Origin of the sequence: Mesorhizobium sp. B2-3-4, from assembly GCF_006442315.1 — a bacterium.
GTDB lineage: Bacteria > Pseudomonadota > Alphaproteobacteria > Rhizobiales > Rhizobiaceae > Mesorhizobium.
In genome coordinates this window covers 1-112685 of the sequence record NZ_VFVY01000009.1, presented here as the reverse complement: position 1 = coordinate 112685, position 112685 = coordinate 1, and the positions used below count along the sequence as shown (strand labels likewise).

108 protein-coding genes and 1 tRNA gene are annotated in these 112685 nt (G+C 62.9%); 62 read left to right on the top strand and 47 right to left on the bottom strand.

Going from position 1 to position 112685, the window contains the following annotated elements:
* Nucleotides 1-42 precede the first annotated feature (42 nt).
* The 8 genes from ccmI (at nucleotide 43) to FJ967_RS15650 (ending at nucleotide 11379) form a co-directional block, all read left to right on the top strand.
* Nucleotides 43-1182, top strand: coding sequence for a c-type cytochrome biogenesis protein CcmI (ccmI, locus tag FJ967_RS15685; protein WP_140732728.1), 1140 nt, complete (start codon nucleotides 43-45; stop codon nucleotides 1180-1182).
* An 8-nt stretch (nucleotides 1183-1190) separates the two neighbouring features.
* Complete coding sequence (gene ccmE / locus FJ967_RS15680) at nucleotides 1191-1634, top strand: cytochrome c maturation protein CcmE (protein WP_140732727.1); 444 nt, start codon at nucleotides 1191-1193, stop codon at nucleotides 1632-1634.
* A 5-nt stretch (nucleotides 1635-1639) separates the two neighbouring features.
* Nucleotides 1640-3625 (top strand): heme lyase CcmF/NrfE family subunit, encoded by a 1986-nt coding sequence (locus FJ967_RS15675; protein ID WP_140732726.1) that lies wholly within the window; start codon nucleotides 1640-1642, stop codon nucleotides 3623-3625.
* Complete coding sequence (locus tag FJ967_RS15670; RefSeq protein WP_140732725.1) at nucleotides 3622-4086, top strand: cytochrome c-type biogenesis protein; 465 nt, start codon at nucleotides 3622-3624, stop codon at nucleotides 4084-4086. The genes FJ967_RS15675 and FJ967_RS15670 overlap by 4 nt, the downstream gene beginning before the upstream one ends.
* A gap of 187 nt (nucleotides 4087-4273) precedes the next feature.
* The gene (locus FJ967_RS15665) at nucleotides 4274-5824 is read left to right on the top strand and encodes a Do family serine endopeptidase (protein ID WP_140732724.1); all 1551 of its coding nucleotides are present in this window, start codon (nucleotides 4274-4276) and stop codon (nucleotides 5822-5824) included.
* A 355-nt stretch (nucleotides 5825-6179) separates the two neighbouring features.
* Nucleotides 6180-6854 (top strand): response regulator transcription factor, encoded by a 675-nt coding sequence (locus FJ967_RS15660; RefSeq protein WP_181175895.1) that lies wholly within the window; start codon nucleotides 6180-6182, stop codon nucleotides 6852-6854.
* A gap of 92 nt (nucleotides 6855-6946) precedes the next feature.
* Nucleotides 6947-8419, top strand: a complete 1473-nt coding sequence (locus FJ967_RS15655) for an ATP-binding protein (protein WP_140732722.1) — start codon at nucleotides 6947-6949, stop codon at nucleotides 8417-8419.
* The gene (locus FJ967_RS15650; RefSeq protein WP_140732721.1) at nucleotides 8419-11379 is read left to right on the top strand and encodes a bifunctional [glutamine synthetase] adenylyltransferase/[glutamine synthetase]-adenylyl-L-tyrosine phosphorylase; all 2961 of its coding nucleotides are present in this window, start codon (nucleotides 8419-8421) and stop codon (nucleotides 11377-11379) included. Before FJ967_RS15655 ends, FJ967_RS15650 begins: the two co-directional genes overlap by 1 nt.
* Before the next feature lie 63 nt (nucleotides 11380-11442).
* On the opposite strand, the gene FJ967_RS15645 is transcribed toward FJ967_RS15650, so the two are convergent.
* Together FJ967_RS15645 and pepN are read right to left on the bottom strand one after the other, a co-directional pair.
* Nucleotides 11443-13764, bottom strand: a complete 2322-nt coding sequence (locus FJ967_RS15645) for an ATP-binding protein (RefSeq protein ID WP_140732720.1) — start codon at nucleotides 13762-13764, stop codon at nucleotides 11443-11445.
* Between the two features lie 200 nt (nucleotides 13765-13964).
* Nucleotides 13965-16610 carry an aminopeptidase N gene (gene pepN, locus FJ967_RS15640; RefSeq protein ID WP_140732719.1) on the bottom strand — a complete coding sequence of 882 codons (2646 nt, stop codon included), beginning with the start codon at nucleotides 16608-16610 and terminating at the stop codon, nucleotides 13965-13967.
* A 201-nt stretch (nucleotides 16611-16811) separates the two neighbouring features.
* Between pepN and FJ967_RS15635 the strand changes: the two genes are divergently transcribed.
* Nucleotides 16812-17771: a DMT family transporter gene (locus FJ967_RS15635; RefSeq protein WP_140732718.1), complete on the top strand. Its 960-nt coding sequence runs from the start codon at nucleotides 16812-16814 to the stop codon at nucleotides 17769-17771.
* Between the two features lie 6 nt (nucleotides 17772-17777).
* Here the strand turns inward: FJ967_RS15635 and FJ967_RS15630 are convergent, their stop codons facing one another.
* The 3 genes from FJ967_RS15630 to FJ967_RS15620 all read right to left on the bottom strand — a co-directional run bounded on the left by FJ967_RS15630 (nucleotide 17778) and on the right by FJ967_RS15620 (nucleotide 20254).
* A complete protein-coding gene (locus tag FJ967_RS15630) occupies nucleotides 17778-18590 on the bottom strand; it encodes a helix-turn-helix transcriptional regulator (protein WP_140732717.1) in 813 nt (270 codons plus the stop codon).
* Nucleotides 18591-18644: 54 nt separating this feature from the next.
* On the bottom strand, nucleotides 18645-19520 hold the full coding sequence (locus FJ967_RS15625; protein ID WP_140732716.1) for a uracil-DNA glycosylase: 876 nt from the start codon (nucleotides 19518-19520) through the stop codon (nucleotides 18645-18647).
* An 89-nt stretch (nucleotides 19521-19609) separates the two neighbouring features.
* Nucleotides 19610-20254 carry a hypothetical protein gene (locus FJ967_RS15620; RefSeq protein ID WP_140732715.1) on the bottom strand — a complete coding sequence of 215 codons (645 nt, stop codon included), beginning with the start codon at nucleotides 20252-20254 and terminating at the stop codon, nucleotides 19610-19612.
* 219 nt (nucleotides 20255-20473) lie between these two features.
* Here FJ967_RS15620 and FJ967_RS15615 point away from each other — a divergent pair, with 219 nt between their 5' ends.
* Together FJ967_RS15615 and FJ967_RS15610 are read left to right on the top strand one after the other, a co-directional pair.
* Nucleotides 20474-22153: an electron transfer flavoprotein-ubiquinone oxidoreductase gene (locus FJ967_RS15615; RefSeq protein WP_140732714.1), complete on the top strand. Its 1680-nt coding sequence runs from the start codon at nucleotides 20474-20476 to the stop codon at nucleotides 22151-22153.
* Between the two features lie 216 nt (nucleotides 22154-22369).
* Nucleotides 22370-22969, top strand: coding sequence for a DUF922 domain-containing protein (locus tag FJ967_RS15610; RefSeq protein WP_140732713.1), 600 nt, complete (start codon nucleotides 22370-22372; stop codon nucleotides 22967-22969).
* A gap of 24 nt (nucleotides 22970-22993) precedes the next feature.
* Here FJ967_RS15610 and FJ967_RS15605 read toward each other — a convergent pair whose 3' ends face one another.
* The 5 genes from FJ967_RS15605 to FJ967_RS15590 form a co-directional block, all read right to left on the bottom strand.
* Nucleotides 22994-24004 carry an endonuclease/exonuclease/phosphatase family protein gene (locus FJ967_RS15605; protein ID WP_140732858.1) on the bottom strand — a complete coding sequence of 337 codons (1011 nt, stop codon included), beginning with the start codon at nucleotides 24002-24004 and terminating at the stop codon, nucleotides 22994-22996.
* 126 nt (nucleotides 24005-24130) lie between these two features.
* Nucleotides 24131-25591, bottom strand: coding sequence for an AMP nucleosidase (locus FJ967_RS15600; protein WP_246675278.1), 1461 nt, complete (start codon nucleotides 25589-25591; stop codon nucleotides 24131-24133).
* A gap of 117 nt (nucleotides 25592-25708) precedes the next feature.
* Nucleotides 25709-25903, bottom strand: a complete 195-nt coding sequence (locus tag FJ967_RS15595; protein ID WP_140732711.1) for a hypothetical protein — start codon at nucleotides 25901-25903, stop codon at nucleotides 25709-25711.
* Nucleotides 25904-25944: 41 nt separating this feature from the next.
* Complete coding sequence (locus FJ967_RS33405) at nucleotides 25945-26100, bottom strand: hypothetical protein (RefSeq protein WP_181175893.1); 156 nt, start codon at nucleotides 26098-26100, stop codon at nucleotides 25945-25947.
* Between the two features lie 222 nt (nucleotides 26101-26322).
* The gene (locus FJ967_RS15590; protein ID WP_140732710.1) at nucleotides 26323-26664 is read right to left on the bottom strand and encodes a DUF2147 domain-containing protein; all 342 of its coding nucleotides are present in this window, start codon (nucleotides 26662-26664) and stop codon (nucleotides 26323-26325) included.
* A gap of 437 nt (nucleotides 26665-27101) precedes the next feature.
* Here FJ967_RS15590 and FJ967_RS15585 point away from each other — a divergent pair, with 437 nt between their 5' ends.
* Both FJ967_RS15585 and FJ967_RS15580 read left to right on the top strand, forming a co-directional pair.
* A complete protein-coding gene (locus tag FJ967_RS15585; protein WP_010915070.1) occupies nucleotides 27102-27368 on the top strand; it encodes a sel1 repeat family protein in 267 nt (88 codons plus the stop codon).
* A 433-nt stretch (nucleotides 27369-27801) separates the two neighbouring features.
* Entirely contained in the window at nucleotides 27802-28923 is a 1122-nt protein-coding gene (locus FJ967_RS15580) for a branched-chain amino acid ABC transporter substrate-binding protein (protein WP_140732709.1), read from the top strand.
* A gap of 200 nt (nucleotides 28924-29123) precedes the next feature.
* Here FJ967_RS15580 and FJ967_RS15575 read toward each other — a convergent pair whose 3' ends face one another.
* Both FJ967_RS15575 and FJ967_RS15570 read right to left on the bottom strand, forming a co-directional pair.
* A complete protein-coding gene (locus FJ967_RS15575; RefSeq protein ID WP_140732708.1) occupies nucleotides 29124-31106 on the bottom strand; it encodes an acetyl/propionyl/methylcrotonyl-CoA carboxylase subunit alpha in 1983 nt (660 codons plus the stop codon).
* A 49-nt stretch (nucleotides 31107-31155) separates the two neighbouring features.
* Nucleotides 31156-31476, bottom strand: coding sequence for a hypothetical protein (locus FJ967_RS15570; protein WP_140732857.1), 321 nt, complete (start codon nucleotides 31474-31476; stop codon nucleotides 31156-31158).
* Between FJ967_RS15570 and FJ967_RS34090 the strand changes: the two genes are divergently transcribed.
* Nucleotides 31475-31777, top strand: coding sequence for a hypothetical protein (locus FJ967_RS34090; protein ID WP_348643101.1), 303 nt, complete (start codon nucleotides 31475-31477; stop codon nucleotides 31775-31777). The genes FJ967_RS15570 and FJ967_RS34090 overlap by 2 nt on opposite strands.
* 284 nt (nucleotides 31778-32061) lie before the next feature.
* Here FJ967_RS34090 and FJ967_RS15560 read toward each other — a convergent pair whose 3' ends face one another.
* From FJ967_RS15560 to FJ967_RS15540, 5 genes are all read right to left on the bottom strand, one after another.
* Nucleotides 32062-32589: an O-acetyl-ADP-ribose deacetylase gene (locus tag FJ967_RS15560; protein WP_140732706.1), complete on the bottom strand. Its 528-nt coding sequence runs from the start codon at nucleotides 32587-32589 to the stop codon at nucleotides 32062-32064.
* 2 nt (nucleotides 32590-32591) lie between these two features.
* On the bottom strand, nucleotides 32592-34199 hold the full coding sequence (locus FJ967_RS15555) for a carboxyl transferase domain-containing protein (RefSeq protein ID WP_140732705.1): 1608 nt from the start codon (nucleotides 34197-34199) through the stop codon (nucleotides 32592-32594).
* Between the two features lies 1 nt (nucleotide 34200).
* The gene (locus FJ967_RS15550) at nucleotides 34201-35364 is read right to left on the bottom strand and encodes an isovaleryl-CoA dehydrogenase (protein ID WP_140732704.1); all 1164 of its coding nucleotides are present in this window, start codon (nucleotides 35362-35364) and stop codon (nucleotides 34201-34203) included.
* A gap of 88 nt (nucleotides 35365-35452) precedes the next feature.
* Nucleotides 35453-36100, bottom strand: coding sequence for a TetR/AcrR family transcriptional regulator (locus FJ967_RS15545; protein ID WP_140732703.1), 648 nt, complete (start codon nucleotides 36098-36100; stop codon nucleotides 35453-35455).
* Nucleotides 36101-36180: 80 nt separating this feature from the next.
* The gene (locus tag FJ967_RS15540; RefSeq protein ID WP_140732702.1) at nucleotides 36181-36465 is read right to left on the bottom strand and encodes an acylphosphatase; all 285 of its coding nucleotides are present in this window, start codon (nucleotides 36463-36465) and stop codon (nucleotides 36181-36183) included.
* A 249-nt stretch (nucleotides 36466-36714) separates the two neighbouring features.
* On the opposite strand from FJ967_RS15540, the gene FJ967_RS15535 reads away from it, so the two are divergent.
* On the top strand, nucleotides 36715-37167 hold the full coding sequence (locus tag FJ967_RS15535; protein WP_246675277.1) for a MarR family transcriptional regulator: 453 nt from the start codon (nucleotides 36715-36717) through the stop codon (nucleotides 37165-37167).
* On the opposite strand, the gene FJ967_RS15530 is transcribed toward FJ967_RS15535, so the two are convergent.
* Entirely contained in the window at nucleotides 37164-38276 is a 1113-nt protein-coding gene (locus FJ967_RS15530; protein ID WP_140732700.1) for a pyridoxal phosphate-dependent aminotransferase, read from the bottom strand. The genes FJ967_RS15535 and FJ967_RS15530 overlap by 4 nt on opposite strands.
* 119 nt (nucleotides 38277-38395) lie before the next feature.
* Between FJ967_RS15530 and FJ967_RS15525 the strand changes: the two genes are divergently transcribed.
* Both FJ967_RS15525 and FJ967_RS15520 read left to right on the top strand, forming a co-directional pair.
* Nucleotides 38396-40075: a sulfotransferase gene (locus FJ967_RS15525; protein WP_140732699.1), complete on the top strand. Its 1680-nt coding sequence runs from the start codon at nucleotides 38396-38398 to the stop codon at nucleotides 40073-40075.
* Between the two features lie 177 nt (nucleotides 40076-40252).
* Complete coding sequence (locus FJ967_RS15520; protein ID WP_140732698.1) at nucleotides 40253-41932, top strand: sulfotransferase; 1680 nt, start codon at nucleotides 40253-40255, stop codon at nucleotides 41930-41932.
* A gap of 438 nt (nucleotides 41933-42370) precedes the next feature.
* On the opposite strand, the gene FJ967_RS15515 is transcribed toward FJ967_RS15520, so the two are convergent.
* The 3 genes from FJ967_RS15515 to FJ967_RS15505 form a co-directional block, all read right to left on the bottom strand.
* Nucleotides 42371-43555: a porin gene (locus FJ967_RS15515; RefSeq protein ID WP_140732697.1), complete on the bottom strand. Its 1185-nt coding sequence runs from the start codon at nucleotides 43553-43555 to the stop codon at nucleotides 42371-42373.
* Nucleotides 43556-43628: 73 nt separating this feature from the next.
* Entirely contained in the window at nucleotides 43629-43904 is a 276-nt protein-coding gene (locus FJ967_RS15510) for a GIY-YIG nuclease family protein (protein WP_140732696.1), read from the bottom strand.
* A gap of 92 nt (nucleotides 43905-43996) precedes the next feature.
* Nucleotides 43997-44087, bottom strand: a tRNA-Ser gene (locus FJ967_RS15505).
* 452 nt (nucleotides 44088-44539) lie between these two features.
* On the opposite strand from FJ967_RS15505, the gene FJ967_RS15500 reads away from it, so the two are divergent.
* Both FJ967_RS15500 and FJ967_RS15495 read left to right on the top strand, forming a co-directional pair.
* On the top strand, nucleotides 44540-45709 hold the full coding sequence (locus tag FJ967_RS15500; protein ID WP_140732695.1) for a porin: 1170 nt from the start codon (nucleotides 44540-44542) through the stop codon (nucleotides 45707-45709).
* Between the two features lie 241 nt (nucleotides 45710-45950).
* Entirely contained in the window at nucleotides 45951-47027 is a 1077-nt protein-coding gene (locus tag FJ967_RS15495; RefSeq protein WP_140732694.1) for a site-specific integrase, read from the top strand.
* 34 nt (nucleotides 47028-47061) lie between these two features.
* On the opposite strand, the gene FJ967_RS15490 is transcribed toward FJ967_RS15495, so the two are convergent.
* Both FJ967_RS15490 and FJ967_RS15485 read right to left on the bottom strand, forming a co-directional pair.
* The gene (locus FJ967_RS15490; RefSeq protein ID WP_140732693.1) at nucleotides 47062-47985 is read right to left on the bottom strand and encodes an alpha/beta hydrolase; all 924 of its coding nucleotides are present in this window, start codon (nucleotides 47983-47985) and stop codon (nucleotides 47062-47064) included.
* A gap of 107 nt (nucleotides 47986-48092) precedes the next feature.
* Nucleotides 48093-50123 carry a lytic transglycosylase domain-containing protein gene (locus FJ967_RS15485; protein ID WP_140732692.1) on the bottom strand — a complete coding sequence of 677 codons (2031 nt, stop codon included), beginning with the start codon at nucleotides 50121-50123 and terminating at the stop codon, nucleotides 48093-48095.
* A gap of 291 nt (nucleotides 50124-50414) precedes the next feature.
* On the opposite strand from FJ967_RS15485, the gene dapA reads away from it, so the two are divergent.
* The 3 genes from dapA to FJ967_RS15470 all read left to right on the top strand — a co-directional run bounded on the left by dapA (nucleotide 50415) and on the right by FJ967_RS15470 (nucleotide 52587).
* Entirely contained in the window at nucleotides 50415-51296 is an 882-nt protein-coding gene (gene dapA / locus FJ967_RS15480) for a 4-hydroxy-tetrahydrodipicolinate synthase (RefSeq protein ID WP_140732691.1), read from the top strand.
* Between the two features lie 25 nt (nucleotides 51297-51321).
* Nucleotides 51322-51801, top strand: a complete 480-nt coding sequence (smpB, locus tag FJ967_RS15475; RefSeq protein ID WP_140732690.1) for an SsrA-binding protein SmpB — start codon at nucleotides 51322-51324, stop codon at nucleotides 51799-51801.
* A gap of 75 nt (nucleotides 51802-51876) precedes the next feature.
* A complete protein-coding gene (locus FJ967_RS15470; protein WP_140732689.1) occupies nucleotides 51877-52587 on the top strand; it encodes a GH25 family lysozyme in 711 nt (236 codons plus the stop codon).
* A gap of 14 nt (nucleotides 52588-52601) precedes the next feature.
* On the opposite strand, the gene FJ967_RS15465 is transcribed toward FJ967_RS15470, so the two are convergent.
* The gene (locus FJ967_RS15465; RefSeq protein WP_140732688.1) at nucleotides 52602-53525 is read right to left on the bottom strand and encodes a DMT family transporter; all 924 of its coding nucleotides are present in this window, start codon (nucleotides 53523-53525) and stop codon (nucleotides 52602-52604) included.
* A gap of 161 nt (nucleotides 53526-53686) precedes the next feature.
* On the opposite strand from FJ967_RS15465, the gene FJ967_RS15460 reads away from it, so the two are divergent.
* Nucleotides 53687-54160, top strand: coding sequence for an Lrp/AsnC ligand binding domain-containing protein (locus FJ967_RS15460; protein WP_140732687.1), 474 nt, complete (start codon nucleotides 53687-53689; stop codon nucleotides 54158-54160).
* 30 nt (nucleotides 54161-54190) lie between these two features.
* Here the strand turns inward: FJ967_RS15460 and FJ967_RS15455 are convergent, their stop codons facing one another.
* Together FJ967_RS15455 and FJ967_RS15450 are read right to left on the bottom strand one after the other, a co-directional pair.
* The gene (locus FJ967_RS15455; RefSeq protein ID WP_140732686.1) at nucleotides 54191-54844 is read right to left on the bottom strand and encodes a uracil-DNA glycosylase; all 654 of its coding nucleotides are present in this window, start codon (nucleotides 54842-54844) and stop codon (nucleotides 54191-54193) included.
* Nucleotides 54845-54854: 10 nt separating this feature from the next.
* A complete protein-coding gene (locus FJ967_RS15450) occupies nucleotides 54855-55436 on the bottom strand; it encodes an NYN domain-containing protein (protein WP_023762095.1) in 582 nt (193 codons plus the stop codon).
* Between the two features lie 320 nt (nucleotides 55437-55756).
* Here FJ967_RS15450 and rpoZ point away from each other — a divergent pair, with 320 nt between their 5' ends.
* The 4 genes from rpoZ to FJ967_RS15430 all read left to right on the top strand — a co-directional run bounded on the left by rpoZ (nucleotide 55757) and on the right by FJ967_RS15430 (nucleotide 59508).
* Entirely contained in the window at nucleotides 55757-56158 is a 402-nt protein-coding gene (gene rpoZ / locus FJ967_RS15445; protein WP_140732685.1) for a DNA-directed RNA polymerase subunit omega, read from the top strand.
* Nucleotides 56159-56285: 127 nt separating this feature from the next.
* Complete coding sequence (locus tag FJ967_RS15440) at nucleotides 56286-58514, top strand: bifunctional (p)ppGpp synthetase/guanosine-3',5'-bis(diphosphate) 3'-pyrophosphohydrolase (RefSeq protein ID WP_140732684.1); 2229 nt, start codon at nucleotides 56286-56288, stop codon at nucleotides 58512-58514.
* Nucleotides 58515-58538: 24 nt separating this feature from the next.
* Nucleotides 58539-59117 carry an orotate phosphoribosyltransferase gene (gene pyrE / locus FJ967_RS15435; RefSeq protein WP_140732683.1) on the top strand — a complete coding sequence of 193 codons (579 nt, stop codon included), beginning with the start codon at nucleotides 58539-58541 and terminating at the stop codon, nucleotides 59115-59117.
* 10 nt (nucleotides 59118-59127) lie between these two features.
* The gene (locus FJ967_RS15430; protein WP_140732682.1) at nucleotides 59128-59508 is read left to right on the top strand and encodes a VOC family protein; all 381 of its coding nucleotides are present in this window, start codon (nucleotides 59128-59130) and stop codon (nucleotides 59506-59508) included.
* A gap of 8 nt (nucleotides 59509-59516) precedes the next feature.
* On the opposite strand, the gene FJ967_RS15425 is transcribed toward FJ967_RS15430, so the two are convergent.
* Nucleotides 59517-60032 carry a GNAT family N-acetyltransferase gene (locus FJ967_RS15425; protein ID WP_140732681.1) on the bottom strand — a complete coding sequence of 172 codons (516 nt, stop codon included), beginning with the start codon at nucleotides 60030-60032 and terminating at the stop codon, nucleotides 59517-59519.
* A 219-nt stretch (nucleotides 60033-60251) separates the two neighbouring features.
* Here FJ967_RS15425 and FJ967_RS15420 point away from each other — a divergent pair, with 219 nt between their 5' ends.
* The 15 genes from FJ967_RS15420 (at nucleotide 60252) to FJ967_RS15350 (ending at nucleotide 75100) form a co-directional block, all read left to right on the top strand.
* Complete coding sequence (locus FJ967_RS15420; protein WP_140732680.1) at nucleotides 60252-60851, top strand: DUF2062 domain-containing protein; 600 nt, start codon at nucleotides 60252-60254, stop codon at nucleotides 60849-60851.
* Nucleotides 60848-61261: a holo-ACP synthase gene (gene acpS, locus FJ967_RS15415; protein WP_140732679.1), complete on the top strand. Its 414-nt coding sequence runs from the start codon at nucleotides 60848-60850 to the stop codon at nucleotides 61259-61261. Before FJ967_RS15420 ends, acpS begins: the two co-directional genes overlap by 4 nt.
* Before the next feature lie 78 nt (nucleotides 61262-61339).
* Nucleotides 61340-62089 carry a signal peptidase I gene (gene lepB / locus FJ967_RS15410; protein ID WP_140732678.1) on the top strand — a complete coding sequence of 250 codons (750 nt, stop codon included), beginning with the start codon at nucleotides 61340-61342 and terminating at the stop codon, nucleotides 62087-62089.
* 4 nt (nucleotides 62090-62093) lie between these two features.
* The gene (gene rnc / locus FJ967_RS15405) at nucleotides 62094-62807 is read left to right on the top strand and encodes a ribonuclease III (RefSeq protein ID WP_140732677.1); all 714 of its coding nucleotides are present in this window, start codon (nucleotides 62094-62096) and stop codon (nucleotides 62805-62807) included.
* Nucleotides 62792-63724, top strand: coding sequence for a GTPase Era (gene era, locus FJ967_RS15400; RefSeq protein WP_140732676.1), 933 nt, complete (start codon nucleotides 62792-62794; stop codon nucleotides 63722-63724). Before rnc ends, era begins: the two co-directional genes overlap by 16 nt.
* 57 nt (nucleotides 63725-63781) lie before the next feature.
* A complete protein-coding gene (locus FJ967_RS15395; protein WP_140732675.1) occupies nucleotides 63782-64669 on the top strand; it encodes an aminoglycoside phosphotransferase family protein in 888 nt (295 codons plus the stop codon).
* Between the two features lie 516 nt (nucleotides 64670-65185).
* A complete protein-coding gene (locus FJ967_RS15390) occupies nucleotides 65186-66292 on the top strand; it encodes a porin (protein ID WP_140732674.1) in 1107 nt (368 codons plus the stop codon).
* Nucleotides 66293-66426: 134 nt separating this feature from the next.
* Nucleotides 66427-67188, top strand: a complete 762-nt coding sequence (gene recO / locus FJ967_RS15385) for a DNA repair protein RecO (RefSeq protein WP_140732673.1) — start codon at nucleotides 66427-66429, stop codon at nucleotides 67186-67188.
* A complete protein-coding gene (locus FJ967_RS15380; RefSeq protein ID WP_140732672.1) occupies nucleotides 67185-67703 on the top strand; it encodes a PaaI family thioesterase in 519 nt (172 codons plus the stop codon). The genes recO and FJ967_RS15380 overlap by 4 nt, the downstream gene beginning before the upstream one ends.
* A gap of 82 nt (nucleotides 67704-67785) precedes the next feature.
* Nucleotides 67786-70566 carry a DUF2339 domain-containing protein gene (locus FJ967_RS15375; RefSeq protein WP_140732671.1) on the top strand — a complete coding sequence of 927 codons (2781 nt, stop codon included), beginning with the start codon at nucleotides 67786-67788 and terminating at the stop codon, nucleotides 70564-70566.
* Nucleotides 70567-70729: 163 nt separating this feature from the next.
* A complete protein-coding gene (locus FJ967_RS15370; protein ID WP_140732670.1) occupies nucleotides 70730-71248 on the top strand; it encodes an RNA polymerase sigma factor in 519 nt (172 codons plus the stop codon).
* Nucleotides 71245-72036 (top strand): anti-sigma factor, encoded by a 792-nt coding sequence (locus FJ967_RS15365; protein ID WP_140732669.1) that lies wholly within the window; start codon nucleotides 71245-71247, stop codon nucleotides 72034-72036. The genes FJ967_RS15370 and FJ967_RS15365 overlap by 4 nt, the downstream gene beginning before the upstream one ends.
* A gap of 207 nt (nucleotides 72037-72243) precedes the next feature.
* On the top strand, nucleotides 72244-73341 hold the full coding sequence (locus FJ967_RS15360; protein WP_140732668.1) for a GNAT family N-acetyltransferase/peptidase C39 family protein: 1098 nt from the start codon (nucleotides 72244-72246) through the stop codon (nucleotides 73339-73341).
* Between the two features lie 5 nt (nucleotides 73342-73346).
* The gene (locus tag FJ967_RS15355) at nucleotides 73347-74810 is read left to right on the top strand and encodes a RimK family protein (protein WP_140732667.1); all 1464 of its coding nucleotides are present in this window, start codon (nucleotides 73347-73349) and stop codon (nucleotides 74808-74810) included.
* Nucleotides 74811-74827: 17 nt separating this feature from the next.
* Nucleotides 74828-75100, top strand: coding sequence for a DUF3303 family protein (locus FJ967_RS15350; protein WP_140732666.1), 273 nt, complete (start codon nucleotides 74828-74830; stop codon nucleotides 75098-75100).
* A gap of 16 nt (nucleotides 75101-75116) precedes the next feature.
* Here FJ967_RS15350 and FJ967_RS15345 read toward each other — a convergent pair whose 3' ends face one another.
* Nucleotides 75117-76034 carry a LysR substrate-binding domain-containing protein gene (locus FJ967_RS15345; protein ID WP_140732665.1) on the bottom strand — a complete coding sequence of 306 codons (918 nt, stop codon included), beginning with the start codon at nucleotides 76032-76034 and terminating at the stop codon, nucleotides 75117-75119.
* 111 nt (nucleotides 76035-76145) lie between these two features.
* On the opposite strand from FJ967_RS15345, the gene FJ967_RS15340 reads away from it, so the two are divergent.
* Nucleotides 76146-77036 (top strand): fatty acid desaturase family protein, encoded by an 891-nt coding sequence (locus FJ967_RS15340; RefSeq protein ID WP_140732664.1) that lies wholly within the window; start codon nucleotides 76146-76148, stop codon nucleotides 77034-77036.
* A 14-nt stretch (nucleotides 77037-77050) separates the two neighbouring features.
* Here FJ967_RS15340 and FJ967_RS15335 read toward each other — a convergent pair whose 3' ends face one another.
* The 3 genes from FJ967_RS15335 to FJ967_RS15325 form a co-directional block, all read right to left on the bottom strand.
* On the bottom strand, nucleotides 77051-79192 hold the full coding sequence (locus tag FJ967_RS15335; RefSeq protein WP_140732663.1) for an EAL domain-containing protein: 2142 nt from the start codon (nucleotides 79190-79192) through the stop codon (nucleotides 77051-77053).
* A 64-nt stretch (nucleotides 79193-79256) separates the two neighbouring features.
* Nucleotides 79257-79892: an HD family hydrolase gene (locus tag FJ967_RS15330; protein WP_140732662.1), complete on the bottom strand. Its 636-nt coding sequence runs from the start codon at nucleotides 79890-79892 to the stop codon at nucleotides 79257-79259.
* Complete coding sequence (locus FJ967_RS15325; RefSeq protein ID WP_140732856.1) at nucleotides 79892-80752, bottom strand: folate-binding protein YgfZ; 861 nt, start codon at nucleotides 80750-80752, stop codon at nucleotides 79892-79894. The genes FJ967_RS15330 and FJ967_RS15325 overlap by 1 nt, the downstream gene beginning before the upstream one ends.
* A gap of 81 nt (nucleotides 80753-80833) precedes the next feature.
* On the opposite strand from FJ967_RS15325, the gene FJ967_RS15320 reads away from it, so the two are divergent.
* Entirely contained in the window at nucleotides 80834-82165 is a 1332-nt protein-coding gene (locus tag FJ967_RS15320; RefSeq protein WP_140732661.1) for a dihydroorotase, read from the top strand.
* A 105-nt stretch (nucleotides 82166-82270) separates the two neighbouring features.
* Here FJ967_RS15320 and FJ967_RS15315 read toward each other — a convergent pair whose 3' ends face one another.
* From FJ967_RS15315 to FJ967_RS15300, 4 genes are all read right to left on the bottom strand, one after another.
* Nucleotides 82271-83059: a hypothetical protein gene (locus FJ967_RS15315; protein ID WP_181175889.1), complete on the bottom strand. Its 789-nt coding sequence runs from the start codon at nucleotides 83057-83059 to the stop codon at nucleotides 82271-82273.
* Nucleotides 83060-83127: 68 nt separating this feature from the next.
* The gene (locus FJ967_RS15310) at nucleotides 83128-83385 is read right to left on the bottom strand and encodes a hypothetical protein (RefSeq protein ID WP_015318556.1); all 258 of its coding nucleotides are present in this window, start codon (nucleotides 83383-83385) and stop codon (nucleotides 83128-83130) included.
* A gap of 350 nt (nucleotides 83386-83735) precedes the next feature.
* Nucleotides 83736-84113 (bottom strand): TIGR02301 family protein, encoded by a 378-nt coding sequence (locus FJ967_RS15305; RefSeq protein ID WP_140732660.1) that lies wholly within the window; start codon nucleotides 84111-84113, stop codon nucleotides 83736-83738.
* Nucleotides 84114-84210: 97 nt separating this feature from the next.
* The gene (locus FJ967_RS15300; protein ID WP_140732659.1) at nucleotides 84211-84633 is read right to left on the bottom strand and encodes an NUDIX hydrolase; all 423 of its coding nucleotides are present in this window, start codon (nucleotides 84631-84633) and stop codon (nucleotides 84211-84213) included.
* A 126-nt stretch (nucleotides 84634-84759) separates the two neighbouring features.
* Here FJ967_RS15300 and FJ967_RS15295 point away from each other — a divergent pair, with 126 nt between their 5' ends.
* The gene (locus tag FJ967_RS15295; RefSeq protein WP_140732658.1) at nucleotides 84760-85521 is read left to right on the top strand and encodes an SOS response-associated peptidase; all 762 of its coding nucleotides are present in this window, start codon (nucleotides 84760-84762) and stop codon (nucleotides 85519-85521) included.
* Between the two features lie 78 nt (nucleotides 85522-85599).
* Here FJ967_RS15295 and FJ967_RS15290 read toward each other — a convergent pair whose 3' ends face one another.
* Nucleotides 85600-85755: a hypothetical protein gene (locus tag FJ967_RS15290; protein WP_137932076.1), complete on the bottom strand. Its 156-nt coding sequence runs from the start codon at nucleotides 85753-85755 to the stop codon at nucleotides 85600-85602.
* Nucleotides 85756-86171: 416 nt separating this feature from the next.
* Between FJ967_RS15290 and cysS the strand changes: the two genes are divergently transcribed.
* From cysS to rarD, 8 genes are all read left to right on the top strand, one after another.
* Complete coding sequence (gene cysS / locus FJ967_RS15285; protein WP_140732657.1) at nucleotides 86172-87605, top strand: cysteine--tRNA ligase; 1434 nt, start codon at nucleotides 86172-86174, stop codon at nucleotides 87603-87605.
* A gap of 256 nt (nucleotides 87606-87861) precedes the next feature.
* Entirely contained in the window at nucleotides 87862-88221 is a 360-nt protein-coding gene (locus tag FJ967_RS15275; RefSeq protein WP_140732853.1) for an endonuclease domain-containing protein, read from the top strand.
* A complete protein-coding gene (locus FJ967_RS15270) occupies nucleotides 88218-88604 on the top strand; it encodes a VOC family protein (RefSeq protein ID WP_140732656.1) in 387 nt (128 codons plus the stop codon). Before FJ967_RS15275 ends, FJ967_RS15270 begins: the two co-directional genes overlap by 4 nt.
* Before the next feature lie 21 nt (nucleotides 88605-88625).
* Nucleotides 88626-89117 (top strand): GFA family protein, encoded by a 492-nt coding sequence (locus FJ967_RS15265; protein ID WP_140732655.1) that lies wholly within the window; start codon nucleotides 88626-88628, stop codon nucleotides 89115-89117.
* Complete coding sequence (locus tag FJ967_RS15260) at nucleotides 89114-89590, top strand: GFA family protein (protein ID WP_140732654.1); 477 nt, start codon at nucleotides 89114-89116, stop codon at nucleotides 89588-89590. Before FJ967_RS15265 ends, FJ967_RS15260 begins: the two co-directional genes overlap by 4 nt.
* A complete protein-coding gene (gene pip, locus FJ967_RS15255; RefSeq protein WP_140732653.1) occupies nucleotides 89587-90537 on the top strand; it encodes a prolyl aminopeptidase in 951 nt (316 codons plus the stop codon). The genes FJ967_RS15260 and pip overlap by 4 nt, the downstream gene beginning before the upstream one ends.
* A 42-nt stretch (nucleotides 90538-90579) precedes the next feature.
* Complete coding sequence (cimA, locus tag FJ967_RS15250; RefSeq protein WP_140732652.1) at nucleotides 90580-92196, top strand: citramalate synthase; 1617 nt, start codon at nucleotides 90580-90582, stop codon at nucleotides 92194-92196.
* A gap of 83 nt (nucleotides 92197-92279) precedes the next feature.
* Nucleotides 92280-93206, top strand: a complete 927-nt coding sequence (rarD, locus tag FJ967_RS15245) for an EamA family transporter RarD (protein ID WP_140732651.1) — start codon at nucleotides 92280-92282, stop codon at nucleotides 93204-93206.
* Here rarD and FJ967_RS15240 read toward each other — a convergent pair.
* From FJ967_RS15240 to FJ967_RS15230, 3 genes are all read right to left on the bottom strand, one after another.
* Nucleotides 93184-94182, bottom strand: coding sequence for a transporter (locus tag FJ967_RS15240; protein ID WP_140732650.1), 999 nt, complete (start codon nucleotides 94180-94182; stop codon nucleotides 93184-93186). The two genes, rarD and FJ967_RS15240, sit on opposite strands and share 23 nt — an antisense overlap.
* A gap of 121 nt (nucleotides 94183-94303) precedes the next feature.
* Nucleotides 94304-95086 (bottom strand): glucose 1-dehydrogenase, encoded by a 783-nt coding sequence (locus FJ967_RS15235; RefSeq protein ID WP_140732649.1) that lies wholly within the window; start codon nucleotides 95084-95086, stop codon nucleotides 94304-94306.
* Nucleotides 95087-95245: 159 nt separating this feature from the next.
* Entirely contained in the window at nucleotides 95246-95536 is a 291-nt protein-coding gene (locus FJ967_RS15230) for a muconolactone Delta-isomerase family protein (RefSeq protein ID WP_140732648.1), read from the bottom strand.
* A gap of 117 nt (nucleotides 95537-95653) precedes the next feature.
* On the opposite strand from FJ967_RS15230, the gene FJ967_RS15225 reads away from it, so the two are divergent.
* Entirely contained in the window at nucleotides 95654-96562 is a 909-nt protein-coding gene (locus tag FJ967_RS15225; RefSeq protein ID WP_140732647.1) for a LysR substrate-binding domain-containing protein, read from the top strand.
* Between the two features lie 96 nt (nucleotides 96563-96658).
* Here FJ967_RS15225 and FJ967_RS15220 read toward each other — a convergent pair whose 3' ends face one another.
* Entirely contained in the window at nucleotides 96659-97270 is a 612-nt protein-coding gene (locus FJ967_RS15220; protein ID WP_140732646.1) for a TIGR00730 family Rossman fold protein, read from the bottom strand.
* 126 nt (nucleotides 97271-97396) lie between these two features.
* Here FJ967_RS15220 and FJ967_RS15215 point away from each other — a divergent pair, with 126 nt between their 5' ends.
* A complete protein-coding gene (locus FJ967_RS15215) occupies nucleotides 97397-99073 on the top strand; it encodes a LysM peptidoglycan-binding domain-containing protein (protein WP_140732645.1) in 1677 nt (558 codons plus the stop codon).
* A 93-nt stretch (nucleotides 99074-99166) separates the two neighbouring features.
* Here the strand turns inward: FJ967_RS15215 and FJ967_RS15210 are convergent, their stop codons facing one another.
* Complete coding sequence (locus FJ967_RS15210) at nucleotides 99167-99379, bottom strand: hypothetical protein (RefSeq protein WP_140732644.1); 213 nt, start codon at nucleotides 99377-99379, stop codon at nucleotides 99167-99169.
* 143 nt (nucleotides 99380-99522) lie between these two features.
* Between FJ967_RS15210 and FJ967_RS15205 the strand changes: the two genes are divergently transcribed.
* The 4 genes from FJ967_RS15205 (at nucleotide 99523) to FJ967_RS15190 (ending at nucleotide 103784) form a co-directional block, all read left to right on the top strand.
* The gene (locus FJ967_RS15205; RefSeq protein ID WP_140732643.1) at nucleotides 99523-101010 is read left to right on the top strand and encodes a winged helix-turn-helix domain-containing protein; all 1488 of its coding nucleotides are present in this window, start codon (nucleotides 99523-99525) and stop codon (nucleotides 101008-101010) included.
* 88 nt (nucleotides 101011-101098) lie between these two features.
* Complete coding sequence (locus FJ967_RS15200; RefSeq protein ID WP_140732642.1) at nucleotides 101099-101437, top strand: metalloregulator ArsR/SmtB family transcription factor; 339 nt, start codon at nucleotides 101099-101101, stop codon at nucleotides 101435-101437.
* Nucleotides 101438-101462: 25 nt separating this feature from the next.
* A complete protein-coding gene (locus tag FJ967_RS15195; RefSeq protein ID WP_140732641.1) occupies nucleotides 101463-103346 on the top strand; it encodes an ABC transporter ATP-binding protein/permease in 1884 nt (627 codons plus the stop codon).
* Between the two features lie 84 nt (nucleotides 103347-103430).
* Nucleotides 103431-103784, top strand: coding sequence for an antibiotic biosynthesis monooxygenase (locus tag FJ967_RS15190; RefSeq protein ID WP_181175887.1), 354 nt, complete (start codon nucleotides 103431-103433; stop codon nucleotides 103782-103784).
* Here the strand turns inward: FJ967_RS15190 and FJ967_RS15185 are convergent.
* Both FJ967_RS15185 and FJ967_RS15180 read right to left on the bottom strand, forming a co-directional pair.
* Entirely contained in the window at nucleotides 103781-104647 is an 867-nt protein-coding gene (locus tag FJ967_RS15185) for an SMP-30/gluconolactonase/LRE family protein (RefSeq protein ID WP_140732640.1), read from the bottom strand. The two genes, FJ967_RS15190 and FJ967_RS15185, sit on opposite strands and share 4 nt — an antisense overlap.
* Nucleotides 104648-104736: 89 nt before the next feature.
* Nucleotides 104737-105462 (bottom strand): lysozyme inhibitor LprI family protein, encoded by a 726-nt coding sequence (locus FJ967_RS15180; protein WP_140732639.1) that lies wholly within the window; start codon nucleotides 105460-105462, stop codon nucleotides 104737-104739.
* A 201-nt stretch (nucleotides 105463-105663) separates the two neighbouring features.
* Between FJ967_RS15180 and FJ967_RS15175 the strand changes: the two genes are divergently transcribed.
* On the top strand, nucleotides 105664-106362 hold the full coding sequence (locus FJ967_RS15175) for a phosphatidylserine decarboxylase (protein ID WP_140732638.1): 699 nt from the start codon (nucleotides 105664-105666) through the stop codon (nucleotides 106360-106362).
* 3 nt (nucleotides 106363-106365) lie between these two features.
* Nucleotides 106366-107184, top strand: a complete 819-nt coding sequence (gene pssA, locus FJ967_RS15170) for a CDP-diacylglycerol--serine O-phosphatidyltransferase (RefSeq protein ID WP_140732637.1) — start codon at nucleotides 106366-106368, stop codon at nucleotides 107182-107184.
* A gap of 3 nt (nucleotides 107185-107187) precedes the next feature.
* Here pssA and FJ967_RS15165 read toward each other — a convergent pair whose 3' ends face one another.
* The 4 genes from FJ967_RS15165 to FJ967_RS15150 all read right to left on the bottom strand — a co-directional run bounded on the left by FJ967_RS15165 (nucleotide 107188) and on the right by FJ967_RS15150 (nucleotide 111607).
* Complete coding sequence (locus FJ967_RS15165) at nucleotides 107188-107835, bottom strand: TetR/AcrR family transcriptional regulator (RefSeq protein ID WP_181175885.1); 648 nt, start codon at nucleotides 107833-107835, stop codon at nucleotides 107188-107190.
* 64 nt (nucleotides 107836-107899) lie between these two features.
* On the bottom strand, nucleotides 107900-108700 hold the full coding sequence (locus FJ967_RS15160) for an NAD(P)H-binding protein (RefSeq protein ID WP_140732635.1): 801 nt from the start codon (nucleotides 108698-108700) through the stop codon (nucleotides 107900-107902).
* A gap of 172 nt (nucleotides 108701-108872) precedes the next feature.
* A complete protein-coding gene (locus FJ967_RS15155) occupies nucleotides 108873-111095 on the bottom strand; it encodes an AMP-binding protein (protein ID WP_140732634.1) in 2223 nt (740 codons plus the stop codon).
* 104 nt (nucleotides 111096-111199) lie between these two features.
* Complete coding sequence (locus FJ967_RS15150) at nucleotides 111200-111607, bottom strand: 4-oxalocrotonate tautomerase family protein (RefSeq protein ID WP_140732633.1); 408 nt, start codon at nucleotides 111605-111607, stop codon at nucleotides 111200-111202.
* Between the two features lie 112 nt (nucleotides 111608-111719).
* On the opposite strand from FJ967_RS15150, the gene FJ967_RS15145 reads away from it, so the two are divergent.
* Complete coding sequence (locus FJ967_RS15145; RefSeq protein WP_140732632.1) at nucleotides 111720-112583, top strand: LysR substrate-binding domain-containing protein; 864 nt, start codon at nucleotides 111720-111722, stop codon at nucleotides 112581-112583.
* Nucleotides 112584-112685: the final 102 nt, after the last annotated feature.

The following is a 112685-nucleotide window of genomic DNA, read 5'->3' as shown; positions in this document are numbered from 1 at the left end:
GGTGTGTTGGCAGGGCAGGGCTCTGCCTTTATTGGAAGAGCCATGCTGTTCTGGGTCATAGCCGCAATCCTCACGCTGGGCGCCAGCCTGGCGGTGCTTTTGCCGTTGGCCGGGGCCGCCAAGGGCGCGTCGCCGAGCGGCGAGCACGACCTGGAAGTCTATCGCGATCAACTGGCCGAACTCGACCGTGATGCCGCGCGCGGTTTGATCCGGCCCGCTGAAGCGGCCGAGGCGCGCGCCGAGATCGCCCGCCGCATCCTTCGCCTGAGCAACAGGGATATGGCGGGCAAGTCGTCCGGCAAGTCGGCATCGGTCACGGCGAGACTCGTGGCGACCGTGGCCGTGCTGGCGGTCCCGCTGGTCAGTTGGGGGCTCTACAGCCAGATAGGCTCGCCTGACCTGCCATCGCAGCCGCTCGGCGAGCGGCTTGCCAAGAACCCGGCCGACAGTTCGGTCGATGAACTGGTGGCGCGCGCCGAAGCCCATCTTGCTGCCAATCCTTCCGATGGGCGCGGCTGGGACGTGCTGGCGCCGGTCTATCTGCGCATGCAGCGCTTTGCCGACGCCGTCGCGGCCTATCGCAATGCCATTCGCCTGGACGGCGACAGTGCCGTCCGCCAGGCAGGCCTCGGCGAGGCGATCGCGGGTGCCGCGGGCGGAATTGTTTCGGCCGATGCGCAGGACGCCTTCGAGGCGGCTTTGAAGCTTGATCCGGCCAACGCCAAAGCCAGCTTCTATCTGGCCATGGCCCTGGCGCAGGAAGGCCGCGGCAAGGAAGCGGAGGCGGCCTGGCAGGCGATGCTTGGCACACTGCCGCCGGATTCACCCTGGCGCGGCGCCGTCGAACAGGCATTGAACAAATCCGGCGGTGCTGAAGTCGCTTCCGACGCTGCCGCGAAGGGGCCGGATGCCGCCGATGTCGACGCGGCCTCTTCCATGTCGCAGCAGGACAGGGAAGCCATGATCAACACCATGGTCGCCGGCCTCGACGACAAACTTCGTCAAAATCCGCGCGACGCGGAAGGATGGATGCGGCTTGTTCGTTCTTATGTGGTGCTGGGCAAGGCCGACCAGGCGCGCGATGCGCTGGGGCGCGCCATCGCCGTCTTTGGCGCCGGCAGCGACGAAGCCAAGAAATTCACCGCCTTCGCCGCCTCGCTCGGCCTGACGGCGACGGAGTAATCCCTGATATGACGCGCAAGCAAAAACGATTGTCGGTGATTGTGGGCGGTCTGGCTTTCCTCGCCGCCGCCACCGGCCTGACCTTCTACGCGCTCGGTCAGAAAGCGTCCTATTTCTACATGCCGGCCGATCTCGCCACCGCCAGTGTGCCGCCCGGCCAGCGCATCAGGCTCGGCGGTTTGGTCGAGAAAGGCACCATCCAGCGCGGCCAGGGCGCAACGGTTGCCTTTTCGGTCACCGACACCCACAAATCGGTCAAGGTTACCTATACCGGCATCCTGCCCGACCTTTTCCGCGAGGAACAGGGCGTCATCACCGAGGGCACTTTCGGCCCCGATGGCGTCTTTGTCGCCGACAGCGTGCTGGCCAAGCACGACGAACGCTATATGCCCAAGGAAGTGGCCGACGGTCTGAAGGCCAAGGGTGTGTGGCAAGAAAGCAAGAGCGAGTAGGGCGCATGGTCGAGACCGGACATTTCGCCCTGGTTCTGGCGTTCGCGCTTTCGCTGGTGCAGACCATCGTGCCGCTGTTTGGGGCGCGGCTGGACAACCAGCGCCTGATGGCGGTCGGCGGCCCCGTCGCGGTGACCGGCTTTGCCTTGACCGCGCTGTCCTTTGCAGCACTGGCGAGCGCCTATGCGAGCTCCGATTTTTCGCTGGCCAACGTCTGGGAGAATTCGCACTCGCTGCAGCCGATGATCTACAAGATCACCGGAACCTGGGGCAACCATGAAGGCTCGATGCTGCTCTGGGTGCTGATCCTGACTTTTTTCGGTGCGCTTGTTGCCGTTTTCGGCTCCAACCTGCCGGCGACGCTGCGTTCCAACGTGCTGGCCGTGCAGGGTGCCATTGGTGCTGCCTTCTTCCTGTTCATCCTGGTGACATCCAATCCCTTCATCCGGCTCAATCCGGCGCCGATCGAAGGCCGTGACCTCAACCCGATCCTGCAGGATCTCGGCCTCGCCATCCATCCGCCGCTGCTCTATCTCGGCTATGTCGGCTTCTCGATCTGCTTTTCCTTTTCGGTCGCCGCGCTCATCGAGGGGCGCATCGATGCCTCCTGGGCGCGCTGGGTGCGGCCATGGACGCTCGTCGCCTGGATGTTCCTGACCGGCGGCATCGCGATGGGATCGTACTGGGCCTATTACGAGCTCGGCTGGGGCGGTTTCTGGTTCTGGGATCCGGTCGAAAACGCTTCCTTCATGCCGTGGCTGGCGGGCACCGCGCTCTTGCATTCGGCCATTGTCATGGAAAAGCGGTCGGCCCTGAAGATCTGGACGCTGCTGCTCGCCATCTTGACCTTCTCGCTGTCGCTGCTCGGCACCTTCTTGGTGCGGTCGGGCGTGCTGACCTCGGTCCACGCCTTCGCCACCGATCCAACGCGCGGCGTCTTCATCCTGTGCATCCTGACGCTGTTCATCGGCGGCTCGCTGGCGCTGTTTGCGCTGCGCGCCTCGAGGCTGACCGCAGGCGGCCTGTTCCATCCGGTTTCGCGCGAAGGTGCGCTTGTCCTCAACAATCTGTTCCTGACCACGGCCACCGCCACGGTGCTGGTCGGCACGCTCTATCCGCTGGCGGTCGAGGCTTTTTCGAACGACAAGATTTCGGTCGGTGCGCCGTTCTTCAACCTCACCTTCGCCCCGCTGATGGTGCCGCTGCTGGTCATGGTTCCCTTTGGACCGCTGCTGGCCTGGAAGCGCGGCGATGTCCTTGGTGCCGCGCAGCGTCTGATGGTGGCGTTCGCGGCCGCGCTTCTGGCGGTTATGGTCACCGCCCTGTTCATTGACGGCGCTTCGGTGCTGGCCGCGCTTGGCGTCGGCCTTGCCGTCTGGCTGATCCTTGGCGCGCTGACCGACCTCGCCGTCAAGGCGGGGCTCGGCAATGTCGCGGCGCCGGTCATGGCCAGGCGCCTGCTCGGCCTGCCGCGTTCGATGTTCGGAACCGCGTTCGCCCATCTCGGCCTCGGCCTGACGGTGCTCGGCATTGTCGGCACGCTCTGCTTCGGCACGGAGAAGATCCTGTCCATGCATGCCGGTGAAACCGTCGAAATCTCCGGCCGCACGGTGCGTTTCGTCGGTCTCTATCCTGCCCAGGGACCGAACTACAGCGAGGATCGCGGCCGTTTCGAGCTGATCGGGGTCAGCGGCAGCGCGGTCGGCGAGATCAGTTCGGCCAAGCGTTTCTATCCGGTGCGGCAGATGACGACGACGGAGTCCGGCATCAAGACCATCGGCCTTTCCCAGCTCTACATTTCGCTCGGCGACGAGAACAAGGATGGCTCGGTCGTGGTGCGCCTGTGGTGGAAGCCGCTGGTGACGCTGATCTGGGGCGGCGGCCTGGTCATGATGGCCGGTGCGGCCATCTCACTGATGGACCGGCGGCTGCGGGTCGGCGCGCCATCGCGCCGCCGCAGGCAGGCCGTGGCAGTCGCGAGCCAGCCATGAGGGCGAGGCTGTCCGCCGCGGTGCTCGCCTTGATGCTGATGTTCGGTACAGCCGGCACAGTCTTAGCCGTAAAGCCCGACGAGATGCTGGCAGATCCGGCCCTGGAGGCACGGGCACGGGCGTTGTCCGAGGGGCTGCGCTGCATGGTCTGCCAGAACCAGTCGATCGACGAATCCGACGCCGATCTTGCCCGCGACCTGCGTATCCTGGTGCGCCAACGCCTTGTTGCCGGCGACAGCGACCAGCAGGTGATGGACTATGTGGTTTCGCGTTATGGCGAGTTCGTGCTGCTGAAGCCGCGCTTCGATCTTCGCAACGCCTTGCTGTGGGGCACTCCGGTTCTTCTGCTTCTGGCCGGTGGCGTGTTCATCGCCCTGAATGCCCGCTCGCGCCGGCATCCGGCCACGGCTGCGCTTTCGGCCGAAGAGCAGGCGGCTCTGGACAAGATGCTGGACAACTGATCCGGCCATTCCTCCGCTGGCCGGTCCCCTCGCACCGGCCAGGGAATTCATGCGACCTCGCAGATGCAGCAAACATTACCAAAGTTTCATGCGTCGGAAATGGCGGTGTAATGTGGGCCGCTCTAATTCTCTTTCCCTGAGGATGCCGATTAAGGCGCGTCCCATTCGATAGAGGATACGAAACCCCATGAATATTGCCCCCAATTCATATTCCCGCACCCGCAACCGTCTTCTGGCTGCCGTGGCGTCCGTTGCCGTCGCCGGCGCTATCGGTTTTGGCGCACTGACCACTGGAACCAGCCCCGTTCTGGCCGATGCCGTGCGTGTCGAGGCTCCGCAGGTTCCGAGCTTCGCCGATGTCGTGGAGCGCGTTTCGCCCGCGGTCGTCAGCGTCAAGGTCAAGGCCAAGCTGCAACCCACCGCCGATGACGGTTCCGACGATCAGGACGGTCTCGACAATCTCCCCAACAATCCGCAGCTGCGCCGCTTCTTCAAGGAATTCCGCGGCTTTGGCGATCAGGACGGCCAGAACGATCAGGGTCATCGCCGCTTCGGCCATCGTGACCGCAACAACGACCAGCCGCGCCCGGTGGCGCAGGGCTCCGGCTTCTTCATTTCCGAGGACGGCTATCTCGTCACCAACAACCACGTTGTCGAGGAAGGCACCGCCTTCACCGTGGTGACCAATGACGGCAAGGAACTCGACGCCAAGCTGGTCGGCACCGATCCGCGCACCGACCTTGCCGTGCTCAAGGTCGATGGCGGCGGCAAGTTCACCTATGTCGACTTCGCCGATGACTCCAAGGTCCGCGTCGGCGACTGGGTCGTGGCCGTCGGCAACCCGTTCGGCCTCGGCGGCACGGTCACCGCCGGCATCGTCTCGGCACGCGGCCGCGATATCGGCGCCGGCCCCTACGACGACTTCCTGCAGATCGACGCCTCGGTCAATCGCGGCAATTCGGGCGGTCCGACCTTCAACCTCAACGGCCAGGTGGTCGGCATCAACACCGCCATCTTCTCGCCCTCCGGCGGCAGCGTCGGCATTGCTTTCGACATTCCGGCCTCGACCGCCAAGCAGGTGGTCGGGGATCTGATGAAGAGTGGTGCGGTGCAGCGCGGCTGGCTCGGCGTCGAAATCCAGCCGGTTACTTCCGACATCGCCGAATCGCTCGGCCTGAAGTCCAACAACGGCGCCTTGGTTTCGAGCGCGCAGGACGATGGTCCCGGCAAGAAGGCCGGCATATCGGCCGGCGACGTCATCACCCAGGTCGACGGCAAGGACGTGGCCTCGCCGAAGGAACTCGCCCGCCTGATCGGCGCTTATTCGCCCGGCAAGTCGGTTGATGTGACCGTGTGGCGCGACGGCAAGAGCCAGACCATCAAGGTTGATCTCGGCAAGCTGCCGGCCAGCGACAAGCAGGCGTCGGGCGACCAGCAGCAGCAACCCGCCGCGCCGGCAAAGCCCGACACGCTGGCCGATCTCGGCCTCACCGTCACCAAGTCCGAGAACGGCAAGGGCCTGGTGGTGACCGACGTTGACCCCGACAGCGCCGCCGCCGATCGCGGCATCCAGGCGGGCGATGTCATCACCTCGGTCAACTCGACCGAGGTCAACGGCACCGAAGACGTTACCAAGGCCATGGCCGATGCGGTCAAATCCGGGCGCAAGGCCGTGCTGATGCAGATCACCCGTGACGACAACAACCGCTTCGTCGCGGTGCCGGTCGCCAAGGGCTGAGACGACTTTTCCAGTGCGGCGTTTCAAACACCCCCGAGTCGCCGCATGGGAAAGCAAGAAGGAGAGCCGTTAGTCAGTCATCGCGCTCTCCTTCAGCGGCAGCGGGCTTCCCATCGCCCGCTGCCGCGCACCGCATATGGCAGCCCGCGATACGCCTCGAGCCCGACGCCAGTCGGTGTGATGACTGCAGCGTAACGACATGGCCGGGAGCAGGCATGTCGGGCGTAACGACGCCACGGAACGAAGATCTTATCGCGCACGCTCTCGATCATCTTGATCGCGACGCGCTTTGGCAAAGGCTAAAATGCAGATGCCGGCTACTCAACCTTCCAGCGAAATCGCGTATAACGGCCCCATGAAGATTCTCGTCATAGAAGACGATCGTGAGGCTGCGGATTATCTGCAGAAAGCCTTCGCCGAAGCCGGTCATACCGCGCATGTCGCGGGTGACGGCGAGACCGGCTTCGCGCTCGCCGATGCCGGTGACTATGACGTCATGGTGATCGACCGGATGATGCCGCGTCGCGACGGCCTGTCGGTCATTGCCGCGCTTCGTTCCAGGGGCAACACGACGCCGGTGCTCATCCTCTCGGCGCTGGGCGAGGTCGACGATCGGGTCACCGGGCTGCGCGCCGGCGGCGACGACTATCTGACCAAACCCTATGCCTTCTCCGAACTTCTGGCCCGCGTCGAAGTGCTGAACCGCCGCGCCAGCGCCAAGGAGGCCGAAACCGTCTACCGGGTTGGCGACCTTGAGCTCGACAGGCTGTCGCATTCCGTGCGCCGGGCGTCGCGCGAGATCACGTTGCAGCCGCGCGAGTTCCGCCTGCTCGAATATCTCATGCGCCATGCCGGCCAGGTGGTGACGCGCACCATGCTGCTCGAAAACGTCTGGGATTATCATTTCGATCCGCAGACCAACGTCATCGATGTCCACGTCTCGCGACTGCGCGGCAAGATCGAAAAGGGCTTCGACAAGCCGATCCTGCATACGGTTCGCGGCGCCGGCTACATGCTGAAGGGTGGCTAGAGCATGATTCCGAAAAGTGGGAACCGGTTTTCTCGGACAAACGGTTTCCGTTTGTCCAGAGATCATGCTCCAACAAAGAGCTAGGCGACAGCATGGCTCTTTCCGTGCCCGCCATCATGAAGACGACGGCAGCGCGGCTTTCGGCGCTTTATTTCCTGCTTTTCGCGCTGTGCGCCGTGTTGCTGGTTTTCTACATGACGTCGCTGTCAGCGAGCATGCTGACCGGGCAGACGCAGGACACAATCAATGATGAGATAATAGGCCTGGCCCGCGCTTACAAAAAGGGCGGCCTGCCATTGTTGGTGCGCGTGGTCGAAAACCGCTCCCGTCAGCCCGGCGCCAACCTCTATCTGATCGCCGACGCCAATGGCCAGATCCTGACTGGCAATGTGCAGGCCCTGGAACCCGGTGTGATCGATACCGAGGGCTGGACGACCGAGCCGTTCTCCTACAAGCGCTTCGGCGAAGGCGAGCTTGATCGTTTGCGCAGCGGGGGGGCTGACCCGACGCCATCCCCCTCGAACGATGCGGCGGAAACCGAGGGCGAGAAAGGTCACAACGCCATTGCACTGGTGCTGCGGCTGCCCAATCAGATGATCCTGCTGGTCGGCCGCGATCTCGGCGAACCGGAGCGCTTTCGCGCCGTCATCCGCCGCGCCTTGATGTTGGCGCTCGGCATGATGGGGCTCGGCGGACTGCTGATCTGGTTCTTTGTCGGCCGCGCCGCGCTGAAGCGCATCGACAGTGTGTCGCAGGCGAGCCGGCGCATCATGGGCGGCGATCTCTCCGGCCGGCTGCCGGTGACAGGCGCGGGTGACGAGTTCGACCGGCTTTCGGAAAACCTCAATGCCATGCTGGCCAGGATCGCCACGCTCAACGAAGGCCTGAAGCAGGTTTCGGACAACATCGCGCATGATTTGAAGACGCCGCTGACCCGGCTGCGCAACCGGGCCGAAGCGACGCTTTCCGGCAAGCAGAAGACCTCGGACTACCGGCAGGCGCTGGAAGGCACCATCGCTGAATCGGATCAGCTGATAAAGACCTTCAATGCGATCCTGATGATCTCCCGGCTGGAGGCCGGGTATTCTTCCGAGCACACCAACCGCGTCGATCTGGCGGAGGCCGTGCGCGACGTCGTCGAACTCTACGAGCCGGTGGCCGAGGAAGCCGGTGTTTCGCTGGACGTCGAGGTGAGCGGTGCTTTTGTCGTCGACGGCAACCGCGAGCTGATCGGCCAGGCGCTGTCCAACATCGTCGACAATGCAATCAAGTATTCGACCGATTCCACGTCCAAGCCGGCGGTCCGCGTGGTGCTCGAGCGCACGCATGGCGAGATCAGGCTGTCCGTGGAGGACAACGGCCAGGGCATTCCCGACGATGCCGATCGCGCCCGGGCGACGGAACGCTTCGTGCGGCTGGAGAAGAGCCGCTCGCAACCTGGTTCCGGCCTTGGCCTCAGTCTCGCCAAGGCGGTCATGACATTCCACTACGGCCGGCTTGACCTGTTGCCCGGCAATCCGGGACTATCCGTGGTCATGAGTTTCCCCACGCGCGAGGACCATTGATGGCGGCCGTTGCCAAGCGGAGCAAGACAGACTGGCTGCTGAGCCTGGAGACCCCTCTAGCCCCGCTCGACGAGCGGCAGGCGCGGCAGGAACTGGCCGAAGTCGCGGATGCGGCGCGCGAGGAAGGATTGACACAGCTGGCCAAATTCCTGGCCGGCAAGGGGGCGGCGCAGGATTTCCTGGCCGCTGTCTTCGACCTCTCGCCGTTCCTGCGCGACACCGCGCGCCGCCGGCCGCAAATCCTGGACGGGCTGTTCGACCAGCCGGTCGAGGCCCGCCTGAAGACGATCATCGCCGCGATCGACCAGGCGCCGTTGGCGCAAACCGTCTCGGAATCCACCTTGATGATGGAACTGCGCCGCCACAAGGCCGAGGCGCATTTCCTGATCGCGCTCGCCGATCTAGCGGGCGAGGCCGTAACGGCGCTGACCGTAAGGCGGTTGAGCGACCTTGCCGACGCCTGCACCCGCGCCGCGGTCGATTTTCTGCTGCGTGACGCGCACGGCCAGGGCAAGCTCAAGCTGCCCGATCTCGACAGCCCGTCGTTTCAATCGGGCTGGATCCTGCTCGGCATGGGCAAGCTCGGCGCGCACGAGCTGAATTTCTCCTCCGATATCGATCTCGTCGTGTTCTTCGATCCGGAAGCGCCCGCCGTGGTCGATCCTGTCGACGCCACCGATCTGTTCTCGCGCCTGACGCGCCGGCTGGTGCGCATCCTGCAGGATCGCACCGAGCACGGCTACGTCTTCCGCACCGATCTGCGGTTGCGTCCCGATCCCGGCTCGACGCCGCTGGCGATTCCGGTCGAAGCCGCGCTGCGCTATTACGAGGCGCGGGGCCAGAACTGGGAACGCGCCGCGATGATCAAGGCGCGTCCGGTCGCGGGCGATCTTGCCGCCGGCGATGCCTTTCTCAAGGAGCTCCAGCCCTATGTCTGGCGCAAATACATGGACTACGCCGCGATTGCCGACGTCCATTCGATCAAGCGCCAGATTCATGCCCATAAGGGCCATGGCGAGATTGCGGTGAAAGGGCACAACGTCAAGCTTGGGCGCGGCGGCATCCGCGAGATCGAGTTCTTCGTCCAGACCCAGCAGCTCATCGCCGGCGGCCGCTTCCCGGAACTGCGCGGCCGCGAGACCGTGCCGATGCTCGGCCAGCTCGCGGCCCGGGGCTGGATCACATCGGACGCGCGTCACGCGCTTGCCCGCCAGTACTGGTTCCTGCGCCGCGTCGAACACGCCATCCAGATGGTGGCCGACGAACAGACGCACACGTTGCCGGAAGACGATGAAGGGCTGGAGCGCATCGCCCGCATGCTGGGCTTTGCCGATGCCGCCGCGTTTGCCGGGGCCTTCCGTGTCTCGCTGCAGCAGGTCGAGCGCCACTATGCCGCTTTGTTCGAAACCGCGCCCGAACTGTCGGCCGGCATCGGCAATCTGGTCTTCACCGGCGATGTCGACGATCCCGACACGCTGCAGACCTTGCATGGTCTCGGCTTCCAGCGGCCAAGCGATATCTGCAGGGTCATCCGCGGCTGGCATTTCGGCCGCTATCGCGTCACCCAGTCGGCGGAGGCACGTGAGCGGTTGACGGAACTGACCCCGGCCTTGCTCAAGGCCTTCGGCCAGACGCGCCGCGCCGACGAGGCGCTGGTCCGGTTCGACGAGTTCCTCGCCGGTCTGCCTGCCGGCATCCAGCTGTTTTCGCTGCTGCAGTCGAACCCCGCACTGCTCAAGCTGATGGCGACGATCATGGGCGCCGCACCCCGGCTTGCCGCCATCATCACGCGCCGGCCGCATGTGTTCGACGGTTTGCTCGACCCGGCATTGCTGACCGAGCTTCCCGACCGCGCCTATCTCTCGGCGCGGCTTGCCGCCTTCCTCGAGGGCGACAGGGCCTATGAGGACGTGCTCGATCGCTTGCGCATATTTGCGTCCGAACAGAAATTCCTGATCGGTGTGCGGCTGCTTGCCGGCTCGATCGACCCCGCGCGCGCCGGCCGCGCGTTCTCGGATCTCGCTGATCTCACCATCGAGGCGGCCTTGCAGGCGGTCATGGGCGAATTCGCCGCGCGCCACGGCACGGTCGCCGGCGGCGTGGTTTCGCTGCTCGGCATGGGCAAGCTCGGCAGCCGCGAATTGACCGCAGGCTCGGATGTCGATCTCATCCTGCTCTACGATCACGATCAGGACGCCGAGGATTCCGACGGCGACAAGCCGCTGGCGCCGTCGCATTACTACACCCGCATGACGCAGCGGCTGATATCGGCCGTGTCGGCGCCGACGGCGGAAGGGGTTCTTTACGAACTCGACCTGCGTCTGCGGCCGTCCGGCAACAAGGGGCCGGTCGCCACCCATGTCGATGCCTTCAAGAAATACCAGCGCCAGGAGGCCTGGACCTGGGAACACATGGCCCTGTCGCGCGCGCGGCCGATCGCCGGCGATGCTGGCCTCTGCGCCGAGGTCGAAGCCGAAGTCGCCGCGCTACTCGGCCAGCCACGCGACGCGGCCAAGGTGAAAACCGAAGCCTCCGACATGCGCGCCATGATCGAGCAGGAGAAGCCGCCCCGCGACCTCTGGGACATCAAGCTCATCCCCGGCGGCCTCATCGATCTCGAATTCATCGCCCAGGTGGCTGTCATCACGGGCAATGTCGGGCCCGGCCACAGGGCAACGGCGACCGCGGCGGTGCTGTCGCGGCTTGCGCCGCAATTCGCCGCCACCGATGTCAGGCAGGAGCTCGAAGAGGCCTACAGGCTCTATCTGGCGCTGACCCAGATGATCAGGCTTTGCCTGACCGGCCAGTTCGAACGCGACGACGTTCCGCCCGGCCTGTCCGATCTGCTTCTGGCGGTTACGGATCTGCCGGATTTCGGTGTGCTCGAAGCACATCTCAAGGAAACGTCGCGGAAGGTCAGGAAGGATTTCGATCTTTTGCTACGTGGCGGAGGGTCGTGACCGCCGGCCGGTCTATGGATAACTTCGTCAAAGCGCCGATACCCGCGTACAGTGGTCCTGGAGTTAAGCCGCGGCCTTCACCGTCGGCGGCGCTTTCCTCACCGGAATGCGTACCGAGACGATGGTGCCGACACCTTCGGTTGAACGGATCTTGAGTGCGCCGCCCTGCAGCTCGGCAAGCGAGCGCGAAATGGCGAGGCCAAGACCGGAGCCGGCATGGTTTTTGGAAAACTGGTTCTGCACCTGCTCGAACGGGCGTCCGAGCTTGCCGAGCGCTTCCTTTGGAATGCCGCAGCCATTGTCCTCGATCGTCAGCACCAGCGCGCCTGACGTGTTGCGGGCCCTGACCGATATGTGACCGCCCTGGCCGGTGAATTTCACCGCGTTGGACAACAGGTTGATAACGATCTGCTTGATCGCGCGGCGATCGGCGAACAAGGTCAACGCGTCGGCGATGCGTGTCTCGACGGTGATCGCCTTCTGCGCCGCCTGCAGTGAGACGACACGCACCGTCTCGCTGATCAACGGAACGAGGTCGATCTGCTCCTGGTCCAGCGAGAACTGGCCAGCCTCGATCTTGGACATGTCGAGAATGTCGTTGATGACACCGAGCAGGTATTTGCCGCTGCTGTTGATATCAGTGGCGTACTCCTCGTAACGCTCTGATCCCAACGGACCGAACAGGCCCTGTTCCATCAGCTCGGAGAAGCCGATGATGGCGTTCAGCGGCGTGCGCAATTCATGCGACATGTTGGCCAGGAATTCGGATTTGGCCCTGTTGGCCGCTTCGGCACGCTCGGTTTCCTTCATGTATTTGCGGTTGAGGTCAACCAGTTCGCTGGAGCGCTCCTCTTCGGAGCGCCTGGCGAGGCTGAGATCATGGATCGTCGCCATCAGCCGGCGCTCGCTGTCGACCAGCTTCTCCTGGTGCAGCTTGATCTGGGTGATGTCGGAACCGACGGAGACGATGCCGCCATCCCTGGTCCTGAGTTCGTTGACCTGAAGCCAGCGGCCATCGGCGAGCTGCCGCTCGAACGTGGCACCGCCTTGCGGGCCGTTGGTGTTGGCAAGCCGGCGCTCCGAAGCAAACGCCAGCATCCGCTCTTCCAGCGAAGCGCGTGTCACGCCGGGCATCACGTCGCGATCCGAGAGACCGTTGTCCTGCTGGTATTTCGAATTGCACATGATCAGCCGCTGGGTCGAATCCCACAACACGAAGGATTCAGTGATGTTCTCGATCGCGGTTCTGAGGCGAAGATCCGCCGCTTCCGACCGCAGCGCCAGATGACGCTGCTCGGTGACGTCGACGGCGATGCCGATCAGCTGGATTTCCGGCGCCTCGGGGTCCATGACCTGGGCGCGGGCGCGCATCCAGACCCACTGGCCATCGGCATGCCGCATCCGGAACACCTGGTCGATATGGTCGATTTCGCGCGCGACGATCCTGTTGGCGAGTTCGAACAGGTCGCCGTCCTCGGGATGGATGATCTCATCGACCTCGCCGAAGGACAGCATCGTCTCGCAGGGTTCGTAGCCGAGCATGTCGTACATCGAGCGGGACCAGTACATCTTGCCGCGCACCATGTCCCAGTCCCACAGGCCGCAACGGCCGCGCACCAGCGCCATGTCGATGCGCTGATGCGCTTCGAGATAGATGCGGTCGGCCGTCTGCGCGCGCGCCGCCTGGCCGAAATAGGCATACAGGATGATGATCAGCACGCCCGCCGTCAGCACGAACAGGGTGACGTTGAGCGAGACGGTCTTGCGCCAGGTGTCGAAGACCGCTTGCTGCGGCACCAGGGCCGCCGCGGCCCCCTTCCTGTCCTTGGCCACGCTGACCGCCGCGTACCAGTCCTGGCCGCCGATGCTGACCTCCATGACGCCGGCACGGTCGCCGAACATGAAAAGGGGCTGGCCACCCTGGACGAGGCCGTCGAGCGAATGGCCTTGCCAGGGCACCGAACGTGGTGTGACCGCGGTGATCCTGAAGGCACTGTCGGTGATGACCAGGACATGGCTGCGGCCCATCGCGCCCTGGCGGCTGGTGGTCTCCAGCAGGTCCTGGGTGGCGCCGGGCAGCGCATCCGAAGTGGTGGCGAGCGAGCTGGCGAGTTGCGCTGCGGCCAGCGTCAGGATCGCCTTGGCATCGCGCTCGACATCGTCGCGCTCGTTCATGAGCGAGAGCACACGCAATGCGGCGATGACGATCAGGAAGATGACGATGAGAGCCGGTATCGACCGGCGCAGCAGCGGTTCGGCGGCCAGAAGCCGCTTATAGGCGGGTTCGGCGATGAGCCGCGTATTCCCCGCAAGGCCATCGTTTGGCGCCTCGCGGCGCGCAAAAGCCATCCCTCCGGGCGCGCCCCACGCGTCCGCCTTCGCCATAAATGGCACTCCCCGATTTCAGTATGCCGCATTTCTTAGTGCTGGTGATCCGGCAACACCGCACTTCCGAATCGCCATTAAAGAATCAAAGGTGATTCGCCTTGTCCAGTGGTCGGGCGAAAAAACATTAAAAATTGAATAAATAATCGGCCTTTGCGCGTGCCGAGCCTCCTGCCTTCTCCCTGATGAGGGAAGGCGATTTAGGCCAGCGTCCGCTCGACAATATCGCGCAGATCCGCCGAAAGGTTCTCGGCATTGGCGATCGAAAGCAGCGCTTCCCGGGCCTTGGCCTGCCGGCCCGGTTCGAGCGACCGCCACGACCGCAGTGCCGTCGCCAGCCTTGCCGCCACTTGCGGGTTGCGCTTTTCGACCTCAAGCACTGTCTGCGCGAAGAACCGGTAGCCTTCGCCGTCGGCGCGATGAAAGCCGGTCTGGTTGGCGCTGGAGAATGTGCCGACCAACGAACGCACCCGGTTCGGATTGGCCATCGAGAAGGCCGGATGAGCGGACAGCGCCCGAACTGTCTCCACCGCCTGCGGCCCCGGCACGCTGGCCTGGATCTGGAACCATTTGTCCATGACCAGCGGGTCGGATGCGTAGGTCTTTTCGAAAGCCGCCAGCGCCTTTTTTGTCTCCAGCGAACCATGGTGGCGGTACGCGAGCACGGCAAGGGCGGCCGCTCGGTCGGTCATGTTGGTCGCCGACTGGAAATGCCGGGCCGCCAGTGCCGCTCCGCCCGGCAGCAGCGAGAGATAATCCATGAGACTGTTGCGCAAGGCGCGTCGCCCCGCGCTCGCCGCGTCGGGGCTGAAAGCGGTCTTGTCGGCAAGGGTGGCGTAAAGGCCGGAAAATGTCTCGCCATTGGCCGTGGCGATCGCCAGCGCAAGCGACTGGCGAGCTGAATGGATGGCATCCGGATCGATGTTCTTGCCGATGTCACGCGCAATATCCGCGTCGCTAGGCAACGTCAGGGCCAGGGCCCGATAGGCAGGCTCGAGCGTCTCGTCGCCGGCAATGCTGCCGGCAAGTTCGGTCAGCAGGGGCACGAAGTCCGGGCTTTTGCCGCCAAGAATCCGGCGGAAAGCGGCGATCAGCGCATCGGTGAGCAGCGTGTTGAAGGCCTGCCAGCGCGAGAAGGCGTCGCTGTCGTGGCGGGCGAGGAAGAACTGGTCAGCCTGCTTCTGCTCGACCGACAGCGTCACCGGCGCCGAAAAGCCGCGGTTGAGCGACACCGCCGGGCGCTCGCTCACGCCGGAGAAGCGAACCACATGGCGGCGCTTGCGCAGATGAATGATGCCGTCCTCGACGCTGGCGCCCTCGACGCCGCTATATGTAACAGCTTTGCCGCCGGCGCCGATCAGGCCGAAGGCAAGCGGGATATGCATCAGCCGCTTGCGGCTTTCGGAGGGTGTCGGCGGCACCGATTGCTCGATCTCCAGCGTGAATTCGCGCGTGGCCGGATTGTGCGTCGAACTCACGGTCAGGTTTGGCGTGCCCGCCTGGTGATACCAGAGCGCGAACTGCGACAGGTCGCGACCGGACGCATCCTCGAACACCTTGATGAAATCCTCGATCGTCGCGGCTTCGCCGTCATGCCGTTCGAAATAGAGGTCCATGCCGGCACGAAAGGCCTCGGCGCCGAGAATGGTGCGGATCATGCGCACCACCTCGGAACCCTTTTCGTAGACGGTCGCGGTGTAGAAATTGTTGATCTCGCGGTAGCGGCGCGGCCGCACCGGATGCGCCAGCGGGCCCTGGTCCTCGGGGAACTGGTGGGCACGCAGCGTGCGCACTTCGGCGATGCGCTTGACGGCGCGCGAGCGCTGGTCGGCGGAGAATTCATGGTCGCGAAAGACCGTCAGCCCTTCTTTCAGGCAAAGCTGGAACCAGTCGCGGCAAGTGATTCTGTTGCCTGTCCAATTGTGGAAATACTCATGCGCGATGATCGCCTCGATATTGGCGAAATCGGCGTCCGTCGCCGTCTCCTGGTCGGCCAGGACATATTTGTCGTTGAAGATGTTGAGGCCCTTGTTCTCCATCGCGCCCATGTTGAAGTCGGACACCGCGACGATGTTGAAGACGTCGAGATCGTACTCGCGGCCGAACGCCTCCTCGTCCCATTGCATCGACCGCTTCAGCGCGTCCATGGCGTAGCCGGCGAGCGCCTCCTTGCCGGGCTCGACATAGATGCCGAGCTCGACGCTGCGGCCGGACAGTGTGGTGAAACTGTCGGCGACCTTGCCGAGATTGCCGGCCACCAGCGCGAACAGATAGGAGGGCTTGGGGAAGGGGTCGTGCCATCTGGCATAGTGCCAGCCATCGGCGAGATCGCCGTTCTCGACCGGATTGCCGTTGGAGAGCAGCAGCGGCGCCTCGTCGCGCCGCGCCTCGATCCGCACCGTGTAGACGGACAGGATGTCGGGCCGGTCGAGGAAATAGGTGATACGGCGAAAACCTTCCGCCTCGCACTGCGTGCAGTAGACGTTGTTCGAGCGGTAGAGGCCCATCAAGGCCTCATTGCCGGCTGGGGCCAGTTCGGTTTCGATCAGCAGTTGGAAACGACGTGCGGCCGGTGGCTTGAGCAGGGTCAGTTGGTCGGGGCTTGCCAGCATATCGGCTGGTCTTGCCACCTTGCCGTCGATCTCGATGCGCTTGAGCGTCAGCCCATCCCCGTCGAGCACCAGCGGTGCCGATTTCGGGACGCCCTCGCGGCGCTCGATCGTCAAAACCGCGGTGACGATCGTGGCCTGTGGCGAGAGACGGAAGTCAAGGCTGGTTTCCGGAATGAGGTAGTCGCTGGGGCGATAGTCTTCGAGTTTGAAGACCTGGCCTGTGTCTGTGCGCATTCCCTGGCTTTTCCTGTCTTTACGGGGACCGGACGCTGCTTGACCGGTCCCAAAAATTCAAAGCCCGCGCTCTTTACACGAAACAGGCGCTCGACAAAACTGCGAGAGCGGCTATCAGGCCTCTTTCGGCGTATTTAAGCTTATCGAGATGCCAGCGACGCCGGCCTGCATCTGGACAACGATCAAGGGCGCATTGCCAACGTGACATCAGAAGCGGGGGCGCAACCAGAAACCAGCGGCGGCCATGGCACGTTGAGAGGCATCGCGCTGAAGATCGTCTCCGTGGCGGTTTTTGTCGGCATGCAAACCTGCATCAAGGCGGCCGGCGATGTGCCTGCCGGCCAGATCGTATTCTTCCGCTCCTTCTTCGCCATCTTTCCGATCATTGCGTTCCTGGCATGCAAGCGAGAGCTCGCCACGGCATTCGTCACCAAACGTCCCTTCAACCATGTCGCGCGCGGCGTCGTCGGTGTCGGAGCGATGGGGCTTGGCTTTTTCGCGTTGACCAGGTTGCCGCTGCCGGAGGCTATCACCCTGAACTATGCACAGCCGCTGCTGGTCGTGGTGTTCTCCTCGGTTTTCCTCGGCGAGACCATACGCGTCTATCGCTGGAGCGCGGTTGCCGTCGGCCTGGTCGGGGTGCTGATCATTTCCTGGCCGGAACTGACGCTGCTCAATTCCGACGAGGGTCTCGACGACCAGGAAGTGCTGGGCGTCATGGCGGCGCTGATTGCCGCGGCGATCTCGGCCGTCGCCATGCTTCTGGTGCGCAATCTCGTGCAGACGGAGAAGACGGCGACCATTGTCCTGTGGTTCTCATCGACGGCGAGCGTGCTCTCGCTGCTGACGCTGCCGTTCGGCTGGCAATCGCTGACGCCAATGCAAGCAGCGCTCCTCATCCTGGCCGGCTTCTGCGGCGGGCTCGGCCAGATCCTGATGACGGCGGCCTACCGCCATGCCGAAGCTTCGGTCGTCGCGCCGTTCGAATACACATCGATGCTTCTCGGCGTCGTCGTTGGCTATTTCGTCTTTGGCGACGTCACGTCGCTCAGCACGCTGTTCGGCGGCCTGATCGTCGTCGCCGCCGGCATCTTCATCATCTGGCGCGAGCGGCAACTGGGGCTGGAGCGCATCCGCACCCGCAAGGCTGTCGTACCGTAGGCACCATCAGGGTCGCTCGGCTCGTTCCTTCGCCATCCGCACCAATACGGTTCGTGTCTGTTCATCGGCCGGGAAGAAGGATTCGATCGCCAGTTCCGACAGGGTAACGTCGAGCGGTGTGCCGAAGACCGTGATGGTGCTGATGAAGGACAACACTTGATCGCCATGCGCCAGGCGCAGCGGATGCACGATGGCATTCGGTTCGACCGGCGCCGGACGGCCGCTCTTGAGACCGGACGGGTAGTCGCGAAATTCACGCTCCAGTTCGACCAGCACGGGATCGCCGCTGGCGTCGTTCTGGTGCTTGAGGCGCTCGAGCAGGTGGGTACGCCATTCCTGCAGATTGACGATGCGTGGTGCGATGCCGCCCGGGTGCAGCGACAGGCGAAGCACGTTGACCGGCGGCGTCAGCAGCGAAGCCTCGCCGACATCGGCAACGAAAGGAGCGATCGCGGCATTGGCCGACACCAGGTTCCAATGCCGGTCCACCGCCAGCGCCGGAAACGGCTCGTGCCCCTTGAGCACCATCTCGACCGCCGCCATCGCCGGGGCCAGTGTCGTGTCGGTCAGCGACCGTTCGCCGAAGCTCGGCGCGAAGCCCGCGGCCAGCAGCAATTGATTTCGTTGCCTCAGCGGTATCGCCAGCTGCTCGGCCAGATGCAGCACCATATCGCGCGAGGGCGCGGCGCGACCGCTTTCGACGAAGCTCAAATGGCGCTGTGAAATCTCGGCTTCCATGGCGAGGTCGAGCTGGCTCATGCGGCGGCGTGTGCGCCATTCGCGGATGAGACTGCCGGCGGAGACTTGTGCTGATGTCATGCCGCGATGACTAGGCCGATATCCGGGCCATTTCAATTACCTGGGAGGTCATCGTCAGGTGACGGCCTTCAGCTTCGCCTTCACTTCGAGAAAATCCCGCCACGCCAGTTTTTTGTGCGCGGGCGTGCGCAGGAGATAGGCCGGATGCAATGTCGGCATCGCGGGAATGGCGATGCCGGAGCCTGTGGTATGGACACGCCAGTTGCCACGCAGCCGCAAAATGCCTTCCGAGGTATTCAGCAGGGTCTTGGCCGACGGACCGCCGAGATTGACCAGCACCTTGGGGTTGACCAGCTCGATCTGGCGCTCGATGAACGGCCGGCAGATCTCGGTCTCGTGCGGTGTCGGCGTGCGATTGCCCGGCGGCCGCCAGGGAATGACGTTGGCGATGTAGACCGAGGTCCGGTCGAGCCCGATTGCCGCCAGCATGCGGTCGAGCAGGCGGCCCGAGCGGCCGACGAAGGGCAGGCCCTCAATGTCCTCGTCGCGGCCGGGCGCTTCGCCGACCAGCATCACCGAGGCTTGCGGATTGCCGTCGGCGAATACGAGATTCTTGGCGGTGGCCTTGAGATTGCAGCCTTCGAAGGATGCCATCTGTTGGCGAAGCTCGTCGAGTGTCGAAGCGGCCGACGCCATCTGCCGCGCCAGAGCCGCCTGCGCTTCGTCCGGCACGGTCGACGTCGGCGCCCGCGCAGCCGGGGCATCCGGCAATGCGCTTGCATCGAGGCGCGGCGCTTGCGTGCTTCGTGGTGGCGGTGCGCTCTCGACAGGCGGCGCGGCAACTGCCGCCGCGCGCGGCGCGGCCTTGGGCGCGGGCTCGGCAAAGCGGTTGACCGGCGCGTCCTCCAAAGCTTCGTCGACGCCCGCGCTGGCATAGAAGGCGAGCAGATCGGCGACATCGACCGGAGTGTTGGGAGAGGCGGCAGTCATGGCCGCACCATCGTCCGGGCGGCGTCAATTTGCAACCTCGGCGAGGCTGGTGGCGGCAACCAATGCCTCTTGCCAAGCGAAGCAGCGGCCTAGCCGGTGGGTATGCGCGGATCCTGCACGAGATAGAAGGTCCAACGCGGCGTATAGTCCGTCATCAGGAATTCGAAGCTGGCGGTTTTCAACGGATCGACCTTGCCGTTCTTGAACAGCAACCTGTCATAGGGTTCGAAGTCGCGGTCGAAATCGGCGAAATTGCTCGACCAGATGTTGTCGGGCGTCTTGTTGCGCTGGTCGAATGAAAGTCCGTCTCCGAACACGCTCGGCTGATCCAGTATTTCCTGAAGCTCGAACTGGAACTCGATCCAGGCCTGGCCGCTGTTGTTGAGCACGTCCAGGCGCATGTACATGATGCCGTTGGCGAACTCACCGGCCTTGCCGAATGTCTGGATTGGCTTTGTGGTGCGGATGGTCAGCGTCACGGGCGTTGCCGAATTCAGCTCCTCGGTAATGACAAGCGGATCGTCCTTGGTTCCGATGCCGGATGCTCCGGTGATGCGGAAGCCGCCAAGCTCGTCGGAGAACGAGTACGCGCCTGTCGACCACACCTTCACTTCATCCGCCGCGGCGTGGCCGGACGCCAACATCAGAAGGGCCAAGGTGGCCGCCCGGCAGGCCCGGCCGGGCGTTGATGGAAAGCGCGTCGAAGAGAAGCCGCCTGGCCCGGGAATGCGCATGGCGGGAAGTATGGCCGATAAGCAAGCCGTCGAACAACCGAAAACGCGAGCGGGGCGTATTTCGGTGTAAAAACGGCTACCCCTGCCGCACGGTGCGCGACTTTTTGGCCAAATCGGCATTGTCACGTATGCGCCGGTTTCCTGTCGCCAATTGATGCGCTATGCAGCGCAGGAGCCAGCAAGATACGCGAACAGCGGCAAGCCAGTGCGGAGGGGTTGATGAGCGATATCGAACGCGAGAGCATGGAATTCGACGTGGTCATCGTCGGTGCCGGACCTGCTGGCCTTGCCGCGGCCATCCGCCTCAAACAGATCAATCCCGAGCTTTCCGTCGTCGTGCTGGAAAAGGGCGGCGAAGTCGGCGCCCATATCCTGTCGGGCGCCGTCGTGGATCCGATCGGCATCGACCGGCTGCTGCCTGGCTGGCGCGAGGAGGATGGTCATCCCTTCAAGACGCCGGTCACGGCGGACCATTTCCTGGTGCTCGGCCCCGCCGGCTCGTTCCGCTTGCCCAACATTCTCATGCCGCCGCTGATGAACAATCACGGCAACTACATCGTCTCGCTCGGCAATGTCTGTCGCTGGCTGGCTGGCAAAGCCGAGGCGCTTGGCGTCGAGATTTATCCCGGTTTCGCCGCAGTAAGCCTGGTCTACAACGATGCCGGCGCCGTCACTGGCGTCATCACCGGTGACATGGGCGTCGAGAAGGATGGCACGCATGGCCCGGCCTATGCGCCGGGCATGGCCTTGATGGGCAAGTATGTGCTGATCGGCGAGGGCGCGCGCGGCTCACTCGCCAAGCAACTGATCGCCAGATACAAGCTCTCCGACGGCCGCGAGCCCGGCAAATACGGCATCGGCCTTAAGGAACTCTGGCAGGTCAAGCCGGAGAACCACAGGCCGGGCCTTGTCCAGCATTCCTTCGGCTGGCCGCTGGACATGAAGACCGGTGGCGGTTCGTTCCTCTACCATCTGGAGGACAATCAGGTCGCTGTCGGCTTCGTCCTCCACCTCAACTACAAAAACCCGTATCTGTCGCCTTTCGAGGAATTCCAGCGTTTCAAGACCCATCCGGCGATTTCAGGCACCTTCGAGGGCGCCAAGCGCATCGGCTATGGCGCGCGCGCCATCACCGAGGGCGGCTGGCAGTCGGTGCCGAAACTGTCTTTCCCCGGCGGCGTGCTGATGGGCTGCTCGGCAGGCTTCGTCAACGTGCCGCGCATCAAGGGCTCGCACAATGCAGTGCTGTCGGGAATGCTGGCGGCCGACCATGTCGCCGAGGCCATCGGCGCCGGCCGCGCCAATGACGAGCTTGCCTCCTATGAGGACGCCTGGCGCGCCACCGACATCGGCAAGGACCTGAAGAAGGTGCGCAACGTCAAGCCGCTATGGTCGCGCTTCGGCACCATCATCGGTGTCGGTCTCGGCGGTCTCGATATGTGGCTGAACACGCTGTTCGGCGTGTCGCCCTTCGGTACGCTGAAGCACGGCAAGGCCGACTATGCAGCGCTCGAGCCGGCCGCTCAGCACAAGAAGATCGCCTATCCCAAGCCCGATGGCGTGCTCACCTTCGACCGCCTGTCCTCGGTTTTCCTGTCCAACACCAATCACGAGGAAAACGAGCCGGTGCACCTCATCGTTGGCGACATGGCGCTGCAGCAACGGTCCGAGCACGATGTCTTCGCCGGACCTTCGACGCGCTATTGCCCGGCCGGCGTCTATGAATGGGTGGACAAGGATGGCAACGCCGCCGCCGACCCCCAGGCCAAGGACGTACGTTTCGTCATCAACGCGCAGAACTGCGTGCACTGCAAGACCTGCGACATCAAGGACCCGAACCAGAACATCAACTGGGTGCCGCCACAAGGCGGCGAAGGCCCGGTTTACCAGAACATGTGACCACGCGTCGGCCGGGCCGTCTCGCCCGCCGCCAGCAAGGAATGCCGGCGAAGGCCCGGTCTACCAGAACATGTGAACCACGCGTTGGCCGGGCCGTCTCGTCCGCCGCCGGCAAGGAATGCCGGCGAGGCACCGGTCTGCCGGAACATGTGAGTGCCCTCAGCGCCGGCGGCATGCTACCGTCGCTCCCGGCGTCATCTTTGAAAGGAAGCGTGGATGCGCTTGCTCGCACGTTCGGTTCTGGCGGCCGTTGGCGCGTTGTGGACTTTGACATCCGCCGCCTCGGCTGACGTCAAAATCCTGATCAAGACGCAGACATACGACATTTCGGGCACAACCGGCGAGGCTCTGATCGAGTCCATGGATCGCAACGGGCCGCGGCATGGCTTCATGGCTCGCGCCATTGCCCAGACCAGCTACACCAAGGATTGGGATTTCGACTTCGTCCAGGTCAAGGGCTCTTGCCGCATCAAGCAGGCCAACGGCACGCTCAACCTGACCTTTACCTACCCCCATGTCGCATCCACCCTCCCGCCGGCGCTCGACAAGCGCTGGGCAAGGTTCTTCACGGGTGTTCGAACGCATGAGGAGACGCATGGCGACATTGCCAGGCAGATGATGGCGGCGACCGAGAAATCGCTCAGCGGTCTGACCACTGCGAACGATGCGCAGTGTTCCAAGACGCGGCGCGAAGCGCGCCGGCGGATCGACGCGGTTTTTGACGAGTACGAGGGCAGGCAGAACGCCTTTGACGCGCGCGAGCACCGGGAAGGCGGTCACGTGGAATATCTCGTTGACGCCCTGGCGAAATCATAGAAGGCGCTTTCGCGCGGTGCAGGGTCAGCCGCGTGGCTTGGCCGGCCCTGACAGGGAGACGGTCGCGGTTACATGCTCGTCGACCGGTTTCTGCTCCGGCGGATTGAGTGTGAACTCGACCAGCACGGGAAGATGATCGGAGCCGGTATCTTCCAGGCGCCGTGACGACAGGATCGTCACGCCGCCCTTGCTGAACACCTGGTCGATCGGCAGGCCGGCATAGCGGCGCAGCAAATCGGGCAGCGTCCGATGGATCCAGGTCGGTCCGGCCGACGGCATGACGGTCAGCCCGCCGAGCGCGGCCACGCGCCGCACCGCCGCGCTCCATGGCACGGCGTTGCAGTCGCCGGCCAGGATCGCGGTCTCGCCGAGCGCGGAGAGCGGCTCCGCCAATTCGCCGATCTGCCAGTATTGCTCCTTCGGCCAGGGCCAGCTGAGATGGATGGCGGCGACGTCGACATCGACGCCGCCGAAATCGACGGTCGCCGTCGCCAGGGCGCCGCGCGGTTCGCAATGCGGCGTCGTGCCGGCAGCGAACGGCCGTCGCGAGAGCAGGGCGACGCCGAACAGGCCGTTGGGGTAGTCGCACAGGATGCGGTAGGGGTAGGCGCTTTTGATGTAGCCAAGCTCGGTCGCCCACATCTGCGAGACTTCGTCGAGGGTGATCACATCGGGATTGGTGCGGCCGATCAGCGACAACACCTTCTTCGGCGTCGGATTGTTGAAGCGCAGGTTCATCTGCAGCAGGCTGTAGACGGGTTGGTCGGCGGGTTTGGCGACCGCCTGTTGCGGCCACAGCCTCGGCAATGCGCTTGCCGTGGTGGCGAGACAGGCGATGGCAAAGAGCAGTGCCGCAACCGCCTGCAGCCGGTAGGAACTCGCCAGCAGCGGCAACGCCAGAAGCGCCATCAGCACGCTGAAATGAATGCGGAAATGCGAGAAGGAATCGAAAGCCGGATGCAGCGCGCCGAAGAAGCCGGCCAACAGCGCGGCCGACAATGCCGTCATTGCCAGGAATGTCACCCCAGCCATCATGTTCGAGCGCGCGCCGCCTGGTGCCATTGAGGTCGTGTCTGCCTGACGATCCGTTCGATCTGCTTATCGGCCAAATTGCGGCCTGAGCAAGACGACCGATTGCCCCGCCAAGGCTTCCGAGACAGCCTACTGGAAGGCCGTTTCCGAAAAGCTTCTGAGCTTGCGCGAATGCAGCCGCTCCATCGGCATTTCCGCAAGCTTTTCCATTGCCCTGATGCCGATGGTCAAGTGCTGCGCCACCTGACGTTTGTAGAATTCGGTCGCCATGCCGGGCAGTTTCAATTCGCCATGCAAGGGTTTATCGGACACACACAGCAACGTGCCGTATGGCACGCGGAAACGGAAACCGTTGGCGGCGATCGTCGCCGATTCCATATCGAGCGCGATGGCGCGCGACTGTGACAGCCGCTGCACCGGCCCGCGCTGGTCGCGCAGTTCCCAGTTGCGGTTGTCGATGGTGGCGACGGTGCCCGTACGCATGATGCGTTTCAGGTCATAGCCGGACAGGCCCGTGACTTCGGCCACTGCTTCCTGCAGCGCCACCTGGATCTCGGCCAGCGGCGGGATTGGCACCCAGACCGGGAGATCGTCGTCCAGCACGTGATCCTCGCGCACATAGGCGTGCGCCAGCACGTAGTCGCCGAGCGCCTGCGTGTTGCGCAGGCCAGCGCAGTGGCCAAGCATCACCCAGGCATGCGGCCGAAGCACCGCGATATGGTCCGTGATGGTCTTGGCGTTGGAAGGACCCACGCCGATATTGACCATGGTGATGCCGCCATGGTTCGGCTTCTTCAGATGGTAGGCCGGCATCTGCGGCAGGCGCTGCGGCGCCACGCCTCCGCTGGGGGCGCCTTGCCCGGCCTTGGTGACGACATTGCCGGGTTCGACAAATTCCGTGTAGCCGCCGCCGCCTTTTTCCATCAGGTCTCGGGCGCGGGCGACGAACTCGTCGATATAGAACTGGTAGTTGGTGAACAGCACGAAGTTCTGGAAGTGCTGCGGGCTGGTCGCGGTGTAGTGCGCCATGCGGTGCAGGGAATAGTCGATGCGCTGCGCCGTGAACGGGGCCAGCGGCCGCGGCTCGCCGAAGGCGACCTCGAACGTGCCGTTGGCGATCTGGTCATCGGTGCCGTCCAGGTCCGGTACGTCGAACAGGTCGCGGATCGGCCGCTTGATGCGTTCTGCCGCGGCGCCGTCGACATAGGTGCCTTCGAGGAAGGCGAAATGCAGCGGGATCGGGGTGGCCGATTCCGAGACCATAACCGACACGCCGTGATTGCGCATGATCAGCCGAAGCTGTTCGATGAGATAGCTCTCGAACAGCACCGGCTGGGTGACGGTGGTGGCGAAATGACCCGGTGTCGGCATGTGGCCATAGGCCTGGCGCGAGTCGACCTGGGTGAACGAACTCGTGGTGACGCCGATCTCGGGATAGAAGGCGCGGTAACGCTTGCTGCTGTCGCCGCCGGCGGCAAGGGCCGCAAAGGAATCGCGCAGGAACTTGGTGTTTCTGTCGTAAAGCACCTGCAGTGCCGCGACGGCTTTTTCGGCGTTGTCGAAGCTTTGCCGGCCAAAAGGCTCGGGCATGACGACAGATTCGATGGCTTGGGGATAGATTCGCTTTTCCATGGCCCAATATAGAGACTTGGGCGGGCGGTTGGGAGGGGGCCTGCTGCCGAAGGCGCTAAAAGCGCCATTTTTTCTTCAACCCCGCTGCAGGCTGACCAGCAGCACGAAGCCGACGCCGGACTTCTTGAGCGACGGCGCCTCGATCGTCGAGCCGGTATCGGCGCGCATCATCGGCACCGCCAGGACCGGCGCGGCGAGCAGCATCAGGATAAGCGCCGCCCGCGGCAGAAGCCGGAGGGTCTTGGAGAGGTTGGCGGCGATGCGGTTCATGGTGCTTTCAGCTTTTCTTTTCGAGGTCGGATTCTCTGGTTTCAGTGACGAAGGTTGGTCGGGCAGGCGAGGCGGCACAGTCTGGTGGCCTCGTCCCAGGAGCGGGCCGGGCGGCCCGCTTCGGCGACGAGAATGGCGAAGAACATTCCAAACAGGCTCATCAGCAGGCAGACTATGGTGAAGCGGCGAGCAAGCATTGGGTCGAGTTCTCCTTCAACGAGCGGGAGAATGCCCTGACGCCGCTGAACCGGCTCTGATGCCGGTGTTCATCTGCGGTTCAAATTGATTGACGGTGTCTGATCAGGCCGCCGCCAGCCTGTGCGGGGTGTCGCCTGGCGTCGAGCGCGCATGCCCGACGTGTCGACGAAACGAAAACGGGGCCCGCCGGGCCCCGTTTGGAAATCACAAAGGAATGCGGCTCAGAGTTTGTGCCAGGTCTGGCTCTTGCAGATCAGGCCGCCGAGCACGCAGCCGCTCATCTTCAGCGAAGTGCCCGAAAGCGTCGCCTTTCCCGAATAGGTCTTGTCATTTGCCGGATCGGTGATGCTGCCGGTGTATTTGTTGCCGCCGGCCGCCTTCAGCGAGCCAATGGTCTTGCCGGCATATTTGCCGGACTTCAGCGTGATGGAAAACGAACCGGAGCCGCCGATGGCCGCGGTGTCGCCAGCTTGCGTCTTCCAGTTGCCCTCAATCGGATCGGCCAATGCCGTTCCCGCCATGATCAACGTGGCTGCAAGGGCCAGGCTCATTTTTCGAAACATGTATTCCTCCCTTTGGATAGCCGGCCGGATGCTCCGCCTCGCCGGACTGCCGCTTACGCAAACGTAAGCTAATCCAGCTTCCGGCAAAACAAAAGCGGTGCCGCTAGGGAAGAGTTCGGCATTTTGAGGCCGCCTGAATCCGCCCCGTCGGTCGGGAAATGAAACCATCGCCGCATCGTGTTTGTTTCCTAGGGTTAGCGGAGTGTTGATTCCGGCAGCGAAAATTTTCGTCAAATTTGGCGAAAACCAGCCGAATTACTGGCTTCGTATCCTTAACGAATTTCCGCGTTTACCTCTTGTTTTAGCTTTGTTTTCCTCAAATTAAGCACGCCATTTAACGACGGATTCAAGCCTGCCCGGCATTCTCGAAAGCATCGAAAGAGCGGCCCGGACAAGACAAACGGAGGCAGCTCTCGGGAGCCAGACAGGGGACTAAAATGGCACGTTTTGAAATGCTTGAAGCAGGCTTCGGCGCCATGGGGGCAACTGCCCAGGCCGACATTCTTTTCGAACTGGGCATGATGTATGCGACCGGCCGCGATTGCGAGACCGATGTCGTTGCCGCCCACAAATGGTTCAACATCGCCGCCATCAAGGGTTCGGCCCGCGCCGCGGAATTGCGCTCGGAACTGTCGGCGGCCATGTCGAAGGTCGAGATCGCCAAGGCGCTTCGCGAAGCCCGCGAATGGATGACCATGCACTGAGTTTCTCCGGACGGGACTTCGGGTTCAGGCCGCTCAAAGACGGTCGGGCCCAGACAGGGACAAGGCTGCGCAGACAGCTGGGCCAAAAGGCCATCAACGACAAGAACGCGGCGGGCAGAAATGTCGAAGCCACGCCAGGGGCCATGGTACCGCATGCCGAACTCCATTTTCGGCGGATCATGGTCAGCAGGGGGATAGGGAAGGCAAGGTTGGGATTCGTGGCGCGGGGGCGCTGGGGAAAACAGCCGACAGGCAAAAAGCCACGACCGGCCGAAACAAGGCTGGCGTGGCTTTTTGCGTCGGTGGAGGCTCGCAGGCCCAATCGAGCGCTGCCAATGCGCCTAGACAGGCCCGGCGAAGGATGAAATTGTCCCGCCTCTCTGGAAGAAGCGCGGCCGGGGCGGCCGCGCGTGAGTGGAGGAGTTCTATCGTCATGAAAAAAATGAGTATTTTGAGCGCGGCCATTTTCGGCCTGATGATGAGCGCGCCGGTCGCGTTCGCCGACGACATCACCATTTCGGTGGTCGGCCCGATGACCGGACAGCTCGCCACCATCGGTGATCAGTTCAAGCAGGGCGCGCAGGCGGCCGCCGATGCCATCAACGCGGCCGGCGGCGTCAATGGCTCGATGATCAAGCTCGATATCGAGGACGACCAGTGCGACCCCAAGCAGGCCGTCTCGGTCGCCAACCGCATCGTCGCCAATGGCGTCAAGTTCATTGACGGCCATGCTTGCTCGGGTTCGAGCATTCCGGCTTCGGCCGTCTATGCCGAAGCGGGTGCGCTGATGATGAGCCCAGCTTCGTCCAACCCGGTGCTGACCGACGCCGCGGCCAAGGCCGGCTGGCCGACGATCATGCGTCTCTACACGCGTGACGACGCGCAGGGCGCTTTCATCGGCCCGTGGATCGCCAAGAAATATGCCGGCAAGAACGTCGTCATCCTGCACGACAAGAGCGCCTATGGTCAGGGCGTGGCCGATGCCGTGCGCGCGACCATGAACACCGGCGGCCTCAAGGAAGTCTACTATGACGCCATCAACCCCGGCGAGAAGGACTATTCGGCGCTCGTCACCAAGCTCAAGGATCTCAAGGCCGACGTCGTCTATTTCGGCGGCTACCACCCTGAAGCAGGCCTCATCCTGCGTCAGTCGGCCGAGCAGAACTTCAAGTTCCAGCTGATCATGCCGGATTCGATCGCCTCGCCGGAATTCTGGCAGGTCGCGGGTCCCGCCGGCGAGGGCACCATGTTCGTGTTCCCGTCCGATCCGCAGGCAAAGCCGGAAGCCAAGGCGGCCGTGGAGAAGATCAAGGCCGGCGGTTTCGTGCCTGAAGGCTTCACGCTGTTCTCCTATGCCGTGGTCCAGGCTGTCGCAGAGGGCGTCAAGCGCGCAGGCAGCGACGATCCGGCCAAGGTGGCCGAGGCGTTGAAGAACGGCACGCCGTTCAGCACCGTCGTCGGCGACGTCACCTTCGACGAGAAGGGCGACCTCAAGAATGCCAGCTACGACATCAACCAGTGGCATGACGGCAAATACGCGCCGATCGCGCAGTAATCGCTGACCATCGGACGATCCAAGGGAATGGCCGGGTTCGTCCCGGCCATTTCTCTTTGTCGACCGCCATGGGTTTCGGCTAGAGCAATTCCAGGAAAAGTGTGAGCGGTTTTCCCGGGAGAAGCGCGTAGCGCTTCCCCTTGGGAATTGCGTTAAAACAAAGAGTTAGAGCATTTCGCCGTGTGAAACGGTCAAATGCTCTAACGGCTTGCGGCGGCTGACGCGTCCTGCTCCTCGACGAAACGCACCAGAACCGTCCCGTCGCTCACCTGCGCGCCCTCGGCCGCGATCTCGGCGATCACGCCGTCATGCGGGGCGGCGATCGTGTGCTCCATCTTCATCGCCTCGAGGATCAGAAGCGGCTGGCCCTTGATCACGGCATCGCCCGCCGCGGCGCGCACCAGCTTGACCAGCCCCGGCATCGGCGCGCGCAGGCTGCCTGCGGCGGCTCCCGCCTCGTCGGCCCTGGCAAGCGGATCCGGAACCGTGAAGGTGTAGCCGACCGCGCCCTCGAAGACGGTGACATGGCCGGGCCAGCGGGCGGCATGCGGCATGGTCCTCAGGTCATGCGTGTTCACCGCGTCATGCGGCGCTTCCAGCGCCACCTGGAAGCGGCCGTCCGGCCGTACCGAAACCCGGGCCAGGATGTTCTCCTCGCCATGGCGCAGTCGGATGCGGCGCGCAAGCGTGTGAAAATGCGCGTAGCCTGAAAGCACGGACCATGGATCGGCGGCGGGACCGGGCGCGCCGGCGTCCGTCGCGGCGAGCGCTGCGGCGGCGATGGTCTCGTCGCCCGGTGCGGGAATGGCGGTCAGCGCCTGCTGATGCCGGCCGATCAGAGCGGTGTCGACGTCGCCCGCCGCGAAATCGGCATCGGCCGCGAGCGCCGCAAGGAAGGCGGTGTTGACGGTCGAGCCGGCCACTTCCGTCCGGGTGAGGGCATCGCGCAGCGCGCCGAGCGCCATGGCCCGGTCCTTGCTGTGCACAACCAGCTTGGCGATCATCGGATCATAGAAAGGCGAAATCGCATCGCCGGCCCGAACGCCGGTCTCGACGCGCATCTGAGCCTCTTGCGGCGCCGTGTCGGGGAATTTGAGATGATGCAGCGTGCCCGTTGCCGGCAGAAAGCCCTTGGCCGCATCCTCGGCATAGATGCGCGCCTCGAAGGCATGGCCCGAAAGCGTGATCTCGCTTTGTGTCTTCGGCAGTTTTTCACCACTGGCGACCCGCAACTGCCACTCGACGAGGTCGGTGCCGGTGACCATTTCGGTGACCGGATGCTCGACCTGCAGGCGGGTATTCATCTCCATGAACCAGAACCGGTCGGCCTTCAGCCCTTGCGAGGCATCGACGATGAACTCGATGGTGCCGGCGCCGGAATAGTCGATTGCCTTGGCGGCCTTCACCGCCGCTTCCGTCATGGCCTTGCGCAAGGCCGGCGTCATACCGGGGGCGGGCGCCTCCTCGATCACCTTCTGGTGGCGGCGTTGCGCCGAGCAGTCGCGTTCGTAGAGATGCACGGCATTGCCGAAATTGTCGCCGAACACCTGCACTTCGATATGCCGCGGCTTGTCGACATATTTTTCGACCAGCACGCGGTCGTCGCCGAACGCGGCCTTTGCTTCGCGCCGCGCGCTGGACAGCGCTTCGGAAAACTCGTCGGGATGCTCGACGCGGCGCATACCCTTGCCGCCGCCGCCGGCGCGCGCCTTGATCAGCACGGGATAGCCGATCTCGCGCGCCTTGGAGGCAAGCAGCACGATCTCCTGCGCCTCGCCGTGATAACCCGGCACCACCGGCACACCGGCTTTCTCCATCAACCGCTTGGCGGCGTCCTTCAGGCCCATGGCGCGGATCGAGGCCGCCGACGGGCCGATGAAAACGAGACCGGCCGCGACCACCTGATCGACGAAATCGGGATTTTCCGACAGGAAGCCGTAGCCGGGATGGATCGCCTGCGCCCCGGTCGCAAGCGCCGCGGCGACGATCTTGTCGCCACGCAGATAACTCTCGCCGACCGGCGAGGGGCCGATATGAACAGCCTCGTCGGCCATCTCGACATGCAGGGATTTCGCGTCGGCGTCCGAATAGACGGCGACGGTGTGCACGCCGAGCTTTCGGGCCGTGCGCATGACACGGCATGCGATCTCGCCCCGATTGGCGATCAGGATCTTGCTGAACATGGAGCCTCCCGGGTCAGTCTCGGGCGGCGCCATATTGGCAGGCGCCCGCCTATTTCGAAGCGGCGATCTCGCAGGCGCCGCCGTTCGTCACCTTGTAGTGCGCACGTGTGGCCACGCAAGATTTCATCGCAGCCGCTTCGGCGGCCTTCTGCGACGGGGCGTTCAGGCTTGAGCCGCATAGGATGTAAAGGGACATCACCCTGGTATACGGCGTGGTGGCGTAGGCCGAATGGCCGCCGGCCGCGACATAGGCCTTGTAGGCCTTGTTGCACGGCGACTTGGCATCTCTGGCCAACGCCGGCGGAAACCGCTTGTCTCCCTCGCTTCCCGCCAGCGACCCGGCGACGCCGGTGCCGGACGAGATAATCATGAACAACCCGGCCAGTATCGCGATGGCTGGCCGCCTGGAATTCGTGGATTTCATTCTGCTTCCCCCAACGGTAAAAACCGCTCGCCTTTCGGCCTATTTGGATGCTGCGAGACTGCAGTTGCCGGCGACGGTAACCTTGTATTTGCTCTTGCTGGCCTGGCAGGATTTCAGCGCCAGTTCCTCGGCCGCCTTCTGTGACGGTGCATTCAGCTTCACACCACAAACGAAGTACTCGCTCGCCGGAACGATTGGCGTCGCCGCGAAGGCCGAATGGCCCGAAGCTGCAATATACGCCGCATAGATCTTGCCGCAGCCCCCGGTGGTCCCCACGGGAATGTTTATTGGGTAACTCACGTCGCCCCTGCTGCCGGCCAGCGATCCGGCCGGGCTGGCGGCACTCGTTGCAAATATTAGTAGGATTGCAAGTATCGAGGCAACCATACCCCGAAAATATTTCAGCTTCATCTCCACCCTGTCCCCATTGCACTGTGCAGGACAAGCAGTAGCGAATATTTTGCCTGGCCGCCAGTTCGTCGGCGGGGATTCGAGCTTGCCTATGCTGATGAATCCGTTGGTCCATACAGTTCAGCCTTTTCGCAGGGCAGCAATGGCGCATCGGTATAGTTCCGCCATTTGCTCATCGAAGCAGCAGAAAATGATGGTCTCCGGTGTTGCTTTCTCTTCGACGAACCTGTCGACCGTGCCAACGGCGATTTCAGCCGCCGCCTGTTTCGGGTAGCGATAAACGCCGGTCGAGATTGCGGGGAACGCCACCGAACGGCAATGATGGGCGGCCGCGAGTTCCAGCGACCTGCGATAGCAGGACGCCAGCAACTCGGCTTCGCCTTTGCCTCCGCCCTGCCAGACTGGCCCGACCGTGTGGATGATATGTCGAGCCGGCAGTTTGTAGCCCTTGGTGATCTTGGCGTCGCCGACCTTGCAGCCGTTCAGCATCCGGCATTCGAATTCAAGCTCGCGGCCCGCCGCGCGATGGATGGCGCCATCGACCCCACCGCCACCGAGCAGCGAGGTGTTGGCGGCATTGACGATGGCATCGACCGCCAGTTTGGTGATGTCGCCGGTGTGAACCTCGATGCGTGGACGATCGTTCATCGTCACATCCTGAACACGCCAAAGCGCGTGTCTTCGATTTCGGCATTGAGTGCCGCGGACAGGCTGAGCGCCAACACGTCTCGTGTCTTCGCCGGATCAATGATACCGTCGTCCCACAGGCGCGCTGACGAATAGAGCGGGTGCCCCTCATGCTCGTATTTCATCAGGATCGGCTTCTTGAATTTTGCTTCCTCCTCGGCGCTCCATTCGCCGCCCTTGCGCTCGATGCCTTCGCGCTTGACCATGGCCAGCACCGTTGCCGCCTGCTCGCCGCCCATCACCGAGATGCGCGCGTTCGGCCACATCCACAGGAAGCGTGGCGAGTAGGCGCGGCCGCACATGCCGTAATTGCCGGCGCCGAACGAACCGCCGATGATGACGGTCACCTTCGGCACCCTGGCGGTGGCGACCGCCATCACCAGCTTGGCGCCGTCCTTGGCGATGCCGCCGGCCTCGTATTTCCGGCCGACCATGAAGCCGGTGATGTTCTGCAGGAAAACCAGCGGGATTTTGCGCTGGCAGCACAGTTCGATGAAATGCGCGCCCTTCAGCGCACTTTCGGAAAACAGAACGCCATTGTTGGCGATGATGCCGACCGGCATGCCGTGGAGATGGGCAAAGCCGGTGATCAGCGTGGTGCCGTAATTCTGCTTGAACTCGTCGAATTCGGAGCCGTCGACGATGCGCGCGATGACCTCGCGCACGTCATAGGGCTGGCGCAGATCGGTCGGCACGATGCCGTAGAGTTCATCCGCGGGATGAAGCGGCGGAATCGATTTCTGTAAGCTCAGGCTTACAGCCTTGTTCCGATTCAGGTTCTTGATGATGCGCCGGCAAATCGCCAGCGCGTGCTCGTCGTCCAGCGCATAGTGATCGGCGACGCCGGAGAACCTGGTGTGAACATCCGCGCCACCCAGATCCTCGGCGCTGACGTCCTCGCCGGTGGCCGCCTTAACCAGCGGCGGCCCGCCCAGAAAGATGGTCGCCTGGTTGCGCACCATGATCGTCTCGTCCGACATGGCCGGCACATAGGCCCCACCCGCCGTGCAGGAGCCCATGACGCAGGCGATCTGTGGGATGCCGGCGGCCGACATGTTGGCCTGGTTGTAGAAGATGCGGCCGAAATGCTCGCGATCAGGGAACACCTCATCCTGGTTGGGCAGATTGGCGCCACCGCTGTCGACCAGATAGACGCAAGGCAGGTTGTTCTGCAGGGCGATCTCCTGCGCGCGCAAATGCTTCTTCACCGTCAGCGGATAGTAGGTGCCGCCCTTCACCGTGGCGTCGTTGACGACGACCATGACCTCGGTGCCTTCGACGCGGCCGACGCCGGCGATCAGTCCGGCGGACGCGATCTCCTCGCCATACATCGACCAGGCCGCGAACTGGCCGATTTCAAGGAAGGGTGAGCCGGTGTCGAGCAATTGCGCCAGACGCTCGCGCGGCAACAGCTTGCCGCGGCCGACATGGCGTTCGCGCGCTTCGTCCGAACCGCCGCGCTCGACAATCGCCGCCTTCTCCGCGATGTCGACGACCAGCGACCGCATGCGCTCGGCATTGGCGCTGAAGGTTTCGGAGGAGGGGGAGATCTGGGTTTGCAGAACAGCCATGCTACACCCCCTCCGCCATGATCTCGCGGCCGATCAGCCAGCGGCGGATTTCGCTGGTGCCGGCGCCGATCTCGTAGAGCTTGGCATCGCGCAAGAGCCGGCCGGTCGGATAATCGTTGATATAGCCATTGCCGCCAAGCAACTGGATGGCGTCGAGCGCCATCTGCGTCGCCTTTTCCGCGGCAAACAGCACGCAGCCCGCGGCATCCTTGCGGGTGGTCTGGCCGCGGTCGCAGGCGGCGGCGACGGCGTAGACATAGGCGCGCGCGGCATTCATCACCGTGTACATGTCGGCCAGCTTGCCTTGCACCAGCTGGAACTCGCCGATCGGCTGACCGAACTGCTTGCGCTCGTGCACATAGGGGATGGCGACGTCGAGGCAGGCCGCCATCAGGCCGATCGGCCCGCCGGCGAGCACGGTACGCTCATAGTCGAGGCCCGACATCAGCACCTCGACGCCGCGCCCTTCCTCATGCAGCACGTTGTCGAACGGCACCTCGACGTTTTCGAACACCAGTTCGCCGGTGCTGGAGCCACGCATGCCGAGCTTGTCGAGTTTCTGCGCCACCGAGAACCCGGCAAAAGCCTTCTCGACGATGAAGGCGGTGATGCCGCGCGATTTGCGCTCCGGATCGGTCTTTGCGTAGACGACCAGCGTTTCGGCATCCGGGCCGTTGGTGATCCACATCTTGGTGCCGTTGAGCACGTAGCGGTCGTTGCGCTTTTCGGCGCGCAGCTTGAGCGAGACGACGTCGGAGCCGGCGCCCGGCTCCGACATGGCAAGCGCCCCGACATGCTCCCCCGAGCACAGCGGCGGCAGGTATTTCTCCTTCTGCGCCGGCGTTGCCCAGCGGTTGATCTGGTTGACGCAGAGATTGGAGTGGGCGCCATAGGAGAGGCCGACCGACGCCGAGGCCCGCGAAATCTCCTCGACCGCGATGACATGGGCGAGGTAGCCCATGCCGCTGCCGCCGAAGTCGGGATCGGCGGTTATGCCGAGCAGGCCGAGCGCGCCGAGCTCGCGCCACAGATGCGCCGGGAATTCGTTCTCACGGTCGATCTCGGCGGCGACCGGCGCAATTCTCTCCTGCGCGAAGCGCCGCACCATGTCGCGCAGCGCCTCGACATCCTCGTCATGCCCGAAGCTGAGCGTGTTGGTGTACATGCCGTTCCTCCTGCCGCCCGTTCCGCCTCGGCATGACTCCGAAAATCGACTTCGATTTTCGGAAAGGATCATGCGCGAAATTCTGGTGCTACAACGTCCATTGCGCGTCCGACGTGACGCGCGGCCCTGTAGTAATGCTGTCGATCTTCGCGCCGACCAGGCGCATTGTCATCGAAAGATATGTCGTGGTGACTTCAGTGATCGAGAGCCGCTCGCCCGGCCGGAACCAGACGATGACGCCGGTCATCATCTGGATCAGCGCCATGGCGGTCAGGCCGGTGTCCTCGATGTTGAAAATGCCCGCCTCCGCGCCGTCGCGCAGGATGGAACGCAGCTCCTTTTCGTAGGCCGTGCGCAGGCGCAGGATCTGTGTCAGCCTGTCAGGCGACAGGCTGCGCAACTCCATGTTCGACACATGCGTGGCGTGGCGGCGCCCGATATGAAAGGCTATGTGGTTGCGCACATAGGCGGCAAGCTGCCGCGCCGGATCCGCGTCACCCGGCCTGGAGTGCTCCCAGGCTTCGTGAAGCCCTTGCATATGTTCGCGCATCAGCGTGAACAGCAGATCTTCCTTGGTCGGGAAATAGCGGTAGAGCGCGGCTGCCTGCACGCCGACCTCGGCGGCCAGTTGGCGCATCGACATCGCCTCATAGCCGTAACGCGCGATCAGGTTGACCGCGGCTTCGCGGACTGCCGCTTCGGTTCGACCGCCGTCTGATCCTGTGGTGCGCGCCATCATCGCCTCGTTGAAGGCAGTAATAAAACGAACGTTCAATTAATTCAAGAGGGGCGGCCAAAATGGATGGCAGGGGCCGTCTATCCAATGATCCTGAAATCTCCGGGCGCGGTCCATCTCTCCAGTTCCTCCACGTCGATCCGCGAGACAGAAGCGCCTGACGGGCCTTGCCGAAGCCGCTCGATCATGGCCGCGACGGCCGGGTCGGCACCGGTAAGCCATGCAGTTACCGAGCCGTCCCTCTCGTTGCGCACCCAGCCCAGCAGCCTCAGCCTTGTCGCTTCGCCTCGCACCCAGAGCCTGTAGCCGACACCTTGGACCTTGCCGTATATGCGCGCCTCCACTGCCCTTTTCCGGTCATTCATGGCTCACTCCCTTGCAAAGAGTCTGGCGCAGTGCCGAACGAAGGCAAGCGGCCTGAAGTGCGATCCGATGCAAGCTTCCCGGGATTATGCGAAACAGTTGACTTGATCGTGCAAATAGTTGACTAAGTCAATTTATTTGCAACTATCCAAAAGTCTGGAAACTCAGGGGAGGCGCCCGGCATGCACGATCGGAATGCCTTGGTCGGAGACGTCCGCCGCTTCAACCGGGTCTACACCGGATTGATAGGGTTGCTCGACGAGACGTTGATGCACAGCGCCTATACTCTGACCGAGGCGCGGATGCTGTTCGAACTCGGCCAACGCCCTCGCGAGGGTGCCATCGATCGCGGCGGCAAGGCAGGCTTTCTGGCGCGGGCGCTTCGGCTCGATCTCGAACCGGTGGCTTCGGCAATCGCCCGGGACCTTCAGGTGGATCCTGCCTACGTTACGAGAATCCTTCGCAAATTCTCTGCCGCCGGGCTGATTGAAATGAAATCCGGCTCCGCGCTTCTGCGCGTTCTTTCGCTCACCGCGCGCGGCCAGGCCGCGCTTGCCGCACTTCAAGCCGCCGCGGATCGTGATCTCGCCCGCCTGACCGCGGGCCTGAATGACAGCGATGCGGCGGAGTTGTCGCATGTGCTGACGCGCATCGGCGATCTGCTCGCCGCCGCGATGGCCTCTGAACGTGGCGAAATGCGCTAGTTCCCGCGCGCCGACGCCAATGCGCCGGGCAACTCCTCGGCCAGGATATCCAGTTCGTGGTCGAGGCCGACGCTGATGCGGATGCAACGGTCTAGTTTTGGCGCCATCGGCTTGCGGATGAAGACGTCGCGCGATAACAGCCCCTGCAGCACCTTCAGCGCAAAAGCACCGTCGCGGCCGCAATCGATGGTGACGAAGTTGGTCGCGGAGGCCAGCGGCTTCAACCCGTTTTGTTCGGCGATAGCAGAGATGCGCCGGCGTCCGGCGGCCACCCGGGCCACTACCGTCTCGAGATAGGCCTGATCGGCGAGCGCCTCGACGCCGGCGATCTGCGCCATGCGGCTGACGCCGTAATGGTTGCGGATCTTCTCGAAGTCGCGGATCACCTGGTCCTCGGCAATCGCATAGCCGCAGCGTATGCCGGCCAGCCCGTAGGCTTTTGAGAACGTGCGCATGCGGATGACGTTCGGCCGCGCGACATCGATCGGCGGCAGGGCCGAGGCTGGCCCCAATTCGCCATAGGCCTCGTCGAGCACCAGCATGGTGGTTTCCGGCAAGGCCTCCATGAAGCGGATGACTTCGTTCGCCTCCCACCAGCTGCCCATCGGATTGTCCGGATTGGACAGGTAGACCAGCGGCGCCTTCTCCTTGATGACGGCCGCCAGCAGACCCTCCAGGCTTTCGCGATCGTTCTCGTAAGGCACGGTCACCAGCCTCCCGCCGACGCCGGCTATGTGGAAGTTGAACGTCGGATAGGCGCCGAGCGAGGTGACCACCGCATCGCCAGGCGCAACATACATGCGCGCCACCAGGCTGAGCAGGCCATCGATGCCTTCGCCGACAACGACGTTCTCGACCGCCACATCGTGATGCGCGGCGGCCGCGACCTTCAGCTCATAATTGTCGGGGTCGCAATACATCCACTGGTCGCGCGCGACGCTCTCCATGCGAGCAATGACGCGCGGCGAGGGACCAAAGCTGCTTTCATTGGCACCGATGCGGGCACGAAAAGCTCGCCCGCGCTCGCGCTCCTGTGCTTCCGGACCCACAAACGGCACTGTCGAGGGAAGCGCTGCGATAATGGGTGAGAGGGCAGGGCGCTGAGGCATGGTGGAAGCTCGCTTGGAAAGGGGCTTCTTGCTAGCGTGCCGGGTCGATGCGTGCAAGCTCACCGCTGTCCGCAACCACGGCACTGGATTCCATAGCGTCTTTTTGGTAGCGAGGCATCATGAACAATCGTTTACCCCCTGCCTGGTCTAAGCATCTCAAGCTCGGCCCTGCGCCGAATCTGAAGAAGCAGCCAAATCTGCCGCAAGCGAATATCTTAAGGGGAAGTCCTCAGTCTCGTGCTCAGAGCGACGACGATCTACTGAAACAGGCGTATCAGCACGGACAGGAAAAAAAGCTCGATGAGGCGCAAGATTTGTGCTTTCGAGTTCTGGCCCATACTCCAAATCATCCACTTGCTCTGTATATCCTGGCGACTATATACTTGGGCTATGATGATGAAAAGGCATTGCGATACTTCGCTCGTGCGGTCGGTGAGGAGCCTAACAATCCTTATTATCACCTGAGCCTTGCTGAGACCTATCTTAAGCTAAGTGAGTTTTCGCCGGCGATCAAGCATATGGAACATGCTTTGAAACTGCAGCCGGATCTTGTCGAGGCACTTTGTGCGTTAGGTCGAGCCTACAACGAGTTTGACCAGCCTGAAATGGCTTTGCCTCTTTTCGAAAAGGCATTGAAGCTTAACCGGGATCATCCCAAGGTTCGAGTGGGACTGGCCGGCGCGCTTACCAGCCTAGGGCGAATGGACGATGCAGCCGTTCACCTGAGAGAGGCAATCGAACGACGTGTGTCGCTTCCGGTTGCCTACAATGATCTCGTACAGACGAAAAAGTTCACGGAGGAGCCTGCGGAACTCCAACCCATCCTTGATGAACTCCGCAATCCAAGCCTTGATTCGAGCGGTGCGGAAAAGCTTCACTATGCAGCCGGCAAGGTCCTTAACGACCTCAAGCGCTATGAGGAAGCGTTCCACCATTTCAGGAAGGCGAAACAGGCTTCCGGGTACACGTTCGACATCGATTTTTATCGTCGCTGGGTCGATTCGATGATCGAGACTTTCACACCTGAGATGCTGGCTGCCAGGGCTGAATACGGAAATCCATCTGAAGTTCCTGTGTTCGTGGTCGGCATGCCTCGCTCGGGAACGACGCTGACGGAGCAGATTTGTGCTAGCCATCCCGACGTTCATGGTGCCGGGGAACTGAGCAAGCTAAGGCGGGTCGCGAATGCGCTTGAGCTTAGAACATCATCTGCAGAAGATTTAGGCCAGTCGGTGATGTCGATCACCAGAGATCTCTCCACGATGCTGGCCCAGGAACACCTATCATATCTGAAAGAGCGGGCGCCTACCGCACTACGCATCGTAGACAAGATGCCGCACAATTTTCAATTGATCGGGCTTATCGGCCTTCTCTTTCCTAATGCACGCGTCATCCATTGCCGTCGTGATGCTATCGACAATTGCGTATCTTGCTTTGTTCTAAAGTTTAGTGAAGCGCATGGTTACAATTGCGATTTAAAAACGCTCGGGCTTTATTATCGCGAGTATGATCGTTTGATGCAACATTGGAATAAGGTCTTTCCAGGACTTATATTCGAGAACCGATACGAGACTTTGGTTGAAGATCAGGAGGCGCAGTCACGCCGCCTTATAGAGTATCTCGGATTGCCGTGGGACGACGTCTGCTTGCGCTTTTTCGACAGAGACAGTTCGGTCAACACACCCAGCCGCTGGCAAGTTCGCCAGCCAATCTACAAATCTTCCGTCAAGCGCTGGAAGAATTACGAAAGCGAGATCCAGCCACTGATTGACGCGCTGGGCGACTTAGCGGACACCTGATCATTACGGTAGCTTGCAGGTCGGAATTGAAAGGCGCGGCACAGGCTGCGGCGTCTAGTCTGATGACCACCCTCGCGCTGGCAAAGGCCTGCGGCCAGCACATGGGCCTTTCGCTGTGAGCCTTCGATATGGTCAGATGTTCTGGATTCGACTGGCCTTTTTTGCTAAATAGGAATGATGAATAATCGACTGCCGCCTGCCTGGTCCAAGCACCTCAAATCCACCGCTAAGTCTAAATCTGGATTGCCACGGCCAGCTTTGGCGCAGCCAGGGCTACCAAAATCAAGTTCGTTTGCACGCGCACAGGCTGACAGCTTGTTGCTGAAGCAAGCCTATGAACATCAACAGGCCAAGCGGCTCGGTGAGGCTCAGGATCTGTGCCTTCAGGTTCTGGAGCGCACGCCAAACCATCCGCTGGCGCTCTACATCATGGGCACCGTCTGTCTGGGCTACGATGACGAGGCGTCCTTGCGTTATTTCGCGCGCGCGGTCGGCGAAGAGCCCAGAAACCCCTATTATCACCTTAGCCTCGGTGAAGCCTATGACAGGCTGAGCGAATTTTCAGCCGCGATCAAACACATCCTCTACGCACTGGAATTGCAGCCCGGCTTGATCGAGGCCCTATGTGCGCTGGGGCGCGTTTATACCCAGTTCGACAAACCCGATCTGGCCTTGCCGCTTTACGAAAAGGCGCTGAAAATTAACCGCGATCACCCCAAAGCGCGGATCGGAATGGCGGCGGCGCTCACCGGCCTTGGACGCATGGAGGAGGCCGGCGTCTATCTTAAAGAGTCGATTGAACACCGCGTCGACGTCGGGGCGGCTTATTACGACCTTGTGCAAAGTCGCAAGTTTACCGAAGAGCCCGTGGAGCTTCAATCGATCCTGCGCGAGCTCGACAGCCCAGGGCTTAAATCGGAGGCTGTGCAGAGCCTGCATTATGCTGCCGGCAAGGTGCTGAACGACCTCAAGCGCTACGCAGAGGCGTTTCACCATTTCAACGAGGCGAAACAGGCCGCTGGCTACAAGTTCGACATCAATCAGTATCGTCGTTTCGTGGATCTGACCATCGAGACCTTCACGCCGGATCTGTTCGCCGAAAGGTCCAGCTACGGGAACCCTTCGCAAGCGCCGGTCTTCGTTGTCGGGATGCCGCGTTCGGGGACGACACTGACCGAACAAATATGCGCCAGTCATCCCGACGTTCATGGCGCTGGAGAGCTCAGCAAGCTGTGGCGGGTAGCGAACGCGATCGGTCTGAAAACCTCGGCTTCCGATCTCGGCAAGCCGGTTGCCACGATCACCCAAGGCTTGTCCAAGACTCTGGCCGAAGAACATCTTTCCTATCTGCGGGAACGCGCTCCGACCGCGCAGCGAATCATCGATAAAATGCCCCACAATTTCGAATTGATCGGCCTCCTCACCCTGCTCTTTCCCAATGCCCGCATCATTCATTGCCGCCGCGATGCCATCGACAATTGCGTGTCCTGCTTTGTCCTGCCCTTCAGCTCAGCGCACAGCTACAACACGAACCTACGGGCACTTGGCCTCTACTACCGGGAATATGACCGCTTGATGCGTCACTGGAACGAGGTTTTCCCCGGCCGTATCTTTGAAAATCGCTATGAAACGCTGGTAGAGGATCAAGAGGCGCAGTCGCGCCGACTCATCGATTATCTTGGCCTTCCCTGGGATGATGCATGCCTTCGCTTCTTCGACAGGGAAGGGGCTGTTACCACGCCCAGCCGCTGGCAGGTTCGTCAGCCGATCTACAAATCGTCCGTCAAGCGCTGGAAGAATTACGAAAGTGAAATCCAGCCTTTGATTGAAGCGTTGGGCGACCTCGCTGACGTTTGAGCGATAGTTTGCTAGGCCAAAGCATACCGGCGAGCTAGCGCATGTCGCCCGGGAGTGTCTTCGGTTCCGGGCGACATGCATAAGATCAGGGGCTTATGGTAGGTCGGGCGAATCCTGTTCGCCGCGACATGCTGTTGGTGCGAGATCGAATCTCAGAGGTCGCGAGCGCTGTCCAGAGTGGGTCGCGCTTGGGCGAGTTGCCGATGCCATGTCAATGCGCTTCGTCGAAACGAACCGTGGCTGACGGCATGGCCTCGAACCGGCAAGGGTATCGCGATCGCGGCTGTCAAATACGGCACGGTGCAAAAAGCTCCCGCTGTTGCCGATACATGTCGCCCAAGGTGCGGCAATGCTGGAACAGCGGGTACGCATCGGAACAAAAGAAAAACCCGGCGGTTGCCCGCCGGGTTCTCCTGTCTCCCCAGAAAATATCTGGTCTTAGAAATCGCGCTGGAAGCGGATGATGCCGCCGACAACGTTCTTCTTTCCGTTCTCGGCGCCAGCCCAGACATTGCCGGCGTCAAGAGCGCCCGAGCCGACGTGCTGGTAGTCGACTTCCGGCGTGATCGTAAAGCCGGGAACGACGGTGTAGGCGATGTTGGCCGCGAGACCGTAGTCTTTCCACTGATCACCCGACACCTGGAGGTTGAACGAAGTCTTCTCGTTGAACTTGTAGGTGCCGCCGGCCCAGAAGCCCCAGTTGCCGCCCCACGGCTTGTAGAAGCCGCGACCGTTTGCCGGGAAGTTTCCAAAATCGTTCAGCTTGCCTTCGCTGGCATAACCGAACATGCCGAACAGCGACAGTTCGTTGGAGACGTTCACGTCCACGCGAACCTTGCCCGAGACGTATTCGTAATTGCTGTCATAGGCCACGACACCGACGATATCGCCCCAGCCCTGCGTGTACTTCAGGCCGCCGACGACATGGGGAACATAGCTGTCGACCGTGCCTTTGCCATAACCATAGCTGCCCGAGTGATTGGCGTATTGTGCACCGCCGCCCGAACCTTCTTCGAGAGAGGCCATGGCCGAGAAGCCGTTGCCAGCGTCGAAGTAGTACTGCACGACACCGGTCTTGAACCCGCCGTAGGGAACGATGGTGTCGTTGATGACGTTGCCGGCGTAGCCGACGAACGTGTCGAATGCCGACTCGTCCTCACCGACACGCAGGCCGCCAAGTTGGATCCAGGCGAAGTGCTGGTCGATGTTGTTGTGCGCGTCGTTATCCTGGCCGTTGTCGTACGGACCATTCTGGAAGTTCAAGCGGGTCTCGGTGTAGGTCTTCAAGGTGCCGAGTTCGGTTTCCTGGCCGGTCCAGGTCTTCAGCGTGAAGCGGGCGTCTTTGTAATAAGTGCCCTGGTTCTTGCCGTCGACGACGTCGTTGGCGCGTGCGCCGGTGAACGTGCCGACATCGCCGGCGCCGATGTCGTAACGGACATAGCCGCCGATGCGCAGGCAGGTCTCGGTGCCGGGGATGTAGAAGTAGCCAGCGCCGTAGACGTCGCAGATCTTGACGTATTCAGCGGGCTCCGGCTCGGCGACGACGACGGCGTCGGCGGCGCGCGCACCGGAAACTGCGATCAGGGCCGCAGCGGAGCCGAGAAGAAGGCTCTTGATGTTCATTTTCTGACCTCCAGTCAGAATCGAGAGCGGAGGTCGGTGAAAGGCGGCCTAAATCGAAATTTTCACCTTAATTTCAATTGGATAGCTCTAAAGGTCGTGAGCGGGCGCTGTCCGCGAAAAAACGCTTGCTTGCGAACGCCTTGCCGGATCCGGTCTTGAAATACCGCTCGAGTTGCCGTGCATTGGCCTCGGTTTCGACCGCGATATACGTCTTCAAGACAACAGGCAGGTGAGCCTTGGTCGAAGTTACGCAGCCTGATTGATGCGATTCGAACCGGCGTCGAAGGTCGTTTGTCGACCCGACATAGACGTCACCATTATCGAGCTGCAGGAAATAAACGTACCACATGGTCCCCCTACGCTACTTCGTAGCTTCGGGCGACACCCTACGCCCAATGCGGTTCCGGGTGGCCTGCCACCCGAAGCCCGCAGGGCGTAGGGTGGCGGAGAGGATGGGATTCGAACCCACGAGAAGCTTTTGACCTCTACTCCCTTAGCAGGGGAGCGCCTTCGACCACTCGGCCACCTCTCCGTTGCGCCGCTGGATAAAGAAAAGCGCCGGCACAATCAACAAGCTGGCGCCATTATATATGGAAAAATCCGATCGCCTGAGGGCGCGGCTGGCCGCGCTGTGGCATTTCCCAGGCAATTCCCTGGTTGACGACTCGAAGCCTCGCCATGATTCCGTCGGCCGATCGCCGGATTCGGCCTGGAATAGCGGGCTGCGGCGGGCCTGATGGTTAACGAGAGCTTTCTGAGTGAGGCCAAATCGTGTCATTTGTGCAACAACGCTGGGGGATAGCAGCCGAACAGCCGTTTCGCCGGTACGATCGTTGTTGAACGCCGCCGGCTCATGGGTAATGTCGGTTTCGAGGAAGCGGCGCGGTGCGCATCTTTTTCGGTAGTGGGGATGGGGCAGGGAACGCTGTCCTTCAGCAAAGAATACCCAGACCCGTTTTTTAACTTTTGACTGGAGGTCAGAAAATGAACATCAAGAGCCTTCTTCTCGGCTCCGCTGCGGCCCTGATCGCAGTTTCCGGTGCGCGCGCCGCCGACGCCGTCGTCGTCGCCGAGCCGGAGCCCGCTGAATACGTCAAGATCTGCGACGTCTACGGCGCTGGCTACTTCTACATCCCCGGCACCGAGACCTGCCTGCGCATCGGCGGCTATGTCCGTTACGACATCGGCGCTGGCGATATCGGCACGTTCGACGGCGCTCGTGCTACCGACGTTCAGAACGGCAAGGACCAGGGCACCTGGAAGAAGAACGCCCGCTTCACGTTGAAGACCTGGACCGGCCAGGAAACCGAACTCGGCACCTTGAAGACCTACACCGAAACTCGCTTCAACTTCGGCAACACCCGCAACAGCGGTCGCGCCAGCTACAATAGCTACACCTCGACCTACAACGCCGGCGCCGCGAATTCGGGCATCTCGCTGAACTTCGCCTGGATCCAGCTCGGTGGTCTCCGCGTCGGTAAAGACGAATCGGCCTTCGATACGTTCATCGGCTACGCCGGCAACGTCATCCAAGACACGATCGTTCCCTACGGCGGCTTCGACACCAACGTCGTCCAGTACTATTTCGACGGTGGCAACGGCTTCTCGGCCGTGGTTTCGCTCGAAGAAGGCTACGGCAATGTCGGTACGATCGACAGCTATGTTCCGCACGTCGTTGGTGGCGTGAAGTGGACGCAGGGCTGGGGTGCGATCACCGGCGTTGTCGCTTACGACAGCAATTACGAAGAAGTCGCAGGCAAGGTTCGCTTGGACGTCAATGTCTCCAACGAATTGTCGCTGTTCATCATGGGCGGCTACGGCACTGATGGAAACCTCAACGACAACGCAAACAACGTCGTCGATGCTTTCGGCCGCGGCATGTACAAGGTCTGGGGCGGAAACTGGGCTGTGTGGGGCGGTGGCACCTACAAGTTCAACGAGAAGACCTCGTTCAACGCTCAGGTCTCGTATGACGAATGGAAGAATCTCGGCATCGCCGCGAACATCTCCTACGACGTCGTTCCTGGCTTCAACGTCACTGCTGAAGTTGACTACCAGAACGTGGGTGACATTCCTTCCTACGGCAATCCGTGGGGCCATCCTGAAAAGGAAAGCAACATCGGCGGTATCGTCCGCTTCCAGCGCTCCTTCTAAGGGCTGGTTCCTTACAGGTGAAATCCAGCCCGGGCGCTCAAACGCCCGGGCTGTTTTTGTTTCGTGACTGGGTCAACGCAAACGAAGGAAGAGGGGGATATCGGCAGCTGAATGGATCCGTAGGGGTGATTTTGTGGGATCCGCGATGGGCGGATGAGATCACAACTATGTGATTTAGTCTCTTGAAAGGACGCTTCCGAGCGGATAGGGCTGATCTATCCACTAGGGGGTGTGATGAACGATGGCCAACGAAGCGATCCAAGAGGGCAATCCCTCTGATCAGTTTTCGATATTTTCTTCTCAAAATGCGAAGATCAAGTACACCTACAACAAGATTAGAGAAGTAAAATCGTATCGGGTCGGAGAGCTTTTTTCAGCTTACCGTGACATATTGTGGGATGACGGGCGGCATAAATACAATGTCAGCTCCTTTATCGGCGAGATAGATGAGATTCTCCTCGGGGAGCGTTTCAGCGCCTTTGACCAGAGTACCCTCGACAACCTTATCGCCACCTTGCGCCAGCGCGGCAACAGCAACGCAACCATCAATCGAAAGATGGCTGCCCTCAGCAAACTGCTGCGCAAGGCTTACAAGATGGGAGATATCCACAGCCTGCCCGAGTTCCGCCGCCAGAAGGAGCGGGCGGGACGGATTCGTTTCCTCGAGCGGGACGAAGAGGCCAGGCTGTTCGCCGCCATCAGGGCCCGCAGCGAGGATGCCTACAGGCTTTCCGTTTTCCTGGTCGACACCGGATGCCGCCTCGGCGAAGCGCTCGGGCTGATCTGGAACGACATCCAGGAACATCGCGTCTCCTTCTGGATCACCAAGTCCGGCCGCAGCCGTACGATTCCGATGACCGAGCGCGTCAAGGAGGTTATCAAACTGCCTCCGAGCGAAGGGCGCCGGCCGAAGGGACCGTTCACGACATTCAGTCAGGCCCAGTACCGTGCCATCTGGAACGACGCGAAGGCTGAAGTTGGGCTCGGCGCCGACGACCAGGTCGTCCCGCACATCCTGCGCCACACCTGCGCTTCGCGCCTCGTCCAGGGCGGCATCGACATCAGGCGCGTGCAGATGTGGCTAGGTCACCAGACCCTGTCGATGACGATGCGCTACGCACATCTGGCAACCAATGACCTTGATGGCTGCGTGGTCGTTCTGGAAAAACCGCGCGGCGAGCAGCCGGTTGGCGACGCCGAAGGCTCCGTATTCTCCTCTCCCGTGACCACGCCTTCCCCCGGGAAGGCAGTGCGGAAAAAGGCCGATGCGGAGAAGATGGCGCCGAAAGCGCCTCGGAAAAACTCCAAAGCCAAGTAGGCCGGGTAGACTGCCCGATACTATGAGTGCCGCCTCAAGACCTAATCTGGTCTTGAGGTTGCTTGGTGCTTTTGTCTGCCTCTGCTTTATCTAGAAAGCGTGCGGTGTCCCGGGGCAGGCTTCCGGTTTCCAGGAACGGCGCGTGCCCCTGGTCTGGAACCGTGATTGTCTCCGCACCAGGATGACGCTTTCGCATCTCTTCCAGCGTTTCAGGCGACAACAGCCGCGAATTTGCGCCGCGTATGACGAGCAGCGGGATGCCCGCCAACGCATCGAACTGCTGCCACAGAGGCGGCAATGGTTGCGACAGGTCGAGAGCCGTGACCGTGTCGACCAGCTTCGGATCGAAATCGGGCACCAGCCCCTGATTCGTCTCGCGATAGATCGCGCCCACCATCCGCTCCCAATCCTCACCGGTGAGCGCGGAAAAATCCTGGCCGTGAACGTTGCGCTGGGCGTCCACCGCCTCGGCGAGGGTTTTTGGCTTCGGCGCGCGGTCGAGATAGGACTTGATGTGGGCGAGACCGGCGGGTTCGATCACCGGCCCGATGTCGTTGAGCACAATGGCTTTCAGCGCCGCAGGCTGCATCGCGCCAAGCACATGGAGGATCAACCCGCCCCGCGAGGTGCCGATGAACGCCGCCTGTTCGATCCCCAGCGCCGCCAGGCCGGCAAGGATGTCGCCAGCCTCGATGCCGACATTATAGTGGCTGACGTCGGGATCATGGGCCGACTGCCCGCGTCCGCGATAGTCGAAAGCGATGACCTTGCGTGCCACGGAGGATGACGTCGAGAGATGGAGCGCGAGCTCGTGAAAATCCCGCGCGTTGCGCGTCAAGCCAGGCAGGCAGACGACCGGCCAATGCGCGCGATTGCCTTCACCGTAGACACGCGCATGAAGTCTCAGCCCGTCCGGCGCGGTGTAGAAGAAGTCGCTGAAGTCCGGATTGCTCGACATGGAACGGGCTCCTTGGCCGCAGGCTCGTCCATGAACTGCTATAGAGGGCGGCCGGGAGCGTCAAACGGGAAGGCCGTTCCTGTCTTCGCCTGCGGAGAGAAAAAGTCTCAGCCGCGCCCGTTCACGAGATCGCCGACGATGTCGTACTTGCCGGAAATACGCATCTTGTAGACCTCGTAATTCTCCATCACCCGCTGCACGTAACTTCTTGTTTCCGTGTAGGGAATCCGCTCAATCCAGTCCACCACCGCATCGATGTCCTTGCCGCGGGGGTCGCCATATTTCGCCACCCACTGGCTTGCCCGGGTCGGGCCGGCATTGTAGCCCGCGAAGGTCAATACGTAGGAGCCGTTGAAGCGATCGAGCTGTTCGCCCAGGAATGCCGAGCCAAGCGTCGCATTGTATCCGGCGTCGGTTGTTAGCCTGGTCTGCGAAAACTGCAATCCGGCCTTTTTCGCCAATTGCTTTGCGGTTCCCGGCATCAGCTGCAGCAGTCCGCGCGCTCCCGCGCTGGACACGGCGCCGATGTTGAATTCGCTTTCCTGGCGGGCGATCGCATAGGCGAGCGCCTTGCCCGAACCTGAAATATTGGCCGAATCGGGAATGACGCCGAGCGGATGCGACAGCGCGCCGACATCGATGCCGCGCGCCCCGGCGATCTTGCCGATTTTCAGCGCCATAAAATGGTTGTCCTGCTTTTCCGCAAGGACAGCGAGCAGCGCCAGTTCACCCGGACTGGTCAATTGCCCGGCAAGGTCGCGATAGAGCGTTTCGGCATAACGGTCGTAACCGGCTTCCTGCAGGCGCTTGATTGCGCTGACGGCCTCGCGGCCGGCAAAGGTCTGCCGGTCGGCCGCACTTGGCTGGGGATAGACGATGTTGAGCGCCTGCCGGCCGACGCGTTCGGCGGCCAGTTGGCCGTAAAACGTGGTGCCGTAGGTCGCAGCGCGCCCAAAATAGTCCTTGGCATTGCCGGGGCCGCCGACTTCCGCCGCGCGGCCGAGCCAGTAATAGGCGCGCGACAGGGTCATCGGCCCCTGGGCAAGGTCGGCGATGCGCGCGAAATGCGTTGCGGCGAGCTTGGGATCGTTGAGACCACGCAGCGCATACCAGCCGGCATGGAACTCGGCCTCCGCCGCATTGGCGGCGCTTTCGGCAGTGTGCGTGGCGACTATTTTATAGGCGGTCTTCATGTCGCCCTGGTCGACGAGTTCGCGCGACAGCACCCGGCGTTCGACCCACCAGGCGTCCGGATCGACCAGGGATTCACGGTCTGTCGGCGCCTTCATGACAACTGCGGCGGCACCCGCGAAATCCTCCTGCTTGCGCAGATATTCGGCCTGCGTGAAGAAATAGCCAGCCGAACGCTGCGCCACCGGCACCGCCTTCAGCAGTTTGGCGGCATTCTTGTCGCCCTTGTCGGCAGCCACCCAGGCGTCGGCAAGCTGCTGGGCGCCGGCAAGGCCTGCGACACGCAAGGCGGAATTCACCCGGTCGGCATAGAACATGCGCTCCATGCGAAAACGGTGATCCGCGGCAGGTATGAGATTGCCGAACTCCTTGATCAGAGCCGTCTCGTCCTTGGCTTCCAGGATCGCGGTCCGCCAGAACGGCGACAGCACCGATCGCGCCGCCTTGGCATTGCCGGACGAGACATAGGCGCGCGCGAGAACCATCACGCCTTCGAATGTCTGCGGCTGGCTGCCATCGAATGCCTTGAGGGCGACGTCCGCCGCCGGATTCTCGCGGTAAAGCGCGCGCTCGCTGTTCTTCCGCAACGCAACCGTGCCGGGCCAGTTGGGCAGCATCTTCGCGGCCTCCGCGATGTCGCCGCTCGGGACCTTGTCGCCCCCATAGAGCGCGATCGCCCAAGCCAGTATGTGCTGGTCTAGCGATTGTGCCGGCAGCGCGTCGCGCACGCCGCGGGCGCCGCCAATATCGCCAGCGGCCAGTGCATCCAGTCCGCTCTTCAAGAGCGCGACGCCGGGCGAGGGGGCCTGTGGTGCCTTGTCCTGTACACCGGGCACAGGAATGGCCGAGGTGACCCGGACATCGACGCTGCCGCTGATCGCCACGCCGGGCATCAGCGCGGCGATGGCGCCAAGAAGCGCGAACAGGTGGGGCCGACCGGTCGGCATCGTCTCGGTGTCTTTCCTTAATCCAGCATTTTACCAGCAGGCGAAGCAGCCCCGAAGCCTAAACTTAGGTCGTGAAGGGCTCGTAAACAAAGGGTTATCGAGGCCGTTCGAATTACGCTTGCTGGCACCATGGCAATGCTTGCCGCGCAACAATGTCGAGACTATGGTGCGCGGCTTCGCTTTCGGTTAGAAGGCGCGACCGACAAAACACCGATGCATGTCGCCCAGAGTGGATACCGTTTTTGGGGCAACGACTGTATAAACCGACAAAGTCCCAAGGAGTTGGACGATATGCTGAGAGGCTCGCTTACTGCGCTCGTGACACCGTTCGAAAAGAGCGGGCGTTTCGACGAGAAAGCCTTTCGCGCCTTCGTCGCCTGGCAGCTCGGGGAGGGCACGACGGGTTTGGTTCCCGTGGGCACGACCGGCGAATCGCCGACGCTGTCGCATGACGAGCATCGCCATGTCGTGAAGGTCTGCATCGAGGTGGCCAAGGGCCGCGCTCCGGTTGTCGCCGGTGCCGGTTCCAACAACACCGAGGAAGCCGTGGGGCTTGTGCAATACGCCGAAAAGGCCGGCGCTGACGCGGCACTTGTCGTCACCCCTTATTACAACAGGCCGACGCAGCGCGGTCTCTACGAGCATTTCGCCGCCGTCGCCAGGGCGACCAAGCTGCCGATCATCATCTACAACATCCCGCCGCGTTCGGTGATCGACATGATGCCGGAGACGATGGGCCGGCTGGCCCATGACTTCAAGAACATCGTCGGCGTCAAGGACGCGACCGGCAAGGTCGAACGTGTCTCCGAGCAGCGCATGACCTGCGGCAAGGATTTCATCCAGCTTTCGGGCGAGGACGCCTCGGCGCTCGGCTTCAACGCGCATGGCGGCGTCGGCTGTATTTCGGTGACGTCGAACGTCGCGCCGCGGCTCTGCGCCGAGTTCCAGGAGGCGACGCTTTCCGGTGACAGCGCGAAGGCGCTGGAGTTGCAGGACCGTCTCTTGCCACTGCACAAGGCGATCTTCCTGGAGCCGGGGGTGTCCGGCGCCAAATACGCTCTGTCGAAGCTTGGCAAGGTCGAGAACGTGCTGCGTTCGCCGCTGGTGACCGTCGAACCGGCGACGGCCGAGAAGATCGATGCGGCCATGAAGCACGCCGGCTTGATTAATTAGGGATGAGGCGCCACCTCTCCACATTATGAATCAAGTCAGAAAAGCCGATCCCAACAACAAGACCGTCGCGGAAAACCGCAAGGCGCGGTTTTCCTACGAGGTGCTCGACACGATCGAGGCCGGCCTTGTGCTGACCGGCACCGAGGTCAAATCGCTGCGCCAGGGGCAGGCCAACATCCAGGAGAGCTACGCTTCGGTCGAGGGCGGCGAGATCTGGCTGATCAATTCCTATCTGCCGGAATATCTGCAGGCCAACCGCTTCAACCACGAGCCGCGCCGGCGGCGCAAACTCCTGCTCAACAAGCGCGAGATGGCGAAACTGTCGCAGAGCATCGAGCGCGAAGGCATGACGCTTGTGCCGCTGAAAATCTATTTCAACGACCAGGGCCGCGCCAAGCTCTTGCTTGCCGTTGGCCGCGGCAAGAAGCTGCATGACAAGCGCGAGACCGAGAAGCAGCGCGACTGGTCGCGCGAAAAGGGCCGGCTGCTTAAGGAACGCGGATAATCAGGTGACAGCCTGAAAAAGCCGATAGTCGGGCTTCGACGATCGAACGATCGGCAAGTCCAACAGGGGATGGTCTTGAAGAAGCGGATTGTTCTCTGGGGCCTGGCCGGTCTTGCTCTGGCATGTGTCGTTGCCCTGGGCGCATTGACGTATTTCCACACCTACTCTCCCGACCGCGGCAAATATCCGGTCAGGGGTATCGACGTTTCCCATCACCAGGGCCAGATCGACTGGCGGCGTGTTGCCGCCGACGATGTGGCTTTCGCCGTCATCAAGGCGACCGAGGGCGGCGACCATGTCGATGATGCCTTCGCCGGCAATCTGCGCGAAGCCCGCGCCGCCGGGCTCGCCGTCGGCGCCTATCATTTCTTCACCTTCTGCCGGCCGGGCGCCGACCAGGCCAGGAATTTCATTTCGGTGGTGCCGCACGATCAGCCGTTGCTGCCGCCGGTGGTCGACATCGAGTTCGGCGGCAACTGTCCGCAGCGCCCTTCACCCGAGCAACTGAACGCCGAGCTCGAGGCCTTCCTTGGACCCGTCGAGGCTGTGTTCGGCAAACCGGCAATCGTCTATTTGACCGACGAGGCCGAGGCCGCCTATGCCGGGCGGATCGCCGCGCGCCCGCTGTGGCTGCGCTCGCTGCTCATCGAGCCGGACCGGCGCGACTGGATCTACTGGCAGTATCACAACAGGGGACGCGTGGACGGCATTGAGGGGGACGTCGACCTGAACGTTCTGCAGGGCGGGCCGGAGAAACTGGCGGCGCTGCTTGCCGCCACACCTTGATGCAGGTGAACCCGTTACGATCCAGCTGATGTCGGAACAGCCAGAGTTTCCCTGGTGCCGCGTCGACCCATCGCTGAATACAACATCCCGCCAGCCATGATGGCGATGGCCCCGCATTGAATCGCGAGCGGCGTCTCGCCAAGCACGATCATGCCCACCATCACGGTGGCGATCGGCACGCCCGGCAGGAACAGCGAAGCCGCCTGCGGGCCTAACTGGTCGACGATGTAAGTATAGAGGAACATTGCCGCAGCGCCTGCGAGCAGGCCCTGGATGACGATCTGGCTGACGATCTCGGCACCCGCGGCCGCTTGCAGGCCGCTTGGCGCAAAAAACCAGAGCAGCGGCAGCGGCAGGCATGACAAGATCACCACTGTCGCGGTCGCAGTGATCGGTTCGACGCGCCATCGCTGCACAAGGGCGGCATAGGCGGAGAACATCACACCCGATCCGATGAACAGCAGATCGCCGAAGAGGGCACCGCCAGTGCCGCCGCGCGCCGGTACGATGAACAGCAGCAGCCCGGCGATGATCGTGACGACACCGACGACACGCTGCCGCGAAGCTCTTTCCCTGAACAATGACAGCAGGAATGAGAAGAAGACGATCGAAGCGGGGCAAAGTGCTGCCGCATGAGCGGCGGGCGCGTGGGTCAGGCCCCAGTTGATGATAAGGGGGTAGGGCAAACCGGCCAGGGCCGCCAATGCCAATCCACGCCGCCAGCCCAGCGCGGTCACGGTTGCCAGGCCGCGCCACCAGACGATCGGCAGGAACACCGCACCGGCACCGGCAAAGCGCAGGCTGGCCATGTCGGTGGCCGTCAGATGCTCTCTCAGGCTGAACCGCGCGGCCACGAACTGCGCCGCATAGATGCCGATCATGGCAAGGCCGGCGATGACCGCCAGCCTTGCGTTTACCGTGTCTCGCGCGTCCGCCATGTCAGTTCAATACCATGTCAGTTCAACACCATGTTCATGCCGCCAGGGCGAGACAATCCAGGCCTTGCGATGAAGCGCAGCCTATTGTCGAAACGGCGGCGACAAAATACGCTGTTTTTCGCATTTTAAAGTGTAATTCACGCAAATTGGGTGCCGCTAACGTGAATCCTGAGCCCGTCGATCTCGATGCCGTGGACCGCAGTCTTCTGCGGCTGCTACAAGAAGATGGTCGCCGCACCACGCTTGACTTGGCGGCGCGCGTCGGCCTGTCGCCGACCGGCGCCAGCCAGCGCGTGAAACGCCTGTTTCGCGAAGGGTTCATCACCGCGGTCAGGGCGGTGCTCAACCCGGCAAAGATCGGCCGCGGCACGCTCGTCTTCATCGAGGTGCGGCTCGACCACGCGGCCCCGCATATCTTTGACCGCTTCGCCGAGGCGGTCGCAAAGGCGCCTGAAGTTCTGGAATGCCACATGGTCGTCGGCGGCTTCGACTATCTGGTGAAGGCACGCATCGCCGAGATGGCCGACTACCAGGATTTCCTCAAACGCGTCATCCTGCCGCTTCCCGGCGTGAGGGAGACACATACCTACGCCTCGATCGGCGACGTCAAACCGGATGCCCTGCTGCCGGTGTGAGCGGGCACCCGGGATCATGGGCTCCCGTGCTCAGTTCTCCAGGAATGCGGCGATCTCGCCGAAAACCCTGACGAACATCGCTTCGGTCAGCACACCCGTATTGGTGTTGTAGCGCGAGCAGTGATAGCTCGAAAACAGCCTGATGCCGCCGGCTTCCACCTGGCCGCCATGCTTGAACGGATAGGCCGCGACGCGCCCGCCCAGCGCCCGTACCGTCGACTGGTGCGCGATCGACCCCAGCGCCAGCACGGCGCGCAGGCTCGGAAAACGAGCGATCGTCGGCACCAGGAATGTCCGGCAGGTGGTGATCTCGGCACCGACCGGCTTGTTCTCCGGCGGCACGCAGCGCACCGCGTTGGTGATTGCCGTGCCGACGAGTTCCAGCCCGTCATCGGGCCTCGCCTTGAATTCACCGCGTGCAAAACCGTGCGCGATCAGCGTCGAATAGAGCAGGTCGCCGGCATAGTCGCCGGTGAAGGGGCGCCCTGTCCGGTTGGCGCCGCGCAGGCCAGGCGCCAGGCCGACGATCAGAAGCTGGACGGTTTCCTCACCACCCTGTGGCAGGAATGTCGGCACCGGCGCGTTGAACCAGGACGGTTCACGCTGCCGCCATTCGGCGATAAAGTCATGCAGCCGCGGGCAGAGCGGGCAGTCGCGGTCCGGTTCGGTCGAAAGGACGGCCAAGTCGGCCGCCTCAGTAATCGTCCTCGTCGACCTCGGCGGGTTCCGGCCGCCGTACGGGCCGCTCGGAGGGATCGCGGCCGACTTCGTTCTTGAGCGTGGTCAGATCGATGAAATGGTCGGCCTGGCGACGCAGGTCGTCCGAGATCATCGGCGGCTGCGAGGCCATGGTCGAGACGATCGACACCTTGCGGCCACGCCGTTGCAGCGCCTCGACCAGCGTGCGGAAGTCGCCATCGCCTGAAAAGATGACATAGTGGTCGACGACATCGGCGAGTTCCAGGGCGTCGACCGTGAGCTCGATGTCCATATTGCCCTTGATCTTGCGACGGCCGGTCGAGTCGGTGAATTCCTTGGCCGGCTTGGTCACCACTTTGAAGCCGTTATAGTCGAGCCAGTCGATCAGCGGCCGGATCGAGGAGTATTCCTGGTCCTCGACCAGCGCGGTGTAATAGTAGGCGCGCAGCAGGTACCCACGTTTCTGGAAGCTCGCCAGAAGCTTGCGATAGTCGATGTCGAACCCGAGTGCGCGCGAGGTGGCGTAGAGATTGGCGCCGTCGATGAACAGGGCGATTTTTTCACGAGGGTCGAACATGAGAAAATTCCTTTTCGAAATAACTGGCCGTCTAACGAAATGCGGTAGCGACTATCGGTCAGGCCCATAAAAACCGGCCGACCATCACCAACCGGAATAACGCCAGTTTGGCGGCAATCCAAGGGCGCTTGGCGGCACTGCAAGCAATTGTGATCGGCGTGCGGAACTCATGGCCGGGGCAGGGTTTGCCAAATCCGCGGTTTGAAGGAGGGATTGAGTGTCCTTCAGGCCCACCTTGCCATGATGCTTGTATTTTGGCGTCGTTCGGGTTATGGACCGCGCCTGTTTTCCGTCACATCCAGGCATGAAAGGGGCAATCCATGGCCCGCGTAACCGTTGAAGATTGCATCGACAAGGTCGACAACCGCTTCGAACTGGTGCTTCTGGCCGGCCACCGCGCCCGTCAGATCAGCCAGGGCGCGCAGATCACCGTGCCGCGCGACAATGACAAGAATCCGGTCATTGCGCTGCGCGAAATTGCCGACGAGACACTGTCGCCCGACGATCTCAAGGAAGATCTGATCCATTCGCTGCAGAAGCATGTCGAGGTCGACGAACCCGAAGCCGACGGCGAAGTGATCGCCGACCAGACCGGCGGTGCCGTTGCCGCCGCCGACACCGACGACGCCGAGGACAACATCGCCTTCGATCGCATGACCGAGGAAGACCTGCTGGCCGGCATCGAAGGTCTGGTGCCGCCGGAAAAGAGCGACGACTACTAAGCAACGCCCTGGAGGCGCCTGGAACAATCTTCCGGCCCTTCCGTATCGACAATTTCGTGGCTATCTATGACATGCGCCGTACAACAGTGCGGCGCATGATTCATTTCATCGCTGTGAGAATCCGCCCATGATGCGTCAGTATGAGCTTGTCGAGCGCGTGCAGCGCTACAAGCCTGACGTCAACGAGGCGTTGCTCAACAAAGCCTATGTCTACGCCATGCAGAAGCATGGCCACCAGAAGCGTGCCTCCGGCGATCCCTATTTCTCGCATCCGCTCGAAGTCGCCGCGATCCTCACCGAAATGCACATGGACGAGGCGACGATCGCGGTTGCCCTGCTGCATGACACAATCGAGGACACGACCGCGACCCGCGCAGAGATCGATGAGCTATTTGGGCCCGAGATGGGCAAGCTGGTCGAGGGGTTGACCAAGCTGAAGAAGCTCGACCTCGTCTCGAAGAAGGCCGAGCAGGCGGAAAATCTGCGCAAGCTGCTGCTGGCGATCTCGGAAGATGTCCGCGTGCTCCTGGTCAAGCTCGCCGACCGGTTGCACAACATGCGCACCCTCGACCATGTGCCGGAGGCCAAGCGCCTGCGCATCGCCGAGGAGACGATGGACATCTACGCGCCGCTGGCCGGGCGCATGGGCATGCAAGGCATGCGCGAGGAGCTGGAGGAGATCGCCTTCCGCTACATCAATCCGGAAGCCTACCGCGCCGTTACCGCCCGGCTCGCCGAGATATTCGAGCGCAACAAGGATGTTCTGTCCGAGATCGAGAAGGCCCTTTCGGGTCTGTTCGAGAAACATGCCATCAGGGCCGGTGTCAAAAGCCGCCAGAAGAAGCCGTGGTCGGTGTTCCGCAAGATGGAGGCCAAGGCGCTGTCTTTCGAGCAGTTGTCCGACATTTTCGGCTTCCGCGTCGTGGTCGACACCGTCGAGGACTGCTATCGCGCGCTCGGCGCCATCCACACCACCTGGTCGATGGTGCCCGGCCGGTTCAAGGACTACATCTCGACGCCGAAGCAGAACGATTATCGTTCGATCCACACCACCATCGTCGGTCCGTCACGTCAGCGCGTCGAACTGCAGATCCGCACCCGCGAGATGAACAAGATCGCCGAATATGGCGTCGCCGCCCATTCGATCTACAAGGACAATGGCGGCAAGACGAACGGCGCCGGCCATGCGATCTCGAAGGAGACCAATGCCTACGCCTGGCTGCGGCGCACCATCGAGCAGTTGGCGGAGGGCGACAATCCCGAGGATTTTCTCGAAAACACCAAGCTGGAACTGTTCCAGGACCAGGTGTTCTGCTTCACGCCGAAAGGCATGCTGATTGCCTTGCCGCGCGGCGCCACGCCTATCGATTTCGCCTATGCGGTGCACACCGATGTCGGCGACACCTGCGTCGGTGCCAAGGTAAACGGCCGCATCATGCCGCTGATGACGGAATTGAAGAATGGCGATGAGGTCGAGATCATCCGCTCCAAGGCGCAGGTGCCTCCGGCTGCGTGGGAATCGGTCGTCGTCACCGGCAAGGCACGCGCCGCTATCCGCCGCGCCACCAAGAATGCCATCCGCAAGCAATATTCCGGCCTTGGCGCGCGCATTCTGGAGCGGGCTTTCGAACGGGCCGGCAAGACCTTCACCAAGGAAAGCCTGAAGCCCGTGCTGCACCGGCTGGCGCGCAAGGATATAGAGGATGTGCTGGCGTCCGTCGGTCGTGGTGAACTGGCTTCGACGGATGTCATGAAAGCGGTCTACCCGGACTACAAGGACGAGCGCGTTACCTCAGCTGCCCCCAAGCAGCGCGAGGAGGGCTGGTCGAAGATCCGCAACGCCGCCGGCATGCTGTTCCAGATTCCTGGCCGTGCCGCGCGCAAGGACAAGGACCAGCCGCGCGACGGCGCCGTGCCGATCCGTGGCGTTCGCGGCGATCTGCCGGTGCGTTTCGCGCCCGAGGGTGCTGTCCCTGGGGACCGCATCGTCGGCATCGTCCAGCCGGGTACCGGCATCACCATCTATCCGATCCAGTCGCCGGCGCTGCAGGCTTTCGACGACCAGCCGGAACGCTGGATCGATGTGCGCTGGGACATTGACGAGCGCACCAAGGAACGGTTTCCCGCGCGTGTCTCGGTCACTGCCATCAACGCGCCGGGCTCGCTTGCCGACATCGCCCAGGTCGTAGCCGCCAACGACGCCAACATCCATACGCTGTCCATGGTGCGCACCGCGCCCGATTTCACCGAAATGCTGATCGATCTCGAGGTTTGGGACCTGAAGCATCTCAACCGGCTGCTATCGCAGCTCAAGGACAATTCGAGCGTCAGCGATGCGCGGCGCGTCAATGGCTAGCGAGAAGCCAATCAGGGGGATGAGATGAACACCGACGAAGTGCTGGGCATATTCCGTGAGGCTGGCGCTGTTCTGGAGGGTCATTTCATCCTGACGTCGGGCCTGCGCAGTCCGGTCTTCCTGCAGAAGGCACGCGTCTTCATGCATGCCGACAAGACCGAGCGCTTGTGCAAGGCGCTGGCCGACAAGATCCGCGCCGCGGTACCAGGCAAAATCGACTATGTCGTTGGGCCGGCCATCGGCGGCCTTATCCCGGCTTACGAAACCTCGCGCCACCTTGGCGTGCCGGCGATCTGGGTGGAGCGGGAAGGGGGCGAGTTTCGTCTCCGCCGCTTCGAGATCGACCGGGGCGTCCGTGTCGTCATCGTCGAGGACATAGTCACCACCGGTCTCTCGATCCGCGAAACCATCGATTGCCTGCGAGAACTTGGCGCCGAGGTCGTCGCGGCCGCGTGTATCATCGACCGTTCGGCCGGCAGGACCCAGGTCGGGGTGCCGTTGATCGCGCTTGCCGAATATGAGGTCCCGGCCTATCCGCCGGACAGGTTGCCGCCCGAGCTTGCCGCCATCCCGGCCGTCAAGCCCGGCAGCCGCAATATCTAGGCAAACAGCCATGATCGCCGGCATCGATCATTTCGTGCTGACGGTCCGCTCGGTCGAGGAGACGTGTGCCTTCTATGAGCGTGTGCTTGGTTTGAAGCGCCTTGATGAGCCGCGCCGGCCGACAGCGCTGCTGTTCGGGTCGCAGAAGATCAATCTGCATGAGATCAGCCGCACTTTCGAGCCAAAGGCCACAGCACCGACAGCCGGCTCCGGTGATTTCTGCCTGGTCGCGGCCCGGCCGCTTGCTGAAATTTGCGCCAACCTCGAAGCCAACGGCGTGGCAATCGAAACCGGTCCGGTCGAGCGCACCGGCGCGCGCGGCGCGATGATGTCAATCTATTTCCGCGACCCCGACGGCAATCTCGTCGAGGTCAGCGAATATAAGGGATAGAAGTCCTTTTATTCGAGCTCGAACCGCATGGCGCAACGGCGGTTCACCGGCAAGCCGTGCGCGGCTTCGCCACGCAGCAGATCGGCAAGCCGTTGATCAACTTCAATGTCTTTGAGAATGCGAAACCCGATCTTGCCGTAGAACGGCGCATTCCAGGCGATATCGCGGAACGTGGTCAGGGTGATTGCCGCGAGACCGCCCCGTCTGGCGTCTTCGATCGCGCGTTCGAGCAAGGCGCGCCCGATGCCTTGGCCTTGCAGGTCCAGGCGTACGTCGAGCTCCCAGATATGCAGTATCCCGCCGTCGATCTCGGCACTGAGCAGGCCGACAGGGCGATCGCTGCCGTCGGTGGCGACAATACACGCGCCTTGCCGGATCAGGCCGCGATGCCGTTCGGCGCTGACATTCTCCCCGTCTGCCAGCCAGGCAAGCTCCGGGACCGCGCGGAATGCTTGCCCGGCCGACTGTTCGATGTCCGGTAGCAACTCGGCGTCGTGTTCGCGGGCAGGCCGTATCGTGATCATCAGAACTCTCTGTTGCTCCCGTCCTCAGTTTCGCCTCAATGGCGCTCTTGTTACCTGCCTGCGGCAGACCATCGCGGCGGCGTTTCATTGTTCCGCGGCGTGGCAATCGCTATATCAAAGTCGTTGTTGCCTTTCCGCGCCCTGGAAGCGCAAGATAAAGCTGTCGCGCCTGGCCAGGAATGGTCGCAATGGTGCTGATGAACCGGGAATTGGAACAGAGTGCTTTTTCGTCGCCGCAAGCCTGACGGCCTTCTGGAGCGTGTGCGTACCTATCTATGGCCGCGCCGTTCGTTTTCGCGCTCCCTGCAATATTTCTCCAAGCGCATCCTGCGGCTGAAGGCCACCCCACACGCCGTGGCGGCCGGCGTCGCGGCCGGTGTGTTTGCTTCGTTCTTCCCCGTGGGTTTCCACTTCATCATTGCCGCCGTCCTCTGCTGGATGATTGCCGGCAATCTGGTGGCAGCCGCTCTCGGGGCCGTCTTCTTCGGCAATCCGTTGACCTTTCCGATTCTGTGGGGCGCGTCCTGGGAGACCGGCAAGCTCATCCTGCACGATCGCCTGCCAGCACATGGTCCGCCGGCGCAGTTGGGCGAGATGATGCACAAGCTCTCATTCGCCAAACTATGGCATCCCGTCCTGGAGCCGATGCTGATCGGCGCGGTGCCGCTCGGGCTGGTGTTCGGCCTCGTGTTCTACGGCATCACGCGCTGGGGCATGAATGTCTTCCGCGAGCAGAGGCGCAAGCGGCTGGCCGAGCGCGCGAGCCGCCGTCAGCAGTCGCCGCACCCCGGCGGAAGTGTCGGTTCCGCCGCCCAATGATCATCGGCATCGGCAGTGACCTGATCGACATCAGACGCATCGAGAAATCGCTTGAGCGTCATGGTCCGCGCTTCGTTCAGAGAATCTACACCGAGGTGGAACAGGCGCGTTCGGAGAACCGGCGTGCCCGCGCGGCCTCCTACGCCAAGCGGTTTGCCGCCAAGGAGGCTTGCGCCAAGGCACTGGGGACCGGTCTGGCACAAGGGGTTTTCTGGCGGGACATGGGGGTCGTCAACCTGCCCAGCGGCGCGCCGACGATGGCACTGACCGGCGGCGCGCTGGCGCGGTTGGAAAAGATACTGCCTCGAGGCCATCGGGCAATGATCCATCTCACCATCACCGATGATTTCCCGCTCGCTCAAGCCTTTGTGATCATAGAGGCGGTGCCGGTCGAAGAAGCGCCACATTGATTGCATCTGACGACCGGCATTGACGTTGCCCAGCGCGCGCCGAGACTCTATACCATCCAACGCACAATCGAGGACGACATGAGCGTGGCTGAAAAATCCCAGAAGAAATCCGGCGGGCTTGGCGAAACAGTCAGCGTCATCGTCCAGGCGCTTTTGCTCGCCCTGGTTATCCGCACGCTCCTGTTCCAGCCCTTTTCGATCCCGTCGGGGTCGATGCGCCCGACGCTTCTGGAAGGCGACTATCTGTTCGTCACCAAATGGTCCTACGGCTACTCGCGCTATTCGCTGCCTTTTGGACCTGACATTTTCTCGGGCCGCATCTGGGGCTCCGAGCCCAAGCGTGGCGACGTGGTGGTGTTCAAGTTCCCGCCGGACCCCTCCGTCGATTATATCAAGCGCGTGGTCGGCCTGCCTGGCGACAAGATCCAGATGAAGGACGGCCAGCTGTTCATCAACGGCGTCGGCGTGCAGCGCGTCAAGACCGGCCAGATCGACAATCCCGACATCACGGAAAAGGATTATCCGATCGACGTCTATCGCGAGACGCTGCCAAACGGCGTCAGCTACGATACGCTGGACCTGTCGCCGAATTCGATCGGCGACAACACTCGCGAATTCGACGTGCCTCCCGGCCACTATTTCATGATGGGCGACAACAGGGACAATTCCGCCGACAGCCGCTTCACGGTCGGCTATGTTCCGGCCGAAAACCTGGTCGGTCGCGCCAATCTTGTCTTCTTCTCGATCGCCGGCAAGGCAAGCCCCCTCGAAGTCTGGAAATGGCCGTCGCTGATGCGCGCTTCGCGCCTGTTCCATTTCGTCAACTAGGCTCATGGCGGCACCAAAACGGTTGACCGCCGACGCGCTCGCCGAGGCGCTTGCGCAACGCACGGGCCACGCCTTTGCCGACCGCCGGCGCCTGCAGCGCGCGCTAACCCATGCCAGTGCACGTAGCGCCAATGCCGGCACCGATTATGAGCGCTTCGAGTTTCTCGGCGACCGGGTTCTTGGCCTGATCGTCGCCGACATGCTGCTGGCCGCGTTTCCCGATGCGGCGGAAGGCGAGTTGTCGCTGCGGCTCAATGCGCTCGTCAATGCCGAAGCACTTTCTGAAATCGCGGAGGATATCGGGCTGCCGGACCTGATCCGTGCCGGGTCGGATGTGCGCGGACTCGAGGGGCGCAAGCGCGTCAACCTGCGCGCCGACGCGTTGGAATCGCTGATCGCCGTGCTTTATCTCGACGGTGGTCTGGAAGCGGCCCGCGCGTTCATCCACAAATACTGGCAGCCTCGTTCGCAAGCCTCGGGCGCGGCACGCCGCGACGCCAAGACCGAGCTGCAGGAATGGGCGCATCAAGCGGCGAGTGCCGTTCCGGTCTATCAGATCGACGGCCGCGAAGGCCCCGATCACGATCCACTATTTACCGTCAGCGTCAGGGTCGGTGCGTTTCAGCCGGCAACCGGCAGCGGTCGATCCAAGCGCGAGGCCGAACAGGCCGCCGCGGCTGCCCTTCTGTTGCGCGAAGGTGTATGGAACGCGGCATGACAGATATTGAAACCGCTGAAGCCCCCGCCACGCATTCCGGCTTTGTCGCGCTGATCGGTGCGCCCAATGCCGGCAAGTCGACGCTGGTCAATCAACTGGTTGGCGCCAAGGTGTCGATCGTCACTCACAAGGTGCAGACCACTCGCGCCATCGTGCGCGGCATCGCCACGCATGACAATGCGCAAATCGTTTTCGTTGACACGCCGGGCATCTTCAAACCCAAGCGGCGGCTGGACACGGCGATGGTGACCACCGCCTGGGGCGGTGCCAAGGACGCCGATATCGTTTTGCTGCTGATCGACGCCGAGCGCGGCATCAGGGGCGACGCCGATGCCATACTCGAACGGTTGAAGGACGTGCGCCAGCCAATGGCGCTGATCCTCAACAAGGTCGACCGCGTCAAGCCCGAGGCGCTGCTGGCCCTGTCCGCGGCAGCCAACGAGAAGGTGCCGTTCCAGCGCACCTTCATGGTCTCGGCGTTGACCGGCTCCGGCTGCAAGGACCTGCTCGACTATCTTGCCAGGGCGCTGCCTGCCGGCCCCTGGTACTATCCCGAAGACCAGATTTCAGACCTGCCGATGCGCCAGCTCGCGGCCGAGATCACCCGTGAGAAACTGTATCTGCGGCTGCATCAGGAGTTGCCCTATTCCTCGCATATCGAAACCGAGAAATGGGAAGAGAAGAAGGACGGCTCGGTGCGCATCGAGCAGGTCATCTATGTCGAGCGCGACAGCCAGAAGAAGATCGTGCTCGGCCACAAGGGCGAGACCATCCGCGCCATCGGTCAGGCCGCCCGCATGGAGATCGCGGGCATCCTCGAGCAGAAGGTGCATTTGTTCCTGTTCGTGAAAGTGCGCGAGAACTGGGGCGACGATCCCGAGCGCTACCGCGAGATGGGCTTGGAGTTTCCCCACTAGGGAAAGCGTCTGAGCGGTTCTCATCCGCAATTGCGTCAAGAACGAAGATATGGAGCGATGGACGGCAAGCTCACCATCGACACCGCTTTGGTGCGCCGGCTGATCGCAGCTCAATTTCCCCATTGGCGGCATCTTCGTGTTGAGCCGGTCGCATTTGGCGGCTGGGACAACAGGACGTTCCATCTCGGTGACGAGATGACCGTGCGGTTGCCGAGTGCGGCGGCTTATTGCCAGCAGGTCGAAAAGGAACATCGCTGGCTGCCGAAATTGGCGCCGCTGTTGCCGCTGCCGATCCCGGCTCCGCTGGCAATGGGCGCTCCCGCCGAGGGCTATCCCTGGCATTGGTCCGTCTATGGCTGGATCGCGGGCGAGACCGCCAAACGCGAACGAATCGCAAATCTGTCGGAATTCGCGACGGACCTGGCTCGGTTCCTGGCTGCGTTGAAATCGATAGACGCGACCGATGGGCCGGCGCCGGGGCAGCACAATTTCTTTCGCGGCGGACCACTCAGCGTCTATGACGGCGAGACAAGGCAAGCGATCTCGGCACTTGGCAACCGCATCGATGCCAGCGCCGCCACCGCGGCCTGGGAGGTGGCCCTTGCCGCCGCCTGGAAAGGTCCGCCCGTCTGGTTCCATGGCGATGTCAGCCAGGGCAACCTTTTGGTCGAAAACGGCAGATTGAGCGCGGTGATTGATTTTGGCACCTCCGGTGTCGGCGATCCCTCCTGCGATCTGGCGATTGCCTGGACGCTGTTCCACGGCCAAAGCCGAAACATTTTTCGCGCCGGCATCGCGGCGGATCAGGCGACCTGGGCGCGGGGACGCGGCTGGGCGCTCTGGAAGGCACTGATCACCGCCGCCGGACAGATAGACATCGCGCCACCCGCAATCCCGGAAGCGTGGCGCGTGATCGATGCGGTGCTGGCCGACTGCGAGGCGTGAGGCAAAGCATCCGTCGCCCGGCATTGGCTGAGTTTCGGATGGATCAAGAAGCTGCCGCCGAGTGCAGTCCTTATGTGGTCCCGTTGTGGGTCTCTGACCGCCGAGAGGTCGCCCAGAATTATCTTGGAAGCCGCGTGCTCTAATGAACGAATTTTCCAAATCTTTTTTGGGATATCTGCGAATTTGACTTTTAAAAATAAGCATAAGTCAAAAGATTTCGAGAAATAGTCGAATAGAGATTTCAATTATTACATAAAAATTACGATGTGCCATTTGTGCCGTCTTGACAAGGTGGCAGGTATGGTCAGTGTTATTTGTGCAACACAGATTTAATCTGTGGTCGGAATCCGGCATATTTATGGAATTGTCATTGAAGGCGGAAGATTGGTGGGTATGTTCGCCGCGAAAAGAGGGCGCGGTGCGAGCCTTTTTTCATTGTGGGGGTGAGGCGGGAAAACATATCCGCCAGCCACAATTCAGAAGCCATTTTATTAACTTGACTGGAGAGGTCAGAAAATGAACATCAAGAGCCTCCTTCTCGGCTCAGCCGCGGCCCTGATCGCGGTGTCCGGCGCACGTGCCGCGGACGCGGTCGTCGTCGCCGAACCGGAACCGGCCGAATACGTCAAGATCTGCGACGTCTACGGCGCCGGCTACTTCTACATCCCGGGCACCGAGACCTGCCTGCGCATCGGCGGCTACATTCGCTATGACGCCGGTTTCGGTGACGTCGGCTCGTTGGACGGCGCTCGCGCCACTGATGTCCGCGACGGTACAGAACAGGGAACTTGGTTGAAAAACACTCGCTTCAACCTGAAGACCTGGACCGGCCAGGAAACAGAACTCGGTACATTGAAAACCTACACCGAGACGCGCTTCAATTTCGGCAACACTGCAAAAAGCGGCATCGCTAGCTACAATCAGTTTACCGAAACGTACAACGCTGGCGCTGCCAACAAGAGTGTCACCCTGAACTTCGCGTGGATCCAACTTGGTGGTCTGCGCATCGGTAAGGATGAAACACCCTATGATGCGTTTATCGGCTACGCTGGTAACGTCGTACAGGACACGATCATAAAATACGGTATTAAAGACACGAACCTGATCAGTTACTACTTCGATGCCGGAAACGGCTTCTCGGCCGTAGCTTCGCTGGAAGAAGGCTCCGGCACAACAGAGACCATCGACAGCTACGTTCCGCATGTTGTCGGCGGCGTGAAATACAAAGGCGATTGGGGTGCGATCACAGCGGTTGGTGCCTACAACAGCAATTGGGAAGAATGGGCAGGCAAGGCCCGTCTTGATCTGAAGGCGACAACGGATTTGACATTGTTTGCCATGGTCGGTTACGGCACCGACGACAACGTTGCCAAGAGTTTCTATAAGCCGTGGAATGGAAACTTCGCGTTTTGGGGCGGTGGCACCTACACAGTGAACAAGAAGGTCGCGCTCAACGCGCAGGTCTCCTATACCGATGCCAGCGACTTCGCAGTGGCAGCCAACGTCGCTTACACGATCGTCCCAGGCTATACGATCACTGCTGAAGTCGATTATTACGACAACTTCGACAAGGATAACTCAGACGCAATCGGCGGCATTTTCCGCTTCCAGCGTTCGTTCTAACAGATCGACCAATCTTCATCGAACCGCCCGTGGCACATCGGTACGGGCGGTTCTTTGTGATGTGTACCGCTCACCTACGGTGGCGCCAGGCCCACACCTTGATTTCGCCACCCGATCGGTGAAAAGCTCCCGATATGGAATGGCGCGACGAGGGAATCATTCTCGGCACCCGCAAGCATGGCGAAACCAGCGCCATCCTCGAGGTGATGACGCGTGCGCATGGCCGCCATCTCGGCCTCGTGCGCGGCGGCCGCTCCCGCAAGCAGCAGCCCGTTCTCCAGCCCGGAAATCGCGTCGATCTGTTGTGGCGCGCGCGCCTTGACGAGCATCTGGGTACCTTTCAGGCCGAAGCGATCGAGATGAATGCCGCCCGGTTGATGGACAGCGCCGTCGCCGTCTACGGGCTGCAGACGATGGCGGCGCATCTGCGCCTGCTGCCCGAGCGCGATGCCCATGGCGGCCTCTACGAGGCGCTTTCGGTGATGATCGTCCACCTCGACGATGCCGATGCCGCGGGCGAACTGGTGGCGCGTTTCGAACTTCTGATCCTCGACGAGCTCGGCTTTGGCCTCGATCTCAGCCAGTGCGCCGCCACCGGCGCCAGACAGGATCTCGCTTATGTCTCGCCGAAGTCGGGCCGCGCGGTGTCGCGCGAAGCCGGGGCCCCGTGGCGCGACAAGATGCTGGCGCTGCCAGCCTTCCTGCAGCGTGGCACCGGTCTGCGCGCAGACCAGGCTGCGATCGAGGATGCCTTCCGCCTGACCGGTTTTTTCTTCACGCGCCACGTCTATGAACCGCGCGGCATCGGGGAACCTGACGCCCGCGCCGGCTTTCTGGCGGCGCTGCGCAAGCACCAGGCGCGCGGCAAGAGCGTTGCCGGAGAAAATGCGGCATGAGCGAGGTCGAACTCTATCCTGGCCGGGTCTCGCCGCTCGACCTTGGCACCATTCCTCATGCCGACATCCTGAAATACACCGGCCTGGAATTGCTGCAGCGGATCATCGATGGCGAGTATCCGGCGCCGCCGATCTCCTTCCAGCTCAGCTTTGCGCTGACCGCAGTGTCGGAAGGCCGCGCCGTGTTCCGCGGCGTGCCGAACGAGCGCCACCTCAATCCACTGGGCGGCGTGCATGGCGGTTGGGCGGCGACGCTGCTCGATTCGGCCCTGGCCTGTGCCGTGCAGACGCTGCTCGACAAGGGCGAGGCTTATACGACGGCGGAGTTCAAGGTGAACCTGACGCGGCCGATCACGCCAAGGACCGGAGAGGTCGTCTGCGAAGGCAAGGTGGTCCACAAGGGCCGCACGCTTGCCGTTTCGGAAGCGACGCTGAAGGACGCCGGCGGCAAGCTCTTAGCTTTCGGCACCGAGACATGTTCGATATTTCCAGCCGCCAATCTGGCGGCACGTTGAGTTTTCAGCCGTTTGGCTGCCGCATTTGACTGTCAGTGAGCTGAGATGTCAGTGAAGACTGGCCTGGTTTGGGGGAACCGCCATGTTTGAAAGCTTGATCGGCCTTGTCGCCATCATCGCCTTGTTCGTCATCATTTCGCGTCAGCAGGGGCGCATCGGTCTGATCGAGCGCGAGCTTGGCGCGCTGCGCAGTCTCGTGCTCTCGGGTGCCGTGCCGGTCGCGGCCAAGCCGTCGGAACAGGGCAGGGCCGATACGGTACCGGTGGCCGCGTCAGCGGCCGATATCGCCCCAACGCAAATCAGCGAGCCGGCAACCGGCGAGCCGAAACCTAGCGAACCGCCATCCGCGCCTGCGCAGGCAACCGAGGCGAAAATCCCGGCTGAGGAAAGCGTGCCTGGTCCGTGGAGCGCACCACAGGCAACGCCGAAAACATCGGAAGAGGCACCGGCCGCGGTCGCCAAAGCCGCTCGCCAGTCAGACGTCGAGACCGCACTCGGGACACGGTGGGCGGTCTGGGTCGGCGGCATAGCGCTGGCGCTGGGCGGCCTGTTCCTGATCCGCTACACCATAGAGGCCGGCATTTTCGGTCCCGGCGTGCGGCTCACCATGGCAGGGTTGCTCGGCCTGGTGCTGGTCGGCGCCGGCGAATTCATCCGTCGCACCGGCTTCAAGGTGCCGGTGCAAGGGGTTGCCGGCGCCTATATTCCCGCGATTTTGACGGCTGCCGGCGCCTTCATCCTGTTCGGCACCGTCTATGCCGCGCATGGTATCTATGGTTTTATCGGACCGGCGCTGGCGTTCGCGTTGCTCGGCGCCATTGGTGTCGCCACGATCGCCGCCGCTCTCGTCCATGGCCAGGCCCTGGCCGGCATCGGTCTGATCGGCGCCATGGCAACGCCGGCGCTGGTCGCCTCGACCGCGCCGAATGTCTGGGCGCTGTTCGGCTACCTCGCCATCGTGCTCGCCGCCACCGGCGTTATCGCCCGCATCCGCGACTGGAAATCGCTGATGGCCGCGGCCTTCTTTGGCACCGGCGTCTGGACCATCCTCTACATGATGGATGCGCCTGGGGTGGACCTCTCCGCCGTGCTGTTCATCAACGCCGTCACGCTCGTCGTGCTTGCTTTCGTCTGGCTGGGCAGTCGTGTCGGCGGAGCCGACATCGCGAAGGACGGCTTCGATTGGCCATCGATCGTGCCGGGAGCTTTCGTCGCGTTTTCGGCACTCGGCCTGTCGGTCGACTCGACATTTGTCGCTGCCGGCTACGCGTTGCCGGGCGCCTTGGTTCTCGTTGCCCTCGTCGGCACCGCGCTCTATCGACCTCGCGCGGTGCCGCTGCTGCATGCGGCCGGTGTCGTGACCGTGATGATCCATCTCGGCATCATTCCACCCACAACCATCGGCTCCGATTTGTCACAAGGCAATCTGGGCTTTGACGGCTTGCCGGTGGCGACTGGAAACGCCTTGACGCTGCGCATCGGTATCGGCCTAGGCCTTGTCTTCGTCGTCGCCGGTTTGTGGGCTGCCCGCCGCTTCGCCGCCGCAGCGCGGATACGGGCAGCCTCCTGGGCCGCATGGGGTGTCATAGCGCCGCTGGTCATCCTGCTGGCGCTCTGGTTCACCTACGGCAATCTCGACCGCGACTTTGTCTATGCCGCGGGCGCGGCGTTGCTGGTCGTTGTTTTCGCCGCCGGCGGCGAATGGATCGCGCGCGCCGAAGAGCCGCCGCTCAAGGGCGGCACGGCCGTATCCTTCGCCTTGGCAGGCGCGGCCGTCGCCGGTCTCTTGATGCTGCACATGGCTTTCGGTTCCGGCTGGACCACCATCCTGATCGGCGCCGCGGCCATCTTGCCGGCGCTGGCCACGCGCTGGCGCTCCTATCCGGTTCTCGGCTGGATTTCGGTCGCCGCCGCCATAGCGGTGCTCAGCCGAGTTGCTTTCGACCCGACCGTCGTCGGCGCGGAGTTCCTGTCGACGACACCGGTCTTCAACTGGCTGCTGCCGGGCTATGGCGTGCCGGCACTCGCCTTCGGCCTCGCCGCCTGGCAGCTCGCCCGCACCACGAACGGTCAGCCGCGCCTTGCCATGGAGGCGGCCGCGGCATTGTTCGCGTTGCTGACGCTGGCCATGTTGGTGCGCCATGCCATGCATGGCGGCGTCATCAACAGCGACGCGCCGACGCTCGCCGAGCAGGCGATCTATACGCTGATCGCCATCGGTGCCGGCGCCATCCTGGTCGCTATCGACCGGCGTTCGCCAAGCTCGGTGCTGCACTATGGCTCGATGGCGGCGGGAGTGATCTCAGTCGCCTTCGTCGTCATCCAGCATTTCCTGGTGCTGAACCCGCTGTTCACGGACGAGTCGACAGGCCGGATTCCGGTCTTCAACCTGTTGTTCCTGGCCTATCTCCTGCCGGCGATCGCAGCCGGTGGCCTGGCTCTCTATGTCAGGGGCAAGCGGCCGAAATGGTATTCGGCCATGCTGGCACTGCTGGCCTCGCTGCTTGCCTTCGCCTACGCCACGCTTTCGGTCCGGCGCCTGTTCAAGGGCGAGTTCATCGGCCTGTGGAGTGGTCTTGGCCAGTTGGAGACCTACACCTATTCGGCGCTCTGGCTGGTCATTGGCGTTGTGCTGCTCACCGCCGGAGTCTGGCTGAAATCGCAGGTGTTGCGCATCGCCTCGGCCGCGCTGATCGCGATCGCCGTGCTGAAGGTCTTCCTGTTCGACATGTCGGAGCTGGAAGGCGTGCTGAGGGCGCTGTCCTTCATCGGCCTGGGCGCGGTGCTGATCGGTATCGGTCTGTTCTACCAGCGGCTTCTGACGCGCGCGGCAAGGGAGAAGCTGACGGCCAGCGAGCAATAAATGGCGGGAATTCAACGCCGTGTGGGAATAAACCGGCGTTCGCCCGCGTTCTCTCATTGCTTGGGTGACCGGAGCGGCGGACCGCTTCGCGCTGGCCGCTTGCGCCGTGCCGGGAAGGCGCGTTCAATCGGGATCAACAAGGGCGACCTCAGAACCAGCGGTCATGGACGAAAAGAAGGCAGCACTCCTTGGCGAAATACCGCGTCTGCGCCGCTACGCGCGCTCTCTGCTGCGCGACCGCGATTCCGCCGACGATCTCGTTCAGGACTGCCTCGAGCGCGCATTGTTGCGGCTCGACAACTGGCAGACAGGAGAAAGCCCCAGGAGGTGGCTGTTTACGATCATGCATCATTTGTTCATCGACCAGATGCGCAAGGTGAACCGCCGCGGCGAAGCGGCGATGCTGCCGCTAGAGGCGGGCGAGGCGGTTGCCCAGCCGGCCGAACAGCTGGAGGGTATCGCCTCGCGCGAAATCATCGACGCGTTGCAGACGATCAGCCCCGATCGTCGCGCGGCGCTGGTCATGGTCGCCATCGAGGGCTTTTCCTATGCCGAAGCCGCCAACATTCTGGGCGTGCCCGCGGGCACGCTGATGTCGCGCATCGCGCGCGGGCGTGAGGAACTGCGCGGATTGCTGGACGATACGGCTCGCCGTCGCGCCATAAGGATCGTCGAGAAATGATCCGCCGCGATTTTTCCGAACGGGATATTCACATGGCGCTCGATGGCGAGTTGCCGGCCGACGAGCGCGTCGCCTATGAAGCCTGGCTCGATGGCAATCCTGAGATGAAGGCAAGGAGTGTCCGTTTCACCGCCGACCGGGAGGCATTGCGCGCCGCCTTTGCCGGCGTGCTTGACGAGCCTGTTCCCGCCCGTTTGCGCAAGGTGGTGCTCGGCGAAGCGCCGGTCAAAGCCGCGGTGCCGCGCTCGCGCTGGTGGCTTGCCGCCGCCGCGGCCGCGCTTCTGGCCGTGGGCGGATTTGGCGGCTACTTTGCCGGCATGGACGGCCTCGGGCAGGAGGATCCGGCGGAGGATCTGCTCGCCGAGCAGGCGATCGCCGCCCATGTCATCTACGCTGCGGAGAAACGGCACGCGGTCGAAGTCCCGGCCAGCGACAAGGATCATTTGCAGACTTGGCTGTCCAACCGGGTCGGCCTGAAGCTGGTGGCGCCGGATTTGAGCGCGAACGGCTTCCAGTTGATCGGTGGCAGGTTGCTGCCGGCCGGCGAAAGCAAGGCTGCGATGCTGCTCTACGAGGACGACAAGGGCGAGCGCATATCTCTCTTCGTGACGGCGGAATCGACCGAGAATGCCAGGGGCACCTATGCTTCGGCGCAGGATGGTCCGCAGGCGGTCTACTGGCTGGACAAGGGCTATGGCTGCGCCGTCGTCGGTTCGCTGCCGCGCGAGCAATTGGCGGTCGTGGCCAAGAGCGCCTATGGCCAGCTTCTGGCCGGTCTGGCGAGCTGAGCCGGTTGCGATCCCGCGCCGCCGGCGGGCTTGAAAACGACGATTCCGTTCAAAGCTTGCCGGCTTCCCTGCCGCTGGGGAAACTGTCACAATTCGGCCCTAATCAAGGAGCGATAGCGCTTGATGAATGCCGGTGCTTCGGCCGGTGTTCGCGACGCTTTTGACCGGGGCCGTTTCCGCAACGCAATCGGGGTTTTCTCAAGCCGCATGCCTGCCGAGATCCGCACGGCCCGCGCTTCCGACGTCGATGATCTCGCCGCCATCGAGAAAGCCGTTTTTTCGAGCGACCGCATCTCCCGACGCTCCTTCCGCCAGTTCATCGAGCGCGAGACCGCCGAGACGCTGGTCGCCGAAATCGATGGCCGCGTCGGCGGCTACGCGATCGTGCTGTTTCGCAAGGGCAGTGGGGTGGCACGGCTCTATTCCATTGCCGTTGGACCGTTTTTCGGCGGGCTCGGCATTGGCCGACAGCTGCTCTCGGCGGCGGAGGAGGCGGCCTTCGAACATGACCGCATGATGCTGCGTCTGGAAGTACGCGAGGACAATGGCCGCGCCATCCGCATCTACGAGCAGGCCGGCTATCGCAAAATCGGCCGCGAGCCGGGCTACTATTCGGATGGCGAGACGGCGCTGCGCTATGAAAAGACCTTGCGCGGCGATCTTCCCGTCGCCACCAAGGTGCCGTTTTATCCGCAGACCTGCGAGTTCACCTGCGGCCCGTGCTGCCTGATGATGGCCATGGCCAATTTCGATCGTGGGTTCGTGCCGGATCCGGTGATGGAAATTCGCCTCTGGCGCGAGGCGACGACCGTCTTCATGATGTCGGGGCCGGGTGGTTGCGAGCCGTTCGGCTTGGCCGTCTCGGGGTACGAAAGCGGGCTCGCGGCGGAAATCTTCGTCTCCTTCTATGGCGCGTTGTTCTTGCAATCCGTTCGAAGCGAGGACAAGCGTCGGGTGATGGAACTTGCGCAGGTCGACTTTCGCCGCCGCGCGGAACTTTACGGCATACCGGTGAATTACCGTCCGTTTACCATCGACGATATCAGGGCGGCTCTCGCCGGGGGGAAACTGGTGCTGGTGCTGATCAGCGGTTTCCTGATGTTCGGCAAGAAGGTGCCGCATTGGGTACTGGCTATCGGCGATGACGGCGACCATATTCTGATCCACGATCCCTGGGTCGAGGATGAAAGGCAGGAAACCATCCTTGATGCCGCCAACATTCCGGTGCCCTACGGCATCTTCATGAACATGGCGCAGTTCGGCCGCGACGGACTGCGCGCGGCCATCACTTTGGGGAAGCGCTGATAACAATGACCTGGGTTATCCTGACCGGCCGGCAAAGCGATCTCGATCAGGTGGCGACACCGCACAAGATCATCACCAACCGCGACTATCTCGCGCATCCGGCGTTGTTCCGCGGCCAGCGGCCGAAAGTCATCAACCTGTCGAACAATTACGGTTACCAGAGCCGCGGCTATTATGCCTCGCTGCTGGCGAGTTCGCGTGGACACAAGGTCATCCCGACGGTCGAGACGATGATCGACCTGTCGGAACGCAAGCTCTACGAGCATGCCTTGCCCGAGCTGGAACTCGCGCTCAACAAATGCCGCAAGGATCTCGGCGGCGCCTTTCCGGCGAAGGTCTGTATCTTTTTCGGCATCGGGCCGTCCAAGGTCTGGGACCGTTTCGCCAAGCTTCTGTTCGATTGGTTCCGCGCGCCGGCACTCGAAGTCCATATCAAGGACAGCGCCGAATGGGCCTCCATCCGCAAGATCGGCTTCCATCCGCTGGCGCGAATGACCGAGGATGAGGAAAAGAGCTTCATCCAGTGCCTGGAAACCTACACCAACCGCGAGTGGCGCGACACCAAGGGCCGCACGCCGGCGCGCTACACCTTTGCCACGCTGGTCGATCCGCATGAGGAATTGCCGCCCTCGGAAATCTCCTCGCTGCGTTACTGGGCCAAGATCGCCGAGAAGATGGGGGTCGAAATCGAACCCATCACCAGGAAGGACCTTGCCAAGCTGGCGAACTACGACGCCCTGTTCATCCGCGAGACCACCTCGATCTCCAATCACACCTATCGTTTCGCCCGCCGCGCCCAACAGGAAGGCATGCCGGTCATCGACGATCCGCTGTCGATGATCCGTTGCACCAACAAGGTCTATCTCAACGAACTGATGGCCTACAACAAGGTGCCCGTGCCGCCGACGGTGATGATCGCCGGCACGTCGGATTTCGAACTGGCCGCACAGACGCTGGGCTTCCCGCTGGTGCTGAAGATTCCGGATTCCTCCTTCTCGCGCGGCGTCAAGAAATGCGAGAATTTGGAAGAACTGACACGGCTTGCAACCGAATGGCTGGAGGATTCCGACCTCCTCATAGCGCAGAAATTCATCCCGACCGAATATGACTGGCGCGTCGGCGTGCTCGGCGGACAGCCGCTGTTCGCCGTGCACTACCTGATGGCCAAGAAGCACTGGCAGATCGTCAACCACAAGGCCAATGGCAAGCCCGATCAAGGCGGCATCAAGACCTTCACGCTGAAGGAGACACCGGCCCATGTCGTCGAAACCGCTGTCAAGGCGGCCCGTTGCATCGGCGATGGACTTTATGGCGTCGACCTGAAGGAAACCAAGGACGGCGTCTTCGTCATCGAGGTCAACGACAACCCCAATCTCGACCATGGCTGGGAGGATTCCGGCGAGAAGGACGAGGTCTGGGTGCGGCTGACGCAGTGGTTCCTGGAGCGACTGGACCGGCCGGGGCGATAATCCCGCCAAGGAGCAATATGCAGTTCATTGTCATCGAGGATTTCACCGGTTGTGATCGCAAGGAAATCTATCGCCGTTTCCGCGACCGTGGCCGCCTGAAGCCGGAGGAACTTGTCGTGCACCACAGCTGGATCGCGGCGGATATGAGCCGCTGTTTCCTGCTGGTGGAGACCGATGACGTTACGCTCCTGCAGCGATGGGTCATCGAATGGGCCGATCTGGTCGAGTTCGAGATCGTGCCCGTGGCGACCAACAAGGACATGGTGGTGGCATTGAGCGGCCACCTCTGACCATCACCTCTCCCGGTCAGCGCAACGCCGATGAGCCCACGGCGCGTTGGCATTCGCCAATCAACCAATCGCGAAAAGCCGTCACCACGTCGCGCCTCGCGCTCCGCTCCGGGACAGTCAGGCAATAAGGCTGGCGCAGGGCGATCGCCCTTTCAGCGGGTCGGACCAGCCGGCCGTCCTCCAGCGCTTCGGCACAGTAGACCCCTTGCGCCAGCGCCACGCCCAGTCCTGAAATGGCGAGATCGAGCGCCGCGCGCGACGAATTGGCTGAAAGGCCACGCTGCGCCGCCCGGCCAGGTTCAACACCGGCCGCCTCGAACCAGTTGCGCCAGGACGGAAAAGACGCTCCTGTCGGTCCCCAGTCGGTATGGATCAGCGGCAGCCCGGCGAGCGGTTCGCCGCCAGCCTTGACCATGCCGGCAAGCCTTGGGGCGCAGACGGGGTAGACCGCATCCCCCGCGATATCCTCGGTCGGGTGCTCGCGATAATGTGGTCCGTAGGAGAGCCTGATGTCGATCAGCTCGCGGTCGAACGGCACCGGGTCGTCGTCGCCCCGCAGCGATATGTCGGCGGCGCCGTGCCTCGCGACAAAGCCGGCCAGACGCTGCGATAGCCAGCCCATGGCCATGGACGGGGGCACCGATACCACCAGGCGCGGGCGCAATGCATCGCCGCTGAGTTCGCGCGAGACGCTGCCGATCTCCTGGAAGGCCATGGTCAGCCGTGGCAGCATTTCCACGCCGGCCTCGGTCAGGACAACACGGCGGTTGACCCGATGGAACAGCTTGCGGCCCATCTGCTCTTCCACGGTGCGGATCAGCTGGCTGACGGCGGCGGCCGAAACCGAGAGCTCCTCCGCTGCCGCGGCAAAGCTGCCCGTGCGCGCCGCGGCCTCGAAAGCCTGAAGTCCTTTCAGAGATGGAAGCGTGGCCATGATCGCCTGATAGATAAGATTACCTTACCAAAATCGCAGGAATCGTCGTTTTTGGAAAGCTTTTTCGCCAGGTAGAGTAGGATCATCAACCCTTCAACTGGATCGAAGTCGATGGACCATCGCGACATCATCGCGTCACTGACACCGGAAGAGCGCAACCGCCTGACGGCCAAATCCGATGCCGCGGGCCTGTTCCAGCTTGGCGCTCATTTGGGTGCGATCGTGATCATTGGATCGCTGATCGCGGCCAAGGTGCCGTTCTGGCCGTTGCTGATGCTGCCGCAAGGCATCCTGATCGTGTTTCTGTTCACGCTGCTGCACGAGACGGTCCACCGCACGGCCTTCCAAACGCAGTGGCTGAACGACGGCGTGGCCCGTCTGTGCAGTCTTGCGATCGCGTTGCCGGCCGACTGGTTCCGCTACTTCCATTTCGCTCACCACCGCTACACGCAGGATCCGGAAAACGATCCCGAACTCGCCTTCCCGAAGCCCGAGACCATGCGGCAATACATTGCCCACGTGTCGGGCCTGCCGGTATGGTTGGGGCATTTCAGGACGCTCTATACCAACGCGCGTGGCGGCTGCCGCGATAGTTATGTGCCGCCGAAAGGCCTGCCCAAAGTGCGTGCCGAGGCACGCGCGATGATCGGATTCTACGTCGTGCTGCTGGCGCTTGCCATCTGGTTCAAGGCAAGTGTGCTGCTCCATGTCTGGCTCTTGCCGGCACTGCTTGGACAACCATTCCTGCGCCTTTATCTGCTGGCCGAGCACGGCCGCTGTCCTTTCGTCGCCAACATGCTGGAAAACACCAGGACGACGCTGACCAATTGGGCGGTACGCAAGCTTGCCTGGAACATGCCGTTCCATGCCGAGCATCACGCCTATCCCGGCGTGCCTTTTCATCAGCTGCCGCAGTTTCATGCGCTGATCGAGCGGCATCTGAAGGTGGTCGAGCCCGGCTATGTCAGCTTCCATGAGAAATACCTGGAAACGCTGAACTGAGCTTGCCCGATGCCTCAGCCTGTCTGCCTGTGCGGCGCACGCGAGGTCAACAGGCGCTGGAGGTCCGCTGCCTTCGACGGCACGCCGATCAGGTAGCCTTGCGCCTCGACACAGCCATTGTCGCGCAGCATGTCGAGTTGCGCTTCGGTCTCCACGCCCTCGGCCGTGACGATGATGCCAAGCTCGTTCCCGAGCCCGATGATGGAGCGAACGATCGCCGCCGTGTCGCGGTTGCCGATGTCGCGAATGAATGATCGGTCGATCTTGATCTTGTCGACCGGAAAGCGCCTGAGATAGCCGAGCGAGGAATAGCCGGTGCCGAAATCGTCCAGCGCGATGCGGATGCCGAGCTCACGCAACTCGCGCAGCGTCTTCAGCACGGCCTTGCTCTCGTCCATCAGCACGGTTTCGGTGATTTCCAGTTCCAGTCGTGCGGCCGGCACGCCGGAGAAAGCCAGCGCGGAGATGACGGCGCGGGCAAACCCGCCGCTTTTGAGTTGTACCGCCGAAACATTGACGGCGATGCGCAGACCGGGCGGCCAGCTTGCAGCCGCCGTGCAGGCTTCCCTCAGCGCCCATTCGCCAAGCGGCACGATCAGCCCGGTTTCTTCGGCGACCGGAATGAAGTGATCGGGCCTGACAGTGCCACGCGCTGGTGAGTGCCAGCGCATCAAGGCCTCCGCACCGACGATCTCGCCCGAGGCGATGTGCATGAGGGGTTGGAAATCGAGATCGAATTCCTGGCGCGGCAGTGCTGCCTCCAGGTCGATTTCAAGCGCCCGGCGGGCCTGCACGACGGCGTCCATTTCAGGTTCGAAGAAGCGATAGAGGTTTCGCCCTTCGCTCTTGGCCCGGTAGAGCGCCGTGTCGGCATTCTTCAGCAGCGTGTCGGCATCACGGCCATCGGCGGGAAAAACGGCGATGCCCAGGCTGACGCCGATATGCATGTCCCGGTTTTTGTCGCGAAATGGCTTTGCGATTGCCTCGACGATGCGCTTCGCCAGTTTCTCGGCATCGGCAGTGGCCCCGGAGTTGGATTGGATGATGACGAACTCATCGCCGCCGAAACGGGCGATCATGTCCGCATCGTTGCGCAGGCAATGCTGCAGTCGTTCGGCCACGCTCTTCAGCAGCCAGTCACCGGCAGGATGCCCCCAGGTGTCGTTGACTGCCTTGAAGCGGTCGAGGTCGAGCGAAAAGATCGTGAGCGGCCTGGCGGCCGTATCCTCGAGCGCAAGGTCGAGCCGTTCGCGAAACATCGATCGGTTGGGCAGTCCGGTCAACGTGTCGTGATGCGCAAGATGGATCATGCGCTCTTCGGCCAGACGGCGTTCCGTGACGTCGTCAAAGGTCGCCACCCAGCCGCCGCCGATCATCGGCTGGCGCACGACCAGGATAGTCCTGCCGTCGGCGAGATGGCGATACGTCGAGTGCATTTTCCCCGCCCGCCGGCAGGCTTCGGTCCGGGCGACTTCGTTGTCGACGTCGATCTTTGTGTAGATGCCGAGTTTCAGCAGCCGTTCGAGCGCGTCGCGGTGCGTCGTGCCAAGCGGAAAATCGGCCGCCGTGACGCCGTAGAGTTCCAGAAAACGCCCATTGCGCACGATCATCTTGCCGTCGGCGTCGTACATCAGCAGGCCTTGCGACATGTTGGCGAGCGCAGCGTCGAAGCGGCGATGCTGCTCCTTGAGATCCTGCTCGGCGCGCCGCTGTTCGGTGATGTCCTCGTAGATCGAGACCCATCCACCCGAAGCCAGCGGCCGGTGCGAGATGAGGATGATGCGGCCGTCGGACAGGATTTCTTCGTAGGTAGAGGGTTTCGCCTGGTCGATATAGGGCTTGCGGATGGCATAGAGCTCGTCGGCGCTTTGCGATGCGACGCCGAGATCGACGCTGTGCCGCAGGATGTCGATGAAACGGATGCCTGGCCGCATCACCTTGGCGTTAAGATGGAAGATGTCGATGTAGTTGCCGTTGCAGATGATCATGCGCTCGTCGGCGTCGAACATGCACAGGCCATGCGACATGTTCTCGACAGCGGCTGAAAAGCGTTCATTCTGTTCGCGCAGCTCATCTCGCACGCGACGCGGGCGTTCCATGCCTTCGGCCGCCCGCTCCGGGACGACCGAACCATCCTTGACATCCACGACGGGCATGAGGCGCCCCTGCGGTGCTGATCGAACACCGTACTGTTGACGCTTCGGGTTAATTTAGCGTTGTCTACCCTAGCGCGGACGTCGCCGCGCGGTGTCTTGACGTCTCGATCATCGAAAACCGCTTCAGGAAGGCGTTCTGTGCCGAGATAACCGAGCGTGGCGTGAGGTCGAAACGCTCGGCGGAAAAACCGCGCGGGCGGCCGAAGAACTCGGTCGCCTCGGTCGTGGAAAAGCCGGCAAGCAGCGTCGCCTCGAAATAGGCCGCGATCTGGTCGGCGCGCTTGATCTCCTTGCGCAGTCCGGCAGCCGGTTCGGGAGGCAGCGAGAAACGCAGGTGGATGGCGCGCTGCAGGCGCAGTTCGCAATCCTTGTAGCTGCCGCCCATCACCGACTTGAACGGCGAGATCATGTCGCCGATGACATATTCCGGCGCGTCGTGCAGCAGTGCCGCCAGTTGGTCGTCCGCCGAGGCCTCGGGCATCAGTTCGTTGAACAGCGCCTCGACCAGCAGTGAATGCTGGGCAACCGAAAAGGCGTGGTCGCCGCTGGTCTGGCCGTTCCAGCGCGCGACGCGGGCGAGCCCGTGCGCGATGTCCGAGATCTCGATGTCGAGCGGCGAAGGGTCGAGCAGGTCGAGCCGGCGGCCGGACAGCATGCGCTGCCAGGCGCGTGGCGGCGCGCCGGCACGGTCCGCCGCCATCAGGCCTCCTCCGCGCCGACGGTTTCCTGCGGAAAGCTGAATCTGGCCCAGGCAGGAATGGCGAGCGTCACGGGTACGTCGCCCGCCAGGATCGGCTGACCGGCATCGAGCGCCGCCTTGACCCTGTCGATGCGGGCGACGGCGAGCCCGGTCGTGCCTGCGTTGGAGCCGAGCGTGCCGACCGGCCGTCCCTCGACGGTGAGTTCGGTACCCGCCGGGGGTAGGGGAAGCCCGGCCTGGACAATCAGCACGCGCCGCCGCGCCGTACCGCGATGCTGCATGCGCGAGACGACTTCCTGGCCGACATAGCAGCCCTTCTTGAAACCGACGCCGCCCATCTCGTCGAGCAGAACGTCGTGCGGGAAAGCGTCGCTCAACGCGTAGTCCGCATTGCTTTCGGCGACGCCGTGGGCGATGCGAAAGGCGTGCCAAGCGGCTATGTCGTCCCTCTCCATCATGCCGGCATAGGAGCGGGTGACGCCTTCATCGTTGAAACGCCTGTCGGCAACAGCCGTTGAATCATTTTCTGAGGCGATTGACTCCTTTCCCCACGCGATCGTGACAAGCGCCTGTTCCGACTTGGCAATCTCGACCTTGGCGCGAAGCTTGTAGAGCATCAGCCGGCGAATGAAATCGTCCGCAACGTCGGCACGGCATTCGATGTGGAACGCGCTTTCGCCGGTACGCGAGATAAGGAAGTCGAACAGAATCTTGCCTTGCGGCGTCAACAGCGCGCCGGGTTTTGCTTCGTGCGCGCCAAGCGCGTCGAGATCGGTGGTCAGGATGTTTTGCAGAAAGTGTTCGGCATCCGGGCCGGAGACGGAGATGAGCGCGCGGTCTTTCAGCAGGGCAAAGGGCATGAACGGATAAAGGCCTGATCTTGCAAAACGGTTGGTCATTACGTAAGCCGATGACATCCCCCCCGCAAGAGATCAATCGCCATGGCCAACACCTACGACCTCATCCTGACAGGCGGCATGGTGGTCAATCATGACGGCGAGGGGCAGCGCGACATCGGCATCAGGGATGGACGCATCGCCGCCATCGGCGATCTCCGGCAGGCGTCGGCCGGTGAGACGATCGACTGCCGCGGCCTGCATGTCCTGCCGGGTGTCGTCGACAGCCAGGTGCATTTCCGCGAACCGGGGCTGGAGCACAAGGAAGACCTGGAAACGGGATCGCGGGCGGCCGTGCTCGGTGGCGTTACCGCCGTGTTCGAGATGCCCAACACCAACCCGCTGACCACCAGCGAGGCGACGCTTGCCGACAAGGTCCGGCGCGGCAGCGGCCGCATGCATTGCGATTTCGCCTTCTGGGTTGGCGGCACCCGCGACAATGCGGGCGATGTCGGCGACCTCGAACGTCTGCCGGGGGCGGCTGGCATAAAGGTCTTCATGGGCTCGTCCACCGGCGATCTGCTGGTCGAGGACGATGAAGGCGTCGCCTCGATCCTGAGAAACACCCGCCGCCGCGCCGCCTTTCATTCGGAGGACGAGTTCCGGCTGCGCGAGCGCCTGGGCGAGCGCGTCGAGGGCGACCCGTCATCGCATCCGGTCTGGCGTGACGAGATCGCCGCCTTGCGCTGCACCGAACGGCTGGTGCGCATCGCGCGCAACGTTCGCGCCCGCATCCATGTCCTGCACATCTCGACCGCCGAGGAGATCCTGTTCCTCGAGCAGCACAAGGATGTCGCGACCTGCGAGGCCACGCCCCACCATCTGACGCTGAGCGCCGACGATTACGCGCGGCTCGGTACGCTGATCCAGATGAACCCGCCGGTACGCGACAAGCGTCACCGAGACGGCGTCTGGCATGGCATTGCGCAAGGCATTGTCGACGTGCTCGGCTCCGACCACGCGCCACACACTTTGGCCGAGAAAGCAAAGTCCTATCCGGCGTCGCCCTCGGGCATGACCGGTGTGCAGACGCTGGTGCCGATCATGCTCGACCACGTCAATGCCGGCCGGCTGACCCTGCAGCGCTTCGTCGATCTCTCCAGCCACGGCCCGCAGCGCATCTTCGGCATGGCCAGGAAAGGCCGCATCGCGGCCGGTTATGACGCCGACTTCACCATTGTCGACATGAAGCGCCGCGAGACCATCACCAACGCGCAGGCCGGCTCGAAGGCGGGCTGGACACCTTATGACGGCAGGGAGGTGACCGGCTGGCCGGTCGGCACCGTCATCCGCGGCCGGCGCGTCATGTGGGAGGGCGAAATCGTCATGCCGGGACAGGGCAGGGCGGTGGAATTTTCCGAGGCGCTGCCAGGATAGGCGACCGGCCGGAATGCTTGACGCCTTTGATTGGCGAAGCCAGTCGCATTGGCCGCATGCAGGCGTCGATAAGAACGCCGCCGGCCTGATAACATAGCGACTGTTTCAATCGCCAGCGACGAAGAAGGTCCATTGCCCGGCGGGCGTGATGCCGACGCGATAGAAGATGTAGGCGCCGAACTGCTTCATATCGTCGAAATCGCTGGCGGTGACGATCTTGAACAGCTCGACCCGCTGCTTGGCGTCGAGCTTGTCCAGCGGCAGCGCGAAAAAGTACGGCCAGACATAGAGTTCCTGCGGCGTGCCGGCATCGACATGCACATAGCCGGCGGAGAGCACTTCCTCCAGAATGGCCAGGATTTCCTGGCCGTCCGGGTCGCCGGACAGCCCTTTGAGGAAGGCGATGGCGTCGCCATCGATATCGGCCAGCGACAGCTGGGTCATGCTCTCGCCTTTGCCGATCAAGGGCCTGAGCTTCTCGATATCGCCGCCCTTGCAGGCCTCGATGATCAGATCATGCATGCGCCGCACGGGTTCTGGCAGCTTGCCAAGATCGTAGACGACTTCGGGCAGCGGCACCTCCGGATCGACACGTGGCCTGTTGCTCCCACCATCCGGGGGGCTGTCCGGCTCCGCTGCGTCCGGGGCAGGCGGCTGGCTGGTTGAGGGCGCCGTTCCCAAAGGATCCGGCATGGGGATTGTGTTGCCGGGCGAGGAAACGTCGTCATCCGCCGACGGTGTGACTGGTGCGGGGAGTTCTTCGCGTTTGATCTCGCTCAGAGCATGGGCAGGGCTGCTTGCTAGGCACGTCACCAGGGCAATCGCGGCACAGCAAGCAGCGAAGCGGATGTGGAGGACCAGGCCCTTCGGCCTGCCTGACATCGGAAAGTTCACTGCCCGTATCTCCTTGCTCCGGGCATGCCGCCCGATCGGCATCTATTCGTCAAAGAACCGAAAGCGGTTCAGTGCCGCAGCCGCTCGGGTTCGAAGGCGCCAGCAATCACCTTTTCACGCATGCGGTCGAGCAGGGCAAGGGCCGAGGTCTCGCCATTGGCGCGCAACATTTCACCGAACGCGGTCTCGAGCGCCGCCTCGGCAATGATCTCGGGTTCAATGCCTGCCGAAAGGCCTTCCGCCCACGCTTCGCTGTGGCTCTCGACCGCCGTCAGGCGCTTTTCTTCCCTGACCAGCGCATCGATGTCATTGGCAGCATGTTCCATAAGCGATGTCCACCCTTTCAAGCGGCGACCCATCAGTGTGGATCAGGCTTGATCTGTTCTGTTCACACGCGGCTCCAAGTAAGTGTCTGTAAATACGACATTTTTTTGATCGTTTTTTACAGGGGCCAACTGTGTCTGGCGAAGCTGCGTTTCAACCCGGATCAAACTTAGCCGATTAGGCCGGCCTGCGGGGCGAAAACCTTCAGTTTGAGTTAATTCCGCATTCGCGCGGTAACGTTTGATTAACGCTGTTGCAGAAGTGCAACATGAGGATTGCACCAAGCCACCATTGGCACAAGCGGATATGACGGCGATGTCAGGCCAAGGGCCTTATTTCTGTTGATGGACGCTCAGTTGCCGTATCGCGAGGCGATGTCGCGCGACAGCGTCTCGCCTTCCCTCATATAGCGGCTGATGGCTTCGGTGGCCGAAGCCGTGCACTGGGTATAGGTGCCGCCGAAGGAACGATAGCCCCGGTTGAAGCTGGCGATGAAGCGAGCGCGGCGATCAGGATCGGGATTTTCCGAATCGAGCAGCTTTTCCATTTCGCCCCGCCATTGGTCGCCTTTTTCGCCGCACAGATTGCGCAGGAAATGCAGCGATCCCAGAACCTCGGCCAGCCGCATCAGCCCCGGCTCGAACGGCGACTCGGCACTGAACGCAGGCCGCGCCGGAGCGGCCGCGCCGACGGCGAGGCAAATGGCGAGGACTATTGAAGGACGGTTCATATCTACCGAAACGGCCTGAGACGTCGTGGCTGGCAAGACAACATAAGCCTTGTGGCGAAACAATTTGTCGCCTGCAAGGCGATTTTTGAGCGCCGCGTCAGCGCGTTTGAATCTGACCGAGAAGGCCCTCGGCGACCGCGAAAACCGAGCCGGCGAGCGGCAACAGGGTCATCTCCTCGAGCGTATAGAAGGCGGCTGTCTCGGCGTCGTCGCTGGCTACGGCTTCGCCTCCGGCATAGTCCGCGCCGAACACAGTAAGGCGGTAATCCACCGGGTGGCTGTCCTCCCTGCCGTCGATGTGTATCTCGCGAAGCGGGCGAAAACCGGTGGCAGGCAAACCGGTCTCTTCCAGCAGTTCGCGCCTTGCCGCGTCCTCTAGCGTCTCGCCGGCCTCGACCTTGCCGCCGGGAAAGGCATAGAGCCCCCGCGAGGGCTGCCGCGCCCGCTTGACCAGAAGCACGGTGTCGCCACGTACCACCGCTACCGAGACCGCCGGGAGTATCTTGCGTGCCGTGTTTATGATCCCTGATCAACCCATTGAGGCAGGTCTGTTGTGGATCGACAGCATGGGCAAGCTTTAGCGGTTGCGCAACGCCGGTTCGATCGCCACTTTCAACACGGACTTAATCGAAAGACGCAATCGATCATGTGTGGACGCTTCGCCCTGACCGCTACGCCGGACCAGACCGCGGCCTTGCTGGGCCTTGCCGAGCTCGAGGATTTCCCGGCCCGCTACAACATAGCGCCGACGCAGCCGGTCCTGATGGCGACGTCAGGCGCGCCGCGGGCCCCTGGCTCCAACCTTCCGGACCGGCAGGCAATGCTGGTGCGCTGGGGTCTCATTCCCGCCTGGGTGAAGGACACCAGGGAATTTCCGCTGCTGATCAATGCGCGTTCCGAAGGCGCGATCGAGAAGGCCTCGTTCAAGGCCGCTATGCGCCATCGCCGCGCGCTGGTGCCGGCATCGGGCTTTTACGAATGGCGTCAGGCCGGCGGCAAGAAGGGGCAACCCTATTGGATCCGACCCAGGCATGGCGGGCTGGTCGCCTTTGCCGGCCTGGTCGAGACCTATGCCGAACCGGGCGGCTCGGAAATGGACACCGGCGCCATCCTGACCGTCAGCGCCAATGCCGACATCGCCCATATTCACGACCGGATGCCGGTGGTCATCGACCCCAGTGATTTTGCCCGCTGGCTGGATTGCCGCACGCTCGAACCGCGCGATGTCGCCGACCTGCTGCGGCCGGCCCAACTCGATTTCTTCGAGGCGATTCCGGTCTCCGACCTTGTCAACAAGGTCGCCAACACCGGCCCGGAGATTCAAGAGAGGGGCGAGATCGGGCCTGAGCCCGAGAAAGTCAGGCGCCAGAAGCCCGGCGCGGACGACAGTCAGATGACGCTGTTCTAGGCAAGCCCATTCAGTGCCTTGTATCCAGGGCGCCCGTTCGCGCCCTCGGTGCCGGATATTTCGTCGGCCGGGGCCGCTTCAGGCGGCGCGGGGGGATACGATCTTCGGCGCGGGCTTCTTCTTCTTGGCGGTGTGAAGAAGGGCGGCGACAATGGCGGCCGGGCCGATTGCGCGATAGTGGTTTGCCAGCGCCGGTTGCTTGGCGCGGTTGGCTTCCTGCTTGCTTCGAGGCATATTTCTCTTCCCTGGTAACATTTCCGTGTCTGCGTTTGATGGTTGATTCCGACCAAATCGTGACGCTTGGTGATCTAGCCGGCGAATGTTTCATGACTGTGCCGACATGTTTAATAAAATGTTTCACTGCCTGATTCCGCGTGATCGGGCGACGCGTTTGCCCATCCTGCCGGCGTTTTTCCTGGGGGCAGCGACTTGACGGCAACACTGGTCGGGGCGATAAAGCCGCCCATGAAAACGTCTTTCGCCATTTGTGGCATTTGCATTATTGGCTAGCCTCGCGCTGGTCCGGACGTTTTCGCCTCATCTTCCCCAGATTGGACAAACGCCCCGGCCAGCAGGCTGGAGCCTGATTTGCGTCTCGGCGCTGGGCTTGCTCCATCCAGACAAGAAGTTCTGAACCGGGAAGGCATGGAATGTCTGACGCACCACAAGGCCCGCGCCTCTACAACACGCTGACGCGCACGAAGGAGGACTTCGTCCCGATCGATCCGCTTGACGTGCGCATGTATGTTTGCGGCCCGACCGTCTACGACTTCGCCCATATCGGCAACGCCAGGCCGGTGATCGTCTTCGATGTGCTGTTCCGTCTGCTGCGCCATCTCTATGGCGAGACGCACGTCACGTATGTGCGCAACATCACCGACGTCGACGACAAGATAAATGCGCGGGCGCTGCGTGACTTCGGCGGCGAGATATCGGCTGGAAAGCTTTCCCTCAATGAAGCGATCCGGCGGGTTACCGAAAAGACCGCCGACCAGTTCCACAGCGACGTCGCCACGCTTGGTTGCCTGGAGCCGACGGTCGAGCCGCGCGCAACCGAGTTTGTCGAGCCGCGCGCCGACGGCAAGGCCGACATGATCACGTTGATTCAGAACCTGATCGAACGCGGCCATGCCTATGTAGCGGCAGGCGAAGTCCTGTTCGATACGGCGTCGATGCCGGACTATGGGCAACTGTCGAAACGCAATCTCGACGAGCAACAGGCCGGCGCCCGCATCGCCGTCGACGCGCACAAGAAGAACCCCGGCGATTTCGTGCTGTGGAAGCTGTCGTCGCCGGAGGAACCTGGCTGGCAAAGCCCATGGGGCAGGGGCCGGCCCGGCTGGCACATCGAATGCTCGGCCATGTCGGCCGCCTACCTCGGCGAAGTCTTCGACATCCATGGCGGCGGCCTCGACCTGATCTTCCCGCACCATGAGAACGAGATCGCCCAGTCGCGTTGCGCCCACGGCACATCGGTCATGGCCAATGTGTGGATGCACAACGGCTTCCTGCAGGTCGAGGGCCAGAAGATGTCGAAGAGCCTCGGCAATTTCTACTCGATCCACGAGTTGCTGGAGACCGAGACCTTTGGCGGTCGCAAATGGCCGGGCGATGTGCTGCGCCTGGCAATGCTGATGACGCACTACCGCGAACCCATCGACTTCTCGGTGCGCAAGCTCGAGGAAGCGGAAAACACGCTGCGCAAATGGAAACGCGCGGCGGATCTGGCGCCGGCGGTGGGACAGTTGCCGGCTGAAGTCGTGGAGGCGCTGTCGGATGATCTTGCGACCTACACGGCATTCCAAGTGCTGACCCAGTTGGCCGGCGAGGCAGCGGACGGCAGCAAAGCCGCTGCTTCGTTGAAGGCGTCGCTGCTGTTCCTCGGCTTCGAGGTCGCCTCAGCAGAAGTGGATGAGGACAAGGTCGCCAAGGCAATCGCGAATCGCCTGGCGCTGATCGCGGCCAAGAACTGGGCCGAAGCCGACCGCATGCGCGACGAGCTCTTGGCGCAGGGTGTACAGTTGAAGGACGGCAAGGACCCTGCCACCGGCGAACGTGTGACGACATGGGAGGTTAAGCGGTGAGGTTGGAGACTTGGACCGCAGGATTGGAGAGGTTGGAGCGAGGCCCCCCTCTCTGTCCTGCCGGACATCTCCCCCTCAAGGGGGGAGATTGGACGTCACCTCCGCTTTCGCCAATCGCCAACGTTAAAGAATGGGCGCCGTCGGCGAAGCTGCTGATCTCCCCCCTTGAGGGGGAGATGCCCGGCAGGGCAGAGAGGGGGGCCTCGCAGTGACCCATCATCGAGTGTCTCCCCTCAATCGCGGCAATGCGCGCAAGATGCGCAAGGCTATGACGGACGCCGAGCTGAAGCTTTGGAATGAGGTTCGCGCTAATAGACTCATGGGGCTGGCGTTTCGGCGTCAAATGCCGATAGCTGGCTTCATCGTCGATTTTGCTTGCCCCAACAAGAAGCTGATCGTTGAGCTGGATGGCTCCCAGCACGCTTCTCATGAGATTTCGGCGTCCGATGCCGCACGAGCAGCCAAGCTTGAGGCTCTGGGCTGGACCATCCTACGCTTCTGGAACGACGACGTCATCCGCGATATCGACAATGTCTGCCAGCACATCGTGATCGAGGCCGGCCTGGCCGGTACCGAAGTGCTGGCACATGAACCAGCAAGGGAGGCAGTTCCATGATCGACCATCTCGGCATCACCGTTTCCGATTTCGATGCCTCCAAGGCCTTCTACGACAAGGCGATGGCGCCGCTGGGGGCGTCGCTGCTCTACATGGTGCCGCAGGAATACACCGGCGGTGCCAAGGTCGGCGGCTATGGACGCGACCGGCCGGTGTTCTGGCTGAGCACGGGCAAGGACAAGCCGAAGGACCACCAGCACGTCGCCTTCACCGCGCGCAGCCGCGCCGAGGTCGACGCCTTTCATGCCGCCGCCCTTGCCGCCGGCGGCAGGGACAATGGCGGACCGGGCCTGCGCCCGCACTATCACCCGAACTACTATGGCGCCTTCGTTTTCGACCCCGACGGCAACAATGTCGAGGCGGTCTGCCATGATCCGGCGTGAGTCCATGAAGCGGAGAGGATCATGAGCCTCGACAACCGGCCGGTCTACACAGGCGGCTGCCAGTGCGGCGCTGTGCGCTTTCGCGTCGAGGGCGCGCTCGGCGACGCCTCGGTCTGCCATTGCCGCATGTGCCAGAAGGCCAGCGGCAATTTCTACCTGCCGCTGGTTTCGGTGCATGGCGCCAAGGTCGACTGGACGCGCGGCGAGCCAAAGCGTTTTCGTTCGTCAAGCGCCGTCTGGCGCGGCTTCTGCCAGGAATGCGGCACGCCGCTCACCTTCGAGGCGCCGGAAGGCATGGCGCTGGCCATAGCCGCTTTCGACGATCCGGCCGGCATCGTGCCGACCATCCAATGGGGCACCGAGGCTAAACTGCCCTATGTCGACAACATTCCGCGCCTGCCGGGCGAAGACACGATGGCCGACATAGGCTCGGCTCCCTACCTTGCCGAGCTCGTCTCCTATCAGCATCCCGATCACGACACCGACCAATGGCCGCCGGAGGAAAGACCATGACCGATCAAGTCCGGACCGGCGGCTGCCAATGCGGCGCCGTACGCTTCCGCATCAAGGGGGCACTCGGGCGTCCGTCCATCTGCCATTGCCGCATGTGCCAGAAGCAGTTCGGCTCGTTCTTCGGTGCCCTGGTGACGGCACCACGGGATGGCGTCGAATGGACCCATGAAGAGCCGAGCTATTTCCAGTCGTCGGTCAACATCGATCGCGGCTTTTGCGCACGCTGCGGCACGCCGTTGACCTATCGCCAGCCGGGCGGGCTGGAGATCGCCATCGGCGCCTTCGATGACCGCTCGGATCTCGCCCCGCAGATCCAGGTGAATTACGCGGCAAGGCTGCCTTGGGTGGAGACGATCTTCCAGGCGCCGGTCCATGACGATCCCGACTATTACGCACGGCAGGAGCAGGTCATCTCCTTCCAGCATCCCGATCACGAAACGGCAAACTGGCCGCAACAAGGTTTGAAATTATGAGCTTGCGCACCCTCTACCCGGAGATCGAACCGTTCGATTCAGGCATGCTCGATGTCGGCGACGGCCACAGGGTCTATTGGGAGCGTTCGGGAACCAAGGGCGCCAAGCCGGCGGTGTTCCTGCACGGCGGGCCGGGCGGCACCATTTCTCCAAAACACCGGCGGCTGTTCGACCCGAAACTCTACGACGTCATCCTGTTCGATCAGCGCGGCTGCGGAAAATCGACTCCCAACGCCTCGCTGGAGGCCAACACCACCTGGCATCTCGTCGCCGACATCGAGCGGCTGCGCGAAATGGCCGGCTTCGACAGATGGCTGGTGTTCGGCGGCTCCTGGGGGTCGACGCTGGCGCTCGCCTATGCCCAAACGCATCCGGACCGCGTCAGCGAACTGGTGGTGCGCGGCATCTACACGCTGACCCGCGCGGAGCTCGAATGGTACTATCAGTTCGGCGTCTCGGAGATGTTCCCCGACAAATGGGAGCGTTTCCTGGCACCGATCCCCGAGGCCGAGCGCGGCGACATGATGGGCGCTTATCGCAAGCGGCTGGTCGGGTCGGACCGCAAGGCACAGATCGAGGCAGCCCTTGCCTGGAGCCTTTGGGAAGGCGAGACGATCACGCTGCTTCCTGAGCCCGAAACCAGCACGCCGTTCGGCCAGGACGACTATGCCGTCGCCTTCGCCCGCATCGAGAACCATTATTTCGTTCATGCCGGCTGGCTGGAGGAAGGGCAGTTGCTGCGCGACGCGCACAAGCTGAAGGACATACCCGGCACCATCGTTCACGGCCGCTACGATATGCCGTGCCCGGCGCACTACGCCTGGGCGCTGCACAAGGCCTGGCCGAAGGCCGACTTCCATCTGATCGAGGGCGCCGGCCATGCCTATTCGGAACCGGGCATCCTCGATCAACTGATCCGTGCGACGGACAAGTTTGCGGGAAAATAGCCTTTCCCGCCGCGCTCCGCGACGATTTTTCGAGCTATCGCCATGACAAAACAACGCCTCTATCTCTTCGACACCACGCTGCGTGACGGCCAGCAGACGCCCGGCATCGACTTTTCGGTCGAGGACAAGATCGCGATTGCCAAACTGCTCGACGCGTTCGGCTTCGATTATGTCGAGGGTGGCTATCCCGGCGCCAATCCGACCGACACCGCCTTCTTCCAGCAGAAGCGCACCGCAGGCGCCAAATTCGTCGCCTTCGGCATGACCAAGCGGGCGGGAGTCTCGGCCTCCAACGATCCCGGGCTGGCGGCACTTGTCCAGTCGAAGTCGGATGCCATCTGCTTCGTCGCCAAGAGTTGGGACTACCACGTTCGCGTGGCACTCGGTTGCACCAACGAGGAGAACCTCGACGCCATCAAGGCGTCGGTGGAGGCCGCCATCGCTTCGGGCAAGGAAGCGATGGTCGATTGCGAGCATTTCTTCGATGGCTTCAAGGCCAATCCCGATTATGCGCTGACTTGCGCGAAAACGGCCTACGATGCCGGCGCGCGCTGGGTGGTGCTTTGCGACACCAATGGCGGAACACAGCCCTCGGAAGTGCGGGCAATCGTTGAAAGGGTAATCGCCTCGGGCATCCCGGGCGAGCATCTCGGCATCCACGCCCATGACGACACCGGTCAGGCGGTGGCCAATTCGCTCGCCGCCGTGGAAGCCGGCGTGCGCCAGATCCAGGGCACGCTGAACGGCATCGGCGAACGTTGCGGCAACGCCAATCTGATCTCGATAGTGCCGACGCTGGCGCTGAAGCCGGCTTTCGCCGATCGCTTCGAGACTGGAATTTCAGCCGAAGCGCTGACTGGGATTTCGCGCCTGTCGCGTGCTTTCGACGAATTGCTGAACCGCGCCCCGGAAGCACAGGCGCCCTATGTCGGTTCGTCCGCCTTCGCCACCAAGGCCGGTATCCACGCCTCGGCGCTCGCCAAGGAGCCCGCCACCTATGAGCATGTGGAGCCGCAAGCCGTGGGCAACCGCCGCCGCGTCATGGTCTCCGATCAGGGCGGCAAGGCCAATTTCCTCGCCGAGTTGAAGCGGCGCGGCATCGATGTGCCCAAGGACGATAACCGGCTCGATGCGCTGATATCGGTGGTCAAGGAGCGCGAGGCATCGGGCTATGCCTATGAGGGCGCCGACGCTTCATTTGAACTCCTGGCGCGCAAGATGCTGCACGGCCTGCCCGAATTCTTTCACGTCACCTCGTTCCGCTGCATGATCGAGCGCCGCTTCGATGCCAACGGCCAGCTGAAGACGGTGTCGGAAGCGGTGGTCAAGGTGCTGGTCGAAGGCGAGGAGAAGATGTCGGTGGCGGAAGGCCACGGCCCGGTCAACGCGCTCGACATTGCGCTGCGCAAGGACCTCGGCAGATACCAGAACGAGATCGTCGATCTCGAACTTGCCGACTTCAAGGTGCGTATCCTCAATGGCGGTACCGAGGCCATCACTCGCGTGCTCGTCGAATCGCATGATTCCACCGGCGCCCGCTGGTGGACCGTCGGCGTCTCCGAAAACATCATCGACGCTTCCTTCCAGGCGCTGATGGATTCGATCATCTACAAGCTGATGAAAAACCGCGAAATGGCGGGGCTCGTGGCGGCGGAGTAAGTTTGAACCATCAGCGAAAGTCCATTGATCCATCAGAACTTTGCGATGGTCTTGCCAAGGTTACTGGGCCATAGCGTTGGTCCATGGTCGCTGAAGCAACTATCCCGGACGCAGTTTCAAAAGCCCGCCGCGGTTTCCTGCTGGCGTTGGGTGCCTATCTCTTGTGGGGGTTGCTGCCCTTCTACATGAAGGCCGTTGCCCATCTGCCGCTTGCCGAGGTGATTGCGCATCGCATCGTCTGGTCGGTGCCGATCGCAGCGGCGGTCCTGGTCTGGGCCGGCCGCACGGCAGACTTCAAGGCGGCGATCCGCTCGCCCCGCACCATCGCCATGGCGGTGCTGACGGCGGCGCTGATCTCGGTCAACTGGGGCATCTATGTCTGGGCGATCGCCGTCGACCGCACCGTCGAGACGGCCCTCGGCTACTACATCAATCCGCTGGTCAGCGTCGTGGTCGGCGCGCTGCTGCTTGGCGAGCGGCTCGACCGGCTGCAGATCGCGGCCGTGGCGCTTGCGGCGGTTGCCGTGGCGGTGCTGACCGTCGAGGCGGGCAAACTGCCCTGGGTGTCCCTGGCGCTGGCCTTTTCCTTCGCCGCCTACGGCTTCTTCCGCAAGACGCTGCCGATTGGCCCCAGCCAGGGCTTCCTGCTCGAAGTGCTTTTGCTGTCGGTGCCGGCGCTGGGCTACATCATCTTCCTGATCGCCACCGGACAGGATCATTTCGTCTCCAGCAATGGCACCGACACCGCGCTGCTCATCGGTTGCGGGCCGGTGACGGCCGTGCCGCTGCTGCTGTTCGCTTTCGGCGCCAAGCTTTTGCGCCTGTCGACGATCGGCATCATGCAATACATAGCGCCGACGATGGTGTTCCTGATTGCCGTGCTGATCTTCCACGAGCCGTTCGGCACCACGCAGGCGGTCGCCTTTGCCCTTATCTGGGCAGCGCTTGCGATCTATTCCTGGTCCATGCTGGCGACGGCGCGCCGGGCTACATCTGTCCGAGCCGCCTGACGAAAAGATAGGTCACGCCCGCGATCAGCACCGACACCGCCGTCACCACCCAGAAACCCATCGGCGTGTCGACCAGGGGCAATCCGCCGACATTCATGCCGAACAGGCCCGAAATGATGGTCATCGGCAACAGCACCGCCGTCATCACCGACAGGACATAGAGCAGCCGGTTCGACTGTGTCGTGAGCTTGGCCATCAGTTCGTCCTGCAGGAGCCGCGTGCGTGCCTGCAACTGCTCGCCGTCATAGTGCAGCGTCTGGGCGCGGTGCGAAAGCCGCGCCACCATGTCGTTGATCGAATCCGGCAGGTCGTTGCGGTGCGAATGGTCGAGATGGCGAAACAGGTTGGTTAGCGTCGCCATCTGGCGGTGGATGACCACCAGGTGCCGGCGCGCGTCGACCAGCGCCTGTCGCTCATTGTGCCATGCGTCGCAGACGATACGGTCCTCGATGCCATCAAGACTGTCGCCGAGGGTCACGAGTTCCGCCCCCATGCCGTCGAACGATTGGCCGATGACAGCCTCGATCAGTTCGGCCGGCGAGCGGAACTTGCGCGCCCCGGTCTCGATCGCCTTGCGGATGTTGTCGACCGACTGCAACGGTTGCTTGCGGGCGCCGACCAGCATCGTGTCGCTGAGGGCGAAGCGGAAATGGCCGAGCCCGCCGGCTTCCGCCGAATAGTCATGGCGCAGGTCCGGCAGATCGCCATAAAGCCAATCGTCCTCGAGGTCGATGTGGCAGCCATGGCTGGCGGTGAGAAAGGCTTCGCGCACAGGCGCCGGCAAGGCCTGATCGGCGCCGATCTCATGGCGGGCGCGCATGTCGGAAAGCTGGTAGCTGCGCCATGTCCAGTGCGCCGCAGCGGCATCCCTGGTCCGCACGCCTTCGGAAGTGAAGTGGTAGATGAAGAACAGCCCGTGCTCATCGGGCAGGTAGGGCGACAGGTCGGTGCCTTCGGCGGGGAGGGCGATGTTCATGGCGTCGTCGCCGGTCTCTGATGCGGTCGGGGTCGCGGGGGCGGCCAGCTGCGATCTGTAGCATGGCGTCCCCGATTTAGTGTGACTGTTTCGTGACGACGTGCATTGCGGACGCGCGTTGCTAGAGTACGCTGGTGATCCCGCCATCCACCAGCAATGTCTGTCCGCTGACGAAGCTGGCGGCATCGGAAGCCAGGAACACCGCGGCGCCGGCGAGTTCCTGCACCTCGCCCCAGCGCCGCATCGGCGTGCGGCCGGTCAGCCAGGCGGAGAATTTCTCGTCGGCGACCAGGGCGGCGTTGAGCTCGGTCTTGAAATAGCCAGGCGCGATGGCGTTGACCCGCACACCGTGCTGGCCCCACTCGCCGGCCATCGACTTGGTCAGCATGGTAATGGCGCCCTTGCTCGCCGCATACGGCGCGATCGAAGGGCGCGCTAGCACGCTCTGCACCGAGGAGACATTGATGATCGAACCCTTGCGGCGGGCGATCATGCCCTTGACGACCGCGCGGCTCACCTTGAACACGCCGTCCAGATTGGTGGCCATCAGCGCGTCCCAGTCGGCGTCGCTGAAGCTCTCCAGCGGCGCGCGTCGCTGGATGCCGGCATTGTTGATCAGGATGTCGATCGGCGCGGTGCCGGTTTCCGAAGCAGCGATTGCCGCGTCGACGGATTGTGTGTCGGTGACGTCGATCATCGCTTCGGCCACGGTGTGGCCTTCGGCGCGCAGGCGGTCGCCGGCGGCCTTGAGCTCGTCGGCCCTACGGCCGCCTAAGGTGACGCGCGCGCCGGCGCTCGCAAGCGCCTCCGCGAAGGCCAGGCCCAGACCACGGCTGGCGCCGGTGATGAAGGCATGCTTGCCTTCGAGGCCGAACAGGCCGCCGAGATAGTCAGTCGAATGCAATTTGCACCTTCATGGATTGCGATTTGTCGCCCGCCAGTTCGAAGGTTCGTCTTGCTTCGCCGCGCGGCAGCGCCAGCGTGCCGTGTGGTTTGATGACATGCAAGGCGCTTTGTCGCCTGGCGTCAGCTGACGATCCCGGCAGTTCGCGCTCCCTTAGCCTTAGCGCTTCGGTCCGAACCCGGGATAGGGGTTGAGCGGCACGATCGCGGCAATGTCCATCATGCCGGCCTTGACCAGCGGCAAGGTGGCGAGATGGCCGCGCACATCGGCATCGCTGCCGGCTTCGAACATCATGCCGCTGCCGGGAATGTCGCCGCGATTCCAGATCTGGCGCACCGCGCCTTCGGCATAGAGGGTGCGGCGCTGTTCTGCCTCGCCGGGCAGAAGAGGTGCGAAATCGGTATCGGTGAACTTTTGCGTGTTGCGGGTGAGAAGGGCGAGGAATTGCATTTCGGTCTCCTGTTGTCGGCGGTTGATGACAGGAGATATCGCGCCGGATAGTCAGACTGTCCAAGACTGATTAGGCTAAAGTTGAGACCTAAGAGGACCGTTCTTCGAGGAGCAAGAATGTTCGACCTGCGCCAGATCAGATATTTCGTCACGGTCGCCGAAACCGGCAGTGTCGGTCGGGCGGCCGAACTGCTGCATATCTCGCAATCGCCGCTCAGCCGGCAGATCATCCAGCTGGAGCAGCAGCTTGGCGTCGCCCTGTTCGAGCGGGCAAAACAACGCATTCATCTCAATGCCGAGGGCCGCGCCTTTCTGAGTGAAGCCCGCTCCCTGCTGGCGAATGCGAGGCGGCTGGAGGACCTTGGCCGCGACCTTGCCAGCGGTGTCGTCGGGCGCCTTGCCATCGGCTATGTCGAGGGCGCCGTCCATGCCGGGCTTGTCGCCGGCATGTTGCGCCAGTTCCGCCGCGACCGGCCGGATTTTCATCTGCAATTGAGAAGCCTGCGCTCGGCGGCGCAGATGGAGGGGCTTCGTCAGCGGTCGCTGGATCTTGGTCTGGTGTACGCGCCCGCGGTGACCGACGATCCCGACATCGCCAGCACGCCGCTGCGCCACGAGCCGCTGGTGCTGGCCATTCCCGAAGACGATCCGCTCGCCGACGTGGCCGATATCCAGCCGCGCCATCTCGACGGTCGCGTCTGGATCACCGTGGTGCGCCAGCCCGACGACACCAATCGTGGCCAGTTCCTGGCCGCCTGCGCCGAGGCCGGCTTCGTGCCTGACATCGCTTATGAGACGGCGGATCCGCTGACCTCGCTCGGGCTTGTCAGCGCCGGCCTTGGTCTGGCCACCGTGCAGGCAAGCCTGCGCAAGGCCGCCCCGCCTTCGATCGTGTTCCGCGACATGCCGTGGTTCGGTCGAATGGTTTCCATCCACCTCGCCTGGCGGCGGCAGGACCGGCGTACGGTGATCGCCGCTTTGCGGCAGGCGGCTCGGAGGGAGGGCAGTAGGGCAGTAGGGCAGTAGGGCAGTAGGGCAGTAGGGCAGTAGGGCAGTAGGGCAGTAGTTTCCGGAGCGTACTTTCCCTACTGCTTGCCGCCCTATTCCCTTACTCCCCTAATCCTACATCTTGTCGATCACCGACTGCACGCCTTCCGTCGGTGCGTCGACCGAGGATCCGGCGACCATGATAGCAGCGACGATGGCTTCGGGGTCGTTGACGACCAGCGGCTTCACACGCTGCGCGGTGTGAATGAAGCCCTCCGCCGCCATGTGATCAAGCAACGCCGTCATCGGATCCCAGAAACCGTTGACATTGCCGAAGACGATCGGCTTGCGATGATGGCCGAGTTGCGCCCAGGTCATGATCTCGACGATCTCCTCGACTGTGCCGATGCCGCCAGGCAGCGCCACAAAGGCGTCGGATTTCTCGAACATCTTATGTTTGCGCTCGTGCATGTTGTCGGTAATCAACAACTCGTCGAGCCGGTCAAGCGCGGTTTCGGTAGCTTCCTTGTTGATGAGGAAGCGAGGGATGATGCCCGTCACCTTGCCGCCGGCCTTGAGCGCGCCTTCGGCGACGGCGCCCATTATGCCTTTGGTGCCGCCGCCATAGACCAGCCGTAGACCTGCCCTGGCAATTGAGCGCCCAAGCAGGTGACCGGCCTTGGCATAGATTTCATCGCGGCCCGGAGACGAGCCGCAATAGACGCAGACGGATCGAATCGTGTTCATGGCAATGATTGGTGATTGGGTCTGAAAGCGGGGTCAAGCCCCAGGGGTAACAAGCGGGGCTTTTTCTTGTCGGTCATGTCAAAACAGGCTAGACCGGCTTTAGGTGGCTAAGGGGTAGGGAAATACATGGCAATCAATCCATTGAAGGCGTTCTTGTTCGCGGCGGGTGGGACCGTTGCGGCAGGGGGAACAGCCTATGTGTCGGGTGCGCTCGACCCGTATCTTAATCACACGCCGCCGGCGCAAGTGGCGGCCCTGACGCCGCCAGCGGCGCCGAAGCCGGCCGATCCCGGCACGGAAGGTCGACTGCCGGCGCCGGCTGTGCCGGCCGCTCCGGCCGCCGCGCCCCAGACGACGGCTCCCGCCGCGCCGGCGACCGAAGCCGCTGCTCCGGCCGCGCCCGCACCCGCTCCGGCGGCACCCGCCGCGACGGGTCCGGTCGCGCCCACCTTCGACGTCGTGCGCGTCGAAAGCAACGGCTCGATCGTCGTAGCCGGCAATGCGGCGCCCAATTCGAAGGTCGAAATCCTGAATGGCGCGACGGTGATCGGCTCGACGGTCGCTGGTCCCGACGGCGCTTTTGTCATCGTGCTCGACGATCCGTTGAAGCCCGGCGACTATACGATTTCGCTGCGTTCGACGACCGGCACGGTCGTGACGGCCTCGGCGCAGACCGCCGTCGTCTCGGTTCCCGCCAACGCCGCCGGCCAAGTGCTGGCCATGGTCGAGGAGCCGGGCAAGCCGGCCGAGCTGCTTTCGGTTCCGGCACCCGAGACCAAACCCGCCGCGCCGGCAACCGGCGATCAGGCCGCCGCACCGGCTGCTCCTGCCGCGGCGGCACCCGCTGCTGAGGCACCCGCTACGGAGGCACCGGCGGCGACCGCTCCGGCAGTGGTAGAAGCAAAGCCCGCCGCGCCCGCGTCGGCAACGCCGCCCGCCGCACCGGTGGCCGAACCCAAGATCGTCGTCGAGGCGGTCGAGATCGACGGCAACAAGATCTTCGTCGCCGGCCTCGCCGATGCCGGCCGCAAGGTGCGCGCCTACGCCAACGACATCCTGCTTGGCGATGCGACGACCTCGCCCGACGGCCATTTCCTGGTCGAGGCGACGCGCGACATCCCTGTCGGCAGCTATACCATCCATGTCGATGGCCTCGATGCCGACGGCGTGAAAGTGGTGGCCCGCGCCGCCGTGCCGTTCGAGCGTGAACCAGGCGAGGCGATCGCTGCCGTGGCGCCTGCGGAGACCAAGCCTGCCGATACCAAGCCGGCTGAGACGAAGCCCGCCGACGCCAAGCCGGCCGCACCGGCTGCCGCGGAAGCCCCAGCCGCTCCGGCGCCTGCTGCGCCCGCTGTCGCCGCCGCCGCTCCGGCCGAGGCTGCACCAGCCCCCGCCGCGCCCGCCACAGAGGCGCCAGCTCCGGCTCCGGCAGTTGCCGCTGCTCCGGCCGAGACGGCGCCGGTGGCACCGGCAGCGCCGCCCGCCACGGAGGCTCCGGCTGTCGTCGCGGCGGCCACCCCGCCTAGCGATGTGCCCGAGGTCGTGTCGCCCAAGCTCGAGCACGCCGACGGCGCGGTCATTATCCGCCGGCACGACACGTTGTGGCGAATCTCACGCCGCGTCTACGGTCACGGCGTGCGCTACTCCACCATCTACCTCGCCAATCAGGACCAGATCAGGGATCCGGACCGCATCTGGCCGGGACAAGTGTTCAAGGTTCCGGAAAAGTCGAAGGAAGGCGAAGCCGCCGACCTCAAGGCGATGGGCGAACAGGCGACGACGACGCCGACCAAGACGCAGTAGCTTCGGCCATGGGCCAGTCTCCCCCTTGCGGGGGAGATGCCCGGCTGGGCCGATCTCAAGGCCGGCAGCGAACCGCGTTGAGGGATTTGCAGATCACCAGCTGGGGTCTCGGCCATCGGGATCGTCGTCCGGTACGATCCGCGGTTCGCGATGACTGCTGTAGGGAGCCACATAGGCCATTTTGAATGCATCGCCCAAACGGGATATCGCATTCAGCGACGCGCCGATCGCAGACCTCGTAAAGCTTGGTCGCGGCGGGTCATGGCGTCGGATGGCGATAGGGGTGGTCGTGGGGATGTCGGCCATGGTGCCTCTCCAGGTGACGTCAAGAGTGGCACCGCTTCCCGCTCAGGTCCTTGGCCCGAACCTGAAGAGACCTGAAAGGGCCTGAAGTTCGCCATCCAGATCATCTTGCATTATTGTGCGGCCCAGCGATGGGGTCTCGGCCGATGGACCTGGAGTTTGGCAATTACCGTTTGAAACGCGCCGAACGGCTGTTGCTGGGGCCGAAAGGCCCGGTGGAGCTTTCAGCCCGTTCCTTCGATATCCTCGCCATGTTGCTCGACAGGCCAGATGAGGTCATCGGCAAGGCCGAGCTTTTCGGCGCTGCCTGGCCAGGCCTGGTGGTGGAGGAGAACACGCTGCAGGTCCACATTTCGGCGCTCCGCAAGCAACTGACCGCCGATATGATCGCAACCGTGCATGGGCGCGGCTATAAATATGCGGATCCCAGGCCCCTCATTGCCATCGCGGAGGCCACGGCGCCGTCCAGGCCGTCCATCGCCATAATGGCCTTCGACAACATGAGCGGCGATCCCGAGCAAGACTATTTCAGCGACGGCATTACCGAAGACATCATTGCCGAACTCGGCAAGTATAAGGAATTTCTGGTCATAGCGCGGAACTCTTCCTTCCAGTTTCGCGGCAAGGTTAATGACCCGGCGGAGGTAGCAAACAAGCTTGGCGTCCAATACATCATCGAAGGCAGCGTGCGGAAGATCGCAAACAGGGTGCGGATCGCCGTACAGCTAACCGATGCGTCCTCGATGGCTCATGTCTGGGGCGAACATTACGATCGGGAACTCGACGACATTTTCGCCATCCAGGACGAAATCACCCGGATGATCGCGGCGCGCCTGGCCCGGCAGGCCAGAACCGCGATCGCGTCGCGCGCCAGGGCCCGGCCGACCAATAGCATGTCGGCCTATGAGTTCTACCTGCGAGCCCTGCAATTGGCGGCAGTCTATGACGCCGCGCACGAGGCGGAGCCGTTTCTGCGCCAGGCGGTAAAGCTCGATCCGCGGTTTGCCGCCGCCCACGCCATGCTCGGTGTCGTCGAAACCCTCAAATTCTTCTGGGTCTTCTACAATCCGGATTATCTGCATCCGGCGCTAGAGATGGCGAAAACCGCGTTGCAACTCGACCCCGATGAAGCCTACGGTCATCTCGCCACCGGCTTTGCTCTATTGTACCTGCGCCAGTTCAGGCAGGCCGAAATCAGTCTTGACCGTGCGGTTGCCCTCAATCCAAACGATCCGTTCATTCTCAGCATCCGCGCGCTTTTCCTCAATTATACGGACAGGCCGGGTGAGGCGCTTGTTGAAATAACCGAAGCCCGGCGCCGCGATCCATACGCGGTGGGATGGTATGACGATTTTCGCGGCATCATACTGACCACGGCTGGAGGATATAGCGAAGCAATTGCGTGCTATTCGAAAATGGCTGCTGTACCGCGATGGTCGCTCGTTCGTCTTGTCGTCTGCCACTTTGAGATCGGTGAAATCGAGCAAGCGCGGGATGTCCTGGCTAAGGTAAAGGCGCACTACCCTGGGCTGCGCCTCGACGAGATCGTCGATGCGGAAATTGACTTCTATGAAGACCCGGCCATCTGCCGTCGTTATCGCGCGATCCTGAAGCGCGTCGGCAACGAAGGCTAGGCCCTCTCTGGCAGGGACCCGCCGGCGGCAAAGCTGCCCATCGGGATAGCTTGCCCCAGGCCGGATCATCGTCTATCGCCGATGGACGATGATCGAATCCTCCGTTGAACCAGATCGAGTGCGAAGCGCACGACCCGACAGCAGCGCGATTGCCACCCGGTTCGCGGCACTTTCGCACCCTGCGCGCATCGAGATTCTCAGGCATCTCGCGGCGCACCGCTCCTGCTGCTGCGGCGAGGTGGTCGAGCGTCTCGATCTCGCGCAGTCGACGGTTTCCCAGCATCTGAAAATCCTGGTCGAAGCCGGGCTGGTTCGCTTCGAGCCCGACCGCCAGCGCTCACGCTACCAACTCGACCATGCGGCGCTTGCCGATATCTCGGCATCGCTCGCCGCGCTCATCAATTCCTGCTGCTCGTCCAGCCGCTGACCCTCTCACCCAAAAGGCAAGAAAAGTGGCCGAAAAAACCGTCTCCGCCGAATCCGGCACTCTCACGACATTGCGCAATCTGTGGCCCTATATGTGGCCGGCCGACCGTGCCGACCTCAGGGCGAGGGTGACCTGGGCGACGCTGCTGCTGGTCGTCGCCAAGGTGACCCTGGTCGCCGGCCCCTATTTCTTCAAATGGGCGACGGATGCACTCGCCGGTGCCGCCAAGTCGCCGCCGCCGCTGCCGTCCTTCCTGCTCGCGCCTGTCATGCTGGTCGTCGCCTACAATGTGCTGCGCCTGGTGCAGCTCGGCTTCAACCAGCTGCGCGACGCGCTGTTTGCCCGCGTCGGGCAATATGCCGTGCGCCAGCTTGCCTTCCGCACCTTCGTGCATATGCACCAGCTGTCGCTGCGCTTCCACTTGGAGCGCCGCACCGGCGGCCTGTCGCGCATCATCGAGCGCGGCACCAAGGGTATCGAGACCATCGTGCGCTTCATCATGCTGAACACGGCGCCGACCATTCTCGAATTCGCGCTGACGGCCGGCATCTTCGCCTTCACCTATGGCTGGAAATACGTGGCCGTGGTCGCGGTCACCGTCTGGCTTTATGTCTGGTTCACGGTCAAGGCCAGCGACTGGCGCATCTCCATCCGCCGCGACATGAACGACAGCGACACCGACGCCAACACCAAGGCGATCGACTCGCTGTTGAATTTCGAGACGGTCAAATATTTCACCAATGAGCGCATGGAAGCCGAACGCTTCGACCGCTCGATGGCCCGCTACGAGATCGCAGCCACCAAAACCTGGACTTCGCTCGGCTGGCTGAATTTCGGTCAGGGTGTCATCTTCGGTCTCGGCACGGTCGTCGTTATGTGCATGTCGGCGCTCGAAGTGCAGGCTGGCACGCAGACCGTTGGCGATTTCGTCTTCATCAACGCCATGCTGGTGCAGCTTTCCGTACCGCTCAATTTCATCGGCTTCATCTATCGCGAAATCCGCCAAGGGTTGACCGACATCGAGCACATGTTCGACCTGCTCGACGTGCCGCAGGAGATCGTCGACAGGCCGGACGCGAAGCCGTTGGCCGTCAACGCCGGCAAGGTCGAGTTCCGCGACGTGCATTTCTCCTACGATCCGAACCGCAAGATCCTGAAGGGCGTGTCCTTCGAGGTGCCGGCCGGCAAGACGGTGGCCATCGTCGGTCCCTCCGGCGCCGGTAAGTCGACCATCTCGCGGCTGCTGTTCCGCTTCTACGACGTGCAGGGCGGCCAGGTGCTGATCGACGGCCAGGACATCAGGGACGTCACGCAGGAAAGCCTGCGCGCCGCGCTCGGCATGGTGCCGCAGGACACGGTGCTGTTCAACGACACCATCGCCTACAACATCCGCTACGGCCGTGTCAGCGCCAGCGAGGAGGAGGTGCGCAAGGCCGCCGAACTCGCCCAGATCGGACCGTTCATCGAGAAATTGCCGGACGGCTACAAGTCGATGGTCGGTGAGCGCGGTCTGAAGCTTTCCGGCGGCGAGAAGCAGCGCGTGGCTATCGCCCGCACCATCCTGAAAGCGCCGCCGATCCTGATGCTCGACGAGGCGACCTCCGCGCTCGACAGCCACACCGAGCAGGAGATCCAGGCCGCTCTCGATCTGGTCAGCAAGGGCCGCACCACCATCGTCATCGCCCACCGTCTGTCGACGGTGATTTCGGCCGACGAGATCATCGTGCTCAAGGACGGCCAGATCGCCGAGCGCGGCACCCATATCGAGCTGATGCGAAAGCACGGCCTCTACGCCTCGATGTGGGACCGCCAGCGCGAGGCGACCGAAGCCGAGGAGCGTCTGCGCATCGCCCGCGAAAGCGACGAACTGGGCGTCGTGGTGCGTCGGCGCACGTCGGAAGTATCATGAGAAAAACCTCTTGACCTCAACTTAAGTTGAGCTTGTAGACTGTCGCCCGAGAGCCGGAGACAGCATCCTCGAGGACGGAATCAGATGGATATAAGTTTTACGAATCAAGATGTTAACGGCGGCAGTGTGTTCAGGGTCGACAAATTCGTCGTGCCCGCCAATGCCCGCGATGAAATCCTCGCCAAGGTCAGGATGACGCATGAGCTGCTGCGTCTGCAGGAGGGTTTTGTCCAGGATTTCCTGCTCGAGCAATTCTCCGGCCCGGGCGAGTTCAACCTCGTCACCATCGTCGAATGGGAAAGCCAGGCGGCGGTCGACAATGTGGTGCCCATCGTCAAGGCGGCGCACGAGCGCGTTGCCTTCAACCCGCAGGAGACGATCGCCAGGCTGGGCGTGCGCGCCGACATCGCCAACTATCAGCGCGTTCCTGGCCTCTAGCCAGGCCAGCCGACGCCAGGTGCCGGCGCTTCGATGCCGAGCACCTGGCCGGTTCTGATATCGCTGACCATGTGCTCGAAGCCGCGCCATTGCGCGGCGGTGATGAACAGCGTTCTTCTGTCGGCACCGCCCAGCATGCAGGCAAAGCAACCGCGATCGGCAGCGACGGTCTGCAGGACGTCGCCGCCTTCGCGCACCCGCACGCAATGCTTGTTGGGCACGTCGGCATACCAGACGGCACCGTCGGCATCGAGGCAGATGCCGTCGGGATAGCCGTCAAGCTGTGCCCAGACACGACGATTGGCGAGAGCGCCATCAGCCGCGATATCGAAGGCAGTCAGCCGGTTGGCATGGGATTCGGCGATGATCAGCGTCTTGTTGTCGGGCGTCACCACCATGCCATTGGCAAAGGCGATGCCGTCAGCCGCTTGCCGGATCCTACCGTCCGGCGTGATCAGCACGACGGTGCCGGGGCCGAAATGTTCACCCGGCGCCGGCGCCGATCCGCCGCCATTGACATAGATGTTGCCGCGCCCGTCGACGACGATCTCGTTCCACGGGCTTTTCGACAGACCACGCAGGTCGGCATGGGTGACGAGACTTCCGTCAGGCTCCTGACGCAACAGCAGACCTTCGCGGCCCGAGATCACCAGCAGCCGGCAGTCTGGCAGCCAGTCGATGGAGTAGGGCAGGACGGCTGGGATACTGAGCAAGACCTCGCTGTTGCCGCCTTCGTCCACGGCGACGATCTCGCCCGTACCCCAATTGCAGAGCCACAGGCGGCCATCATGCCAGCGCGGCGATTCACCGAAGGCGAGGCCTTCCAGGATGAGACGAGCTTTGCTGGCGGACGATATCGGCATGATCTGGAGCCTCCATGGCGCACTTCATCGGCCCTTGTGATGAGGTGCCTCTCACCAAGGACGGGCGAGGCGGAAAGCTTCCGACAGCGCTACTGTCTTTCGGTCAGGAAAAAAGTGCCATCGGCATGGCCGTTCGCGCCGCAGGAAGGTGGCTCGGTGCGGTCATCTTTGCCGCTGCCGCTTTGCTCGACGATCAACCGGTCGCCATCGCGGCGAAAGGTGAAGACAAAGCCGGTCGGCTTGTCGTCATCATCGGTGTCGACCAGCCGCAGCTGTTTGCTGGCCTTGACGGTACCACCGATCTCGCAGGAACCGCTGCCCGACACCGGATTGGTGACCACATCTTCCGAAATCTCGAGCTTGCCGGCGCCGGCCGCCTTGATCTCGACCCCGCCGCGAACGCTGCTCCAGGTGCCCACCAAGCCATTGTCAGCGGGCTTGCGAATGCCGGCGAGGAACGTCGCACGATCGCGCATGAATTCGCTGAGATCGGTGGTTTGCTGGTCCTTGGACGTGTCCTGGTTGAATTCGGCGATCTGGTCGCGATAGGCGATGAAATCGCTCTGGTCCTCGCGCAAGGCCTTGCCGGCGCGCGCATCGAGCGTCTTGATCGCCGCCGCGTATTTACCGGCGATGTCGGCATCGGCCTGAGTGAGGGCGGGATCGGCGCAGATAGATTTCTCGGCCGCACTGGCGGCCTTCGCGCAGTCGAAGGATGGCTTGGCCTGAGCCAGCGCACTGCCCGGCGATGCCGATGCGATTATCAGCGTCAGCGCGGGAACGACGGCGCAGGTCCTGGATTTGAAGCTTCTCATGAAATCTGGCCCCCAGATGAAATTTTGACGACAATGGCGCAGGCGCGCAAGCCGGTCGGGACTTCACGAAATGCGGAGGCTCCGACGATGCGGACACACCGCCATCCTCGCCTGCTCATCCGCCCCGCCGATTGTCGCGTTGCGGGCAGGGGGTGTTTGGGCTATTGAGGCCGAACCTGAAACAGGGACCACCCCCAGCCCATGAGCCTTGTCGACACGGTCAAGAACGCGTTCGTACCGATCCATCGCGAAGGCTATCCCTTCATCGCGGCCTTTGGCGCGGCGACGCTTTTTCTCGGCTATTTCTCGTCGATCCTGTTCTGGATCGGTCTGATCCTGACCGCGTGGTGCGTCTATTTCTTCCGCGATCCCGAGCGCGTCACGCCGGTCGACGACCGGCTGGTGGTCAGCCCCGCCGACGGCATCGTCTCGGCGGTCGGTCCGGCCGTGCCACCGCGCGAGCTCGGCCTCGGCAATGCCGAGATGACGCGCATCTCCGTGTTCATGAACGTCTTTTCCTGCCATGTGAACCGTGCCCCGGTTCGCGGCCGCATCGCCAGGATCGAGCATCGGCCCGGCAAATTCCTCAATGCCGAACTGGACAAGGCGAGCACCGAGAACGAGCGCAATGGCTTGGTCATCGAGAGCCCCAACGGCACCGTCGCCGCCGTCCAGGTCGCAGGCCTGGTGGCGCGCCGCATCGTCTGCTGGGCCGAGGCCGGCGCCTCGATCGGCACCGGCGAGCGTTTCGGCCTGATCCGTTTCGGCTCGCGCGTCGACGTGTTCCTGCCTTTGGCCGCGACGCCGCGCGTTGCCGTCGGCCAGACCGCGGTCGGCGGCGAAACCGTGCTGGCGGAATTCGGCGGTGTCGCCGGCACGCCATTGGTCAGGATCTCGTAAGCGGTGGGCGCGCCCTTCAAGAAATTCGAGGCCCATGCCAGTGGCGGTCCGCGCATCCGCGAGATCCCGATGCGCATGGTGCTGCCCAACCTGGTGACCGTGCTTGCCATCTGCGCCGGCCTGTCCGGCATCCGCTTCGCTTTCGAGAACCGCTTTGAAACCGCCGTTGTCATGGTGCTGCTGGCCGCCTTCCTCGACGGCATCGACGGCCGCCTGGCGCGCATGCTGAAAGCCACGTCGAAATTCGGCGCGCAGATGGATTCGCTGGCCGACATCGTCAATTTCGGTGTCGCGCCGGCGCTGGTGCTCTACGCCTTCCTGCTCGATCGCGCCGGCTCGCCGGGCTGGATAGCGGCACTTTTGTTCACCATCGCCTGCGGGCTGCGCCTCGCACGCTTCAACGTGCTCGACGACGAGAAGGCCGAGCGCCCGCTCTGGCAATCGGAATATTTCGTCGGCGTTCCCGCGCCCGCTGGCGCGGTGCTGGTGATGTTGCCGCTCTATCTCTATTTCCTGCGCCTTGGTGTAGAGCCCAGCCGGCCGGCCGCCTTCGTCGCCACCGGCTTCACCATCCTGGTCGCCTTCCTGCTGGTCAGCCGGCTGCCGGTCTATTCCGGCAAGAGCGTCAAGATTCCAGGCGACAGGGTGCTACCGGTCATCCTGGGCGTCGTGCTCTACATCCTGCTTTTGATGACCTATCCCTGGTACACGCTGACGGCGTCTGTCGCCGGCTACCTGATCTTCCTGCCCTTTTCCGTGCGCGCCTATTCCAAACGCGCCAAGCTGGAAGGGGAAAAGGTGCCGCCCTCGGACATTGGCTAACCGCTAGACTGGTTCAGGTCGCAAGCCGCCGAGCAGCAGATCGCTCCAGGCCGCCGCAAAGCGTTCGTCGCTGATGTCGATCACACGTTCGCCCCAGATCGCTTCGAAGACACGGAACATGGCGACGCTGCCGACGATGACGGCGGCAACGGCCTCGCTGTCATGCGGGCGCAGGTCGCCCTCGCTCTGACGCTGCCGCAGCCATTCGGCAACGGCAAGGTAAGTGCTTTGCATGATCTCGCCCCGCGCCAAGGCTTTCAGTTGGGGAAAATGCTCCAGATCCCGCCACAGGATCCTGAGTACATCACGATTGGCGCCGAGCCGTTCGAGCATGCTTTCCACAAGCCGCCGCGCACTCTCGTCGACGGAAAGCGTCGTCTCCCCAAGCTCGGCCTGGCTTTCCTTTGCCGTGCCGACAAACTGGTCTATCGCGGTGGCAAGCAGGTCCTCTTTCGAGGCAAAATGTTTGTAGAGCGCGCCCGAGCCGCGTGACAGGCCTGCCGCCTCCTGAATATCTGGAACGCTCGTCCGGTCGTAGCCGCGCTCTGCAAACAAGCGGATAGCCTCGCGCAAGAGACGCGCGCGTCCGGTTGATGGGGGCTTCATAGTTGCTCCTCGCTCTATAGGCTCGGTGACGGGGATCGACGGCAAGACTGTAACATCCGGCGGGCAATCGCAAATGCCTCACACCGATGAGCAGAGTGCCGCTGGCGAATCAACGCGCACGCATGCGCTCTTCGCAAAGCCATGCCTTCCAGGTCCTTTCGCCAAGCCGTTCGTCGGTTGCAACCAGACCCATCTTGAAGCTCATCTTGTGGCTGATCGGCAGCGGCAGCACGAGGCGATTGAGCCCGAATGCGTCGCGGTATTGGCGCGCGAAATCTGAGAACGGCATCGTGTCCGGGCCGCCGATCTGTGGGCGCATGCCACGTTTCCCATCGATGACGGCCTCGGCCAGGTAGTTGGCCACGTCCCGTGTATCCGCCGGATTTGTCGGGGAGGTCGGCAACGGCCAGACAGGCAGCCATTTCAGCCCGCCCAGCATTTGCGCCAGAAGGTAATAGAACGGCGTCGCCTGGACGACTGACCATGGGAGCGACGACTCTCGCACAAGCTGTTCGCCCGCCAGCTTCACCAGGGAATAGGGTAGGGTGCTGAATTCGAGGCCGACGATAGATACGAAGATGAAGTGCGAGACGCCCCTGCGGACAGCTGCGGCAAGCAGATGGCGCGTGCCGTCGATGTCGACACTGGAAGGGCTGGAAAAGAAGTCGACCAGCCTCATGCCGCGCCGGGCGATCGGCGAGAGCGTCGCGGCATGGATGACCGTGTCGACGCCGCGCAACGCCTCATCGACGCCGTCTCCGGTCGCGAGATCGCCCAGGACCCATTCCATGGAACTGTCCTGCCCTGCGTTCCGGGCAAACAGCCTGACGGCGTGGCCAGCCCCGGTCAGTGCCGGCACGAGATCGCGACCGAGATGCCCAGTTCCGCCTGTGAGAAGGATTGTTGACATTGGAGATTTCCTCGCCGTGCCAAGTCCGAAGCGGCTGCCGTGGGGATAAGAGACCGGCCACAAGGGAGCATTGAATTCAGAGAAGTGAATACTCACTCACCATCAATTTGTCTAGTTAGACCGTGTGCGGCCTGAGCGCGCACAGGTCTCATCTGGGTAGGAGAGGGACAGGCTAGGCCGCGACGCCCAGCCCCAGCTTTTCGATCGCGAGCTTCCTGGTCGAGACATAGTCGGTCTTGCCGGAGCCGAGCACCGGGATTTCCTCGACCTTGACGATGTCGTTGGGCACCATCAATTCGGCTGCTCCGGCCTTCTTGCCGAACTGTCGCAGTTCCTCGGCGCTTGCGTCGTCGGCGGTGGTGACCAGCACGATGCGCTCGCCGCGCCTCTTGTCGGGCACCGCCACCGCCGCATGGCGTTCTTCCGGCCACAGCGACTGCACCAGCATCTCGACCGCGCCCAGCGACACCATCTCGCCGGCGATCTTGGCGAAGCGCTTGGCGCGGCCGCGGATGCTGATGAAGCCTTCGCGGTCGACCGCAACGATGTCGCCGGTGTCGTGCCAGCCGGTCAGTGGCTGCAATTCGCCGGGGCGGTCCGCGGTCATGTAGCCCATCATCATGTTCGGTCCGTCGAGCCACAACTGGCCGCCGTCGTTGATGCCCTCGACAGGCTCCAGCTTCATGCGGATGGCCGGCAGAAGCCGGCCGACCGTGCCGTCGCGGCCGTGGATGGCGGTGTTGACGGCAACCACCGGCGCGGCTTCGGTCAGGCCGAACCCCTCGATGATCTCGGCCTGGAAGCGGTCGCGATAGACGCGGCGGGTCTCCGGCTTCACCGCCTCGGCGCCGGCGACGACGAAGCGCAGGCTGGAGAAATCGCCATCCTTGGCGGTGCGCGCATAGTTGGCCAGGAACGTGTCGGTGCCGAACATGATCGTCGGTTTCACCTTGCGCGCGATTTCGGGGATGATCTTGTAGTGGAGGGGCGAGGGGTAGAGGAACAGTTTTACCCCGGTGACCAGCGGCAGGATGGTGCCGCCCGTCAGGCCGAAGGAATGGAACACCGGCAGCACGTTGAGCAGGATGTCGGCCGGCGAGATGGTGATGCGCGCCTCGGCCTGCATGGCATTGGCGAGAAGGTTCTTCTGCGACAGCACGACAGCCTTGGGCGTGCCTTCAGAACCCGAAGTGAACAGGATCACGCCCGGCTTGGCCGCATCCTGCCGCTGCAGCGGCAGTCGCCACAGCAGGGCGGCGGCCAGTTTGTCCAGCGTGGTGACGCTTTCACGCAGATCCTCCAGCCATAACAGCTTGGCGCCGCCCTTTTCGAGCGCGGCGACGATATCGGCGAGATCGGCCTTCTCGACGAAGGCGCGCGAAGAGACAACGGTGCGGATGACCGCCGTGCGCACGGCGGCCGTGACGCTCGTCGGCCCGGCCGTATAATTGATCATTGCCGCCACGCGGCCTGCCGACAGCAGGCCGACGAAGGACAGCACGACGCCATTGGCGTTGGGCAGCATTACGCCGACCGCTTCGCCTGGCGCCGTCACAGCCTCGAAGCGCCTGCCCAGCACGCGCGCGCCGATGAACATCTTGCGGTAGCTCAGTGCGCCGGAGATGACATCCTCGATGATCGGATGCGATGCGCCGACGCGGGTTGCCGCGTCGCGCATGGCCAGAAACAGCCCGCGGCCGAGGTCGTTTCCGAAAAGCCGGGCCTCGGCGATGCGGTCGAACAGCGCATTGGTGTTCGAGGCCTGGTCCGGGTTGCGTGCCACCAGTTCGGCTACGGTCATCGGCTCGAGCACGCTGATCGAGAGCCGCGGAAACCAATGACGCGGCGCCCGGTCAGCCGGCGTCAGCGAGACCGGCAGGCTGCGTGCGCCGGCGACGAAGATCGGCACGATGCGTGCGTCGGCCTGCATGGCGATGCGGGTGACGGCGCGAAACAGGCGAAACGTCTTGACGTCTGGCTCGACCGCATCCGGCAGATAGACGGCGAGCCGCCCCTTGCCCTTCAGCACGCGCACCAGCCGTCGGCTGACGAAGACATGTTCGGCGTTGAAGGCGATGGTGCGGCCAAGTTCGCGCCACGGCTCGAGCCAGGGTGAGCGCGCCGACACCTCGTCGAGTATATGCAAGGTATCGTCCGGCAACAGCGACAGCATCAGCGCCGGTTCGAAGCGCGACTGATGCGAGATAACGTAGATGACCGGCACCTGCGCCTTGCCGGCGATCCTGATGCGATTGTCGCTGATCCGGTAGGCGAGCTTGAACGGCACGTAAAGCAGCGCCTGGGTGAAGCGCAGGCCGAGGCGGAATTTTTCCAAAGCCCCGATCAGCAGCCAGGCCACAACCAGACCCGCAAGCAGCGCCAGTGTCAGGATCATGCCGCACCTCTCCCAACGGTTCTGTCACCGCGGCTCTTGGTCGGCCGCTTCGGGGGCAGAGCCTAGCGGAAGTCGAGGCAAGGTCAATGTGGAAGGGGTGCCCCTCACGCCGCGTTCAATCGCCCGCTGATGAAGCGGAACTCCTGCGTCTTGCCGCCATAGCCATAGGCGGCCGCCGGGACTTCGTGCACGAAAGCGTAGCTTTCCTGGTGCACGCCGCCCAGCAGGCGGCCAAAGGCGTCGAAGATCGCCTTGAGATAGGCTTCAAGTTCGAGCTTGGTGTTGGTGCCGTCGACCACCTTGATGTCGAGCCAGAACGTGCTGGTGCCGTGCTCGGCGAGCGACTTGCCGCCGGCGAACCAGTGCTGTGGGTCGAGATAGGACACCGCGACCGCGGTCAGCGTCGGGTCCTTGCGCAGAAGCGTGGCGGTGATCTCGGTGATCTCCCTGGCAATGCTGGCCGACAGGGCGGCGTCAGGCTTGCCGGCGACGCTGACATTGATGATGGGCATTTCTCTTCTCCTGGTTTGCAGCGGCGTCGATCGCCGCTGAAGAAACCATGCCATCGCTCTTTGATCAAAAAAATCGAATTGTTTTCAACCGATGATTCGATAAAATCGAATTATGGAAACACTTGACCCCGACCTACTCAGAACCTTCCTTGCTTTCGTCGACAGCGGCTCGCTGGCGCAGGCTGCGGCCAGTGTCGGCCGCTCGCCATCGGCGGTAACCGCCCAGATGCAGCGTCTGGAGGAGATTGTCGGTGAGCCGCTTCTGGCACCGCAGGGCCGGAAGCGCGGTCTGACGCCGGCTGGAGAGGACCTTGTAGGCCATGCCAGGCGCATCCTGGCCGTGCATCGCGAGGCATGGCTGGCGCTGAAGGGCGCGCGCGCTGCCGGCCGTGTCGCCATCGGCACGACCCAGGATTTCGCCGACAGCGGCTTGCCGGACCTGCTGCGTGCCTTCGCCGCCAGCCATCCGCGCGTCAGGATCGAGCTGCGCGTCGGCCGCTCGGCCGAACTGGCGCAGGCGCTACAGGTCGGCAGCCTCGATCTGGCGATCGACATGCGACAGGCCGCGGCGCCGGACGAGGTCGGCGTTCTGCGCGAGCCGATGATGTGGCTATGTTCGCAGAAGGGACTGGCCTCGCGGCAAGAGGAACTGCCGCTGGCGCTGCTCGATCCTTATTGCGGATTTCGCGAGGCGGCACTTGCCGCGCTCGATGCCGCTGGCCGGCGCTATCGCATCGCCGCCGGCAGCGCCAGCCTGGCCGGCTTGCGCACAGCGGTGAACGCCGGTGTGGCGCTGACCTTGCGAACCCCGCGCTTTGCCCATTCCGGTATTGTCGAGGCGCCCCGCGAGTTCAGCCTGCCGCCGGTTCCGATGGCCGAGTTCGCGATCCGGCTGCGCGCTGGCGCCGATGCCCCCGCGGCCGACCTTGCGGCACTGCTGGTTGCCAACCTCGCGCTCTCGGGACCGCCTGGCTGACAAGGCAAAAGCCGACCTTGCGGTCGGGCCAATTCATACAAAGAAAAAGCCGACCTTGCGGTCGGCTTGGGAGTAGGACGGGCCGAGGGGTTTGGGGGGACT

Coding starts and splice junctions, on each gene's coding strand:
- FJ967_RS15545 (WP_140732703.1), bottom strand. CDS start 36,100: ATGGCGCGCACCACAGGATCAGACGGCGGTCGAACCGAAGCGGCAGTC.
- FJ967_RS15220 (WP_140732646.1), bottom strand. CDS start 97,270: ATGAACACGATTCGATCCGTCTGCGTCTATTGCGGCTCGTCTCCGGGC.
- FJ967_RS15150 (WP_140732633.1), bottom strand. CDS start 111,607: ATGCCCATCATCAATGTCAGCGTCGCCGGCAAGCCTGACGCCGCCCTG.
- era (WP_140732676.1), top strand. CDS start 62,792: ATGGAACGCGGCATGACAGATATTGAAACCGCTGAAGCCCCCGCCACG.
- FJ967_RS15570 (WP_140732857.1), bottom strand. CDS start 31,476: ATGATTATCTCGTCCGGCACCGGCGTCGCCGGGTCGCTGGCGGGAAGC.
- FJ967_RS15230 (WP_140732648.1), bottom strand. CDS start 95,536: ATGCAATTCCTCGCCCTTCTCACCCGCAACACGCAAAAGTTCACCGAT.
- FJ967_RS15655 (WP_140732722.1), top strand. CDS start 6,947: ATGGCTCTTTCCGTGCCCGCCATCATGAAGACGACGGCAGCGCGGCTT.
- cysS (WP_140732657.1), top strand. CDS start 86,172: ATGTCTGACGCACCACAAGGCCCGCGCCTCTACAACACGCTGACGCGC.
- FJ967_RS15625 (WP_140732716.1), bottom strand. CDS start 19,520: ATGACTGCCGCCTCTCCCAACACTCCGGTCGATGTCGCCGATCTGCTC.
- FJ967_RS15335 (WP_140732663.1), bottom strand. CDS start 79,192: ATGCCCGTCGTGGATGTCAAGGATGGTTCGGTCGTCCCGGAGCGGGCG.
- FJ967_RS15645 (WP_140732720.1), bottom strand. CDS start 13,764: ATGGCGAAGGCGGACGCGTGGGGCGCGCCCGGAGGGATGGCTTTTGCG.
- FJ967_RS15450 (WP_023762095.1), bottom strand. CDS start 55,436: ATGTTCGACCCTCGTGAAAAAATCGCCCTGTTCATCGACGGCGCCAAT.
- FJ967_RS15210 (WP_140732644.1), bottom strand. CDS start 99,379: ATGGCCGACATCCCCACGACCACCCCTATCGCCATCCGACGCCATGAC.
- FJ967_RS15160 (WP_140732635.1), bottom strand. CDS start 108,700: ATGTCAACAATCCTTCTCACAGGCGGAACTGGGCATCTCGGTCGCGAT.
- FJ967_RS15270 (WP_140732656.1), top strand. CDS start 88,218: ATGATCGACCATCTCGGCATCACCGTTTCCGATTTCGATGCCTCCAAG.
- FJ967_RS15290 (WP_137932076.1), bottom strand. CDS start 85,755: ATGCCTCGAAGCAAGCAGGAAGCCAACCGCGCCAAGCAACCGGCGCTG.
- pip (WP_140732653.1), top strand. CDS start 89,587: ATGAGCTTGCGCACCCTCTACCCGGAGATCGAACCGTTCGATTCAGGC.
- FJ967_RS15355 (WP_140732667.1), top strand. CDS start 73,347: ATGACCTGGGTTATCCTGACCGGCCGGCAAAGCGATCTCGATCAGGTG.
- FJ967_RS15590 (WP_140732710.1), bottom strand. CDS start 26,664: ATGTTTCGAAAAATGAGCCTGGCCCTTGCAGCCACGTTGATCATGGCG.
- FJ967_RS15620 (WP_140732715.1), bottom strand. CDS start 20,254: ATGCGCATTCCCGGGCCAGGCGGCTTCTCTTCGACGCGCTTTCCATCA.
- FJ967_RS15490 (WP_140732693.1), bottom strand. CDS start 47,985: ATGTCGAGCAATCCGGACTTCAGCGACTTCTTCTACACCGCGCCGGAC.
- FJ967_RS15190 (WP_181175887.1), top strand. CDS start 103,431: ATGGATATAAGTTTTACGAATCAAGATGTTAACGGCGGCAGTGTGTTC.
- acpS (WP_140732679.1), top strand. CDS start 60,848: ATGATCATCGGCATCGGCAGTGACCTGATCGACATCAGACGCATCGAG.
- FJ967_RS15540 (WP_140732702.1), bottom strand. CDS start 36,465: ATGAATGACCGGAAAAGGGCAGTGGAGGCGCGCATATACGGCAAGGTC.
- FJ967_RS15370 (WP_140732670.1), top strand. CDS start 70,730: ATGGACGAAAAGAAGGCAGCACTCCTTGGCGAAATACCGCGTCTGCGC.
- pepN (WP_140732719.1), bottom strand. CDS start 16,610: ATGCGCACAGACACAGGCCAGGTCTTCAAACTCGAAGACTATCGCCCC.
- FJ967_RS15265 (WP_140732655.1), top strand. CDS start 88,626: ATGAGCCTCGACAACCGGCCGGTCTACACAGGCGGCTGCCAGTGCGGC.
- FJ967_RS15360 (WP_140732668.1), top strand. CDS start 72,244: ATGCCTGCCGAGATCCGCACGGCCCGCGCTTCCGACGTCGATGATCTC.
- FJ967_RS15205 (WP_140732643.1), top strand. CDS start 99,523: ATGGACCTGGAGTTTGGCAATTACCGTTTGAAACGCGCCGAACGGCTG.
- FJ967_RS15615 (WP_140732714.1), top strand. CDS start 20,474: ATGAGCGATATCGAACGCGAGAGCATGGAATTCGACGTGGTCATCGTC.
- FJ967_RS15155 (WP_140732634.1), bottom strand. CDS start 111,095: ATGATCCTGACACTGGCGCTGCTTGCGGGTCTGGTTGTGGCCTGGCTG.
- dapA (WP_140732691.1), top strand. CDS start 50,415: ATGCTGAGAGGCTCGCTTACTGCGCTCGTGACACCGTTCGAAAAGAGC.
- FJ967_RS15515 (WP_140732697.1), bottom strand. CDS start 43,555: ATGAACATCAAGAGCCTTCTTCTCGGCTCCGCTGCGGCCCTGATCGCA.
- FJ967_RS15610 (WP_140732713.1), top strand. CDS start 22,370: ATGCGCTTGCTCGCACGTTCGGTTCTGGCGGCCGTTGGCGCGTTGTGG.
- FJ967_RS15305 (WP_140732660.1), bottom strand. CDS start 84,113: ATGAACCGTCCTTCAATAGTCCTCGCCATTTGCCTCGCCGTCGGCGCG.
- FJ967_RS15520 (WP_140732698.1), top strand. CDS start 40,253: ATGAATAATCGACTGCCGCCTGCCTGGTCCAAGCACCTCAAATCCACC.
- FJ967_RS15340 (WP_140732664.1), top strand. CDS start 76,146: ATGGACCATCGCGACATCATCGCGTCACTGACACCGGAAGAGCGCAAC.
- FJ967_RS15390 (WP_140732674.1), top strand. CDS start 65,186: ATGAACATCAAGAGCCTCCTTCTCGGCTCAGCCGCGGCCCTGATCGCG.
- lepB (WP_140732678.1), top strand. CDS start 61,340: ATGAGCGTGGCTGAAAAATCCCAGAAGAAATCCGGCGGGCTTGGCGAA.
- FJ967_RS15225 (WP_140732647.1), top strand. CDS start 95,654: ATGTTCGACCTGCGCCAGATCAGATATTTCGTCACGGTCGCCGAAACC.
- rnc (WP_140732677.1), top strand. CDS start 62,094: ATGGCGGCACCAAAACGGTTGACCGCCGACGCGCTCGCCGAGGCGCTT.
- FJ967_RS15185 (WP_140732640.1), bottom strand. CDS start 104,647: ATGCCGATATCGTCCGCCAGCAAAGCTCGTCTCATCCTGGAAGGCCTC.
- FJ967_RS15320 (WP_140732661.1), top strand. CDS start 80,834: ATGGCCAACACCTACGACCTCATCCTGACAGGCGGCATGGTGGTCAAT.
- ccmE (WP_140732727.1), top strand. CDS start 1,191: ATGACGCGCAAGCAAAAACGATTGTCGGTGATTGTGGGCGGTCTGGCT.
- FJ967_RS15240 (WP_140732650.1), bottom strand. CDS start 94,182: ATGAACATCGCCCTCCCCGCCGAAGGCACCGACCTGTCGCCCTACCTG.
- FJ967_RS15375 (WP_140732671.1), top strand. CDS start 67,786: ATGTTTGAAAGCTTGATCGGCCTTGTCGCCATCATCGCCTTGTTCGTC.
- FJ967_RS15215 (WP_140732645.1), top strand. CDS start 97,397: ATGGCAATCAATCCATTGAAGGCGTTCTTGTTCGCGGCGGGTGGGACC.
- FJ967_RS15510 (WP_140732696.1), bottom strand. CDS start 43,904: ATGTGGTACGTTTATTTCCTGCAGCTCGATAATGGTGACGTCTATGTC.
- FJ967_RS15660 (WP_181175895.1), top strand. CDS start 6,180: ATGAAGATTCTCGTCATAGAAGACGATCGTGAGGCTGCGGATTATCTG.
- FJ967_RS15180 (WP_140732639.1), bottom strand. CDS start 105,462: ATGAGAAGCTTCAAATCCAGGACCTGCGCCGTCGTTCCCGCGCTGACG.
- FJ967_RS15630 (WP_140732717.1), bottom strand. CDS start 18,590: ATGACATCAGCACAAGTCTCCGCCGGCAGTCTCATCCGCGAATGGCGC.
- FJ967_RS15495 (WP_140732694.1), top strand. CDS start 45,951: ATGGCCAACGAAGCGATCCAAGAGGGCAATCCCTCTGATCAGTTTTCG.
- rarD (WP_140732651.1), top strand. CDS start 92,280: ATGGTCGCTGAAGCAACTATCCCGGACGCAGTTTCAAAAGCCCGCCGC.
- ccmI (WP_140732728.1), top strand. CDS start 43: ATGCTGTTCTGGGTCATAGCCGCAATCCTCACGCTGGGCGCCAGCCTG.
- FJ967_RS15525 (WP_140732699.1), top strand. CDS start 38,396: ATGAACAATCGTTTACCCCCTGCCTGGTCTAAGCATCTCAAGCTCGGC.
- FJ967_RS15275 (WP_140732853.1), top strand. CDS start 87,862: ATGCGCAAGGCTATGACGGACGCCGAGCTGAAGCTTTGGAATGAGGTT.
- FJ967_RS15345 (WP_140732665.1), bottom strand. CDS start 76,034: ATGGCCACGCTTCCATCTCTGAAAGGACTTCAGGCTTTCGAGGCCGCG.
- recO (WP_140732673.1), top strand. CDS start 66,427: ATGGAATGGCGCGACGAGGGAATCATTCTCGGCACCCGCAAGCATGGC.
- pyrE (WP_140732683.1), top strand. CDS start 58,539: ATGAACACCGACGAAGTGCTGGGCATATTCCGTGAGGCTGGCGCTGTT.
- FJ967_RS15670 (WP_140732725.1), top strand. CDS start 3,622: ATGAGGGCGAGGCTGTCCGCCGCGGTGCTCGCCTTGATGCTGATGTTC.
- FJ967_RS15600 (WP_246675278.1), bottom strand. CDS start 25,591: ATGCCCGAGCCTTTTGGCCGGCAAAGCTTCGACAACGCCGAAAAAGCC.
- FJ967_RS15530 (WP_140732700.1), bottom strand. CDS start 38,276: ATGCCTCAGCGCCCTGCCCTCTCACCCATTATCGCAGCGCTTCCCTCG.
- FJ967_RS34090 (WP_348643101.1), top strand. CDS start 31,475: ATGAACAACCCGGCCAGTATCGCGATGGCTGGCCGCCTGGAATTCGTG.
- FJ967_RS15395 (WP_140732675.1), top strand. CDS start 63,782: ATGGACGGCAAGCTCACCATCGACACCGCTTTGGTGCGCCGGCTGATC.
- FJ967_RS15555 (WP_140732705.1), bottom strand. CDS start 34,199: ATGGCTGTTCTGCAAACCCAGATCTCCCCCTCCTCCGAAACCTTCAGC.
- FJ967_RS15605 (WP_140732858.1), bottom strand. CDS start 24,004: ATGATGGCTGGGGTGACATTCCTGGCAATGACGGCATTGTCGGCCGCG.
- FJ967_RS15325 (WP_140732856.1), bottom strand. CDS start 80,752: ATGCCCTTTGCCCTGCTGAAAGACCGCGCGCTCATCTCCGTCTCCGGC.
- FJ967_RS15145 (WP_140732632.1), top strand. CDS start 111,720: ATGGAAACACTTGACCCCGACCTACTCAGAACCTTCCTTGCTTTCGTC.
- FJ967_RS15560 (WP_140732706.1), bottom strand. CDS start 32,589: ATGAACGATCGTCCACGCATCGAGGTTCACACCGGCGACATCACCAAA.
- FJ967_RS15260 (WP_140732654.1), top strand. CDS start 89,114: ATGACCGATCAAGTCCGGACCGGCGGCTGCCAATGCGGCGCCGTACGC.
- FJ967_RS15380 (WP_140732672.1), top strand. CDS start 67,185: ATGAGCGAGGTCGAACTCTATCCTGGCCGGGTCTCGCCGCTCGACCTT.
- FJ967_RS15665 (WP_140732724.1), top strand. CDS start 4,274: ATGAATATTGCCCCCAATTCATATTCCCGCACCCGCAACCGTCTTCTG.
- FJ967_RS15200 (WP_140732642.1), top strand. CDS start 101,099: ATGATCGAATCCTCCGTTGAACCAGATCGAGTGCGAAGCGCACGACCC.
- FJ967_RS15430 (WP_140732682.1), top strand. CDS start 59,128: ATGATCGCCGGCATCGATCATTTCGTGCTGACGGTCCGCTCGGTCGAG.
- FJ967_RS15675 (WP_140732726.1), top strand. CDS start 1,640: ATGGTCGAGACCGGACATTTCGCCCTGGTTCTGGCGTTCGCGCTTTCG.
- FJ967_RS33405 (WP_181175893.1), bottom strand. CDS start 26,100: ATGCTTGCTCGCCGCTTCACCATAGTCTGCCTGCTGATGAGCCTGTTT.
- FJ967_RS15650 (WP_140732721.1), top strand. CDS start 8,419: ATGGCGGCCGTTGCCAAGCGGAGCAAGACAGACTGGCTGCTGAGCCTG.
- FJ967_RS15175 (WP_140732638.1), top strand. CDS start 105,664: ATGAGCCTTGTCGACACGGTCAAGAACGCGTTCGTACCGATCCATCGC.
- FJ967_RS15440 (WP_140732684.1), top strand. CDS start 56,286: ATGATGCGTCAGTATGAGCTTGTCGAGCGCGTGCAGCGCTACAAGCCT.
- FJ967_RS15550 (WP_140732704.1), bottom strand. CDS start 35,364: ATGTACACCAACACGCTCAGCTTCGGGCATGACGAGGATGTCGAGGCG.
- FJ967_RS15485 (WP_140732692.1), bottom strand. CDS start 50,123: ATGCCGACCGGTCGGCCCCACCTGTTCGCGCTTCTTGGCGCCATCGCC.
- FJ967_RS15365 (WP_140732669.1), top strand. CDS start 71,245: ATGATCCGCCGCGATTTTTCCGAACGGGATATTCACATGGCGCTCGAT.
- FJ967_RS15330 (WP_140732662.1), bottom strand. CDS start 79,892: ATGGCGGCGGACCGTGCCGGCGCGCCGCCACGCGCCTGGCAGCGCATG.
- FJ967_RS15580 (WP_140732709.1), top strand. CDS start 27,802: ATGAAAAAAATGAGTATTTTGAGCGCGGCCATTTTCGGCCTGATGATG.
- rpoZ (WP_140732685.1), top strand. CDS start 55,757: ATGGCCCGCGTAACCGTTGAAGATTGCATCGACAAGGTCGACAACCGC.
- cimA (WP_140732652.1), top strand. CDS start 90,580: ATGACAAAACAACGCCTCTATCTCTTCGACACCACGCTGCGTGACGGC.
- FJ967_RS15500 (WP_140732695.1), top strand. CDS start 44,540: ATGAACATCAAGAGCCTTCTTCTCGGCTCCGCTGCGGCCCTGATCGCA.
- FJ967_RS15595 (WP_140732711.1), bottom strand. CDS start 25,903: ATGAACCGCATCGCCGCCAACCTCTCCAAGACCCTCCGGCTTCTGCCG.
- FJ967_RS15585 (WP_010915070.1), top strand. CDS start 27,102: ATGGCACGTTTTGAAATGCTTGAAGCAGGCTTCGGCGCCATGGGGGCA.
- FJ967_RS15575 (WP_140732708.1), bottom strand. CDS start 31,106: ATGTTCAGCAAGATCCTGATCGCCAATCGGGGCGAGATCGCATGCCGT.
- FJ967_RS15465 (WP_140732688.1), bottom strand. CDS start 53,525: ATGGCGGACGCGCGAGACACGGTAAACGCAAGGCTGGCGGTCATCGCC.
- FJ967_RS15310 (WP_015318556.1), bottom strand. CDS start 83,385: ATGGAACATGCTGCCAATGACATCGATGCGCTGGTCAGGGAAGAAAAG.
- smpB (WP_140732690.1), top strand. CDS start 51,322: ATGAATCAAGTCAGAAAAGCCGATCCCAACAACAAGACCGTCGCGGAA.
- FJ967_RS15350 (WP_140732666.1), top strand. CDS start 74,828: ATGCAGTTCATTGTCATCGAGGATTTCACCGGTTGTGATCGCAAGGAA.
- FJ967_RS15295 (WP_140732658.1), top strand. CDS start 84,760: ATGTGTGGACGCTTCGCCCTGACCGCTACGCCGGACCAGACCGCGGCC.
- FJ967_RS15425 (WP_140732681.1), bottom strand. CDS start 60,032: ATGATCACGATACGGCCTGCCCGCGAACACGACGCCGAGTTGCTACCG.